This window comes from Thalassovita gelatinovora, from assembly GCF_001458355.1.
In the GTDB taxonomy this organism is placed as follows: domain Bacteria; phylum Pseudomonadota; class Alphaproteobacteria; order Rhodobacterales; family Rhodobacteraceae; genus Thalassobius; species Thalassobius gelatinovorus.
In genome coordinates, this window is the sequence record NZ_CYSA01000003.1 from 57,672 (window position 1) to 171,383 (window position 113,712).

The window sequence follows — 113,712 nt, forward strand, 5'->3', positions numbered from 1 at the left end:
TCTGGACGAAGCCGTCAGCGACAAGGCCTTGGAACTGTTTCACGAACGACAGGAACCCTATGATCCGCATCTGCAGGCGATTGCGGATTATGTCGAGGCCAATGAGTTGATCGAATATAACGTGACGGGCGCTTTGAATTCCAATTTCATGTTTTACCGCGGACTTGTAGAAGGTGGTGCCTTCGCCATGTCGGAACAAGACATCTTGCGCGAAGTCTGGACCGGAGAAGATGACACGCGGGTCGAGACCCGGGATTGGCTCTTTTCCTTTCTGATGGTCGCCTATGAACCGTTGAATGTTGAGGCGATCGCATCCTATGTCGATTTGTCCAAAACCACTGAAGGACAGGCGTTGAATCGGGCGCTGTTTGCCGGATTTGACGAGATGTACAAGGCGATTTCGCTTTCGCTCGGGATGGCCTTGGCACGGCAGATGCAGGGCGAAACGCTTTGAGGCGTCCGTCGTAATCCACTTCGGGTGCGATGCCTTTGTGCTTGTTCGCGAAACTTCGGGGCAGGCTGGTCAATATGGCTTGACTTCTGGGGCCGAACCGACAATAAGCGCCCATCTCGGGCAGGGTTTTCTCTGCCCTTGTTTGTTGTAATGACTGTCTGACAAGACGCGCTGTTCGCGGTGGCCTGTGCCGAAACTCCCATGACTGGGGACCAAAGAACGCGGTAAAACGAAGGAAAAGCATATGTTTGCGGTCCTAAAAACCGGCGGCAAGCAGTACAAGGTTCAATCGGGCGATATGCTCCGTGTTGAAAAGCTGGCTGCCGATGCGGGTGAAAAAATCCAATTCAATGAAATTCTGATGCTGGGCGGGGACGATATGGTCGTCGGCGCGCCTTTGGTTGATGGCGCTGCGGTTCAGGCCGAAGTTGTCGATCAGATCAAAGGCGAAAAGTTGATCCATTTCGTCAAGCGTCGCCGGAAGCACAGCTCGAAGCGCACCAAAGGTCACCGTCAGCAACTGACGCTGATCAAGATCACCGACATCCTGGCCTCGGGCGCGGATGCGTCGGGCGTCAAGGCTGCCATCGGTGCCGGTTCGGTTTCGTCTTCTGCGGCTCCTGCCGCTGCCAAACCCGCCAAGAACGCTGCAGCCAAGGCCGACGCGCCGGCCGCCGCTGCGGGTGCCGACGACCTGACCACCATCACCGGTGTCGGTCCGGCCGCCGCCAAGAAGCTGGCCGAAGCCGGCATCACCACTTTTGCACAGCTGGCTGCTGTTGACGTCGATACGTTCGAAGTCAAAGTTAAACCCGAATGGGTTGAGCAGGCCAACGAGCTGGCGAAGTAAGATAGGTTAAAGGAGACACCCCATGGCACATAAAAAAGCTGGCGGTTCATCCCGTAACGGTCGCGACTCTGCTGGTCGCCGCCTTGGCGTCAAGCTCTTCGGTGGCCAAGCAGCCATTCCGGGCAACATCATCGCGCGTCAGCGCGGCACCAAATGGTGGCCGGGTGAAGGCGTTGGCATGGGCAAGGATCACACGATCTTTGCCACCATCGAAGGCAAGGTGACTTTCCACAAAGGCCTGAAGGGCCGCACCTTTATTTCGGTCATGCCAGCCGCGGAGGCCGCCGAATAAGCCGATCGTTTCGGATGACGAAATTGGGGGATCGGCTAAGATGCCGGTCCCCCTTTCCGTTTTAAGGACTTATGGCTGAATGAAATTTGGCGGCAACCGCACGAAAGATTGAGTGGCGGACGATCTTGTTTCAGATCGTACCATTGCCATCTGTTTGACATCTCGACGAACTATTCTGGCGTTCCAATCGGTTGGAGGAACCGGGAACGTACCACGTAGGTCGGTGAATGCTATTTGGAGGAGTATGTTTATGATGCTCGAAACTGTGCCGCAACAGGCGGTCATCGAAACGGAACGGTTCGATCTGCGCCCGTTGCGCAAATCGGATAAGGGATTGATTGAAATGCATGGCGGCGACAAGCGTGTTGCCCGCTTCACCCGGTCGATTCCACATCCGCTGCCGCCGGGGGCGGCAGACGCTTTCATCGCCCGCGCGTTGTCGGATGCGCGCAGCGAAGATGTCTGGGCGATCGACGGAACCAAATCGAATGCCGGCGAATTGATGGGAATCATTTCGTTGCAACACATGGATCGCGATCAGTCTCAGATCGGCTACTGGGTGGCCCCGCCATATTGGAATACTGGCATCGCGTCAGAAGCTGTGACTGCCCTGATTGAAGCCAATCCGCAGAACTGCAATACGCTGTTTGCCGAAGTGTTTCAGGACAACGCGGCGTCGGCGCGGGTCTTGACCAATTGCGGTTTTGAATATCTGGGTGACGCCGAAACTTTTTCGGTTGCCCGCAACGCCAAGGTCGCAACCTGGACCTATAGCTGTCGATTGGATTAAGCAAAGACCGGATTGAGCATCCCCGGGCCTTTGCGATAGGAGAGACGTATGAAATTTCTTGATCTCGCAAAGGTCTATATTCGTTCGGGTTCCGGTGGGAATGGCTGTGTCAGTTTCCGCCGCGAAAAATATATCGAATATGGCGGCCCCGACGGCGGCGATGGCGGCACTGGCGGCTCTGTTTGGGTCGAAGCGGTCGATGGGCTGAATACGCTTATCGATTTTCGCTATCAGCAACATTTCTTTGCCAATAACGGTATTCCCGGCATGGGGCGGCAACGCACCGGGGCGGATGGTGACGACATTGTCCTGCGGGTGCCGGTGGGGACCGAAATCCTTGATGAGGACGAAGAAACCCTGATCGCCGATATGACCGAAATCGGTCAGCGCGTGTTGCTGGCCAAAGGCGGCAATGGCGGCTGGGGCAACCTGCATTTCAAAAGTTCCACCAACCAAGCGCCGCGCCGGGCCAATCCGGGGCAGGAAGGGGTCGAACGGACCCTTTGGCTGCGGTTGAAGCTGATCGCCGATGTTGGCCTGTTGGGGCTGCCAAATGCCGGCAAATCGACTTTTTTAGCCGCCACGTCGAACGCACGACCGAAGATCGCTGACTACCCGTTCACCACGTTGCATCCCAATCTGGGTGTGGTGGGCATTGACGGGGTGGAATTTGTCGTCGCGGATATTCCGGGCCTTATCGAAGGGGCCAGCGAAGGCCGCGGTTTGGGGGATCTTTTCCTTGGTCATGTCGAACGCTGTTCTGTTCTGCTGCATCTGGTCGATGGCAGTTCAGGCACATTGATCGAGGATTACCATACCATCATAGGCGAATTGGAAGCCTATGGTGGGGCCTTGGCCGACAAGCCACGGGTGACGGTGCTGAACAAGATCGACACGATGGATGAAGAAGAACGCGAGTTCCTGAAGGCTGAAATGGAAGAGGCCTGCGGCGGCGCGGTCCTGTTGATGTCAGGGGTTTCGGGCGAAGGAACCGACACCGTGTTGCGGGCGTTGCGCGCACAGATCGACGACAACCGTCTGCGCCATAAGATCCCCGAAGAAGAGGACGAAACGTGGCGTCCCTGAGCCAAGCACAACGGGTTGTAATCAAGATCGGTTCGGCGCTTCTGGTGGATCGTCAGACCGGCCAGTTACGCGCCGATTGGCTGCGCGGATTGGCCGAAGATCTGGTCTGGCTCAAGGGGTTGGGGATGGATGTGGTTCTGGTGTCTTCGGGATCCATCGCTCTGGGACGCGGTGTGCTGGGACTGCCAGCCAGCGAATTGCCGCTGGAACAGTCTCAGGCTGCTGCTGCCGTTGGGCAAATCCGTCTGGCCCGCGCCTATGAAGAAGTGCTTGCGCCGCATGGCATCACTACCGCCCAGGTTCTGGTGACGCTGGAAGACAGCGCTGATCGCCGCAGGTATCTCAACAGCCGCGCGACGCTGGAAACGCTTATCCGGTTGGGTGTGGTGCCGATCGTGAACGAAAACGACACCATTGCGACCGATGAAATTCGCTATGGCGACAACGATCGGTTGGCCGCGCAGGTTGCCGTCACCGTCGGGGCGGATCAACTGATCCTGTTGTCGGATGTGGATGGTTTCTATTCCGCCAATCCGCAAACCGACCCGACCGCCCGGCGTTATGAGGTGATCGACGCCATCACGTCCGAGATCGAGGCAATGGCGGGCGATGCCGGGTCAGGCCTGTCCAAGGGCGGCATGAAAACCAAACTGATGGCGGCCAAGACCGCCACCGGCGCGGGCTGTGCCATGGCGATCAGCGAAGGGTCGGTGATGAACCCGCTGCGGGCGCTGGAAAACGGTGCCAACGCGACATGGTTCATTGCCCATGGCAATCCTCTTGAGGCCCGCAAAGGTTGGATCGCGGCGATGAAACCGAAGGGCGAAGTCGTGTTGGATTCCGGTGCCGTCAAGGCGCTGCAAAGCGGCAACAGCCTGTTACCAGCGGGCGTTTCGGGGATCGCCGGCGTGTTTGGGCGTGGCGACCCGGTGGCGATCCTTGGGCCGGATGGGCACAAGTTGGGGCAGGGGCTGACGCGCTATACCGCGCAGGAAGCCTTTACCATCAAAGGACACCGCTCGGACGAGATCGAGGATTTGCTGGGTTATCCGGGCCGCGCCGCATTGATCCACCGCGATGATATGGCGCTGTGACCGGACGCCATGATAGAATGAACGGAAGATTCCGAGGGCCACGACATGAAAGACATCGACGATATTCCCGCCCTGATGGCCGGGATCGGAAAACGCGCCAAGGTGGCTGCGGCGGAACTGGGTTTTGCCAGTGCCGAGACCAAGCGCCAAGCACTTGAAGCGGCCGCCGATGCGGTTTGGTCCAATCGGGCCGAGATCATCGAGGCCAATGGCGACGACATGGCGTTCGGCCGCGACAAGGGGTTGAGCCCGGCGATGTTGGACCGGCTGAAGCTGGACGAAGATCGCATTCAGGGCATTGTGAACGGTCTGCGTGCGGTGGCAGCGCAGGATGATCCGGTGGGCGAAGTGATCACCGAATGGGATATGCCGACGGGCCTGCATATCCGCCGGGTCCGCACGCCGCTGGGCGTGATCGGCGTGATCTATGAAAGCCGCCCCAACGTGACCGCAGATGCCGGGGCCTTGTGCCTGAAATCGGGCAATGCGGTGATCCTGCGCGGCGGATCGGAAAGTTTCCATTCCAGCCGGGCGATCCATGCTTGTCTGGTCGCCGGGTTGAAAGCTGCGGGTTTGCCCGAAGACGCGATTCAACTGGTGCCGACCCGCGACCGTACAGCGGTGCAGGAAATGCTGACCATGACCGACACTATCGATGTGATCGTACCACGCGGCGGCAAAGGCTTGGTCGGATTGGTGCAGCGCGAAGCGCGGGTGCCGGTTTTCGCCCATCTTGAAGGGATCGTGCATATCTTCGTCGATAAAGCCGCAGATCCGGCAAAAGCCTTACGCGTTGTGTTGAACGCTAAAACCCGCCGTACCGGTATATGCGGGGCCGCCGAATGTCTGCTGATCCATGCCGATATCGCCGAAACTCTTGGTGCGGACCTGATCCGCGCCTTGTTAGAGGCGGGTGTCGAGGTGCGTGCCGAAGGCCTGCCAGTGGACGGTGTCGTCCCGGCGACCGAAGAAGACTGGGGTAAGGAATATCTCGACAGTATCATTGCGGCCAAAGTGGTTGCGGATGTCGATGACGCCATCGCTCATATCCGCCGCTATGGGTCCAAACATACCGACTGCGTGATTACCGAAGATGATACCGTTGCAGCACGGTTTTTTGAACGCTTGGACAGCGCAATCCTGATGCGCAATGCCTCGACCCAGTTCGCCGACGGTGGCGAATTTGGCATGGGGGCCGAAATCGGTATCGCCACTGGAAAAATGCATGCCCGTGGACCGGTCGGCGCAACCCAGTTGACCAGTTTCAAATATCTGGTCGAAGGCGATGGCAGCATCCGCGACTGAGCGGTTTCAAAACGTGATGGTGATGGTGCCGTCGCTGACTTCGACTTCTGCTGCCCGGCCGAGCTGTTCCAGCGCGTCGGGCAACAGCGCAAAATGCACCTGATTGGCGGTGATGTCGCCGGGGCGCCAAGGGCCTTGCCACAGCGCCGTATCCCAATCCACCCGCCGTCCGCTGCCCCGGATGTGCCAGCGGTCTGCAGCTTGGTCAATTGTGATCTTGCCGCCGAACGGCAGCGCACTTTCCATGCAAAGCACCGCCAAAAAAACTGCCCGTGCTTCGCGCCTTTCGTAGTCCGTGGTCGGCAGCCATTCGAACGAAAGGCGACCACTTCGCGTCAAATCGTTCAAAATTTGCTGCACGTCTTTTGCGCTTAGGATCTGACCATTCGAAGCTAGCCCGAAAGCGACACGAAAAAACCGGATTCGCGCATTGGCGCTTTCCAGACTTTCGGTAATCAATTGCATTTCCGGGGAATGGGGGGTGGAGGGTTCCATCTGAAGCAGTTCTAATCCGTTGCCAATCGCCCCGATCGGGCTGATAAGATCGTGACAAAGGCGCGATGCGATCAACTGGGGCAAGTAGGAATTATTCTGCTCCATGTCTGTTCCCCCGAAAGGATGAAATGATGACGAACCTGAATAGCTTTCTGGAACCGGGAATGCGGGTGCGACATCCAACCCAGCCCGATTGGGGCATCGGGCAGGTGCAGTCGAATATCGGCGGTAAAATTACGGTTAATTTCCGTGAAGCTGGAAAAGTTGTCATTGAGGGGTCTCGTATAGAATTGGTACCCGTTTTTGATGAATGAGATAGGTTAGTAAATCACTAACACCACTCTAGAGTGTTATTTTGGCTTTGAAAGCTCGCAATGGTGCGCCCGGTTGCCAAGCCACGCCTGCTTGCCTAAAACCCCAGTCTAATGCGGGATAAGAAAGAACTGATGGCCATGAGCGCGCCGCAATTTTCTGTAAAACTGGCGGAAACCGAGGCGGAGTTACAAAGCGCACAGCACCTGCGCTACCGGGTTTTTGTCGAAGAGCTTGGCGCTGGGGGTGCCTTGGTCGATCATGATCAGGGGCTGGAAAAAGACCAGTTCGATCCATTTTTCGATCATCTAATCTTGCGCGATGAAGCCCGTGAAGGTGACGCTTCGCAACAGGTGGTCGGCGTTTACAGGGTGCTTCGCTCCGATCAAGCCGTGAAAGCGGGACAGTTCTATTCGGAAGATGAATATGATCTGACCGTTCTGAAAAACAGCGGGCGCAAATTATTGGAACTGGGTCGATCCTGCCTGCATCCCGATTATCGGGGCGGGGTGGCGATGCATCATCTGTGGACTGCGCTGGCAGCCTATGTTTTCGAGCATGAGATCGAGGTTCTGTTCGGTGTGGCCAGCTTCCACGGAACCGACCTGCACTCCTTGGCGCAGCCGTTATCGATGCTTTATCACAATCATCTGGCACCCGAAGATCTGCGGGTACGGGCGCAACCGGATCATTATGTGGATATGAATTTGGTCCCCAATGATCAACTCGACCGGCGCCGGGCCATGTTGGAAGTGCCGGCGTTGATCAAGGCCTATCTGCGTCTGGGTGGTTTTGTCGGTGATGGTGCCTTTGTCGATCACAGTTTCAACACTACGGATGTGTGTCTGATCATGGATACGAAACGCCTGAACGAAAAACAGAAAAACATTTATACCAAAAGGGTTGCGCGGTGACTTCAACGTGGGACATGCCGCCGGAACCCACGCCCGAACCGATTCCGCCGATGGGATGGGTCCGGGTCGCCCTGCGGGGCGGCGCGTTGGCGATCCTTGTCTTTGGTGGTTTGCTGATCTTGTTGCTTGTGCGCGTTTTCGAACGTCCGATCTATGGCTTGCGACGCCCGGTTACACCGCACGTTACTCAATTCGTCTGTCGCAATGCGTTCCGCGTTCTTGGGATGGGGTTCGCCACCCAAGGCCAATGGATGAAACAGCGCGGTGCGGTGGTGGCGAACCATTCGTCCTGGCTTGATATTTTCACGCTGAACGCCCGCAAGCGGATCTATTTCGTATCGAAATCCGAAGTCGCCGGGTGGCCGGGGATCGGTTGGTTGGCCCGCGCGACCGGAACCGTGTTCATCAACCGAGATCCAAAAGAGGCAAGAGCACAGAAGCAAATTTTCGAGGACAGGCTTCTGGCTGGTCATAAGTTGCTGTTTTTCCCAGAAGGCACGTCGACCGATGGAATGGTTGTTTTACCTTTTAAATCAACGCTTTTTCAGGCGTTTTTCAGCGATCACCTGAGGCACGAGATGCACATTCAACCCGTAACCGTTGTCTATCATGCCCCAGACGCGGCGGATGACAGATTCTATGGCTGGTGGGGCGAAATGGATTTCGGATCACATCTGCTCAAGGTGTTGGCCGCGCCGCGGCAGGGAAAAGTAGACGTAATTTATCACGATCCGGTCGCAGTTGACGATTTTCCAAACCGCAAAACGCTTGCCGCCCATGTCGAAGCGACGGTGCGATCGGGCATGCCAAACGATCGGCAGGGGTAGCGGTCGTCTAATCATCCAGAAAACAGACCGAAATCCGTTGCGATCCCGGTCTGTTCGCGTTCAGCCTTTCCATATCCAACCGCCGCCACAGATGCGGCTGCCATCGGTTTCATAGAAAACGCAGGCCTGCCCCGGCGAAACGCCTTCTTCCGGGGCCAGAAGCTCAACCTCGGCTTCGGTGGCCGATAGCGGCCGAACGATCGCTTCGCGTGGCGGTCGGGTGGACCGGACCTTGACCGACAGATGCCATTCGGGCCGCGACTCGAATGGTTCGTCGCCAAGCCAGTTGATTTCGCGTACCGGTACGCGGCGGGTGGCCAGCATTTCCTTGGGTCCAACGACGACCTGTTTTGCGTCGACATCCAGCTTGACCACATACAGCGGATCGCTCAATCCGCCGATACCAAGCCCGCGGCGTTGACCGATGGTGTAATGGATCACACCTTTGTGCCGGCCCAGAACATGGCCTTCCAAATCCACGATATCGCCCGGTTCCGCCGCGCCGGGGCGCAATTTTTCGATCACGCTGGCGTAATCACCATTCGGGACAAAGCAGATGTCCTGACTGTCGGGTTTGTCGGCCACCGCCAATCCGTATTTTTCTGCCAACGCCCGGGTTGCATCCTTGGACGGCAAATGGCCCAGCGGGAAGCGCAGGTATTCCAGTTGTTCGGGTGTGGTTGAAAACAGGAAATAGCTCTGATCGCGATTTGCATCCGCAGCACTGTGCAGTTCCGGGCCGTTTGGCCCATTTTTGCGCTGAATGTAATGACCGGTGGCCATGCAATCGGCCTCCAGATCGCGGGCGGTTTGCAACAGATCCTTGAACTTCACCCGTTCATTGCAGCGGATACAGGGCACCGGGGTGGCTCCGCCCAGATAACTGTCGGCGAATTCGTCGATGACTGCATCCTGAAAGATATTTTCGTAATCCAGAACGTAATGGGGGAAGCCCATTTCTTCGGCCACCCGGCGGGCGTCATGGATATCGATCCCGGCACAGCAGGCACCTTTCTTGGCCAAAGCCGCGCCATGGTCGTAAAGTTGCAACGTGACACCGACCACGTCATAGCCTTCTTCCGCCAGTTGCGCCGCAACGACGGAACTGTCGACGCCGCCCGACATCGCAACCACTACCCGTGTTTCCGACGGGGGTTTGGCAAAGCCAAGCGAATTGAGTTTGGTGCTATCGTCCAACATGTAAACGACTCCTCTGGAAAGTCTGCGAGAATATAGGAAAATTGCAGATACTCTCAAGGCCCGCTTTCACTTCCCGTTAAACCTGTAACGCAACACTGCCTTGCATCAAAGAAGGAGCAGGACAATGTATCTGAAAAAGGTGGAAGGTCCGCGCGCGATAAGGTTGCCGGACGGCACGGTGATGACCATGGCGGATTTGCCTTCGACCAAAACCCGCCGTTGGGTCGCCAGCCGTAAAGCCGCAGTGGTGCGTGGGGTTCTTTACGGTTTGATTTCAAAAGATGACGCCATGTCTCGCTATGGGCTCAGCGATGAAGAATTCCGGGAATGGACTTTGGCTATGTCAACCTATGGCGAGCACGCGTTAAAGGCGACTACATTGAAAAGGTATAGACAACCATAGGTAGGTATCTATAATCTGTCTTACGGCGATAACGGGCGGTTAACCTTTTTTGTTCACGGTTAATTCCAGCGAAATCTGTCTAGGGCCGATTATGGAGAATTATAATGCGTATATTATTAGTTGAAGACGATCCGACCACTTCGAAAAGCATCGAATTGATGCTGACCCATGCCAATCTGAACGTCTATACGACTGATCTGGGGGAAGAAGGTATCGATCTGGCCAAACTTTATGATTACGATTTGATTCTTCTTGATCTGGGCCTGCCTGACATGAACGGGCACGAAGTGTTGCGTCAGTTGCGTTTGGCTCGGGTGGAAACGCCAATTCTGATCTTGTCCGGCACAGATGATACCGACAGCAAGATCAAGGGATTCGGCTTTGGGGCGGATGATTATCTGACCAAACCTTTCCACCGCGATGAATTGGTGGCGCGGATACACGCCATCATTCGCCGTTCAAAGGGACATGCGCAATCGGTCATCCGCACCGGTGAGGTGAATGTAAACCTAGACGCGAAAACCGTGGATGTCGGTGGTAAGACTGTGCATTTGACCGGCAAGGAATATCAGATGCTGGAACTGCTTTCGCTGCGAAAAGGAACGACGCTGACCAAAGAAATGTTCCTCAATCATCTTTATGGCGGCATGGATGAACCAGAGCTCAAAATCATTGATGTCTTCATCTGCAAGTTGCGCAAAAAGTTGAGTACTGCGACAGGCGGCGATAATTATATCGAAACCGTCTGGGGCCGTGGTTACGTGCTGCGCGATCCGGAACCGGAAGCACTTGATGAGACGCGGATCGCTATCGGGGCCTGAAAGCTGAACACCCGGTCTGGACCTCGTCCGCCTGCGCCCGTATCACTTTTCAAAGTGTATTTTTGGGGCGCAGCACCGTGTCGGAAAAAGTCGTCGATCAGCTGAGCGAAGAAGAAGCCAGAGCCGAGCTGGAAAGGTTGTCGCGCCTGCTGGCCGCGGCAAATATCGATTATCATCGCAAAGACGCGCCGGAATTGTCCGATGCCGATTACGATGCACTGAAACGGCGCAACGCCGAGATCGAGGACCGTTTTCCGCATCTTAAGCGCGGCGACAGCCCAACAGATCAGGTTGGTGCCGCTCCGGCAGACGGTTTCGGCAAGGTGACACATGCGGTGCGTATGTTGTCGCTGGGCAATGCCTTCGACGATGGTGACGTGCAGGAATTTGACGATTTCATCCGCAAATATCTTGGTCGGGGCATCGAATCGGTGGCCTATACTGCGGAACCCAAAATCGATGGACTCAGCCTGTCGCTGCGCTACGAAGGCGGAACGCTGGTGCAGGCGGCAACGCGCGGCAACGGTGAGGTGGGGGAAAACGTCACTGAAAACGCCCGCACAATTGCGGATATTCCGCACCATTTAACCAATGCACCCGACGTGCTGGAAGTGCGCGGTGAAGTATATATGAGTCACGCCGATTTTGAGGCGTTGAACGCGCGGCAGATGGAAAAAGGCGACAAGCTATTTGCCAACCCGCGCAACGCCGCCGCCGGATCGCTGCGCCAGCTCAATCCGGAAATTACCCGCGAAAGACCGCTGAAGTTTTTTGCCTATGCCTGGGGGGAGTTGTCAGAGCCCCTTGCCGATACTCAGCACGGGGCCATGGCGCGGCTGGCTGCGCTTGGTTTTCATATCAATGACTTGACCCGCCTTTGCGATGGTGTCGATGAAATGATCGCTCATTACCGGTTGATCGAGCAGAAACGCGCGACACTCGGCTATGACATCGACGGGGTGGTGTACAAGGTTGACGATCTGGGCCTGCAGGCACGGCTGGGATTCCGATCTACGACGCCACGTTGGGCGATTGCGCATAAATTTCCTGCCGAACTGGCTTGGACCCGGCTGGAAGCGATCGACATTCAGGTCGGGCGCACAGGAGCGTTGAGCCCGGTGGCGCGATTGGCACCGGTAACGGTGGGTGGTGTGGTGGTCAGCAATGCCACCTTGCATAACGAAGATTACATCGCCGGGCGCGATGCCAAGGGCGAACAGATCCGCGGCGGCAAAGATATCCGGGTCGGCGACTGGGTGCAGGTCTACCGCGCTGGCGACGTGATTCCAAAGCTGGCGGATGTGGATATTTCAAAACGGCCCGAGGATGCGGAACCCTATGTGTTCCCAACCCGCTGCCCTGAATGCGGATCGGACGCGGTACGCGAAGAAGGAGACGCGGTGCGCCGCTGCACTGGCGGTATCATTTGCCCGGCGCAGGCTGTTGAAAAACTGAAACATTTCGTATCCCGCGCGGCCTTCGATATCGAAGGGCTAGGGGCTAAACAGGTGGAATATTTCTACACCGACGACTTGCTGCCAGTGAAAGAACCGGCAGATATCTTCACCATAGAAGCTCGGGACAACGCAAACTTAGCCAAACTTGCCAATCGAGAAGGTTGGGGAGAAAAGAGTGCGAGCAATCTGTTTGCGTCCATTCGTGGAAGAAAGACCGTCGAACTTCCCCGCTTTATCTTCGCTCTTGGTATCCGCCATATAGGTTCAGAAGTTTCTCGTGATCTAGCTCTGTTTCATCGGCGTTGGAACGCCATCGTAGAAACAAATGAAACGGTTAAAAATAAACGTATCGAACTCGCGGTCTCAACTTGGCTCCCAAAATTTGCAGGACACAACACAAACTGGATAGAGTTATTTGAGACAGCATGCGAATTACGCGAGTTTGAACTGAACTTTTGGAACAAGTTGTTCAAATACAAGGGCGTAGCAGGAATTGGTCTTTTAGGTAACCTTCGTAAAGTGTTCGGCCGAAACCTCACCCAGGTTGATGCCGTCAAGGCTAAACAGATTTTTGAACTCACGTTTAAAAACACTAAACAATACCCTGACAAGTATGATCAAGCGATCAATGAGTTCGGAACCATTGAAGCGTTTCAATGTGCGCTGGTTGTTAAAACAGATGCAATACGGTTTCACTGGGCACGATTTGCTGGTCTCCTTGGCTTCTCTCAACCAGAGCACCTTTGGGAAACTCTAGGGGGCTGGAGTACAGCATCAAAGAAGCTTGAGGGTCACATTAAAAAAGACACTGCTCTCTGTTCAGAGATGTTACCCCTTGTCGGGCATGGTGAAGCAGTCGTGAATTCACTAATTCACTTCTTCGCTAATGACGACAATGTAGCGGCACTCAATCGTTTATTAGCTCATGTTGAGCCTCAAGAGTTTGAACAACCCACGATGAAAGAAAGCCCGGTGGCTGGTAAAACGGTTGTCTTCACCGGCACGCTGGAAAAAATGACCCGGGCCGAAGCCAAGGCGCGGGCCGAAGCGTTGGGGGCCAAAGTGTCGGGATCGGTCAGCAAGAAAACCGATCTTCTGGTGGCCGGACCCGGGGCCGGATCGAAGGCGAAAAAGGCGGCGGATCTGGGTGTGGAAACCATCGACGAAGACACCTGGCTGGAGATGATTGAGGGGCTATGAGCGGGCGTCCGGAACAGTTGTTTCCGCTATTCGCGGGACTGGAAACGCTGGACGGCGTTGGACCGAAGACAGCGCAAAACCTGACCCATCTCGATATTACCCGACCACGCGATTTGCTGTTTACCTTGCCGCATTCCGGCGTCGACCGCTCAAGGCGCGACACGGTGCAGGGTGCGGTTCTGCCGGATGTTTTGACCGTTGAGGTGACGGTAGGTCCCCATCGCGCCCCAAGGTCGCGTGGCGGTGCCTATCGTGTGACGGTCGAAGATTCCCAGACATCTTTCCAACTGGTGTTTTTCCATGCCCGTGGCGAATACCTGAAAAACCTGCTGCCGGTTGGCGAACGCCGGGTGGTTTCGGGCAAGATCGAAATGTTCGACGGGATTGCCCAAATGGTGCATCCCGATCACGTCCTGCCGGTCGCGGAAGCGGGAGAAATTCCCGCCTTTGAACCGGTTTACCCGCTAACCGCCGGGGTTAGCTTGAAACAGATGACCAAAGCGGTGCGGTCTGCCATCGCCCGCGTTCCGGATCTGCCGGAATGGATCGATGCGGAACAGAAGGCGCAGTCCGGTTGGCCCGATTGGGCCGATGCCGTTCGGGATGCCCATGCGCCGCATAGTCTTGGAGATCTGGCCGCATCCGCACCGGCGCGGGAACGACTGGCCTATGATGAACTGATGGCGCATCAGCTGACCCTGGCTCTGGCACGCAGCAATCTGCGACGGGCCAAGGGGCACCGGACCAAGGGCACCGGCGCATTGCAGGCGCGGGTGATGACCGCATTGCCGTATCGGCCCACCGGGGCACAATTGCGGGCGATTGGTGAAATTCAGACCGATATGGCGGCACCTTTGCGGATGAACCGGTTGCTGCAGGGCGATGTGGGGTCGGGCAAGACGCTTGTCGCCTTCATGGCGCTCTTGTTCGCGGTGGAAGCGGGCGGGCAGGGCGTTATGATGGCCCCGACAGAAATCCTGGCGCGTCAGCATCTCGAAGGGCTTCGTCCCTTGGCCGAAGAAGCCGGTGTTGTGCTGGAAATTCTAACCGGTCGGGACAAAGGGGCAGAACGTAAGGCCAAGCTGGCGGCATTGGAGCGCGGAGATATCCAAATGCTGGTCGGCACCCATGCGGTGTTTCAAAGGGACGTGGAATTTAATGATCTGCGGCTTGCCGTGGTCGATGAACAGCACCGTTTCGGGGTCAGGCAACGGTTGGAATTGGGCAAGAAGGGCGAAGCGGCGGATGTTTTGGTGATGACGGCAACTCCAATCCCGCGGTCGCTGGCCTTGGCGCAATATGGCGATATGGATGTGTCGGTGCTGGATGAAAAACCACCCGGTCGCAAACCGATCAAAACGGTTCTGGTATCCTCGGGCCGGATCGACGAAGTGGTGGACCATCTGCGCCGCGCCGTCGCCGAGGGCAAGCAGGCCTATTGGGTCTGTCCATTGGTCGAAGAAAGCGAAATCGTCGATCTGACCGCCGCCGAGGATCGGTTCAAACGGTTGCGCGCGACCTTGGGCGAGGGCGTGGTCGGATTGGTCCATGGCCAGATGCCGCCAGCGGAAAAGGACGCGGCGATGGCCCGTTTCGTGTCCGGTGAAACGGCCGTTCTGGTCGCCACCACGGTGATCGAAGTCGGGGTCAACGTGCCCAATGCCACGATCATGGTGATAGAGCGGGCCGAGATTTTCGGGTTGGCCCAACTGCACCAATTACGTGGCCGGGTCGGGCGCGGCAGCGCGGAATCGACATGCCTGCTGATGTACCAGCCCCCGCTGAGCGAAAGCGCTGAACGCCGTCTGACCACCTTGCGCGATACCGAGGATGGCTTCCGGATTTCAGAAGTCGATCTGGAAATGCGCGGAGCGGGGGATCTGATCGGGACCGCGCAATCGGGGGTTCCGCGATTCCGGGTCGCCGATCTGGAACGGCAATCGGCGCTTATGGCCGTGGCGCAATCCGATGCCCGCAAGCTGATGACCGATGACCCGACTTTGGGTTCCGCCCGAGGCAAAGCCGCGCGAGTGTTGCTGTGGTTGATGGAACAAGATCAGGCTATTCGTTTGATTTCAGTTGGATAGCCTGTATTTTTCCTGCTGCCTGTGGTTGATGTGGTGCTTTTAGTCTGGTCGCGTATTCTTTTTGTTCGCAAATGTTCTCAAAAAGTTCTTTACTCGACTCGATTGATATGAGAACAAAAGGGCAACAAGCGAGTTGCCAAGGAGAGCCGCCCATGTTTCGCGAAATCAAATCCATTATCGACCGGTCACAAGATACCCTGTTGTCCGACGCGATTGGCGCGGCGGCCCTGATCACCATGTTCGTGATCGGTTTGCATCTGCCGTTGATTGCCTGAGTTTCTGCCCGCACGGTCCTGCCAGCCCCGTCTGTCGCGCGATCTGTCCCCATGATGCGCATCGTGACACTGCCTGTCCCACGTCACCGGGAATTGCCTCTTCCCTTTTGACGGGTCACTGGAACTGCACAGGACCGTGTATCTTCTCCGCCGCCACCCAAACGGGTGTGCGGCGGTTTTTTTTGGAATTTGGCAAAGGGGTCAGGCGCAGTTGCTGGCGTCACGCGCTTGATCGAAGGCTTCTAGAGTCGCTTCGAGAACCAGCATGATCGAGGCATGGCGATTTTTGTATTCCCGTGCTGGGCGCAGCACCTCAAGCCCGTCAAAAGGGGCCGAGGGTGTCGGCCCGTCGGATTTCAGCATCTCTTTCAATTCGTCTCGAGCGCGTTCTATCTGATCGCGGTTGCAGCCTTGGATATGCGCCCCGACAACGGAGGCCGCAGCCTGACCCAAGGCGCAGGCTTTGACATCCTGTCCGAACTGATCAATCTTGTCGTCCTTCAGCGTTATATCCACCGTCACTGTCGAGCCGCAAAGCGGCGAACGACGCTTGACGCTGGAATCGGGATGATCGAGCCGATCCGTATGCGGAATGTTGGCGGCCAGTTCCAAAATTCGTGCCGAATACAGTTTAATCAGATCGTTAGTGTCGCTCATGGCTTTTCCTTTTGGCCGCTTCCCCATAGATAGGCGGCGGATACGAAGATGCAAAAGGTTTTTCACATGTCCTTCGATGCTGCGACACTAAAGTATGATGCCAATGGGTTGATCCCTGCGATTGCTCAGGATGACGCGTCAGGCGAAGTTCTGATGATGGCCTGGATGAACCGGGAATCGGTCGAACGCACGCTGGCCAGTGGTAAGGTGACCTATTGGAGCCGGTCGCGGCAAAGCTTCTGGGTCAAGGGCGAAAGTAGCGGCCATGTTCAAGAACTGGTCGATTTTCGGGTCGATTGCGACCGCGATTGCCTGCTGGTGGTGGTGAAACAGACCGGACCGGCCTGCCACACCAACCGGCGCAGTTGTTTTTTCACTGCGGTGCGCAATGGCGAAGAAGTCGAGTTGATGAAGCCCGAAATTTAACGGGCACTGCCCCGGTCGCGCTTTGAGTGACTACCGGGGGGCAAGATGAAAATCACAGACCGACCATCCGGCGGATGTCCCGTGGTGTTGCCCCCTCGGCGCGGTATTTGGCGATGGCGCGGGCGTCGTCGCGTTTGGCGAGACGTTTGCCAGTCTCGTCGCGGATTAGTTTGTGATGGGTATAGATCGGGGTCTCGAGACTCAGCAGATGTTGCAGGATGACATGGATTTTGGTCGCCTCGAACAGGTCTTTGCCCCGGATCACATGACTGATTCCCTGAACTGCATCATCTAACACCACTGACAAATGGTAAGATCCGATAAAATCTTTGCGCGACAGGACGATATCGCCAACGGTAGCGATCATGTCCTGCGCTGTGAACCCTAAACGCGACGGTGGGTCGGTCGCGACAGGGCCGGTTTCATCGAACCCGAACGACGTGTCGGTCGGCAGTTGCCACAGGGCAGCCTGCATATCCAGACGCAAGGTGGTGTTTTCTGGCATCGGACCAGTCCGGAGCGCGGCGACCCTGCAGGTGCCCTGATAGATCAGCCCATCAGGCCCGTGGGTCGGTTCGCTGCCTTCCTGCGGCGCACTTGACGCGGCGACAATATCGCGCCGGGTGCAATGACAGGGATAGAGCAGACCGCGATCCCACAGGGAGTGCAGAGCGGCGAGGTAGGCCGACAGACGATCAGATTGCCGCATCGGGGTGTCGTCCCATTCGATGCCCAACCATGTCAGGTCTTCGTAAATCCGGTCTTCCCATTCGGGGCGTGACCGGGTGGTATCGATATCTTCGATCCGGAGTAGGAATCGCCCGCCCACTGTGCGCGCGGTATCGTGCGCCAGCAGAGCGGAATAGGCGTGCCCCAGATGCAGCGGCCCGGTCGGGCTAGGTGCGAACCGGGTCGCGAATTTCATTCATCTTGACCTTTAAGCCATTGAGAAAATTCCGATTTGGCACGGTCAGTATAAGCCTTGTAACGGTCTTTGCGACCACGGCGTCCGCCTTTCAACCCGTCCACCGGGCGAAACAATCCGAAATTCACGTTCATGGGTTGGAACGTTTTGGCTTCGGCACCGCCGGTGATGTGATGGATGAGCGCCCCCATGGCACTGTCCTGCGGTGCGGTATCCAAGTGGATGCCGAGGATTTCGGCCGCAGCCAGCCGGCCCGCCAAAAGCCCCATCGCCGCGCTTTCGACATAGCCTTCGACGCCGGTAACCTGACCGGCAAAGCGAATATTTGGCTTCGACTTCAACCGCATCTGGTCGTCCAGCAGCGTTGGTGAGTTCAAAAAGGTGTTGCGGTGAATGCCGCCCAGCCTAGCGAAGCTGGCATGTTCCAGCCCGGGGATCATCCGAAACACGTCTGTTTGGGCGCCGTATTTCATTTTTGTCTGGAAACCTACTATGTTATAGAGCGTTCCTAATGTATTGTCGCGGCGCAACTGCACCACTGCATAGGCTTTTTCTTCAGGTTTGTGGCTGTTGGTCAGGCCGACGGGTTTCATCGGTCCGTGGCGCAGGGTTTCGCGGCCGCGTTCAGCCATGACTTCGATCGGCAGGCAGCCGTCGAAATATCCGGCGGTTTCGCCGTCATGGAATTCGGTCTTTTCAGCGGCCAGCAAAGCGTCGATGAAAGCTTCGTACTGATCTTTGGTCATCGGGCAGTTGAGATAGGCCTTTTGTTCTTCTTCGGTTTCGCCCTTGTCATAGCGAGATTGTAACCAAGCCACGTCCATATCGATGCTTTCGGCATAAACAATAGGAGCGATGGCATCGAAAAAGGCCAACCGTTCAGCCCCGGTTTCAGCCTGAATCGCGGTCCCAAGCGCGCTTGAGGTCAAGGGTCCGGTGGCGATGATCCAATGTCCATCTTCTGGCAGGTCGCGGATCTCTCCCGGCTCTACAGATACATTGGGATGATCCATCAACGTGTTGGTAACAAAGTCGGAAAATGATTCTCGATCTACCGCCAAGGCGCCGCCAGCGGGCAGGCGGCAGCGATCTGCCATCGCCATGATCAACCCGTTCGCGGCGCGCATTTCCCAATGCAACAGGCCCACCGCATTTTGTTCGTCATCGTCCGAGCGGAACGAATTGGAACATACCATTTCGCCCAATTTGCCGGTCTGATGGGCAAAGGTTTCGATTTCGGGACGCATTTCGTGGATGACCACCTGAACGCCCATATTCGCGGCCTGCCATGCCGCTTCGGAACCGGCCATTCCGCCGCCGACGATATGTAATTTTTTATCCATGTCGCGCGATGTAGGCCAAGCCGCGCGGTTTGGGAAGCCCTCAGCGATCCACAGGCAGGCCCGAGGGCACTGTTTCGGGGATACCCAGACGGCCTTTGGTGGATTCCGCGTCGGTCAACGCATTCAGGAACGCCAGAATATCGTCGACTTCACCATCGCTCAACTCCGTCGGTTCCAGTTCGATCGCGGCGGCGATGAAGGCGACTTCCAGACCTTCATCGAAGGCTTGCCAGTCATTGATGACATCAACATCGTGCAAGATGGCCTGCCTGCGGTCATATTGGACCAAGGACTTCACCGGATCTAGGTGATGGCGCACCATGCCTTCGAGTGTTGGAAAGGCCCCGGAATGACCATAGGGCGCGGTCAGCGCCACATTGCGCAGCGATGGGGTGCGGAAGCGATAGCTGTCACGCGGATCCCCGGTCACCATTTCGCGGCCCAGATCGACATAGGGACGGTCATCCAGTTCGTCATCCCCTTTGCCTGGGCCGAACTGCGGCACGCCGATGGCGTGAAAATCCTGGTCGCTTTGAAAGGTGCCTGAATGACAATCTGCACACCCGGCTTTGCCGTAAAACAGGTCCATTCCGCGCTTTTCTTTGTCGTTCAGTGCCGTTTCATCGCCAGCCAGATAAGCATCGAACGGGCTTTCGCAGGCTTGGAATTCGAAATTGATGAATTCAGCCATGGCAATGGCGATATCGGTGATATGGACAGGTGTGTCAGAACCAATCAAAGTATCGAACTGGGTCCGGTATTCCGGAATGGCGTCAATCCGCGCGGCCAGAATTTTCCATCCTTTTCTTTCATTTCCCCTCTCCAGCGCATCTGCGACCGGGTTTTCACCGTCCTGCCCAAGCATTTCTTCAGCAGAGAGCAGCGGCATCAAAGCCTGCACAGCCAAGGATGATGGCATCAACCGGTCAAGCGGACGGTCCCTTGGGGTCATGAAACCAAATGTGGCGTCGTCTTCGACTTCAACCCGGCCATCATGAAATTGGGCAGTGTATTCCACCGCGCCGACATTCCAAAGCGCAGGCGCATTTCGCGGCACGCGGTTTTCCACATTGGCACCGTTGAGCAGCTTTCGATCTGGCCCCAATCCAGTCCCGCCTTCGCCGATCGACAAGGATACGCCGTCAGCACTGCCGAACTTGGGGTGGTGACAGGTGGCGCAGCTGATATTTTCGTTGCCCGAAAGAACCGGATCGTAAAAAAGTTGCTGACCCAGTTTGACGCGCGCCATGTCGGGTTCTGGAAAGGTGTCATGGTCGACCGGAGCGGGCAGGTTAGCGGCTTGTAGCAACCCGGCCTGAAGCGTCAATGCGCCAACCGCAATCCAATTTTTCATGGTAAAAATTCCCATCCAATAAAAATTCCCTGTCGGGACGCTTGCCAGAATAGCAGATCGGGCCCTGTGTCGAAAGGTTTCTGCAACAGAATGAAATCGATATCATCCTGTCAGCAAGATCCTTTCAACAGATTAATGGAGTTGAGCCGAAAGGTTGCGCAGCCCTTTGCTGGTTTTACTGGTTCCAATCAGGGGGACGTTTTTCCAGAAAAGCCGAAATGCCCTCGGCCGTGTCGCGGTAAAGCATGTTTTGCGCCATTACATCGCCCGCGTAATCATAGGCTTCGGAAACCGGCATCTGGATCTGATTGTAAAAGGCTTCTTTGCCGATCTTGACCGCGGCCCCCAGTTTCGACGCCACCAGTTCCGCCAATTCCAGCGCCGCCGCATCGAGTTGATCATGCGGTACAACCTTGTTCACCAAACCAAGCGTTTCCGCTTTGTCGGCGGGAATAAATTGGCCGGTGGTCAACATCTCGAAGGCCTGTTTACGCGGAATGTTGCGCGACAAGGCCACCATCGGTGTCGAACAAAAAAGTCCGATATTCACACCATTGACGCCAAAGCGGGTGCCTTCGGCAGCGATGGCCATATCGCAGGCCGCGACAAGCTGGCAACCTGCGGCGGTGGCAATCCCATGCGCCTGAGCAATAACGGGTTGTGGCAGCTTCTGGATCGACATCATCATCCGCGCGCAACGTTCGAACAAGTCCTTGAAATAAGCCTTGCCGCCGTCTTCGGCCTGACGGCCTGCGGTCATTTCTTTCAGGTCGTGTCCGGCGCAGAACACCTTGCCAGCCCCGGACAGAGTGATGGCGCGAATCGTCGTGTCATCGGCGAGCCGGTCAAATTCATCCTGCAGCGCCGCTAGCATGGCATCGCTCAGCGGATTGAGCTTGTCGGGATTGTTCAGTGTCAGTCGCGCAACCGCGCCGGTGTCGTGACGTTCCAATAATGCCATCTTGTCCTCCTCGATTTCTCGGGCAAGTCTACGCACAGAGTTTGAGGGAGGGAAGAGATGGCCGCAAAAATGACCGGACCGGAATTGATGGATTTTCTGGAAACCGTGTTTCCGCAGGTGAAAGACGATTTCGAAATCGAAGAAGTCACCGACATGCGGGTGAGGGTGCGGATGAAAATTGCCGAGCGGCATCTGCGCCCGGGCGGTACGGTTTCCGGCCCATCGATGTTCGCATTGGCCGATTGTGCGGTTTATATGGCGGTGCTGGCGATGATCGGTCCCGAAGCTTTGGCCGTCACCACTAACTGTTCGATGGATTTCATGCGCAAACCTGCCGCACGGACCGATCTGATTGCAGAGTGCCGGTTGTTGAAACTGGGCCGCGTGTTGGCCGTCGGCGACGTTCTGATTTATTCCGAAGGGGGAGAGGCACCAGTGGCACGCGCAAGCATGACATATTCGGTCCCGCCGCGTTGATCTTTGCGCGACTGGTGAGGCGTGCTAGGACCAAAACACAGGCTTGGTAAGGATATTTTACGTGGCAGCCACCGACATCGCGGACGATCTGGATCGCAATGCCGCGTTTCAAGCTTATCGCGCCACCACCCGTTTCGGCAGCCTCGACGGGCTGCGCGGCTTATGCATCGGGGCGGTTTTGTGGCACCATTCGCCACTGACCCCGATCTATCTGGATCATCTGCAACTGGCAGGGCGGGGCTTTGCCGGGGTGGATTTCTTTTTCGTCCTCAGTGGATTTTTGATCACAACGCTGTTGCTGCGGGAAGAGGTGGCAAAGGGGGGCTTTTCCCTGCGCGGCTTTTATCGGCGGCGTTTGCTGCGGATTGTGCCTGTCTATTTTCTGGTTGTGACACTGGTGGCTGCCTATTTCATTGGCTGGAAAGGGCAGGGGCAGTGGTTGGACATGCTGCCGTATTATTATCTGTTCCTGTCGAATTTTCTGGTCGGAGACATCCCGCTTCTTGATCCTACTTGGTCGCTTGCGGTCGAGGAGCAGTATTACCTAATCTGGCCCTTGACGCTTTTGGTTCTGCCACGGCGCTGGATCGTCCCTGTTCTGACCGTCGGCATCACGCTGAATGTCGTGGGTGGAGCCGGGTTGTTGCAACGGGTCGGGATCGCAGCCTTCGATATAGGCCCCCTGCATATTGCCCTGCCGACGGCGACTTACGCACCGATCCTGATCGGGTCACTGTTGGCGTTGACGCTGCACGCATCGCGCGGATTTACGATGCTGCACAGGCTATGCGGCGGGCGTTTCGCCGCGCTGTTATGGATGCTGGTGGTGCTGTTTGCGCTACAGTTTTTGCCCTTCGATCTGAACGGTTGGCCCAATCTGGTGCTGCATCTAACGATGGCATTGGCGTTGGCGTCACTGGTGGTGCGTGAAGATAACGGATTGCATTCGGTCCTGAACTGGTTTCCGCTGCGGCGGGTGGGGCAGGTCAGCTATGGCATCTACCTCTACCACCTCATCGCGTTGCATTTCGCCACCGTCGGTTTGACGGCGTTCGGAGTAGCGAATGGCTGGATTGTGTTGGTGTTTTACGTTGCTCTGTCGAGTTTGATCGCCGAATTGAGCTTCCGTTTCTTTGAAGCGCAATTTCTGGCACTGCAACGGCCACAAAAAAAGCCGGGGTAAAAACCCCGGCTTCCAGTACGTCCCGGCACGGACGGGGATGTCAAGCGCGCCAGAACGGGCGACGGGCCTCCGTATAAGCCGCGTCACGTGTCAAACCGATGTCGCAAAGCAGGCTGTCAGGCAGCTGTGCCAGTGCTTTGCGGGTGCTATTTCGCATGTGCCATTTGGTGACCGTCACAGCAAACGCCAGCGCAAAACGAGCCACGACCGGCGCGTTCAGGTTCAGATCATAGTTGATGATCTGTGCGGCGAAGACAGGCTGTTGTTGTGACATGGAACAAATCCTTCAATTGTATTGACACAATGTAACTGCATTGCTACAAAAAAACGGATACAATTTATGACACAATAGGTCCAGAAAAACATTGTTATGGGTACAAATTGGGCGCCTGACCTCGCTTCAACTGGAAAATCGAAATACAAGGCCTTGGCAGATAATATTCGTAACGCGGTCGCCGAAGGGCTGTTGCCTAGCGGTGAAAAACTGCCTCCGGTGCGCGAATTAGCCTATCAGCTGTCGGTGACGCCAGGCACTGTTGCGCGCGCTTATTCGATCCTCACGGAAGAAGGTGTTTTGCAGGCGGGTGTTGGGCGCGGCACATTTGTTGCTGAAATTCAGGCCCGAACCGATCCTGCACATGCCTGGCCGCAGATGTTGAACCTGCGCAGCCCGCAATTGCCGGATGTTGGTCAAAGCCAATTGCTGCGCGATGCGTTGCGCGAAACTGCGGATACCGTTGTTTCCGAAGATCTGCTTTCCTATCCCAGCCGGGCAATGGATTTGCCGCTACGCCGGGCACTGCGCCGTTGGATGGCCGACCTTCCCATCGGGACCTTCACAGCAGAAGACATGGTGTTGACCCACGGTGCGCAAAGCGCAATTTCACTTGTGATGCAGACCGTGTTGCGTGGGCGTGATCCGGTGGTGGCCGTGGAAAACCTGACATATCCCGGGTTTCGTCGTGCCGCTGAATTGTGCCGGGCCCGAGTGGTAGGGATCGATTGCGATGACGAAGGGCCGCGAGTTGATCATTTGGAACAAATGGTCCGCGATCACGGGGTACAATTGTTTTGCACCTCGTCCGAAGTCAGTAATCCCACAGTGCGCTTTACCACTGATCGTCGTCGCCGCGAAATTGCGGCTATGGCGCAGCGTCTTGGGCTGCATGTTTTGGATGACGATTGTTATGCTCTTGGAACACATCGCGCCGAAAGTTACCATTCGTTGGTGCCTGAGTTCGGCTGGTACGTGTCTTCTTTGTCGAAAACACTGACGCCGGCTTTGCGCATCGGGTATGTGGTTGCGCCGCGCGATCGGGTGAAGGATTTGGTGCGCACCACGGCGTTCAGCCATTTTGGAATGTCGCGTCCGCTGACCGAGTTGGCCCTGAACTTCATGTCCGATCCGCGTTTGTTAAGCGTTGCTGCGCGGGGACGGGCACGGATCAATGAACTGGTTCGGATGACCGTTAATCATCTGGGGCGTTATGACGTGACCTGGAACGAAGATGTTCCTTTCCTTTGGTTGCAATTGCCGAAGGGGTGGCGGGGCCCCATTTTCGTGCGTGCCGCCGAGGAACAGAATGTCATCCTGAAGGGCGCCGAGGAATTTACCCTGCGCGATGCCCGAACACCCCATGCCGTGCGTATCGCAGTTAACGGGTTGGTCGATCCGGCTTGTTACGAGGCTGGAATCGTCCGTCTGCGCAATCTTTTGGACAATCCGAGAGAAGAAATCACAGTTTGAGCCGCCAGATGCTGAAATGAGTGGGGTAAAATAATACCTATTTTATAAGTTATTGAAATTGTGCAATATATTGAGCATTGTTGCGCTTGACGTGAAATTTGCGCCCTGTATAACCCGGCAATCGAATTCGGAACGCGGGACTGACGCCTGCTTCCATAACTGAACCAAGGGTAATCCCGCGATGAAAACTTTCTCTGCTACTCCGGCAGACATCGAGAAGAAGTGGATCGTGATCGACGCCGAAGGTGTCGTTCTGGGTCGTCTCGCCTCGATCGTTGCCATGCGCCTGCGCGGCAAACATAAAGCGACTTTCACCCCCCATATGGATATGGGCGACAATGTGATCGTCATTAATGCTGACAAGATTCAGCTGACCGGCAAAAAACGCTCGGACAAAAACTATTACTGGCACACCGGCCATCCGGGCGGCATCAAAAGCCGTACCGCAGGTCAAATTCTGGAAGGTGCCTATCCTGAACGTGTCGTGACCGCCGCGGTCAAGCGCATGTTGCCGGGCAACCGTCTGAGCCGTCAGCAAATGACCAATCTGCGCGTCTATGCCGGTGGTGAGCACCCGCATGAAGCCCAGAACCCTGAAGTTCTGGACGTTAAATCCATGAACTCGAAAAACACCCGGAGCTAATCGATGACCGATCAAATCAATTCGCTCGAAGAGCTGGGTGCAGTGGCCGGCGAAGTCGCCGCTGTAGTCGAAGAAACCATCATTCGCGAACCCGTTCGTGATGATCTGGGCCGTTCCTATGCCACCGGCAAACGGAAAGACGCGGTCGCCCGCGTCTGGATCAAGCCGGGTTCCGGCAAGGTCACCGTCAACGGTAAGGACCAAGACACCTATTTCGCCCGTCCGGTGCTGCAGCTGATCCTGCGTCAGCCGTTTCAGGTTGCCGGTGTCGAAGGGGAATTCGACGTGGTTGCCACTGTCAAAGGCGGCGGTCTGACCGGTCAGGCCGGTGCGGTGAAGCACGGCATTTCCAAGGCTCTGCAACTTTACAATCCCAGCCTGCGTGGCGCTCTGAAAGCCGCCGGCTTCCTGACCCGCGATAGCCGCGTTGTGGAACGTAAGAAATACGGTAAGCGCAAAGCCCGTCGTTCGTTCCAGTTCTCGAAGCGTTAATCTGCTTTCTACGGAACAGAAATTTCAGAAAGGTCGCCTTTTGGGCGGCCTTTTTGCTTTCTGAGCATTCGCCTGACCAAAAAAAAGGCGGGCCACAAGGACCCGCCAGCGCTTGATTGAAACCTTGGGGGGATCAGCCGCCCATGAGGTTGAAATCGTAGGACACGGTCAGCGACAGCGTGCCGGCGCTGTCATCGGCGTCTTCGTAAAGCAGTTCGATTGCTGCGCTATCAGTCAGCGCATAGGAGACGCCGATTTCACCGAAGATGTTGCCATCCGCTTCGCTGTGACCGATTTCACCGGCCAGCGTGAATTTGTCATTCAGCGCGTGTTCCAGACCCAGGGTGGTTTCGATCGTTGAAGCATCCGGATCCCAAGCGAATCCGAGCGCGCCGCTGGTGCTGTCGGTCAGCGCCGCCGAAAGTTCGAAGGCGATGTCATAGCTCTGATAGCCACCATTGTTCAGATAATAGCCGGTTGTGGTGATGTCATAGCCGAGCGTGTCATTGATATCGGCACCATAGCCGAGCGAAAGTTCGATTTCTGCATCATCGGCTGGATCTTTATACAGCGACCCAATCCAGATGCCGCCGTGGAAACCGTTCAGTTCGCCTTCGATATAGCCCTCGACGGTGTTTTCTGCGTGCTCCAGCCCGTCTGAAGTGTCGAAAGCAGCTGTTGCCGCAACGCCGGCGCTCAGCACCAAGCCGTCAGCCTGTGCCATGATGGGCAGAAGAGAATACGCCGATACTGCGACAATGGTCATTTTGATGTTCATGTTTGCGTCCCTTATTCGGTCAAAAGTAATTCCCTCGCAGCGCTTTATGCGTTGCGATTGGGGTCGTTTTTGACTGGCTGGGAAGCTGGCTAATAAACCTGATTAAATTAATTAGTTAAAGCCGGTGCAAAGGTCCAGAGGCGAAGCGTGGAGGTGGTATTTATATCAGTCCGGTGGGCGTCACTGATCCGGGTCGATCAGGCCAAGCCCGCGCAGATAAATCCCGATACCGGATTCCAGCAGGTCTTCGGGGGAAAAAGGCGATTGGCGTCCGGGGGAATTGCGGGCAAACAATTCGACAACACCATGGCTCAGCGCCCAGATATGTGCGGAAAACATGCTGGCAGGGGGGCGTTTTTCCGGTGGGATATGTTGTGACAGATCCGAAGCGGCCTTTTCCAATACGCCCCAGGCCCGTTGCGCGACCGCGGCCAGTTCGGGGGTCCGATTCACCGATACGCCGCTTTCGAACATCGCGATATAATGGCCGGGATATTTACGCGCAAATGCGAGATAGGCTCGTCCGGTCGCTTCGAATGCGGAAAGCGCCGACGGTTGGCCTTTGTCATAGGCATATTGCATCACATCGGCGAAAATTTCATACCCCTGCCGCGCGGCTTCTGCGATCAGGTCTTCGCGGCCATCGAAATGCCGATAGACCGCAGCCGGCGTCACGCCCGCCTGCTTGGCCGCTTCTGACAGGGTAAAGCCGGTCGGACCCTTTACTTCGATCAGTTGCAGCGCGGCTTCGACCAGTGCCTGACGCAGATTGCCATGATGGTAGCCGCGTTTAGCCATCCCAGAGTTCCGGACCACCACAAATCGAGGCATCGATTGATCCAATCGCTTTCAAATTCTTGCGGTCATAGTCGATCGCGCTCAGGACTTGGCGCATCGCCGCCAGCCGGGCGCGTTTCTTGTCATCGGACCGGATCACGGTCCAAGGGGCGTGTACGGTATGGCTCAGTGACAGGGTTTCACCGATCGCTTTTGAATACTCGTCCCATCTCTTCAGCCCCTCGACATCGATCCAGCTCAACTTCCACTGTTTCAACAGATCGTTTTCGCGGGCGAGAAAGCGTTTCAACTGTTCGGCGCGGCCGACATTGAGCCAGAATTTGAACAGCAAAATCCCTTCGTCCACCAACATTTTTTCAAATTCCGGTGCCTGACCGAAGAAGTGTTCGCGCTGTTCATCAGTGCAAAATCCGAATACCTTTTCCACTACGCCGCGATTGTACCAACTGCGATCGAAGAACACGATTTCACCGCCTGCGGGCAAGTGATCAACGTAGCGCTGGAAATACCATTGGGTGGCTTCCTTTTCGGTGGGTTTGGACAGCGCCACCACACGCGCACCGCGCGGATTGAGGTTTTCGCGGAACCGTTTGATCGTTCCGCCCTTGCCGGCCGCATCACGGCCTTCAAAAAGGATCGCAACACGCACGCCGGTGTCGCGGGCCCAGCCCTGCATTTTTGCCAGCTCGATTTGCAGGGCCCGCAATTCTTTTTCATAGTGTTTTCGACCCATCCGTTCCGAATGCGGGTATTTCGGGTTCAAAATATCGTCTTTATCGCCCCGCTTGATCGTGTCGCGGATATGTTTGGGGGCGTCATTTTCGAAAAACTTGGTGATCGCGCCGTCAAAGGGCAAATCCATCTGTCTCTCCATTATTCTTTGTTTTCAATATGGGGGGATATGGTGGTCAGCGCAATCCAGCACTTTGTGCGGCCGGTGAATGGCTGCGGTCACATCGTCCCAGACGGTATGGTGTGGGTATTGCCGATACCTGAACAGCGGTATCGGCATCGCGACGAACAATTTCTGTCGGGTCCGCGATCTTGTCGCAATACGGGTTACTTGCGCCAGTCGGTGCTGGCCTGCCCTATCTGTTCCATATCAAAAGGCGTGGTCAGATAGATTTCAGACACCCAGTTGCCAAACAGCAGATGCGCATGGCTGCGCCAGCGGTTTTGTGGTGTCTTGCTCGGATCGTTGTCGGGGTAATAATTTGCCGGAACATTGATCGCTGTACCCGACGCGACATCGCGGTCGTATTCTTCCTTCAACGTGTTGCTGTCATATTCAAAATGGTTGAAGACATAGAGCGCGCGATGCGCTGTATCTTCGACCAGTGCCGGGCCGGTTTCGTCGGAATCGATCAGGATCGGCAGGCCGGCAGCTTCGATTTCATCGCGCCGCAGTTCGGTCCAACGGCTGACTGGGATCACCATATCGTCAGAAAAACCGCGCAAATAGGGCGAGGATGGCGCGCAATTGCGGTGCCGGATACAGCCAAAGGCCTTGTGGCCTAGGATGTGTTTGGGCACACCGTGGAAGTAATTGATCATCGCCATACCGCCCCAACACACGCCGAACGTGGAATGCACATGGGTCTGAGTCCAGTCGAAGATCCGGGTCAATTCATCCCAATACGTGACGTCTTGGAAATCCAGATGTTCGATCGGCGCGCCGGTGATGATAAGCCCATCGTACTTGGTGCCCGCCGCTTCGACTTCGCTGAAGGGGCGATAAAATGCCTCCATGTGATCGGCGGCGGTGTTCTTGGCTTGGTGTTCGCTCATCCTGATTAGATGAAATTCGATTTGCAGCGGTGTGGCACCGATCAGCCGGGCGAATTGGTTTTCCGTCTGGATTTTCTTCGGCATCAGGTTCAAAAGCCCGATCCGAATCGGTCGGATATCCTGTTGTGCCGCGCTGTGTTCCGGCATGACCATGACACCCTCGCGCGACAGCACGTCGAAGGCAGGCAGGTCAGCGGGAAGTTTAATCGGCATTGGTCAGGCTCCGGTTATGGATGAAACGGGAAAGGCTATGTACGGTCAGGGATCAGTCGCGTTCAAGTGCGGTGGCGATCAACTTATTGAAATCCTCTACGGTTTTGACATTGGCGATCTCGTCGGCGGTGACTGTGACACCCCAGTTTTTTGCCATCGCTTCGTAGCGCGGTTGGCGGTGGGCCAGCGCCTGAGCATAGGTCCAGCGGATAAAGTCGTCTGGATCGACCTGTTTTTCGGTCAACTGAAACAACGCAAGATATTCTTGCCAGACCCGATCCAGAAATGCCGGCTGATAGGACATTGGCTTGGGCATCTTGTCGAACCGTCGGATCAATTCATCTGTATGGGCGTCATCACCTTTGATCCAGACCATCAAGGTCGTGTTGGCCAGCGATCGCAGTATCGTGTCGCTGGAATCTTCGGGATCGACCCATTCGCAGATCGATCCGCCGGTATCACAGATGAAATGCGGATAGCCGTACAGCGCCTCGGCTCGTTCAATGAAATAGGACGTGTCGGTCAGCGCCTTAATTTCGGCCTGACGAAACTGGTCCTGGCGACGGGTGAATTCACCAAAGGGCAGCCCGCCTTTGGCCGGATCGCCCGGCTTGCCAAGATAGGCCGCGACCGGGGTGAGATTGTCAAAGGTGATATTTGATCCAATATAGATTGAATCCGACATCAATAGGTCGCGCAGGAACGGTACCTTCATCGCCTCGCGCTTGGCGTTATCGGCGATATATTCGCCCATGTAGCGGGTACCGATGCGGTAATCGATGGAATAATGGAACCAGTCGCCGTGATCTCGCAGGATGTTGGAGACATAGGTTTTTCCCAAACCAGACATGCCGAAAAACAGCACGCGTTTTTGCGGTGCGTCCAACCAGTCTTTTCCGCTCTGGTAGATCATTGCGTCACCTCACTATCCTGTCTAGTCCCCTTAACTTCGACCGGGGAAAGGGTCAAATCATTATGCTTTTCTCAAATCGCAATGAAAAAGGCCCCGTCGCAGGGCGGGGCCTTTCGATGATGTGTTTTAAGCAGTTCAGAACATGTGGGTGATCTTTAGACCTGCCGCCACGGCGCTGTTGCCGGAAAAGTCGGAAAACAGCGTCTTGGTGGTGGCATCGCCCACCCAGACATAGCGGACACCCCCCGAAATTGCGGTGGAATCGTTGACTTGGTATTTCAAACCCAACGCGATCGAAGTGTAACCGTCAGTCGGGCCGAGATTCCCTGTCAGGCCACCACCCTGATCCTCAAATCCGAACATGACCGTCCCAGACAACTTGTCGTTGAAGCGACGCCCCAAGCCCAGACTATAAGAAATCGTGTCTTTGCTGTAATCCACCAGTGCGCCGTTCACCGATGTATAGGCGGCTGGCGAAATGTTGAACGACGTCCAGTCGACCCAACGCGCCGAAAACATCAATAACGTATTTGCCGCGATTCCGGTCTGGAAATCGAAATTCACCGATTTGGGCATTTCGGTGGGCATCACCGACGTCGGCAAGGTGACGCCGCCCACTGTTTCGACGACGTTCAAGTTGTGGGAGACCTCGGAATTATAGGTCAGGGCCGCCCGCAATGCGATATCGGGTATCTCGTAGGCGGCACCGATCAGGTAGCCATAGTCGGTCTGTGTGTCAGAGGTCATCGAATACCCCGAGGCCGGCAGAGCCACTTTTCCCGATGTCCGGATTGCACGGACACCGCCGTGAATGCTGAACCTTTCGCCGGTCTTGTAACGCAAAACAGCGGTGAGCGAATTCGTGTCGATCGTGCCAGTGGAGCCAGCTAGCGGGTAGCCGGTGCCGCTGGGATAGGCGACATCGGCCCCAAAGGGCTGATCCCAGATCACCGCCATCGATAACTTGTCGTTCAGGTCGCGTTTATATCCAAGGCCGAACTGGTTGTAGGCATCCGACATATTGCCGGACCCAGCAAGACCACTGAACACGCCCGATACGCTTGGCGCCACGTGGCCGAAAGAAAAGTCGATTACGTTGCCGCTTTCAAAAAGAATGCCGATGCTCTGACCCGAACGGTCCACACCTCCGGCAAAAGATGCCCCAGCAGTTAACATAACTGCAGAAACCGCTATTGCGATTTTTTTCATTTTAACTCCTCCCAAAGTCGTATCGGAAAGAGTATCGGCATATATTCGCCAGTCAATTACTGACCACACGTCATGCTTGTATCAACAGTACGGACTGTTTGGTCCCCGTTTTGGTTCGTAGCGGCGCTTTTCTGAATTTTGGATCAGGCTTCAGGGGGGGGCGCATTCTGCCCCAAGGATCTGTGGGCGACCCCTTGATGCATTTCACGCCCGTTCTGATTACCGCCGCGTTTCGCCCCAGATATTCAGGTAATTTCCGGCAAAGATCGCCAGCGCCCCGACGACGACCCAGATATCCACCATTTCACCATAAACCAGCATTCCTACCACCGCGACAATCGGCAGCCGGGTGAAATCGATCGGCATGACAACGCTGGCCGGGGCCAGCGACAAAGCGGTGGTCAGGCAAAAATGCGCCAGCAGACCGGCGCATCCGATCAGTATCAACCAAGGCAGCGACTGCATCGAGGGAACCGTAATGTCGCCATCATATCCGGCACAGATTACACCGAACACTGCCTGCATAACGGTCAGGTAAAACAGAATGCTGATAATGGTTTCACTGCGGGTCAGCTTGCGGGTGAAAATCGCCGTGAAGGCAAAGGCAATTGCCGTCATCGCAGCCGCTACCTGTCCGAATTCAAGCGTCGCGGCCGTTGGTCGGGCGATGATCAGGATACCGATGAACCCGATCAAGGCCGCCAGCGCGCGGATCGAGGTTATCCTTTCACCAAGCAATAGTGGCGACAGTACCACCACCCAAAGCGGCGCGGTGAATTCCAGCGCAAAAACCTGGGCCAAGGGAATGACCGTAATGGCGAAAAACCACAGATTTTGACCTGTGAAATGGCACAGGTTTCGGATCAGATGCAGACGCAAATTGCGCCTGTGGATTTGCCCCAGAGTACCGCTGCCCGCCGCAACGATCAAAACGATGAAGATGCCGACGAAACTGCGATACATCATGATTTCAAAGGTATCGAGTTCGAAACTGATCGCGCGGCCCGCCACCGCCATCGAGGTGAAGGAAGCAATCGCGCCACTCATCCAAAGCGCCGCTTTGAAAACATCCGCTCCGGCTGTCATTTTTCCGTCAACTTCTTCTGTTCACAAATATCCCGGGGGGCAATGTGTTGAAAATCCGCATGATTTTAAACGCAGAAGGGGCAGCGCCCCCTTAATCCTCCGCCCAAGGTCCGTTATTCCAGTTCGATCGTCCCCGGTGGTTTCGAGGTGCAATCGTAAAACACCCGGTTCACCCCCTTCACCTCGTTGATGATCCGCGTCGCGGTTTCGCCCAGAAATTCATGGCTATAGGGATAGTAATCTGCCGTCATCCCATCGACGCTGGTCACTGCGCGCAGTGCCAAAGCGTAATCATAGGTCCGCCCGTCGCCCATCACGCCGACGGTCCGCATCGGCAGGATAGCAGCAAATGCCTGCCAGATTTCGTCATAAAGCCCGTGCTTGCGGATCTGGTCGATATACACCGCGTCAGCTTCGCGCAGGATATCGAGTTTTTCGCGGGTGATTTCACCGGGACAGCGGATTGCAAGTCCCGGTCCGGGGAAGGGGTGTCGGCCGATGAAAGAGGCCGGAAGACCCAATTCATGCCCCAAAGCGCGCACTTCGTCCTTGAACAATTCGCGCAAGGGCTCGACCAGTTTCAAACCCATCTTTTCCGGCAATCCGCCCACGTTGTGATGCGACTTGATCGTCACTGACGGCCCGCCCGAAAAACTGACCGATTCAATCACGTCAGGATAGAGCGTGCCCTGAGCTAGGAATTCGGCATCGTCAATCTGATCGGCATATTTCTGGAACACGTCGATGAACAGCTTGCCGATGATCTTGCGCTTGGTTTCGGGGTCGGACACGCCGTCCAGTTCGCCCAAAAACAGGTCCGATTCATCGGCATGGATCAGCGGAATATTGTAGTGGTCGCGGAACATCGACACGACTTCGTCGGCTTCGTTCTTGCGCAGCAAGCCGTGATCGACAAAGACGCAAGTGAGCTGATCACCGATCGCTTCGTGGATCAGAACGGCGGCGACCGAACTGTCGACTCCACCAGACAGACCGCAAATCACATTTTTATCGCCGACCTGTTCGCGGATCTGCTTGATCGCTTCTTCGCGATAGGCCCCCATGGTCCAGTCGCCTTTGAAACCGGCGACACGGACGAAATTTTCATACAGCGTTTTGCCATTCGGGGTGTGATGGACTTCGGGGTGGAACTGAACCGCATAAAAGCGGCGATTCAGATCTGCCGTGATCGCGAAGGGCGCCCCTGGCGATGTGCCGAACACTTCGAAGCCCGGTGCGATTTCAGAAACATGATCGCCGTGGCTCATCCAGACTTGTTCGCGGCCCGCCCCATCCATGAACCACCCGGTCAGCAGGTCCGTGCGCGCTTCGGTCGGAGTCACATAGGCGCGACCGAATTCTGCAGTGGCATGTTCACCCGCTTCGACCTTGCCGCCAAGATCGTGCATCATCACCTGCTGGCCATAGCAGATGCCCAAGATCGGCACCCCAAGATCATAGACCGATTTGGGTGGCCGCGGTGACCCATCGCGCATTACGCTGTCGGGACCGCCCGAAAAAATCACTGCTTTCGGCGCGAATTCGGCCAAGAAAGCGTCGGTGACTTTTTGATAGGGGTGAATTTCGCAATAGACATTCAGTTCACGCAGGCGGCGCGCAATCAGCTGCGTCACCTGGCTGCCGAAGTCGATGATAAGAAGGCGGTCATGCGATGTCTGTGTCATATTTGCCTAGTAGGGCCGAAGCCGCGCAAGGTCAATGCAGGACAGACCGCCGTGCGCATTCGGATCGATTTTCCGGTGCGTGACGCAAAAAAAACGCGAGGCCCCGTAGGGCCCCGCGCCGTAAGCTTTGGCATTCAGCGGCTTACCACTTCCAGGTCATCGCGAAGGACAATTCGTCCTGGCTCATCTGGGTGGATATCGGTGCGGCGCCGGGGAAAGGCGGGCTGGGAAGAACTCCTGACAAAGAATTGTCGAAAGCATGGGTGTAAGCGATGTGGAATTCGCGCCGGTCGTTGATCCGCATCGTACCACCGATCGAGGCGTGCCATTGCGGCGTCGCTGGGGCCAGAGCATTAAGCGTGGTCTGACTGGAATCGGTGAAACTCGTGTTATAGGAAAGGCCACCGCGTACCGTCCATTTCGGGTTCATTTGGTATTCGGCCCCGATGCGGATCACGTCCATGTCTTTCCAGCCGAAACCTGGACCATTCGCGGCACCAAGCGGACCGGCTGATGGGAATTGGTTTCCCAAGGCGGCGACCTTGGAATAGAAAATCCGTTCCCATTCTGCGGTGAAGGTCCAGGCTGCATTCGCTTGTGGGTTGTAGGACAGGCCGAGTTTGGCAGTGGCCGGGATGTCGAAATCGCCGCCTTCGGCGAACAGGCCCGAATATTTTTCGAAAGGCTCCATATAGATCCGCGACCGGTAGCTGGCCCCGAATGTGAAGCCGTTTCCAGCATCGACTGTGGCACCGATCATTGCACCTGCACCGAAAGACCAATCATCGCCGTTATCGGTCAATGCTGCCGGGTCCGCCGAAAAACCGCTGAACCCGGACAGGCCGGTTGCCGAGAACCGCTGCGCGGCCAAGATCGGCGCGAAGCCGAGCGAAACGCCGTTGCCCAAATCCTTGGCATAGTTCACCTGGATGAAAAGCTGTTCAAGATTAACCCCCAACGGCCCGGGCACCACACCACCGCCAAAGAAGTTGGTTGGATATTCGGTGTTCATGCCGCCATTCCCGTACATCAGCACGCCGAGCGTCGCGTCGTTCTTGAGCCGGAAATTGGCACCACCACAGGGGACAGCAAAAAATTCCTTGTCGCTTTCAAACGTGCCCATGCCGGTGATCGTGGTCGAACGCTTGGGCGAAAACAAACTCAGGCAGCCTTCTGCCTGATCTGGATAGCGGGTGCCCATGGCCGGGTTGGCGGTAAGACCCATAATACCGGTGCCGATAGCAACGCCGCTCCCGGCCATGCCCTTTGATGCAACGCTAGTACCGTTGGAAAAATAGCCGTTAGTAGCCGCAGCCGGCGCCGCGGCGAACGCAAGTGTCGTGGAAGCCAAAACGCACCAATGGCGTCGGCTGGCGAATAGTCTTATCATGTTTTCTCCTCCCTTTGGGGATGATCCCCAGAAGCCCGGATCGCGAAGATTTCTTTCGCTTGGCCGGTTCTTCCCGCAACATGATTAAATGCGAATGTTTTAATGTAAACATAAAATGCGTTTTTTCGAATATAAGACGGCAAGCCGTTACAATTTTCGACTTTCTGACGGACCTGCAATGGTCGAACGTGCCAATGTCATATTTTTCAATGTCGTATTTTTCCCCCGAAAGCCGCAAATCGCGCAAGCAATGGCACCCCGTTGGCTTAAACATAAAGCAGCGGTGGGTTCCGCTTCGCGCAATGGACAAGGGCAATACGAACGATGAACGAAACATCAGCACGGCGGCGGACGAGATCAGGCGGCGGCGCGGCGCGGCGGGCGGAACGTTCTGCGGTGTCGTTTGAAACCGCTAAATATATCGAACGCAATATCCCGAATTTCGAAGTGCTGAGCGAAGAAGCGCTGGAAATCATTGAAACCAATGCTGAAACGATTTTGGAAGAAATCGGTGTTAACTTCGTCAATAATCCCGGCGCGTTGCAACTGTGGCGCGACGCTGGAGCGGATATAAGGGGCGAACGGGTGCATATCCCGCGCGGGTTGGCGCGTGCGCTGTGCAAGACTGCGCCGTCCAGCTTTACCCAGCATGCCCGCAATCCGGACCGCAATGTGGAAATCGGCGGCAAGTCTCTTGTTCTGGCCCCGGTTTATGGTCCGCCTTTCGTGCATGACGTCAAAGGTGGACGCCGATATGCCACGATGGAAGATTTCCGCAATTTCGTAAAGCTGGGCTATATGTCGAAATGGCTGCACCATTCTGGCGGCACGGTGTGCGAACCGACCGATGTGGCGGTGAATAAACGCCATTTGGACATGTTGCACGCCCATATGACGTTGTCTGACAAACCCTTCATGGGGTCAGTGACGGAACCCAGCCGGGCGCAGGACAGTGTCGATATGTGCGGCATCCTGTTCGGCAACGATTTCGTGCAGAACAACACGGTGATGACATCACTCGTCAATATCAATTCGCCAATGACCTTTGACGATGTGATGATGGGCGCGCTTGAGGTTTATGCAAAGAATAATCAAGCCTGTATCGTGTCACCTTTCATAGTTGGCGGTGCGATGGCTCCGGTATCGGTGGCGGGAACTTTGACGCAGGTATTGGCCGAAGTTTTGGCCGGCGTCGCCTATAGCCAACTGGTCCGCAAGGGCGCGCCGGTGATCATGGGGGCCTTTGTAACCTCGATCGATATGAATTCGGGGGCGCCGACCTTCGGGACGCCCGAGGCTAGTCATATTACTTATGGTGCGGGTCAACTGGCCAGGCGGTTGAACCTCCCGTTCCGGTCGTCTGGATCATTCTGCGGGTCGAAACTACCCGATGCGCAAGCGGCTTACGAAACCGCCAACAGCCTGAATATGGGACTGTTGTCGGGGGTTAATTTCATGCTGCATGCCTGTGGCTGGCTCGAAGGTGGGCTGGTTGCGTCTTTTGAAAAATTTGTCATGGATGCCGACCAGTTGGGCGCGTTGCACAAATTTGCCGCCGGTATTGCCATCGATGAAAACGCCCAAGCGATGGACGCGATCCGCGAAGTCGGTCCCGGCGGTCACTATCTGGGATGCGCCCATACGCAGGCGAATTTCAAATCGGCGTTCTGGCGGTCTGATTTGTTTGATTACAAACCGTTTGAAACATGGGCCGAAGAAGGCAGCCGCGATACCATGGCTTTGGCTTCGGCGCGGGTGACGAAGTTACTGTCTGAATACCAGCCGCCTGCCATGGACCCGGCGGTGAATGAAGCGCTGGCAGTCTATGTCGCAGAAAAGAAAGCCGGAATGCCAGACGCCTTGGGGTGATCCGGAATCAGGACACGTTGAAATTATCGGTTGATGTGCGCAACAAGCGCGCCTCGCCCATCATGGCAATCAGGACCTCAATGTGCCGTGCGCAGGAATAGCTTGCGCGGTCCTCTTTGCGCTGATGATCCAAATCATCCTCGATATCCATAAGGAGCGTCAACGCCGGGCCATTCGTTGGCAAGGATGCGGTCAACAGAAGACGGCGCAAATGCAGGTTTCGATTGTATTGTGTCACGCCATGCCGTGCCGCGCGTATCAGGAGGGCAGGGCGCCGCAAATGGCTCAATAGATCAAGTTGATCGGTCATTTTCAGAACTCCAAATCGAAAATTCCGAGACCTCAGTAATACTACTTATGAGAGTGTTGCGCTTTTTGCGAACTCTGCGCACGGGCGTTTCCGACACTGTTCATTATTTGGAAACAATGATTGCGAACGAGGAAACCGTTAACCAACAGTTAGCAATACCATCTCTAGGTTGTGGATTGTCTTGGGGGAAAGCTGTGCATAAGCAGGGAGTTACCTCTGACCTAAAGGAATGGAGCATGTCGGACAGAGTGGCATCAGATATCAGACCTAAGCTATTTCCCGGTTGGGTGCCTTCTGCGGCATTGCTATATCTCGAACATACTGAAAAAGGTCTTTCGATGCGCCAACTCGCGCAGCGCGCCGGGGTGCATGCATCAACCGTGATGCGGCAAATCCGAAAATTGGAAAACCGACGTGACGACCGTTTGGTTGATGAGGCGCTGAAACGATTGGGTCGGCAATATTGCAAAACTGGCAAAGCGGAATCCTCGCCCCCCTATAAGCAAAAGGATTCCGTGATGAATATGCAAAATACCACAGTTCCCCCGTTGCCTGACGAAGCTTATCTGAATGACGAGGCCGTGCGTATTTTACGCCGACTGACCGAACATGCCGCCGTGTTGGCCGTGTCTGCAGAATTGGAAAAGGCTGTGGTGGTACGTGAAATAGACCGCAGTATAAGCATCCGTACCGCCGTGGTTGATCGACGTGTAGCCGAGGTAATGGCGCTGAAGAACTGGATTGATTGCGGCGCACCGGGTCGAATTTCCAGATATCACATCACGTCAGATGGACGCGCGGCGCTGACTCAATTGTTGGCACAATCTGAATCGCGGATCCGGAACGGGTTTACCGAATCCCAAACGCCCTTTGTAGGTCGGGACAACGATGCAAATGGACAAATCGACGGCACGGCGCGCAGGCTTCGCTATAATACGGTGGAATCGCCTTTGACGCTGTTGGCTCGGCGGAAGGACAAAGACGGAAAGCCATTTTTAGCCACCGATCTGGTTGCGGCAGGCGAAAGACTGAGGGAAGATTTCGAACTTTCCCGGCTCGGGACGCGAAGTGTGCAGAACTGGGATCGGTTTCTGACCGAGGCGGACCGTTCGGGTTCGCCCGTTGCGGAACCGGGCTATGGTCCTGCCGCCGCCCGCGAGCGCGTTACCGGGGCGCTTCGGGATTTGGGGCCCGGTCTAGGCGATGTTGCCCTGCGGTGTTGCTGTTATCTGGAAGGGTTGGAGGCGGCGGAGAAACGGATGGGATGGTCGGCACGTTCTGGCAAGATTGTGCTGAGAATCGCTTTGCAGCGGTTGAAACGGCATTACGAATTGCTGGGCGATGCCGCTGCAATGATCGGGTAGGGCGTTTCAGCCGCCCACCAACCAGCCAACGAAAAACGCCACCGCCGCGCAGACCGATCCGACCCCCAATGTTTCGGTCACTGCGCGGCGATAGTTTTCCTGCGTCGCCCAGCCGCGCAACACACCCAACAAAGTCAGGGCCAGTAGCGTGGTGCTGAGAGAAAGTTGAAAACTGGTCTGGTCCGCATCTCGAATGAGATATGGCAAGATCGGCAGCAGCCCGAAAACCACGAAGGCCCCGAACGTCACCAACCCGTTGATTGCCGGATTGTCGCGTTCGGGTGCCATGCCCGCCTTTTCATGGCTAAGCAACATATCGGCCATCATCGGCGCGTGGTTGGATATTGCTTCGGCCGCTTGCCGTGCCTGCGAAGGCTGCAATCCACGTTTGCCGAATTGATCGGCCAGACTGTCAGTTGCTTTGTTTCGGTCCTGATGTATCTGCTCCAACCGTTCTGCCCGACGTCGGCGATACATTTGGTGTTGGGACCGTGCCGACAAAAATTCCCCCAATCCCATGCTGACAGCATCCGCAAAAAGATTGGCAAGACCGAAGACAACCACTGCCAACCCACCAATCTGCGCAATACCTTCGGCCCTTGCCCCGGCAAAGCCAGCGACGATTGCGAATGTGGTAACGATGCCATCATTGCCACCATATACGATCTGTTTCAGATAATCGCGGATACGGTCGAAGGTTGAGTTCGGTTTGGTGTTTGGCATGTTGGTTGCTCTGCGGTTTGAAGGTATTCGACTATAGGTCTCTGTGCAGGGCTTTGCTTGGTTTGGCACGACCAATACGCCGCTTTGCACCGTTTGTGTCACAGATCCCACGTTTTACCGTGTTTGGGGTGGGAAATGTAACACAGATGCAAACAGCAATGTCGGCAGGATGGGACCAATTTCACAATGCCAATTCCGCATGTAAAATTATAACTATATCTTGTAAAAATTACTTCTTATGGTTGCTGATAGTTATGAACATTACTCTCAAACAGCTTGAATATTTCGTCGCTCTGACCCGGCATCGCAATTTCGGTCGGGCGGCTGATTCTGTTCATATTTCTCAACCTGCCTTGTCAGTGCAGATCCGGGAACTCGAGACACAGTTGGGGCAGCCTCTGGTCGAACGTAAAACCCGCGACATCGCCTTGACACCGTTCGGTCGGACGATTCTGGATCACGCGGAACGGGTTTTGGCTGAAATGCGGTCCCTGAAAGAAAGCGCGCGCTGGAATGATGGTTTGTCAGGGCAATTGCGGCTTGGTGTTATCCCAACCGTCGCGCCGTATATTTTACCGGCCGCGCTTGCGGCGCTGCGCGCGCGCGATATTTCGCTCGACGTGCAGGTGCAGGAAACCGTGACGGCCCGGTTGATCGACGGTCTGCGCTCCGGGGCTCTCGACGTGGCCCTGATGGCGTTGCCCGGCAGCGAAGAAGGTTTGACCGAAATTCCGCTGTTCGAAGACCGGTTCGTTCTGGCCGGAAGCCAATCGCGGCTTGATGCCTTGGGGCCACTCAGGGAAAATTTGCGCCCGACCGAGTTGGGTCAAAATCCCTTGATGTTATTGGAAGACGGGCATTGTTTGACCGATCAAGCGCTCGAGGTCTGCGGCCGGAACAGGGGGCATTCCCAGATCAACATGGGGGCCTCATCGCTAGCAACGCTTTCGCGCCTCGTCGAAGCGGGCTTTGGTCTGACATTGATGCCGGAACTGGCGCTGAGGTCCGAAGCGTTAGCAACACCTAATCTGCGGCTGGCCCGGTTTGCCGATCCGCAACCGGCGCGGCAAATCGGTTTGGTGCATCGGAAAACCACCAACGAAGGCAAATGGTTGCAGGAACTGGCGGAAATTCTGACCGAAGCAGGTCAAGAACAAATCGCTTGTGCCAAAGACCTTGTCAGGACCTGATTGTTGCGCCCTGATCGTGGTGAGACGGTTAAAAAATACGCCCGCGGGTTTCGTGACCCGCAGGCGTTAATTGGATTGGATCGGGTTCTTATTCCGCAGCCACGGCAGAGGCGGCGTTTTCCAGGTATTTCATCAGGTTTTCCGGCGAACTTTCACCATAGGGATCTTCGCCGTGATTGTCGGCACGACCGGGTTCTTCGAACCAGGCTTCGACTGTGCCATCGTTCACGACCGCAGCATAGCGCCAAGACCGCATACCGAACCCCAGATTATCCTTGGCCACCAACATGCCAACCTTGCGGGTGAATTCACCCGATCCATCGGGGATCACATTGACGTTTTTGATTCCTTGGGCTTCGGCCCATTTGTTCATCACGAAACTGTCATTCACGGACATGCAGTAGATTTCGTCGATGCCCAGATCCCGAAACTTGTCGGCATTGTCTTCGAAACCGGGCAGTTGATATGTCGAACAAGTCGGCGTGAAAGCGCCGGGCAGGGAAAACAGGATCACCCGCTTGCCGGAAAAATAGTCGGCTGTGGTCTTGTCCTGCCAGCGGAATGGATTCGAACCCCCGACGGATTCATCACGAACGCGGGTATGGAAGGTCACGTCAGGCAGTTTCAGGCCAGCTTGCATTTTGGTATCCTCTAAATTGGTTCAGTCCCAGTTAATAATCGTTCTAAAACTGACGGCAATTATTTTCTGCACTTGCACATTTGAGAAAACAATTTGAATTCATTGGATTGCGATCCATAGTCACGTGATTTCATTCAAAAATGCTGCAATCGCATTGCGATGCTCTTTGCTTTGTGCATAGCCGCTATGCGGCTCTGGCGGTTCAGGCGCGGCTCGAATATAGTAAGGATTGAAAAAACAGCAGGACAGACCCCGTGCGCGATCTAAAAATCCCCCAGCAGCGGCACCCCGAAAAGGCACATCGCCCGGATAATGCTCAGCCCAAAAAGCCAACGTGGATTCGCGTCAAAGCGCCGGTTTCCGAGGGCTATAAGCAAACCCACAAGATCATGCGAGAACACAAGCTGGTCACGGTTTGCGAAGAAGCAGGCTGTCCCAATGCGGGCGAATGCTGGAGCCAGGGCCACGCCACCATGATGATCATGGGCGAGGTCTGTACCCGGGCCTGCACCTTCTGCAATATCGCCACCGGCAAACCGCCCGAAGCGCTGGATGCTTTCGAACCGGGCCGGGTGGCGGATGCAGTGCAAAAACTGGGGCTGAACCATGTGGTGGTGACGTCCGTGGATCGCGATGACATCACCGATGGCGGAGCGGAACATTTTGCCCAGACGATCCGCGCCATCCGGCACCGCAGCCCGAAAACCACGATCGAAATCCTGACCCCGGATTTCATCAAATGCGACCCGTCGGTGCTTGAAGTGGTGGTCGAGGCCAAACCCGACGTTTTCAATCACAACCTGGAAACCGTGCCTGGGCTTTACCCCGAAGTGCGGCCCGGTGCGCGCTATTTCCATTCCTTGCGGCTGTTGCAGCGGGTCAAGGAACTGGACCCGACAATGTTCACCAAATCGGGCATTATGGTGGGGCTTGGTGAAGACCGGCAGGGCGTTCATCAGGTGATGGACGACATGCGTGCCGCCGATATCGATTTCCTGACCATCGGGCAATATCTGCAACCGACACCGAAACACCATGCGGTCGATCGGTTCGTGCATCCAGATGAATTCAAATCCTACGAAAAAACCGCCTATGGCAAGGGGTTCCTAATGGTCTCGGCAACCCCGCTGACCCGGTCGTCCTACCACGCTGGCGACGATTTCGCCCAGCTGCGCACGGCGCGTCTGAAAAAGCACGGTCAGATGTGATCTTTGTTACCACCTGAAACTGCTGGCGCATGGGGCCCTGCCTCCATACGCCCAGAATATTTGGTCCCTCAGAAACGGCATCGTCTGCGTTTCATCTTGCGGTAAATACGCCCGCCGGAGGCAGGCCCGAAGGAAAATTCAGCAGGGATTTTCCCGAGATATCAAGCGCGCCCGGAACGGGCGCCCCTTTTGATCACTCTACGGCGGGCACTGCTTTCAGATAAGCCGCGATCGCTTGGCGGTCTGCCAGCGGCAAATGCGCCAAGTTTTGCACGACCTCTGCCATTTCGCCGCCGGCACTATCGTATTCAGGCGTGAATCCGGACGTAAAATATTCCACCAGATCTGTTTCCGACCAATCAAGCTTCGCGGGGGTGATATTGGGTATCTTGCCTTTTCCGGACGGGTTCGGCGCGCCGCCCAGCCAGCGGTCGTAATCAATCCCGCCAAGCGCATTGCGTGGGCTATGGCATTCGCCGCAATGGCCCAACCCTTCGACCAGATCGCGCCCACGGGCGGCTTCGGGCGACAGATTCCCGGTCAAAATCCGTGGCGGGCCGCCGAACAGGATTTTCCACCCGCCCAACGCGCGCCGGATGGAGAACGGAAACCCAACTTCATGCGCTTTGCTGGGAATGTCGGAGGCTGGTAGTGTTTGCAGGAAGGTCCAGAGGTCGGCGACATCCTGGGGGCTGGCCCTTGCATAGGATGTATAGGGAAAGGCCGGGTAGTAATGTTGCCCCGCAGGAGATGTGCCATGCAGCATCGCATTTGCCAAATCACCGGTTTTCCATGTCCCAAGTCCGTGCTCAGGGTCGGGTGAAATATTTGGGGCGTAAAATGTGCCAAAATCGGAGACAAAGCTCCGCCCGCCCGACAGGACGATCCGGTCTGTGCCTTCGGCCTGCGGCGGCGAATGACAGGCAGCGCACCCCCCCGCCCAGAAAACGATTTCCCCACGTGCTACATCGCCTCTCAGAGCTGCGAATTGTGCTTCGGGGACGCGTTCAGGCGCGGTGGCCCACCAGCCGACCGCGCCCGCCAAGAGGCCAAACAGGACGCCATATCGCAAAGGGCGTTTCATTCGTGGGGGATGCTCCGAATCAATTTTCCGGAGCACGATACGCCTTGTGGCAACCGCCGCAGGCCCCGCCAAGCGGTCCCATTGCCCCTTGCAGGGATTCGAGGCTGGTGCCTGACGCGATTTCCATCGCTGCCGCCGCTTCGGAAAGCGCCATGGCCTTCTTCATCACATCGTCCTGATTATCCCAAAGGTCGGGCAGGGCGCGGGTGTTGTCGGCCGACATTTCATCGGAACCTTGTGGCCACAACCTAGACGCATCGAGTTGGGTCAGCAGAACCAGGCTTGAGGCCGCAGCCTTCGCCGCGTCTGCATTATAGGGAACGGCGCCTTTGGCCATACCGCCCAGAAGTCCGAGATTATGCGCATAGAGCTGCATCTGTCCCTGACGGGCCTTGATCACACTGTCGGTTGCAGCATCGTTTTCGGCAAAAACTGCGCTGCCAAGTCCGGTGACAAAGGCCGCAGCTAGAACGCATTTGGAAATGACTTTCATCGGCGAAACTCCTGTTGAATGAAACACCCGCGCAGCTTAGCGGGACGAAGAAGAAATGGTGTTCACAAATTCGTCAACGATACTAGCGGAGCGGGAAACGGCCTGTGCCTCCTTCAATCGTCATCCAGTCTGGCCAGCCGATCCAGCGTTCCACTGCATAGATCATGAAACACACCGCAATCACCGCCAGAACCAGCTTGACCTGACGTTCAGAGGGCGGGTTGCGGGCCCATTTCGACATGCGAAACAGCCAATGCATCAGCCGTCATCGGTATCGACAAAGCGGACTTTGCCGATAAAGGGCAGATTGCGGTCGCGCTGTGCGAAGTCAATGCCAAAGCCGACGACGAATTCGTCGGGGATTTCGAACCCGATCCAGTCGGCCTTCACGTCGGCTTCGCGCCGTGATGGTTTGTCTAGCAATGCAATCGTTTTCAAGCGTTTCGGATTGCGTGAATGAAGCAGGTGCAGCACATGGCTGAGTGTGTAGCCGGTATCGACGATATCTTCGACCACCAGAACGTCGCGGCCTTCGATTTCGCCGCGCAGATCCTTTAGAATGCGCACTTCACGACTGCTTTCCATGGCATTGCCGTAAGACGAGGCTTCAAGGAAATCCACTTCGACCGGCAGGTCCAGTTCGCGCACCAGATCAGCAATGAAAACAAAACTGCCGCGCAGCAACCCGACCACGATCAATTTGTTGGTAGCGGCGAATTCGGTTTCGATTTCGCGCGCCAATGCTTCGATTCGCGCTGCGATCTGCTTGGCCGAGATCATTTCGTCGATGACATATGGACGCTCTGGCATAACACCCCCTTGCAATTTCGCGCCCAGTCTACGAAATGATCCCCCACTGTCACGCGAAAAAGGGGCGACATGCCGACCCATTCCGAAACCCGGCCCCTGCCTTACTCGGCACAGCAGATGTATGATCTGGTGGCAGATGTTGCGGCCTATCCGAAATTCCTGCCTTGGTGCGCCGCTGCGCGCATTCGCAAGGTCACGCCGCAGAGCGACGGGACAGAGGTGATGGAAGCCGATCTGGTGATCAGCTTCAAGGTGTTCCGTGAACGCTTTGGCAGTCTCGTAGTTTTGCATCCGCAAGATTTGAAAATCGACACCGAATACTTGGACGGACCGTTCAAATACATGAAATCTACCTGGTCTTTTTCTGAGGCTGAAGGTGGTTGCGAAGTGTCATTCTTTGTCGATTTCGAATTCAGGAACGCCGTATTGCAGGGCATCATCGGCGTGGTGTTCAACGAAGCAATGCACCGGATCGTGCGGGCGTTCGAAAGCCGTGCTGAAGCGCTTTACGGGCCTTCAAGCTGAGTATGATGCCTGATTTGAAATCAAATAACGGTCAATTTCATCTGAAACAGAACCCGTCTGGATAAAAAAACGGGCCCTGACCGGGCCCGTCGAACGCGTAATTTCAGGACCGGTCAGGATCGGTGATCATAGGCCCGTTCGCCGTGAACGCTAAGGTCCAGGCCGTTGGTTTCGGTTTCTGCATCCACCCGCAACGGGGTGATCAGGCCAACCAGCTTGGCAAGGATGATCGAGCCCCCCAAGGTGAAGGCCCCGACGATGGCCAGGCTGCCCAGTTGCGCCACCCAGGAACCTGCGCCGAAAGCGGCAATCATAATGGTGCCGAAGATGCCACCGACACCATGTACGGCAAAAACATCCAGCGTATCATCGACGTGCAGCTTGTTGCGGATCACGTTGACCATTTCCTGACACAGAACCCCGGCGATTGCGCCGATGATCAGCGCCTCAACGGGACCTACGAATCCACTGGCTGGGGTGATCGAGGCAAGACCAGCGATAGTGCCAGTGACCAGCCCTACCAGCGATGCCTTGCCGAATTTAATCCGTTCCCACAAAGCCCAACTCAGCGACGCGGTGGCGGCCGAGATATGGGTCACGGTCAGCGCCATTGCAGCGCCGCCATCAGCGGCCAGCTGCGACCCCCCGTTGAAGCCGAACCAACCGACCCAGAGCATCGCAGCGCCGATCATGACATAGCCGGGATTGTGTGGCGGCGTGGTCTGATTGCGGCGTGCGCCCAGCATGACGGCCAGAACCAGCGCCGCGATACCTGCGGTTTCATGCACAACGATACCACCGGCAAAATCTTTGACGCCGGTTTCGCCGAAGATGCCGCCATCGGCCAGAAAACCGCCGCCCCAGATCCAATGTGTAACCGGCGCATAGACCAGCAGCATCCAGAGAGCCGAGAATAACAGCACGAAACCAAAGCCGATCCGTTCGACATATGCGCCGACGATCAGTGCCGGGGTGATGATGGCAAAGGTCATCTGGAAGGCAAAGAACAGCACTTCGGGCAATGTTCCCGACAAGCTGTCGGCATTGATGCCGTCAAGGAAGGCTTTGCCCAATCCACCCCAGTAGGCATTGTCATCGCCAAAGGCGATGGAATAGCCCGCGATGAACCACAAGACGCTCATCAAACAGGCGATGGCATAGCAATGCATGAAAACGCTCAGCACGTTGCGCGCGCGCACCAAACCACCGTAAAACAGCGCCAGTCCGGGCAACGTCATGAACAGCACAAGAGCCGTTGCAACGATGATCCAAGCGGTATCCGCTCCGTTCATTAATCCATCCTCCCCTAGTTGGTTGGCGTGGATCAATCGAAGAATTGATGCAAAAGAAAGAAGCGACTTGCCTTTTAATAGGTTAAAAATAACTCATTTCTAAAACTGACCGCCAATTAAGCTACTAAATGGCGTAATGTTGAAATTATAATCGTTAAATGTCTGCTGCATTAAGCAGCAAGTCGAGTGATTTTTGAACGGATTGAGCGCGCACATTCGCCCGCCCCAACGGGCCGAATTCAATGGTTTCTGTTGCCGTGGCGTGATCTTTGATTGCGATGCCAAAGCAGACACGCCCTTCGGGTTTGAATTCGGACCCTCCCGGACCGGCGATGCCGGTGATGGCTACCGCGACATCGGCGTCAGACCGGGCCAGCGCCCCTTCGGCCATTTCTTGGGCAACCTGTTCCGACACTGCGCCATAAGTGTCGAGCGTGGTTTGCGCCACGCCCAGCATCTGCACTTTTGCGGCATTGGTATAGGTGACAAAACCTCGATCGACCACGTCGGAAGACCCCGGCACATCGGTCAACGCGGCCATCACCAAACCGCCGGTACAGCTTTCGGCGGTGGCAATATGCAGCCCCAAAGTCCGGTAACGGTCAAGGACGTCTGAGGTGGCATTCATAGCCCCAAAACCCCGTGTGAAATACCGGCACCGATTACCACAAGAACGGCTGCGAAAACACCAGCAATGACGTCATCCAACATCACGCCCAACGCGTCACCACGCCGGTCGGCCCATCCGATGGGGCCAGGTTTCCAGATGTCGAACAGGCGAAACCCCAAAAAGGCAGTGACCCAGCCGGGCCAAAGCGCCAGAACATCCGCCCCGGCATGGGCCGCGCCGATCAGGGCGGGGGCCAGCGCAATCCATTGACCGGCGACTTCGTCGATCACGATTTCGCTGGGGTCGTGGTCGTGCTTGCCTGCGGTTTCCTGCGCTGTTGCCCACCATCCAAGAGCAAAAACAAGAACGGTTGCGATCAAGAACAGCGGCACACCACCCAGAATGTAAACCGCATAGCCAACGGGCAGGGCGGCCAGCGATCCCCAAGTGCCGGGGGCAGGGCGCAGATGGCCGACATAGAAAAAAGTCGCAATCAGATGTGTCATGGTTTCACCAATGTTGCAGTTGCCAACGCCGCGATGCCTTCACCGCGACCGGTAAAGCCCAACCGTTCGCTGGTGGTGGCTTTGATCGATACCTGGTCAGGGGCCAGCCCCATGATCCGGGCCATTTCCTGCTGCATCGCGGCGGCGTGCGGGCCAATTTTGGGATATTCGCAGATCAGCGTACAATCGACATTGCCGATCGCATATCCCTTCGAGACTGACAAATCGACCGCATGGCGCAGGAAAATTTCGCTTGCCGCACCTTTCCATTGCGGATCGGACGGCGGGAAATGCCGACCAATGTCGCCTTCGGCCAAGGCACCGTAAATGGCATCGGTCACCGCGTGCATGCCGACATCGGCATCGGAATGGCCTTGCAGCCCACGATCATGCGGCACCGCGATACCGCACAGAATCACATGATCGCCGTCGCCGAAACGGTGCACGTCATATCCATTGCCCAATCGTATATCCATCTGACCCCGCAGAATGTTTTCGGCCCGGATGAAATCCTCGGGCCGGGTTATTTTTAGATTTTGGTCCTCGCCCGGAACGATGGCAACCTCGATACCAGCAGCGCGGGCGACCTCGACATCATCGGCAGCCCCCCCTGAATGCGTGCGGTGCGCCGCCAATAGTGTTGCAAAATCGAACCCTTGTGGCGTCTGCGCCCGAAATAGCCCGCTGCGGTCCTGCATGCCCTGCACCAATCCATCCGCCCCCTGCCAAAGCGCGTCGACCACCGGCAGGGCCGGGGCTGCACCGAGATGGGTGTCCAGCGCAGCCAAGACCGCACCGATCAGATCCGGGCTAAGACAAGGGCGGGCAACATCATGGATCAGAACCTTACCGATCCCGTCTTTGGTCAGCGTTTCCAGCCCATTTCGAACAGAAGCGACTCGAGTCGCACCGCCGTGGCAGATTCGGATCTTGTGATGATCTGCCCAATCAGCAATTTGACCGTAATCGTCGGGATGGATAACCAGCACGATCAGATCGATCGCGCCATGGTTCGCGAAAGCTTGCAACGTCCAGTCCGCTACACGGCGTCCGGCCAGCGCACGCCATTGCTTGGGCTGGCCGCCGCCGGCCCGGATGCCACGGCCCGCAGCAACAATCAAAGCGGCGGTCTTCATATCGCTCCGGTCCCTTGGAATGAACTTGTTTTAAGCATGTCTGTGCATAGGTGTTGTGAACCCGAAGGGCAATCCATCCGATGGATGCGGCCTGAATGCCCAATAATTAGGCGAACATAAGGGCGCAGGTATAAAACTGGGCGGGTTTCATTGATGCTGCCTCGGTACTGAGGTAGCCAGAGGCAAATGCACAAGGATTAGGCATGTGTCTCTGACGCTCGCTGACAACATTCTCTCTCCCCCGGTTTTCTTGGCTCCGCTGGCAGGAATTACTGATTTGCCGTTCCGTGATCTGGTGGCAAGTTTCGGTGCTGGGCTGGTGGTTAGTGAAATGGTCGCCAGTCAGGAAATGGTGCAGGCCAAGCCCGGTGTGCGGGAACGGGCCGAACTTGGTTTTGAAAAGGCCAACACCGCTGTTCAGTTGGCCGGGCGTGACCCTGAATGGATGGCGCTGGCCGCACGCATGGTCGAAGACAACGGCGCCCGGATCATCGACATCAATATGGGATGCCCGGCAAAGAAGGTGGTGAATGGCTACTCCGGGTCGGCTTTGCTGAAAGATCTGGACCATGCCCTGACCCTGATCGAAGCCGTCGTGGATGCGGTTGATCTTCCGGTTACGCTCAAGACTCGTCTCGGTTGGGACGATGATTTGCTAAATGCGCCAGAATTGGCGAAACGGGCCGAAGATGCAGGTATCCGCATGATCACCATTCATGGCCGTACCCGGTGCCAGTTTTACAAAGGCCGCGCCGATTGGGCGGCGATCCGGGCGGTAAAAGATGCGGTGTCGATTCCGGTCATCGCCAATGGGGATATCTGTTCGGCCGATGATGCCCGCCGGGCGATGGCACAATCCGGTGCCGACGGGGTGATGATCGGGCGCGGCGCGCAGGGGCGGCCGTGGCTGTTGGCGCAGGTGGCCGCCGATTTATTCGGTCATACGCCACCGCATATACCAAAAGGACGGGAACTGGCCGATATGGTGGTCGCCCATTACCAGGCGATGTTGGATTTCTACGGTCTGGATTTGGGCCTGCGCGTCGCGCGTAAACATCTGGGCTGGTACATGGACGCAGCCGGAACCGGGTCTGGCCGTCGCCGTACCATTCTGACGCAACGCGACCCGGCAAGGGTAATCGTTGAATTGTCTGAAGCGATGTTAGAATCGGAGCAAGAAGCGGCATGATTGAAGATGACGAAGACAATATGATTTGGTCGTCTCTCCCGATCCCGGGCGTGATCGTCGACCCACAGGACAAGATCACCGATATCAATTCGGCAGCGGAAGGTTTCCTGAATGCGTCCTCGAAGACAATTATAGGCGAACCGCTCTGGGATCGGGTCATGATAGATGCACCGCTTGAAGAAGCTTTTGAGCGTGCCCGAAGCAGCAATTCCCCGCTTTTCGTCAACGATGTGGATGTCGGCACCGGCAGCCGGGCACCGTTGCACTGCAACTTGCAGATTGCGCCGTTGCAGGGCCGGCCCGGATACATGATTTTCCTGATTTCCCCGCGCGAATTGGCCGGTCGCATGACCCAAAGCCATTCGGTGAAATCGGCAGCAAAATCGGCTATCGGCATGGCCGAAATGTTGGCGCATGAGATCAAGAACCCCTTGGCAGGCATCACCGGGGCGGCACAGTTGCTGTCAATGAGCCTGAGCGCCGAAGATATGGAACTGACCGATCTGATCGTGGCCGAAAGCCGCCGTATCGTGAAGCTGTTGGAACAAGTGGAACAGTTTGGAAATCTGAGCGAACCGCACCGGGTTCCGGTCAATGTCCATGATGTGCTGGATCGTGCTCGCCGTTCCTCCTTACTAGGGGTCGGGGCGCATATGAAGATCGTCGAAGATTACGATCCGTCGCTTCCCATGGCGATGGGCGATCCCGATCAACTGCTTCAAGTGGTTTTGAACTTGATTAAGAACGCCTCGGAAGCGGCGGATAAAAAGGGCGGAACCATTCGCCTGCACACTTTCTATGAACATTCCTTCCGGCTGCGTCGCGCTGATGGCACCGGGCAATCGTTACCTTTGCAGATTGAAATCATCGATGACGGTCCCGGCCTTCCTGACGATATCAAGGGCGATATATTCGATCCCTTCGTGTCGGGGCGTGAAAACGGCACCGGATTGGGCTTGGCCTTGGTTAGCAAAATCATATCCGACCATGACGGATGGATATCCGTCGATTCCGTGCCCGGTCGCACGGTGTTTAAAATTTCCCTTCCAATGGCGCCCGACCCCGCTCGGCGCAATAAAAAGGAGAGCAGCTAATGGACGGTACAGTCCTTGTCGCAGATGATGATCGTACGATCCGTACGGTTTTAACTCAGGCCCTGACGCGGGCGGGATGCAAGGTGCACGCCACGTCGTCGCTGACCACGCTGATGCGATGGGTAGGCGAAGGCAAAGGCGATGTGGTGATTTCGGATGTGATGATGCCAGACGGCAATGGGTTGGAAATGCTGCCCAAGATTGCTCAGGATCGCCCCGGCCTGCCGGTCATCGTGATTTCAGCCCAAAACACGATCATGACCGCCATTCAGGCGGCCGAGGCAGAAGCCTATGATTATCTTCCCAAGCCATTCGATCTTCCCGACCTGATGAAGCGGACCGCCAAGGCGCTGGAACAGCGCCGCCGTGCTTCTCCTGCGGCCCAGGTAGAGCAGGAAAAAGAACGTCCCGACGATCTGCCTCTGGTCGGACGTACGGCCGCGATGCAGTCGCTTTACCGGTTGGTTGCGCGGGTGATGAATACCGACCTGCCGGTGCTGATCGCTGGGGAATCGGGTACCGGAAAGTCTTTGATCGCCCGGGCGATTCACGACTTTTCCGACCGCCGCACCTTGCCCTTCATCACCGTTACAGCGGCCGATTTGCAAGATATCGAAGGCCCGGCACGGGTTCTGGCACGGGTCAAGGGGGGGACGGTTCTTTTCGATGAAATCGGCGATGTCGACGCGGACATTCAAGCCCGTATCGTGCGGATGATGGACAATCCCGGCGATCACGTTCCCCGATTCATGGCCACCAGCCAGAACGATCTGTCCGACGCGCTGGACAAGGGGAAGATGCGGCAGGATCTCTACTACCGCCTCAGCGGTGCCACGATTCAGGTGCCGTCATTACGCGAACGGGTTGAAGACATCCCGCTTCTGGCAGAACATTTTCTGCTGCGCGCCGAACGTGACGGGGCGCCATCGCGCAGCTTGTCGTCGGAAGCTGTGGAATTGATGCGCGCCTATAGCTGGCCGGGCAATGTTCGGCAGTTGGAAAACGCGGTGCGGCGATTGGTTCTGACCTCGCGGGCAGAAGAAATCACCCGGTCCGAAGTTGAAATGGTGTTGGGGAACCAACCCGAAATGGAACCGGTTCTTGGAAGTGGCGATACTGAAAAATTGTCGGCCTCGGTTGCACGGCATTTGCGCCGCTATTTCGACCTGCATGGCAACATGTTGCCGCCGCCTGGCTTGCATGCGCGGATACTGCGGGAAGTCGAACAGCCGCTTATTGAAATCGCACTGGAAGCGACCGGCGGAAATCAGGCGAAATGTGCCGATCTGCTGGGTATAAACCGAAATACGCTGCGCAAGAAGATCAACGATCTGGATATTCGCGTGACACGCCGACGCAAATTGATGTAAAACCGCAACATAACGTGGCATATAGGCGTCTAAAACGCCTTGGCCCGCAAAATTAGCGGTAAGCCGCGCATAGCGGCACATCAGGAAGAGGGCAGCGGGTGGCAACCCGGGCACATAAAAAACGCGGCTGGGCGAAAATCAGTAGATTGCGGCGTCAGCGCCGGGTTCAAACCATGGCTACGATCGGTCTTGTGGTTCTTGGCCCGGTTTTGGCGATCGCAACGTTCATGATTCTGGGCCCCCTGGATCAGGGTGCCGCCTCGACCAGCCTGCGGATGATCCTGCTGGCCGATTTCGTTTATGTTTTATTGGTGGCGGCGTTGGTTCTGCAACGGATCGTGGCGCTGGTTTCGGCACGGCGGGCCCAATCGGCAGGATCGCGGTTGCACATGCGGTTGACTGGTGCTTTTGCCATTCTGGCGCTGCTTCCGACTGTAACGGTAGCCATCTTTGCCGCCCTTACCGTGAATATTGGGCTTGAGGGGTGGTTTTCCGATCGGGTGCGGCAAGTCGTCGGAACCTCGCTGGAAGCGGCACAGGCCTATGAGGGTGAACACCGACGCGATCTGACCGTCGATGTCGAAGCGTTGGCAGCCCATATCAACCAGACCAGTAAAACCACCTTCTTCATGACCGATGCCGATATCCGTCAGGTTCTGACATCGGGACAGACACAGATTCAGCGCGGGTTACGAGAAGCCTATGTCATTGACGGAACCGGTGAAATCCGCGCCCGTGGCGACCGATCCTATTTGTTCGATTTTGAACGACCGACACCGGACCAGATTGAACTGGCCAGTTCCGAAGGCGTTCAGATCATTGAGGATTGGGCCAATAACGAATTCCGCGCCCTAGTGCGGCTTGATGCCTTTGTCGACCGGTTTCTCTATGTCAGCCGTGCCGTAGACGGCGAACTGCTGAGCCTGTTGGACGATACGCAGGAAACCGCGCAATTCTATCAACAACTCGAAAGCGAACGGGGCAGGGTCCTGTTTGAATTCGGTCTGATCTATCTGGGCTTCGCGGTGATCCTGATTCTGGCGGCGATCTGGCTGGGGCTGTGGTTCGCCGAACGGCTGTCGCGTCCGGTCGGGCGGCTGACCGGTGCGGCGCAGCGCGTTGGTGCAGGCGATCTGGATGTGCAGGTGGTCGAAGAAGAAGGCGATGACGAAATCGCCATGCTGAGCCGCTATTTCAATCAGATGACCCGTCAGTTGAAGGGGCAAAGAGACACGCTGCTGAAAACTACCCACCAGATCGAACGCCGCCGTCGGCTGTTTGATTCCGTGCTCAGTTCGGTTACATCGGGCGTGGTCGGGCTTGATTCCGACGGCCGGGTGACCTTCGTCAATCGGTCAGCCGAACGCTTGCTTGATTGGAACGAAGACCAGCAGTCAGTGGTACTTTCCGTCGCGGTGCCGGAATTCAGCACTTTGTTCGCACGGTTGCAATACAGCGAACTGCATTCGGTGCAGGAAGAAATCAAAGTGACTCGGGGGGGGCAGTTGGAAAACCTGCTGGTGCGAATGGCCACCCGGTATAACGAAGACGGTTTGCTGGAAGGCTATGTTGTCGCCTTTGATGATGTCAGCGATCTGGTCACGGCACAAAGGATGGCCGCTTGGGGCGATGTGGCGCGTCGTATTGCCCATGAAATCAAGAACCCGCTGACCCCGATTCAGCTGTCCGCCGAACGGATCAAACGTAAGTTCAGCTGTCAACTTGACCCTTCAGAGGCCGAAGGACTGGAACAGTTGACCGAAGTAATTGTTCGTCAAACCAATGACTTGAGGCGCATTGTTGATGAATTTTCAAAGTTTGCCCGGATGCCAGAACCCGAACGGCGGCCCGAAAGCCTGACGCAGTTGATCAAGGATGCGGTCCTGTTGCAACAATCCGGTCAGCCTGATGTCGAATTCGTCACCGATCTGACCGAAGATTCTTTGCTGACCGAACTGGATGCAACGATGATCCATCAGGCCCTGACAAATCTATTGAAGAATGCCGGGGAAGCAATTGAAAGCTATGTGAATTCCAATGATATAACGGGGTATCGCGGGGTCATTCAGATCAGTAGTAAAATCGAGGGCCGCAGTGCTGTTTTACGGATCAGCGACAATGGTATCGGCCTACCCGAAGACCGGTCCCGGCTTTTCGAACCCTATGTGACCACACGATCGGAAGGCACCGGACTTGGGCTTCCGATTGTGAAGAAGATCATCGAAGAACATGGTGGCACTCTCATCCTTGAGGATGCGCCGGTGTTTGATCCCAACCAACCCAATGCCCACGCGGGTGCAATGGCTGTGATCCGGATTTCGCTGAGCGAAGCCCGGGACAAGGCCGCTGAATAAGCAAAATAACAAGATACATTTGAGGACGACATGAGTGATATTTTGATCGTGGACGACGAAAAGGACATTCGGGAACTTATCTCGGATATTCTTCAGGACGAAGGTTTCACAACCCGCTTGGCTGGCACCTCCGATCAGGCGATGAGCGAAATAAATCGCGAACCACCGTCGCTGCTGATCCTCGATATCTGGCTGAAGGACAGCAAAATGGACGGAATTGATATTCTCAAGACCGTCAAGCGCGACAATCCAGATGTCCCTGTGGTGATCATTTCCGGCCACGGCAACATCGAAATCGCGGTCGCTGCGATCAAGCAGGGGGCCTATGATTTCATCGAGAAGCCATTCAACATCGATCAGTTGTTGGTGGTGATCCGGCGGGCAATGGAAACGGCGCGGTTGCGGCGGGAAAATCAGCTGTTGCGCCGAAATGATTTCCAAAACGCTGAAATGATCGGGAATTCGGCGTCGTTCCGGGCAATGATCGGACAATTGGAAAAGGTGACCAAATCCAACGGCAGGGTGATGCTGTCGGGTCCGTCCGGCGTCGGTAAGGAAGTTGCTGCGCGCTATATTCATGCGCATTCCAACCGCTCCGACGGGCCGTTCGTGACCGTGGGTTGCGCCACCATCGAACCGGAACGAATGGAAGAGGTCCTTTTTGGTCGTGAAACACCGGAACGCGGGGTCGAACCGGGATTGCTGGAACAGGCCCATGGCGGCGTAATCTATTTCGATGAAGTGGCCGACATGCCTCCCGGATCGCAATCAAAGATTTTGCGCGTGTTGGTCGATCCGCAATTTCAGCGTGTCGGTGGTGCTGACAAGGTCCGGGTCGATCTGCGGGTGATTTCTTCAACCAGTCGCGATTTGGATTCCGAAATTAATGCCGGGCGGTTTCGTCAGGAATTGTATCATCGGCTCAACGTTGTGCCGATCGCGGTCCCGTCGTTGGAGGAACGGCGGGAAGATATTCCCGTTCTGGCGGCATATTTTATTGAAAACCTGAACAAATCCCAAGGATTACCACAACGTATCCTGAGCGAAGACGCCGCTGCTTTGATGCAAACGATGGTGTGGCCAGGCAATGTGCGCCAGCTACGCAACCTGATCGAACGGGTCTTGATTCTGGGCGAGGGCAGCGGTCCGATCGAAGCCAGAGAATTGCCCGCTAGCGAAGAAAACACCGCCGAGGAAGACCGGGTCGTTCTGACAGGGTCGTTGGCCACCTTGCCGCTGCGCGAAGCGCGTGAAGTGTTCGAACGGGAATATCTGCTGACCCAGATCAATCGCTTTGGCGGCAATATCAGCCGTACAGCGAATTTCGTCGGGATGGAACGCAGCGCCTTGCATCGCAAGCTGAAATCACTCGGGGTGGTAACCACCAGCAAATCCGGCGCCCGGGTGGCGCGGGTGGAAAAAATGGAAGAAGAAGAGACCGAATAAAACGGCCCCGCCCTTGTTGCAAGGGCGGGGCCTAATCCGAGCCGTACAAGACCGGTCTTGGGCTATTTCCGGGGGCAGGTGGATATGCCGAAGATCGAATAGATCAAGCAGCTTCCCATCAGCCCCGTGGCCAAGGGGATCACCCCGATCCACATCCACATTCCATAGCCCATCAATGCGCCAAAAATCAAAAGCGCACCGATCACGATACGCAGAATCTTGTCAACCGAACCAACATTTTTTCCAAACATTTAAAAGCTCCAATCATATTCTTCATATTTACCTTATCTGAATATGCTCGGGGTCGAATATGATATGGATCAATCGCGCCCGCGGTTTTCGAACCGGGGCAGCATGGCACTGAAATCCATGCCTTTACCACCTTCGTTTTCGACGAACTGTTCATATAGCGCCTTGGCCATTTGCCCCATCGGCGTGTCAGCATCCACCGATTCTGCCGCCTGTTGTGACAACCGCAGATCCTTCAGCATCAATTCCGAGGCAAACCCGGGTTTGTAATCGTTGTCTGCTGGTGATTGCGGCCCGACACCGGGGGCCGGACAATAAGCGTTCATCGTCCAGCTATAGCCGGACGAAGTCGATACCACATCGAACATCTTCTGCCGGTCCAGTCCCAACTTGTCGGCCAAGGCAAAGGCTTCGCAGGTCGCGATCATGGTGACGCCCAAAATCATGTTGTTGCAGATCTTGGCCGCTTGTCCGGCTCCTGAAGCACCGCAATGCACCGCCTTTTGCCCCATGATGGCAAACAAGGGTTCGACCGTGGCGAAAGCCTCTGCGCCGCCGCCAACCATGAAGGTCAAGGTTCCGGCCATCGCGCCGCCAACGCCGCCCGAAACAGGCGCGTCCAGCGCGCCCAGACCCGCAGCGTCGGCCAGAGTCGCCACGGCGCGGGCACTATCCACGTCAACAGTGGAACAATCGCACAACACCGCGCCTTGTCGCATCGCCGGGATGATCTGATCTGCGACGGATCGCAGGATATCACCGTTTGGCAGCATCGTGATGACAACATCAACGCCATTAACTGCGGCTGTGGCACTATCGGCCTTGCTGACGCCTTCGGGCATGGGGGCGGTCAGGTCGAAGCCCGTCACCTCATGCCCCGCCTTGACCAAATTGGCGGCCATTGGCCCACCCATATTGCCCAACCCGATGAATCCGATCTTCATGGTCTTCTCCTCCTTGAAACTCAGTGTATCTTTGCCCAATGGCATCAGCATTTTCGAAACGGCGATGGCGGGCAGGCTGTCATGCTCATGACGCCATTGCGGATTGCGATCCTTGTCGATGATCTGCGCCCGGATACCTTCGAGAAAATCGCCATGTTCCATGATCCGGTGCGACACCCGGTATTCCATTTCCAACGCTTTGCGGATGGTGAGCGACGGGCCGCGCAGACGGTGGATCATTTCGATCGTTACCGCCATCGACAGTGGCGCGTTGCGCATCAGGGTTTTCAGCGTCTTGGCTGCGAAATCGCTGTCCGATGCGCGCAGGAGGTTCAGCACATCTTGCAGTGCTTCGCCGCCGAACAGGCCGTCGATATCGTCCTGTTGCGTGGCCATCGGGCTTTCAGGGGCAGGGGATGCCATATTGGTCAACACTGCGATGTCGCCGGTTTCACAAAGCCGGGCAATCAGGTCGGGCCAACGGTCCTGCGGGATGAAATGATCGGCGAAACCTGCATAGATCGCATCACCGGGCCCCATCCGTGCAGCGGTCAGGCCCAGATATTCGCCCAATCGGCCCGGTGCACGCGCCAGCAGGAAACTGCCGCCGACATCGGGCACGAAACCGATGCCGCATTCCGGCATTGAAATCTGCGACGTTTCACAGACCACCCGGTGGCTGACATGACCACCAAGCCCAACGCCGCCGCCCATCGTGAAACCCTGCATCAAACTTATGATCGGCTTGGGATATTCCGCCAGCTTGGCATTCATCCGGTATTCGTCGCGCCAGAATTTACGGCCGTAATCGAAATCGCCCGCAATCCCGGTGCGATACATTTCGGCAATGTCGCCGCCAGCGCAGAACGCCTTGTCGCCCTCGGCATCAATCACGATCAACGCGACATCGTCATTTTCCCGCCAGGCATCCAACGCCTTTTCAGTGGCCATGCACATGTCATAGCTAAGCGCATTCAGAGCTTTGGACCGGGTCAGGGTGATATGACCGACCCGGCCTTCGATACGGATAGAGATGTCACTCATGCGCGGTCGCTCAGCAATTGACGCGCCACGATCAGGCGCATGATTTCATTGGTGCCTTCAAGGATTTCATGAACTCGCAAATCGCGCACGATCTTTTCGATACCGTAATCGGACAGGTAGCCATAACCGCCATGCAGTTGCAGGCATTGATTGGCGACTTTTGATCCGGTTTCGGTGACGAAACGCTTGGCCATGGCGCAGAATTTGGTGGCATCCGGTGCGCCCTGATCCAGTTTCCATGCCGCTTGCCGCAGGAAAATCCTTGCGGCCTGCATTTCTGTTTCCATATCAGCCAGACGGAATTGAAGCGCCTGAAACTGGTCGATGGATTTTCCGAAGGCTTTGCGTTCGCCCATATAGGTCAGGGTTTTGTCCAAGGCAGATTGTGCCGCCCCCAGTGAACAGGCCGAAATGTTCAGCCGCCCGCCATCAAGCCCCATCATCGCGTATTTGAACCCCTTGCCTTCTTCCCCGACAAGATTTTTGGCCGCAACGTTGCAATCGTCGAATTGCACCTGACGGGTGGGTTGGCTTTTCCAACCCATCTTGTCTTCCAACCCACCAAAGCTGAGCCCGTCAGCGCCATTTTCGACGACCACGGTGGAAATACCCTTGGGGCCGTCATTGCTTGTCCGGCACATCACGACGTAAGCATCCGAATAGCCGCCACCGGAAATGAACGCCTTGGTCCCGTTCAGCACATACCCATCATTGCTGCGTTCGGCCCGGGTTTTAAGGGCTGCCGCGTCGCTGCCCGATCCCGGTTCGGTCAGGCAGTAGGACAAAACCGTGTCCATGCTTATCGCCGGGGTCAGATAGCGGGACTTCACATCGTCGTTGCCGAAACTGTCCAGCATCTTGGCGCACATGTTGTGGATCGACAGGAAAGACGCGACCGATGCGCAGGACATCGACAACGCTTCGAAAATCAGCGCGGCATCCAACCGTGATAATCCCGAACCGCCGCTTTCCTCTGATACATATATACCACCGAATCCCAAGGCACCGACTTCGGTCCAAAGGTCTTTGGGGATGGTCCCTTGTCTTTCCCAGTCCAGCGCGAAGGGGGCGATTTTTTCTTCGCCGAACGCTTTCGCCATATCGAAAATGGCGGTTTGTTCCTCGGTCAGTGCGAAATCCATTCGTCTCCTCCCAAATGGCGTGTCTCAACGTTATTGAACGTATGTTTAATTATGAAATGCTACAGAAGTTTTGCAGGTTTCACCAGAGTATCTCTTGTTTCGGCAAAGTGTTTTCTGATGCGCCTGATGCATACAGATTTGGGCGATGGTAGGCGGCCACTTCGCGCAGTCAGAGATCGGCGTGATATTCTTCGATCAGATGTTTGACGACGCGTTTCAGAGCGTCTTGCTTCGTATCTTCGGCATGAATGGCGTCTTGATAAATCTGTCGTTGCACTTGGGCTGCGGTTCCCCGGTTCAGGATCAACCGGGCATTTTCCACCTCGGCGGTGCAATTCAGCGCGGCGGCATCTTCGGCAACGAGGGTTATCAATTCCTCCACCAGCGTATCGAAGGGGACGATTTCATGCGCGCCATAATCGATCAACCCGGATTCGACCCCGTATCGTTGTGCCCGCCACCGGTTTTCAGCAAGCAGGAAATTGTCATAGATGCGCCACCGCTGGTTCTTTTGTGACAAACGCCACAACATCCGGGTCAACGATTGGATCAGGGCGGCGAGGGTCAGCGTGGTTTCCAACCGGGGGGACACATCGCATATCCGCGCCTCGATGGTGGGGAACCGCGACGACGGGCGCAAATCCCACCAGATTTTCGAAGCGTCGTCGATCAATCCCATATCAACCAACGCGTGAACGGATCTGTCGAAACTGGACCAACTGTCAAATTGCGGCGGCAAGCCGGTGCGCGGCAGGTTGTCGAATACGGTCAAGCGGTAACAGGACAGACCGGTATCTTCTCCCTGCCAGAATGGCGACGAAGAACTGAGCGCCAGAAGATGCGGCAGAAAATACTTCAACTGGTTCATTAGATCGATACGCTGATCTTCATAAGCGATACCGACATGAACATGCATGCCACAGATCAACATGCGCCGCACCACACCGGCCAGATCGTCGCGCAAATGGTTATAGCGCTCCTTGTCGGTATGATGCTGATTGCGCCAATCCGAAAACGGATGGCAAGAAGCCGCGATCGGGGCAAGATTATAGTCTTTTGCCACCCGCGCCACTGTTGAACGCAGGCGTTTCAGATCGTCGCGCGCCTCGGCCACATTCGCGCAAACGCGGCTACCGATTTCCACCTGACATTCCAGAAATTCCGGGCTGAACTGGCCTTCCAATTCGGCACTGCAGCGGGTCATCAACTCGACCGGCGCGGGGGCAAGATCAAGGGTGTCGAGGTCAACCAACAGATATTCTTCTTCCACGCCAATGGTGAAATCAGGTTTGGGGATCGACATGCCGCTGGCTCCCGTTTTTGTCGGTATATTGAGGTGACTAGATCATGCTCACCGGGGCCGTGCAACCACAGCAACCTTCCAGCGCTGGAGGGTTTGATCTGTATCATGGTGGCTTTGACCGTCACAATGGAAAGTGCGGTTGCAACAAAGGAGTATTCTCATGAAAAGAATCACGATGGCTGTTTTGGCCATAGCGTTGATGGCGTTGACCATTTTCGCACCGGCTCAGCAAGCTTCTGCCGAGGAAGGCAAACTGGGTCTGTTCGTCAATTTGACCACAGATGACACTTGGGCCGCGTCCAAGGCGATCCATTTCGCCCATGCAAAGGCGCTTAAGAACGGGCACGAACCAGTGGTGCTTTGGCTGAATGTGCGCGGCGTTTATCTGGCCGACAAGAAGCGGGCAAGCCATGTGCCGGGCCTGATGCGCGACGCCGAAAAATCGATTCAGGATATGCTGAAAGATTTCATGGCCGATGGCGGCCAGGTGATCATGTGTCAGGCCTGTTCAAATGCGGCGGGGCTGACGCTGGAGGATTATATAGACGGTGTAACTATGGGTAGCTGGCCGGTTGTCGAAAAGTACCTGTTTGACCCGAACATGAAGACCCTATCCTGGTAAAGCAGGTTCAGAACTGGAACATCCCCGGCGCTTGCGCCGGGGCAAGGCATGTAAGAAACTGTCAACAACGCGATTTAAGATCTGCTATGGATCTGCCCCTCGGAGAATTCGCCTTCGATCAATGCGTCCCAAGTGTCCTGTTCGATCCCCAGATGGATCAACAATTCGATGTCGGATTTGAAAATCTGAAAGGTCACCTGCGGGTATCCATCCCATAGTCCGCGTAATAATTGCGCCATTGAAACGCTGGTTTCAGTGGGGGCCAGCACAACGATCCTACCACCATCGCGGGGGAAGTTGCTGCCGACTTTCATAACCTTGTCCGAACTGCGAGTCACATCGATCTTTATGGACTTCAGCTGAGACAGATCGAAAATGATGGTATCACTGCGTTCGAATTCTTTATCCGCAGTGAAGGTCGCCACCATGTCGTCCGCCTTGCCGAACTGGAAGGGATCCTCGAATCTGAGATAGAGGCAGCCATGTTGGGGAAGAAATCTATATCTGGCCGGCATGTGTTGTCCTAAATTTCGAGACACGGTCGACTGTTGTTCCAATCGGGGCCGCTATGGAGTTCTTTACTGCCACGCATTGGGGGCGTGATCAGGCCGTGTGTTCCAGCAGTTCTTCAAAACTTTTCATCTGCATACCGAGAATCGAAAGCGCGCCGGCTTCGGTATCCTGAATTACAGCGACAACACCGGGAAAAGGTTCCCAGCTGCGTTCGATCATCTGTGCGATCTTGCGGGTCAAAGGGGACGGCGCATAATAGACAGCCAGAGTTTGAACACCTTCAGCAAGGAACACATCGGCCTTGCGGGCCTGCAATTCCATCAACTTGGGAAAATCGCCGTCAAATCCGGTGACACAGGCAAGATCAATCAGTTGTTTCTGTCCTGGGCGGCAATCGGGATGGTGCGCATAGTCGTTGAACGTCGCAGCACTATCTGCGGTGTTGATGTTGCCTTCGTAACGGACATAGACCAATCCGCGAGGCGGTATGATGCGAAAACTGACGGACATAAAATGATGTTATCGTGTAAATACAAATAGTGAAGGGGGCATGAAGCATGCCCCCTTCAGAAAATTTCTCAGCGTTGCAGATCAGTCCATCGCCTTGAAGGCAAACTCGCCGCCATCCTTGATGCCCGAGAACCACCGCGCCGTGACGGTCTTGGTCTTGGTGTAGAAACGGAACGCGTCGGGGCCATATTGGTTCAAATCGCCAAAGGCCGACTTTTTCCATCCGCCAAAGGTGAAATAGCTCAGCGGAACCGGGATCGGGAAGTTGATGCCGACCATACCGACATTCACCTTGGCAGCAAAGTCGCGCGCGGTGTCACCATCGGCTGTATAGATCGAGGTGCCGTTACCGTAATTATTTTTCATGATCAGATCCAGCGCTTCATCATAGGACTGCGCACGCACCTGGCTCAGAACCGGGCCAAAGATTTCTTCTTTGTAGATATCCATGTCAGGGGTGACATTGTCGAACAGCGACGGACCTACAAAGAAGCCGTTTTCGTAGCCCTGCAGATTGAAATCGCGGCCATCGACCACCAGATTGGCGCCTTGATCCACGCCGCTATTGACCAAACCGTTGATCCGATCCCGCGCTTGGGCGGTGATGACCGGGCCGAAATCAACGTCGTCGCCTGCTGTATAGGGGCCGACTTTCAACGCCTCGATCCGCGGCACCAAACGTTCGATCAACGCATCTGCCGTCTTGTCACCAACCGGAACCGCGACCGAAATCGCCATGCAGCGTTCGCCTGCGGCGCCAAACCCGGCACCGACCAGAGCATCGGCGGCCTTGTCCATGTCGGCGTCGGGCATGATGATCATGTGGTTCTTTGCACCACCAAAACACTGGGCGCGTTTGCCATTGGTGGCGGCGCGGCCATAGATATACTGGGCGATCGGGGTCGAACCGACAAAGCCGACGGCCTGAATGGTGTCATTGTCGAGGATCGCATCGACGACTTCCTTATCACCGTTAACGACTTGCAGCACACCGTCGGGCAGACCCGCTTCTTTCAGCAGTTCGGCCAGCATCAAGGACGTGGTCGGGCAGCGTTCCGACGGTTTCAGGATCATCGCGTTGCCGCAAACCAGCGCCGGGGCCATTTTCCACAGCGGGATCATGGCAGGGAAGTTGAACGGGGTGATGCCGGCAACAACGCCAAGCGCCTGGCGCATCGAATAAAGGTCGATGCCCGGCCCGCCGTCATTCATGTATTCGCCCTTCAGCATGGCAGGGGCACCGATGCAGACTTCGACCACTTCCAGACCACGCTGCACGTCGCCACGGGCGTCAGGCAGGGTTTTCCCATGTTCGCGGCTCAATGTTTCGGCGAGCTTGTCCATGTTTTCGTTGATCAGTGCGGCGAATTTCATCATCACACGGGCGCGGCGTTGCGGGTTGGTGGCACCCCAGGCAACTTGTGCTGCGGCGGCTTTTTCGACCGCTGCATCCAGTTCAGCTTTGGTCGCCAGCGACACTTTAGCCTGAACCTCGCCGGTGGCGGGGTTATAGACATCGGAAAAGCGCCCCGAAGTCCCTTTGACTTCCGAGCCGTCGATATAGTGATGAATTTCTTGCATAGCACATCTCCATTGCGGGTTTGGCGTTACAATAGGCTTGCAAATTTCGTCTGAAAAGACTGAAATTATCAAAAAGATTTTGCAATATTGCAGGATGAGGGAAGAATGAATTGGGATGATCTAAAGGTTTTTCTGGCCGTAGCGCGCTTTGAAAGCCTATCAGCGGCAGGGCGTGAATTGAAGGTTGATCCGGCGACGGTTGGCCGACGTATCGCGCGGCTGGAAGAAAAACTGGGCGCACCCCTGTTTGGGAAATCACCTCAGGGCTATGCCATGACGGATGCCGGGCAGAGGCTTTTGACCCATGCGGAACGCGCCGAACAGGCAACAGCCGGTGCGGTGGAAGAATTGGCCGGACAAGCGGGCGATCTGTCGGGCCAGATTCGGATTGGTGCGCCGGATGGCTGCGCAAATTACCTGTTGCCGCAGGTCTGTTCCAAAATCATGGATGAAAACCCTAATCTAGAAATCCAGATCGTCGCGTTGCCGCGTGTGTTCAACCTGTCGAAACGCGAAGCAGATATGGCCATCGGGGTCAGCCCACCGACTGCGGGGCGACTGACTGTGCAAAAGATCACCGATTACAAACTGCATCTGGCCGCAGCGCGGCGATATCTAATCAAGCATCCAAAGATAAATTCCATCGAGGATTTGAAAGGCCATCGGGTTATTGGTTATATTCCTGATCTCATTTTCGACAAGGAACTGGATTATCTGGGCGAAGTCGGTGTCGACCTTGTCAACTTGGCTTCGAATTCGGTTTCGGTACAGTTCAATTGGGTGCGCAACGCTTGCGGGGTAGGCGTCGTGCATGATTTTGCCATTCCGTTCGGGCGCGGTATTCGCAAGGTCCTTACCGACGAGTTGAGCTTGACGCGAAGTTTCTATTTGATCCGTCACGCCGATGATCGGCGGCTGGAACGGCTGAACCGGTTTGCGGTCTTGCTTGGCGACGGTTTGCGCACCGAAGTGGCCCGGCTTGAAGCCATGACTTGACAGGTTGTCGCAGCTGGGTGACGCTTGGAACGTAATGTTATTGCGGAGGAGGCCCGCCATGCTTGTCCATCAGATTTTGAAAGCCAAAGGAGACGACGGTGTTGTCACTGTAAAACCGGGTACACCGGTTTCGGATGTGGCAAAGATATTGGCGGAACGCAGGATTGGCGGGATCGTAGTGTCCAAGGATGGCCAAAACGCCGAAGGAATCATTTCCGAACGCGACATCGTGCGGGCGCTGGCCGTGAAGGGGGCCATTTGCATGCAGGAAAACGTCGAAGACATGATGACCCGCAATCCGGTTTGCTGTACCCGAAACGATAACGCCGATCACGTTCTGACCCAGATGACCGAAGGTCGATTTCGCCATATGCCCGTCGTCGAAGACGGTGTTTTGATTGGGATTGTTACCATCGGCGATATGGTCAAGGCGCGGCTGGAAGAGCTTTCCATGGAACGAAATGCGCTCGAAGGCATGATCATGGGGCATTAACGCTGCGAAAAGCGTTATTCTCTCTTGCATTCTGCGGCGCAATATTATTGCGTGCACTCAACTTAAAACGCCGTGTTTAAAGGGGGAGTTCCATGCGCATAGGCCTTTATCCGGGTACGTTCGATCCAATCACTTTGGGGCATATCGATATTATCCGCAGATCGGCTACGTTGGTCGACCGTTTGGTGATCGGGGTTGCAATCAACCGCGATAAGGGACCGCTTTTCACGCTGGAAGAACGCGTTGAAATGATCGAAATGGAAATTGCTCGGTTGCAGCAGGAAACTGGCGTGGAAATCGTGGTTCACCCGTTCGAAAATCTGCTCATCAACTGCGCTCATGATGTTGGCGCACAGATGATCGTACGCGGCCTGAGGGCTGTTGCTGACTTCGAATACGAATTCCAGATGGTTGGCATGAACCGTGCATTGGACAGTTCAGTCGAGACAGTGTTCCTGATGGCGGAAGCGAAGCATCAGGCCATTGCCTCGAAACTGGTCAAGGAAATAGCACGGCTCGACGGCGACGTTACCAAATTCGTCACTCCCACGGTAAAGGAGAGGCTGCGAGCCAAACTAGATAAGTGAGGCAATGCGACAGTCTTCTCAGGCGGTTGAAAACGAAGTCATCCTGGGTATTCCCCGCAAACGCATGGTGCTGTGGCTGACCATCGCGCCAATGATCCTGATGCTATGTTGGGTCAGCTGGAGCGTATCCAAAAACCGTTATGTGGTTACTGCCGAAATGGTGGAAATGGATGCGCCCAGCGAATGCTGGGCGGCCAGTGATGGCGGGATTTTCAGCGATGCCCGCGACGCCTTTCGAAGTCGCCAACCGTTGCGCCCGTATCTGGGGTTTTGCGGTGTGGCACGCACAACGATGGGGGATTTCGCGCTGCCCCCCAGCAAACCGCAGCCTTGGTTGGGGCAAAAACGGTCCGATATCTACACCCGGTTAAATCCGGGGTGTAAATACGATCTGATCGTAATTAGCCCGAATGGCCGGCCAACGGAACGTAACCGGGGCAGGGGATCACCCAATCCGCCCCTGATCCGACGGATCCTGTTCACCTATCCCTGCTAGCCCTGCTTCGGCGTCGCGAATGAAGCTTTCGCAGGTCTCCGGCTGGGTAACCGGCAACATATGCCCGCCTTCGATCAGCGTCAGGCTGATTTTCGGGTTTTGCCGGGCGAATTCTGTGCCGTGCAAAGCGGGATCAAGAATTCGATCGTCACGGGCGAACAGCACAGAAACCGGCACCGGCAATTGAGCGTATTTACTGTTCATCCATTTAAGGTCCCTAGCCGACGCCAAAAAGTCCCGGCAGGTGTTGCGAAAGGAAACCGGTCGCAACCCCAACAAGCCGCCACCTTGAACGGAATAGGCTTTGGGGACCGTTTCCGGGCCGAAGGTATAATCGAGAACCATATTGGTATTGCGGATGCTCATCGGAATAGCGAGCGTCCAGCTCAGCAAGAAACGCTTAAGGTGCGATGTGACCGTGAGCCCCTTAAATGGCGGTGCAACTTCGCCGCCACGCATCGTGAGTGGGGCGAGTAGCGCGAGACCTTTGGTTTTCATGGGGAAATCCAACGCCAGGCAGAGTGAAATCGCACCGCCCAGTGAATGCCCGACAACCAATGGCTGATCGAGGCCCAGCGCATCGATCAGTTCGACGATCTGGGCAGCTTGGGCGCGTGGGTTGGCGGGTGTTTCATCTTCGCGTTCCGACCACCCCATACCGGGGCGGTCAAGTGCGATGACCCGGTGGTCGCGGGCAAGCCCATCAATCAGTCCCATATCAAAATTGCCAAGCTGTGCGCCCAGCCCGTGGATCAGCACAATCGCCGGTCCTTCACCCCTGTCGACATAATGTTGCTGACCAATCGAGGTTGTAATAAATGCGCCGCGTGGCGGGATGGCTTTTTCAACCCGACGTTTGATCAGCCAGGTCTTCACCGGCAACCAACCTATGGCGCCAAACAGACCAAACGCCGCCAATCCAATGATCCAAACCACAAGCTCTCTCCCTTAAATCCCTGACAAGATGCTAGGGGCAGGGCGGGCTGCTTGCTACTGGTTGAACGGAAAACGTCACGTCAGTTCAACGCCAGAAAGCCAGCCATTCCAACATGTCGGCAAACTTCTTGGCCACGAAAAGCAGGTTGTCGCCACCTGTCAAAACGAAATCGCCGCCGATCAGGGCGGCGATCAAAATACCAAGTCCAATGGCAATATGGTCAGTCATAAGTCCAAGGGTCCGGATGAAATGGCGTTAGACCAATTCATGCCGGACTGCGTCGTTCGGTGCAACCTCAGACTTCAAGAGCTTTCCCATGGCCACCGCCACATCCGCCATCCGGCACGAGAAACCCCATTCATTGTCGTACCAGCTCAGCACCCTCACCAGACGGCCACCGGTCACTTTGGTTTGATCGGCCGCAAAGATCGAGCTGGCCTCGGTGTGGTTGAAATCAATCGACACTTTCGGTTCGGTATCATATTCAAGAATACCTTTCATCGCTCCATGCGCAGCTTCGGCGATGATGGCGTTGACTTCTTCTTCGGTCACGTCGCGGGCAGCGATGAAGGTCAGGTCCACTGCCGATACATTCGGGGTCGGGACCCGCATGGCGGAGCCGTCCAATTTGCCCTTCAGCTTCGGCAACACCTCCCCAAGCGCCTTGGCGGCCCCGGTCGATGTCGGGATCATCGACATCGCCGCAGCGCGGGCGCGATACAGGTCGTTATGACGACGATCCAGCGTCGGCTGATCACCGGTATAGGAATGGATCGTGGTCATGATGCCGCTTTCGATCCCGATCTTGTCATCCAACACCTTGGCCAGTGGTGCCAGGCAATTGGTGGTGCAGGACCCGTTCGAAATCATCACGTCGCCAGCGGTCAGTTGATCATCGTTAACGCCCATCACGATGGTTTTCTGCACATTCTTGGCGGGGGCAGAAATCAGAACCGATTTTGCACCGCGGTCGATGTGCTTCTTGGCTTTTTCGCCATCGTTGAAATTTCCGGTGCATTCCAGCACCACATCGACGCCGGACCAGTCCAGTTCATCCATGTCATAGGTCGACATCACTTCGAAACGACCACGGCCAAGATCCATCCAACCCTCGCCGGTGGTCACTTCGCCGGGAAACCGCCCATGCACGGAATCGTAACGGATCAGGTGCGCCGCTGTGTCCAGTGGACCGGTTGCGTTGATCTTGACTACCTTGATATCTTCGCGCGCGCTTTCAGAAATATGAGAAAGGGTGCAGCGGCCGATGCGGCCAAATCCGTTGATGCCAACAGTGATGGTCATGGAACATGCTCCTGAAATACAAGGTTTAGGGGCGTATAGCTGTACCCGGACCCAGCGTGAAGATGAAAATATTATGTTTGGCAGCATGTTAGCGAAAACATTGCAGGGTTGCGCTAACGATAGGGCAGGGTTCGGGCTTGCCCCGTGCTGTACATCCACTAAGTTGGCGCTACCAATAGATGAGGTATATGATGAGCGGTCTTCTGGCGCTTTTGGATGATGTTGCCGCAATCGCAAAAGTGGCGGCGACCAGTGTTGACGATATTGCGGCGGCGGCATCGAAAGCCGGAACCAAGACCGCAGGCGTGATCATCGACGATGCCGCCGTGACACCAAAATACGTCGACGGTTTCGCACCATCGCGCGAATTGCCGATCATCTGGAAAATCGCCCGTGGATCGTTTTTCAACAAATTGGTAATTTTGCTTCCTGCGGCGTTGTTATTGTCGAATTTTGTTCCTTGGTTGATCACGCCGTTGTTGATGCTGGGCGGCAGTTATCTTTGTTTCGAAGGGGCGGAAAAAATATTTCACGCACTGTTCCCGCATGGTGACAAACATATCGAAAAAGACATGTCCGTGAACGATCCCGGCCATCTTGAACAGCAGAAGGTTCAGGGCGCGATCAAGACCGATTTCATCCTCTCGGCTGAAATCATGACCATCGCCCTGTCCGCGATCCCGGAAGGTCCACTTTGGATCGAAGCGGCTGCTTTGGCAACGGTCGGAGTCGCCGTAACCCTTGCGATCTACGGATCGGTGGCGTTGATCGTGAAAATGGACGATGTCGGGCTTTTTGTGGCGCAAAATGCGCGCACCGGAATCGGACAAGCCATCGGGCGCGGGTTGGTTAAATTCATGCCGGTACTGATGCGTATCCTATCCATCGTCGGTACCGCTGCAATGTTATGGGTTGGTGGATCGATCATGATCCATGGGCTGCATGATTTGGGTCTGCATCACCCCTATGAAGACATCCATCTTTTGGCTGAAACGGTCGCCCATCTCGTGGCAGAAACCTATCGCGGTTCGGTGCAATGGGGTGTAACGGCATTGTCTGATGGAATTCTGGGGCTGCTTTACGGGTTGATCCTGATCCCGATTTCTACCCGGGTTATTGGGCCGCTTTTTAGTAAGAAAATGCCACACTGATCTTTTCTTATGACGTTCACCCCAACGGAATTGCCTTCAACCCGACGCGATGACAACGCTCCGGGCGGGTGGCGCAATACTTGTTTCCGTATGGAACACCGGATGACCTGACCCAATTGAAAACTTGAACTAAACCGTATCAAACAATCTCAAAGCTCTGGAATTATGCAGAATGTAATTCCGCCTATCGGTAAATAACTTCAGCAACCTACCGTTTCTATTGGAAATCAATCCAAACAGGGAGCGCGTAATGCTGTTCGAAAACGATCCTTCCCCTTGATATCCGCCTGACGGTTGCACGCTTTCGATCACGCAACACCTAAGCTGTTAGGTGCTTGCGGTCGGACCACGTCAAAAGTCAGCAAAAACCAAAGGTCGTACTACCTTCTTGGGAGGAGGGCCGATCTTTCAAAATACCCACGGACAGACGCGCTGTCCTTGGGCGTGAAATATCACAGTGGTAATAAGGTTTATAATATGACCCTCAAACTCAAGTTAACCGCAGTTTTCGCCCTGGTGCTTCTGCTGGCCGCCGCAGGAATGGGGCTTGGCATCATGAAGATGGGGGCGCTCAAGGCAGAGTTTGACAATGTGCTGGATCGAAAGGTCCGCGGAGTGACGCTGGCCAACGAAATCGTCGCGCAATCGGTATCGGTCACGCGGAATGAAAAAAACATAATTCTTGCACCGTTGAAAAATGGAAAAGATGTTTTGGCAGCAGATACCGACAAACGTATTGCTGAAATAGAAAAGCTGGTGGCCGATCTGCGCGAGGTATCGGAAGCCGAAGAATTGACTTTGCTCGACGCCTTCGAGGCAGATTGGGAAAACTATCTACAGGCCAACAAGAAAGTTCAGGAATTTTCGAGTCTACAATCCATCCTGAAAGGCCGTCAAATTCTTCAAGAGAAAGAGGTGCTGACATATCAAACCTTGGCTGAGGCGTTGAAGAAAATGCAGGACCAATTGGTCTTGGAATCGAGCGGATCATCGGATTTTGACGGAAGCGATGAAATCGCTGTAATGGCGGTCGTAGAAGCCGAACTTCTGCGGGCCCGCGTCTATGTCTATAGCACGATGGCCTCTTCGGCCCAGCCCGATGTCGTCAAGAGCTTTGCCGACCTTACGCACCAACAAATCAAAGAATTACAAAGTGCCATCAGCGTTGCCGAACTGTCCTTGCCGGATGAATATTGGGATGCTTTGGTCGAATTCGAAAGTGCCATGGATGTTTGGCTGCTTGATGTTGAACAAGCGTTGGAAAAAGCGCTTGAAAATGGCGATTACGACGCGTTGACGATCAGCAACGGAATAGCAGCCGATGCGCAACGGGCAGCGGATACACAGCTCGCTGCTCTGGTCGGGCGGCTTCAAAGCCAAATGGATATGGCAAGAGAGAATGTCGCGACGACCTACGCGCTTAGCAAACAGATTCAGATCGGGGCACTTGTTGCGATGGTTCTCATCGCCGCAGCCGCTGCGTTGTTGATCGTCCGCGGCATCTATCATCAGCTCGGCGGCGAACCCGCCTATGCACAACAGGTGTTGCGCCAAATCGCCGATGGTAATCTTGAGGTCGACATCACGACCCGGTCCGGTGATCGTGACAGCGTTCTTGCGGCACTGGCAAACATGACCGACCGACTGAAATCTGTAGTCGGCGATGTCAGTGCGGCAGCACGCGGTGTTGCCTCGGGCAGTGAACAGATGTCAGCCAGCTCCGAACAGCTTAGTCAGGGGGCATCCGAACAGGCGGCGGCGTCCGAACAAACCTCGGCTTCGATCGAAGAAATGGCCGCTACCATCGGTCAAAACGCAGAGAATACCCTCCAGACAGAACAGATTGCCCGCAAGGCCGCAGCAGATGCTGAAACCAGCGGCAAAGCCGTCGGAGACGCGGTCAAAGCAATGGAAACCATCGCCGACAAGATTATGGTGATTCAGGAAATCGCCCGTCAGACCGATCTGTTGGCTCTCAATGCTGCGGTTGAGGCCGCACGAGCGGGTGATCACGGGCGCGGCTTTGCGGTCGTCGCCGCAGAAGTGCGCAAACTGGCAGAACGCTCACAAGAAGCTGCATCGGAAATTTCTGGCCTGTCGGGCGCGACGGTACAGTCGGCTCAGGCGGCGGGCGAACTGCTCAATAACCTCGTTCCCGACATCCAGAAAACGGCAGAGCTTGTCGGCGGCATTTCGTCGGCCAACGCCGAACTGAATATCGGCGCGGGACAGATCAGCGAGGCAATTCAACAGCTCGATACGGTAACGCAGCAGAACAGCATTGCGTCTGATGAAATGTCGATGGCCGCAACGGGGCTGTCGGAACAGGCCGAACGGCTGCAAGGAAGCATCAGTTTCTTTTCACTCGAAGGGACAAAAGACAAAGCAGCAGGGAACACCTTATCCGAAACGGTTGTAACCACCGCAGACACCATTGGAAAAGGATCGACCAAGGGTGTCGTGTTGGACATCTCGGAAGATGGCGATGCCGCGAAGGTCGACTTTATCCGCGTCGCCAACGGGTAGAATGGTCGCGTGAAGTCAGGGAACCGATCCGTATTCTTCCGTTGCCTAATCGGCCACGAACAAAAGGGCCGCGCATCCGCGCGGCCCTTCGCAAATTTATAGCGGTGGTTTTTACGGCTTGCCGTTAGGCCAGCAACTCTTTCACCTTGGCCGCTGCGGCCTCGGCGGTGATACCGAATTTTTCATAAAGAACATTCGCCGGGGCCGAAGCACCAAAATCGGTCATGCCGATAAACCCGGCCTTAGCTTCACGGCCACGTTCGCCCAACAGCCATCGGTCCCAACCCTGACGAATTGCGGCTTCGATACCAACACGGACCGGACCCGCAGGCAAAACGCGTTTGCGATAGGCTTCGTCCTGTTGTTCGAATAGTTCCATGCAAGGCATCGACACGACCCGAGTGCCAACACCTTCTGCCTGCAACAGATCGCGTGCGGCCAAGGCGATTTCCACTTCCGATCCGGTGGCAATCAGGATTGCCTGACGCTTGCCCTCGGCATCGGCCAACACATACGCGCCCTGAGCCGTCAGGTTCTTAGCAGTGTGTTTTCTACGCACGGTCGGCAGGCCCTGACGTGTCAGTGACAAAACCGAAGGCGTGTCCTTGGTGCTGAGCGCCAGTTCCCAGGCTTCCGCCGTTTCAATGGTATCGGCAGGACGGAACACATGGGTGTTCGGGGTGGCGCGGCTGATGGCGAGATGTTCCACCGGTTGGTGCGTTGGCCCGTCTTCGCCCAGACCGATCGAATCGTGGGTCATCACGAACACGGTGGGTATTTTCATCAAGGCGGCCAAGCGCATCGCCGGACGGGCGTAGTCGGTAAATGCCATGAAAGTCCCACCGTAGGGGCGGATACCACCATGCAGCGCCATGCCGTTCATCGCTGCGGCCATGCCATGTTCGCGGATACCCCAATGAATATAGCGACCGCTGCGGTTGTCGGTGTCAAAGATCCCCATATCGCCGGTTTTGGTGTTGTTCGACCCGGTGAGGTCAGCAGACCCGCCGACGGTTTCGGTCATCACAGGGTTGATCACTTCCAGCACCATTTCGCTGGATTTCCGAGTGGCAACCTTGGGACCTTCTTCGCTGATCTGCTTTTTCAGGGCCCGGATTGTCGGAGACAGGCGTTTGGGAACGTCGCGATCGAAGATACGTTTGAATTCTCCCTGCTTGCGGTCCGAAACCGACGCGAGCCGTGCTTCCCATTCGGAACGATCCGCAGCCCCACGCGATCCGATGCTTTCCCATGCCTGTTTGATTTCGGCGGGAACTTCGAACGGACCATAAGGCCAGCCATAGGCGGCCTTGGTGTCGGCAATCAGCGTTTCATCGGTCAGTGCGCCATGCCCTTTGGATGTGTCCTGGGCCGAAGAACCAAGCGCAATATGGGTCTTGCAAGCAATCATCGACGGCTTGCCAGCCTTTTTTGCGGCGGTGATCGCTTCGTCGATCGCGGCCGGATCGTGGCCATCGATTTCCTGCACATGCCAGCCAGAGGCCTTGAACCGCTGCACCTGATCGGTGCGGTCGGACAGATCGACGGTGCCGTCGATGGTAATTCCGTTATTGTCCCAGAACACGACCAGCTTGGACAATTGTTGCCGCCCGGCCAGCGCAATCGCTTCGTGACTGACACCTTCCATCAGGCAGCCGTCACCAGCGATGACATAAGTGTAGTGATCGACCAGTTTCTTGCCGTATTGACCGCGCAGGATTTCTTCGGCCATGGCGAAACCCACCGCGTTGGAAATGCCCTGACCCAGAGGTCCGGTTGTGGTTTCGATCCCCGAGGCATGGCCGTATTCCGGGTGCCCAGCGGTTTTCGCGCCCCATTGGCGGAAGTTGCGGATTTCTTCCAGCGTGATGTCTTCGTTGCCCGTAAGGTAAAGCAGCGAATAAAGCAGCATCGAACCGTGCCCAGCCGAAAGGATGAAGCGGTCACGATCGGGCCAATAGGGGGCCGCCGCGTCAAATTTCAAGTGCTTTTCGAACAAGACTGTGGCAACGTCGGCCATCCCCATCGGCATGCCGGAATGGCCCGAATTTGCCGCGTGGATTGCATCCAGCGTCAATGTGCGGATTGCGGCCGCTTTCGTCCAATGTTCAGGGTTCGCAGTGCGCAGGGCAGAAATATCCACGAGAGACGTCCTTTGATCTGGCTGTGTTGATGCTGCTCATATCAGCCCTTGTCCGAAGATCAAGCGGCAGGGCGGGATATCCGTCGCTTGGGGGGCGCATTTTGCCTATTCATTGGGTAAACTTTGGCTCAAGGAACGCCATCTTGATTCGCACCGGCGAATTTCTGAGCGTTTCGATAATAACCGGAAGGCAGAGGCGCATGAGCGATATTACCGAACTAGAACGCCGCATCACCGCTGCGATGGATCGCATCGCGAAAAAGGTTGAAGATTTCGGGCAGCGGCAAACGGACGCCCCCGATCCTGATGCCGAAGCGTCGGCAGCGGGTACAGCCCTGAACGAGGCGTTGGAAGAAGAAAAGCTGGCCAATGCCCAGTTGCAAGAACGTTTAAAGGTTCTACACATCAAGCTCGACAAGAAAGATGCAGAAACCGAGCAGGAGATATCCGGTCTGAAATCGGCGTTGGCCGATATGGAAACCGCCCTGGAAAAGCTGAAGTCGACAAGCGAAGATCTGCGCTCGGTCAATCAAACCCTGCGCGATGCTCAGGCCGAAGATATCGCTGCGGCGCTCGATGCCGGGCTGAGGGCGGAACTTGAAGCGCTCAGGGCCGAACGCGCGGCAGAAGCCGCGGAAACTCAGGCGATCGCCGCAGCGCTGGAACCGCTGATAGATGCCAGCAAGAACAAGGAAACCGCCTGATGCCCGAAGTTATCATTCATATCGGCGGTCGCGCCTTCGAAGTGTCCTGTCAGGATGGCGAGGAACATTACCTGCAATCTGCCGCTGGGATGCTCGACACCGAAGCGGGCACTCTGGCGCAGCAGATCGGCCGCCTGCCTGAATCGCGCATGTTACTGATGGCCGGATTGATGCTGGCGGATAAGACCGCCGGTCTTGAAGATCAGCTCAAAGAGATGGAGGTTAAGCTAACCGAAACTCTGGCCGATCTGGACAAACTGCGGACGGCACCGGCACCCGATCCTGAACGAGTGGAAGTGCCTGTCATCCCGCAAATCGTGCACGATACGCTGGCCGAAATCGCCGCCCGTGCCGAAGCGCTGGCCGATGAGGTCGAGGAAAAAGCGACGTCCTGATCGCACAGCTCAACGCCGCTTCTTGTGGCCCAGTTTACGGTGAAGCTGTAGCATATGACGCAATCTCAGCGCCAACAGCAGCGCCACCGTTAGCGCGGCCAACAGCCCCAGCATATCGCTGATCACCGGCCAGAGATAACCGAACTGATCCGCAGCACCAGCGCCGATGCCAACATAGATCGTAACCCAGGCGATTTCACCCGTGGCACTGGCGATGGTGAATGTGGGCCAGCGTAGGCGCGCTGCCCCAGCAACGAAATTCACATAAGGGCCCAGCGGGCTGAGCAACCAGCGTGACAGGAACACCGCGATGTTGCCGCGTTCACGGGTCAGGGACGTGGCACGCGACAGCGCCATTGCCTGTTTACCGCCGCGGCTTTCGATCCGTTGCAGCCATCCCGCGCCCGACCGCCCCAAGGCATACCCGATCTGATCGCCGATCACCGCGCCCGTCAGCGCGGCCAGAATGGTAAAGCCAAGAGGCAGATCACCAGCGGCAGCAAAGCCACCTGCTGCCATCATAAACAACGACGCAGGAACCGGCAACGCTAGGCAGCTGAGCAATGTAATCAGCCCTAAAAGCGGCGCGCCGTAATCGGGCAACAGCGCCAATAACTGATCCGTCATTGCGCGACCTTTTCCAAAACCGCGTTCAATTCGGCGATCAGTTCGGCCACCGGACGGTTTTGTTCATGGGCGATTTCTTCCAGCGTCTTGCGGCGGATGTCTTCGGGCTGCCCCAACAGCGTGGCCAAGTCCAGTGCCGGGGTATGCCAAGCATGGGCGACATAGCCAACGGTCATCCAAGGTTCGATATCCGGGCGCAAATTGCGATGGTCCTGCCAGTAGACCCAATGCAACGTGAACCGCACGGTAAAAAACACCGCCAACACCAAAGCCAAGCCCAGCAGGATCATTGTCGGCTTGTGATGTTCCCATAGCACGTGAAGGGGCGCGGGCCGTTTCATCGCCGCACCCCTCGCAATTTCGGGCAAGAGTTGCGATCTCTTGCCGACAGCATCTTAGGCGTTCGCTTCGCGGATCTTTTCTGCTGCATCTTTGTCATAGGTGACGTCGCTGTTTTCAAACAGGGCGTCCAATTCGCCCGACAGGGTCATTTCGGTAATGATATCACAGCCGCCAACGAATTCACCCTTCACATAGAGCTGAGGGATCGTGGGCCAGTCTGAATAGTCCTTGATGCCTTGGCGGATTTCGTCATCGGCCAGCACATTCACATCGGCATAATCGACGCCCATATAGTTCAGGACACCTGCAACGCGCTGCGAAAAACCGCATTGCGGCATATCCTTGGTGCCTTTCATATACAGCACCACGTCGTTGGCTTTGACGATTTCTTCGATACGGGTCTTTGCGTCGGTCATTGGGATATTCCTTGTCGCTTGAGGCGCCGTTTTCTAAGGCGCTTGTCCGGCATCGGAACGCCGAACTCTTTTTCTAGTTCCTCGAACTCGTCATTCTCGAGATGATCTTGGGGCAAGCCACTTGAGAACGTATCTTTTCTATTCTGGCGCTTTGGTGGTCAGGGCCAGCGCGTGCAAATCACCATCTGGTCCGTCCATCTTGCCTTTCAGGGCGGCATAAACCGCGCGTTGCTGCTGAACTCGGTTCAGACCCCGAAAGCTTTCGTCGATCACCATGGCCGACATATGCTGTCCGTCGCTGCCTTCCACGGCAATTTCCGCGTTGGGAAACGTTTGGCGAAGCAGGTCTTCGAGTTCCTGGGAAAAAATGGCCATCTGGGTCTCCGGGTCTTTGTGTTGTCATTGGAAATCTAGGGCGAGACAAGGGGGCGTGCAAGGCGCGCAAAACCCTTGCACACAAAAAGATACGTGCAAGGGGCATGTTTGAATTCGCCGGATCAACAGACCGTGTTTTCAAACGCGCTGCGATAGATCACCGAAAGTTCGTCTAACGGGGCTTCCGAGTGGCCAAGGCGAACGGTGTTACCTGTAAAATGACCCGCTGTGTGCAGTGTCACGCCTGCCTGACCCGCAGCGACCATCAACGCCTCGGCTTCGTCGAAGTTGCAGGCAATCAGATAGCGCGCCTGATCTTCACCGAACAGCTGCGCCATATCGGTTTCGTCGATCTGCACGCCAACGCCACCGGCTTCGGCCATTTCAAATGCCACCAACGCCAGACCACCATCTGACAGGTCGGTACAGGCCTTGATCATTGCGCGATTGGCGCGAATGAAGTCGCCATTGCGCTTTTCGGCGACCAGATCGACATGCGGTGCATCGCCGTCTTCGCGATTGAACACTTCGGCCAACAGCGCCGATTGGCCCAGATGACCTTCGGTTTCGCCAAGAAGCAGGGCGATATGACCATCGCGGGCGGTCCCGGTAATAGCATCTTCGGGTTTGGCGATCAGCCCGACCGCGCAGATGGTCGGGGTCGGAAGAATGCCCTGACCATCGGTTTCGTTGTAGAGCGACACATTGCCTGACACGATCGGCACATCCAAAGCCGCGACCGCCTCACCGATCCCTTGGATCGCGCCAACGAACTGCCCCATGATTTCGGGTTTTTCGGGGTTTCCGAAATTCAGGTTGTCGGTGGTGGCCAATGGGGTTGCGCCGACGGCGATCAGGTTGCGATAGGCTTCTGCCACCGCCTGTTTGCCGCCTTCGACCGGATTGGCCATCACGTAGCGCGGGGTTACGTCGCTGGTGAAAGCCAATGATTTATCGGTGCCATGCACCCGTACAATCCCGGCCCCCAGACCCGGCGCACGCACGGTATCAGCCATCACCATTGTGTCGTATTGTTCATATACCCACTGTTTGGCACCATAATTCGACGATCCAATCAGTGCTTTCAACCCGTCGATGGGATCAATTGACGGCACATCGGCCAAGGGCTCTGCGACCGGTGTCGGCTGCCATGGGCGATCATATTCCGGTGCGCTGGAACTCAGCTGCGACAGCGGCAGATCGGCTTTGACGTCATTGCCGTGCAGGATCAGGAAGCGATCTTCGGGGATGGTTTCGCCGACAATGGCGAAATCCAGGTCCCATTTGTCAAACACTGCACGCGCTTCGGCTTCTTTTTCCGGGCGCAGCACCATCAACATACGTTCCTGGCTTTCCGACAGCATCATTTCATAGGCCGACATATGCGCTTCACGCTGCGGAACATCGTCAAGTTGCAGCTTGATGCCCAACCCGCCCTTGTCGCCCATTTCCACCGCCGAACAGGTCAGGCCGGCGGCCCCCATATCCTGAATCGAAATGACCGCGCCGGTTTGCATCAGCTCAAGCGTCGCTTCCATTAGGCGCTTTTCGGTGAACGGATCGCCGACCTGAACGGTGGGGCGCTTTTCTTCGATGGTTTCATCGAATTCCGCCGAAGCCATGGTGGCGCCGCCGACGCCATCGCGTCCGGTCTTGGCCCCCAGATAAACCACCGGCATTCCCACGCCGGACGCTGCCGAATAGAAAATTTTGTCGGCATCGGCCAACCCGGCGGCAAAGGCATTGACCAGGCAATTGCCACTATAGGCCGGATGGAACCGGACTTCGCCGCCCACAGTCGGCACACCAAAACAGTTGCCATAGCCGCCGATACCTTCGACCACGCCGTGCACCAACTGTTTGGTCTTGGGATGATCGACCGCGCCAAAGCTGAGCGAATTCATTGCCGCGATGGGCCGCGCGCCCATGGTGAAAACATCACGCAAAATGCCGCCCATGCCGGTCGCGGCCCCTTGATAGGGTTCGATGTAGGACGGGTGATTATGGCTTTCCATCTTGAAAACCACCGCCTGTCCGTCGCCGATATCCACAACACCTGCATTTTCCCCTGGACCACAGATCACTTGCGGGCCCGTCGTGGGCAGGGTGCGCAGCCATTTCTTCGACGACTTGTAAGAACAATGTTCGTTCCACATCGCCGAAAAGACGCCCAGCTCGGTGAAATTCGGCTCCCGGTTCAGGATTCGAAGAATGTTGGCGTATTCTTCGGCATTGATGCCATGAGCTTCGATGATCTCCGGCGTGATGGCTGGGTCTTGCATATCGGATTTTCCTGCAACGGCTCTGTTTGCGCGCTTCTTTACGCCATGACCGTGAGCGGGGAAAGGGGGCAGAAGTGCTTTGGTTCTTTTTCACATGGCACCAATTTGCCATGTACTCACTTCTTCTGTTCGAAAATATCCCCCGCCGGAGGCATGGCCGAAGAAAACGATCCTTGGGGCGGTTGAGGGGAAATGAAGCGCGCCGCAGGCGTACATAACACCAGAGGTTCGTTCACCCTGACGAAAAAAAAAAGGCCGAGCACGAAGCTCGGCCGAAGTCCAACAGGGAGGTATGAAGATGATACTAAAAAGTTCAGCATCACCGTCGAATGCTGAAATAGGCATCGGAAATGAATCGATCAAGCACCATTTTGCCGCAGTTGCAGCATGCCTGTTATGCATCGTGCGCATGGCTTGCTTAACAAGTTAGCTAAGCGCCTGATTTTTCATCTGTTTGCGATAGGCAATGATTTCGTCCTGCACGAAATCTCGGAAGGTGGAAATCCGCTTGGAATGGCGTAATTCTTCCGGATAAGCCAAAAAAACGGGAACTTCGATCGATTGAACATCCGGCAACACCCGCACCAGGTTGGGAAAGTCTTGCAGCAAGTAGTCTGGAAGCACGCCGATACCAAGATGATTGATCACCGCTTGCAACACCCCAAAGTAATTGTTCACCGTTAGCGTTGCTCTGACATCATAGGTCAACAGATGTTGCACCAAATTCGCACCCGCTCCAACTTGGGCCGATGCCGGATTTTGGCAGACCAATCGATGTTCGGCGATTTGCTCGATTGTTTCCGGCGTTCCGTGTCGATCCAGATATTCGGGCGAAGCATAAAGCAGCATGCGCACAGCCATCAGTCGTTTGCGGATCAGATCGGCCTGGCTGGGTTCCTTCATCCGTATCGCGACATCGGCTTCCCGCATCGGCAGATCCAGAACCCGTTCTTCCAACATTAGATCAATGTTGAGATCGGGGTATTTTTCATAAAGCTTGGGCAGCCGCGGAGCGAGCCAAAGCGTGCCGAAACCGGTCGTAGTGGTCACCCGCAGCTGTCCGAAGACTTCTTCTTCGCTATCCCGAATGCGTGCTTCCGCGGCTTCCAGGCGTTTGGCCATGGCACGCGTCGCATCAAACAACAGTTCCCCCTGTTCGGTGAGAATCAGTCCCCGTGCATGACGGTGAAAAAGCGTCGCATTCAGGCTTTCTTCCAGCGCGCGGACCTGTCGACTGACCGCGGATTGCGACAGATGCAATACGTCACCGGCGTGTGTAAGGCTGCCTGCATCCGCGACCGCGTGAAATATTCTTAATTTATCCCAGTCCATTCCCACAACTTTCAGATTCGCCCGACCCACTTACACGAAACACTTTGAACATTAAGGCCTTTCGCGGCATCTCTGTATAAAAAATAGAATTTTTTGTTTGTAGGTCAAAATATATGACCTATTATTGCTCTATAATGTTGCATGCATGCCATGTGGGAGGAGACACCTTAATGACTGACCAAAAGGTTTCGCTAACAGACCGTTTTGATCTGGAAAAATCGCCTGTTCTCTTGAATGGGACCCAAGCGCTTGTGCGGCTGATGCTGATGCAAAAAGCCCGTGACAAGGCGGCTGGCCTGAACACCGCAGGCTATGTCACCGGCTATCGCGGTTCTCCGCTCGGTGCGGTTGATCTGCAAATGAACCGGGCCGCGAAGCAACTTCATGCCGCCGATGTGCTGTTTCACGAAGGGCTGAACGAAGACTTGGCCGCGACCGCGTTGTGGGGCAGTCAGCAAGCCGAGTTGCGCGGCGAAGGCAAGTTCGATGGCGTTTTCGGGCTCTGGTATGGCAAAGGTCCGGGGGTGGACCGCACCGGCGATGTGATGCGCCATGCCAATATGGCGGGTACGTCCAAAAATGGCGGCGTGCTGATGGCCATGGGGGATGACCACACCGGCGAAAGCTCTACCGTTTTGCATCAATCGGAATGGGCGCTGGTCGATGCCTATATGCCTGTCGTCAGCCCTGCAGGGGTGCAGGAAGTTCTCGATTACGGCATCTACGGTATCGCGCTCAGCCGGTTTTCCGGGCTTTGGGTCGGTCTGAAAACAATGAAGGACACGATCGAAGCAACCGCCGTCGTCGATGGCCGGATCGACCGGATGAACCTTGCCATTCCTGAATTCGACATGCCCGACGGCGGGTTGAACATCCGACTGATCGACACTCCGACCGAACAAGAAGCGCGGATGATCGACTACAAGCGTTTCGCCGCCGAAGCATTTTCCCACGCCAACAAGATGGACAAGCGGATGTGGGGGAAACCGGGGGCCAAGATCGGGTTCGTGGCAGCAGGCAAGAACTGGCTTGATCTGGTTCATGCGCTGGCATTGCTGAACATCGACGAAGCCGAAGCGGAACGACTGGGGATCACCACTTACAAGGTCGGTCAAACTTTCCCGCTGGATATGCGGGGGTTCCACGATTGGGCCGAAGGGTTGGACTTGATCGTGGTGGTCGAAGAAAAGCGCAAGCTGATCGAAGTGCAAGTCTTGGGCCGAAGGGTTGGACTTGATCGTGGTGGTCGAAGAAAAGCGCAAGCTGATCGAAGTGCAAGTCAAGGAAGCCATTTTCGACGACCGGCGCGGGCGTCGGGTCTATGGTTGGCACAAGGGCGGTGGTGCAGGATCGATGCACGGTCCGGAACTGTTCCAAACCAAGGGCGCGCTTGATCCGATCATGATCGCCGAACGACTGGGCGAAATCTTGACCGACGAAGGCCGCGGTACCGATGGGGTCAAAGCCGGTCTGGCCGCGCTTGACGAAGTCCGCCGCAACGATAATGCCGAAGAAATTGCTTCGCGCTTGCCGTATTTCTGTTCAGGTTGCCCGCATAACACATCGACCAAGGTGCCCGAGGGCAGCCGTGCCTATGCCGGGATTGGGTGTCACTATATGGTGCAATGGATGGACCGCGACACGCTGGGCTTCACCCAGATGGGCGGAGAAGGCGCGAACTGGATCGGCGAAGCACCGTTTTCCACCCGCGACCATGTGTTCCAGAATCTAGGTGACGGCACTTATAACCATTCTGGCATTCAGGCGATCCGCGCGGCTTTGGCGGCGGGAACCAATATCACCTACAAGATCCTGTTCAATGACGCGGTTGCGATGACCGGTGGACAGAAGAACGAAGGTGGTTTGACAGCCTATAAGATCGTCAATGAAATCAAAGCAATGGGCGTCGAACATATCGGGGTGGTCTATGACGAGAAGGAAGAGGTTGATCTCAATGCCTTCCCCGCCGGAGTGGAAAAGCACGAACGCGCCGAACTGCTGCAAATAGAAGAAAAATTCCGCAACTTCGAAGGCGTTTCGGCGATTGTCTATATCCAAACCTGTGCCGCCGAAAAACGCCGCCGGCGTAAGCGTGGACAGTTTCCCGATCCTGATCGCCGGGTGTTCATCAATACCGATGTTTGCGAAGGCTGCGGCGATTGCGGCGTTCAGTCCAATTGCGTGTCGATCGTGCCGGCGGAAACCGAACTGGGTCGTAAACGCGCCATCGATCAATCCAGCTGCAACAAGGATTTCAGTTGTCTCAACGGTTTTTGCCCCAGCTTCGTGACGCTGGAAGGGGCCAAGTTGAAAAAGTCCGAAACTGCACAACTGGATCTGCCACATCTGCCGCAGCCGGAAATCCCGGCGATCGACGGCACCTTCAACGTGGTGATCACGGGGGTTGGTGGCACTGGCGTTGTGACCATCGGAGCCGTTTTGGCACAGGCGGCGCAGATCGACGGCAAAGGCGCGGGCATGATGGAAATGGCCGGGTTGGCGCAAAAAGGCGGAGCGGTGCATATCCATTGCCGGATCGCGGAAAGCCCTGACGATATCAGCGCGGTACGGGTCGCCACCGGCGAAGCGGATGCGCTGATCGGTGGTGATTTGGTGGTGTCTGCCGGGGCAAAAACACTGGGCCTGACCAAGACCGGGCGCACCGGCGCGGTGGTCAACAGTCATGAAATCATCACCGGCGATTTCACCCATAACACCGAATTCAGCCTGCCATCCGACCGGTTGGAACTGCAGTTGCAGGCGCGGTTGCAAGACAAGGTGATCCTGTTTGATGCCTCGGAACTGGCACGGGCGACATTGGGGGATTCGATCTTTTCCAACATGATGATTTTCGGGGCCGCATGGCAGCGCGGATTGATCCCACTGAGCCATCAGTCATTGATTGATGCAATCGAATTGAACGGTGCCGCGGTGGACCGCAATCTGCGTGCCTTTGAAATTGGCCGCTGGGCCGTTCTGCACCCGGAAGACGCACTGGACCTGCTGACGCCGAAAGTGAATGTGGTCGACAAGCCGAAAACGCTGGAGGAAAAAATCGCCTTCCGCGCTGATCATCTGGTTGGGTATCAGGGCAAGCGATTGGCGAAGAAATACCGCAAACTGGTGGACCGTTTTGACGATCCGCGCCTGAAAGAGGCAGTTGCCAAAGGGTACCACAAGCTATTGTCTTACAAGGACGAATACGAAGTTGCCCGGTTGCTTTTGGACACCAAAACCAAGGCGGATGCCGAATTCGAAGGCGATTTCACCATGAAATTCCATCTGGCACCGCCGATCTTGGCTAAAAAAGGCTATCAGGACCGCCCGCAGAAACGTGAATTTGGGCCCGGCATGTTACGGATGTTCCGCCTGCTGGCGCGGATGAAAGGGTTGCGGGGCACGCCATTCGATCCGTTCGGTCGGTCCGAAGAGCGGAAGATGGAACGTGCGCTGATCCAGCAATATGAAGCCGATATGGGGAAATTGGCGCAAAGCCTGTCCCCCGAAACGATGGATGCCGCGGTGGCATTGGCCGAATTGCCGCTGCAAATCCGAGGTTTTGGACCAGTAAAAGCACAAAACGAAACCAAGGCGTCAAAGCAACGCGAGGCGCTTCTGGACCGGATTTCCAATCCCGGTGCAGGGCTTGCGACGGCTGCAGAATAATCGGGACGGATCGACCGGGCGGGGGGAACCTGCCCGGCACGTTTCCAAATCAAAAAACCTGTTCTTGCGCCGCGAAATTTCTTATTTGATGCGGTGATTCTGTAACTGGCGATACCGCATGACCCGGAAACACCATATTGCGCGCGACATCAGCTATGCCCATTCGGCGCAAAGCAGGGCCGGGCGCACGATGATCCGAACCCTTGAAAACACCACCGGTCGTATCGGTTTGATCAAACGTGCGCGCGACTATGATATCGACATCGCCAACGGCGAGGATTTCTGGCAGGTAATGGTGGATCGCTATGGCTTGTCACTTGATGTGGTGGGTGGAGCGTTGGAAGACATCCCGACAGTTGGGCCGCTGATCCTGATCGCCAATCATCCCTACGGTATTCTTGACGGGTTGATGATGGGCCATATCCTGTCCCGGACCCGTGGCGATTTTCGCATTCTTGCGCATCAGGTATTTCGGAAATCTGCCGATCTGAACCGGCACATCTTGCCGATTTCCTTTGATGAAAGCAAAGCATCAATGCAGCTGAATCTGCAAACGCGCAAGGCTTGCCTTGAGTATTTGGGGCAGGGCGGTGCGGTCGGCATATTTCCCGGCGGCACCGTGTCGACGGCTGCAAAACCTTTTACCCAACCGATGGATCCAGGTTGGCGCAAATTCACCGCGCGGATGGTCGCCAAATCTGAAGCGACCGTTGTCCCGATCTTCTTTGATGGCCATACCAGCCGTTTGTTCCAGATCGCCAGCCATTTGCACAACACTTTGCGCATGGGGCTTTTGATCAAAGAATTTGCAAAACGGGTCGATACACCGGTGCGTATCGTGGTCGGTCAACCGATTGACAGGAAAGAGATTAAAGCGCGGCAAAACGATGCCAAAGCATTGATGGATTTCTTGCGCAAATCGACGTATGAGCTGTCTCCGACACCGCTCAACACTCTTGATTACGGGTATGAGTTCGAAAAGAAGCATCGCGCATAAGCGCAGGTACAGGCGGCACAGCAGATGGCAGTAGGTATTTTTGACAGCGGTCTGGGGGGATTGACGGTGATGGACGCCGTGGCAAAACGAATGCCCGATCTGCCCATTGTCTATTTCGGCGATAACGCCAACGCGCCTTACGGCGTCCGGGACGCCGATGACGTTTACAACCTGACCACCAAGGCGGTGGAACGGATGTGGGATGCGGGCTGCGATCTGGTTATTTTGGCCTGTAACACCGCCAGCGCCGCCGCATTGCGCAGGATGCAAGAAAGCTGGATTCCACCGAACAAACGTGTGCTTGGAGTCTTTGTTCCGTTGATCGAATCGCTGACCGAACGTAAATGGGGCGATAACAGCCCCCCGCGCGAAGTCGAGGTTCATCATGTGGCGCTGTTTGCCACACCGGCCACCGTCGCCAGTCGTGCCTTTCAACGTGAATTGGCTTTCCGCGCCATCGGCGTCGATGTCGAAGCACAGGCCTGCGGTGGCGTGGTCGATGCGATCGAAGACGGCGACATGATCCTGGCCGAAGCTTTGGTTCGGTCACATGTCGACGCGCTGAAACGCAAAATGCCCCATCCCGAGGCGGCCGTTTTGGGCTGCACGCATTATCCTCTGATGCAGGACGTGTTTCAGGATGCGCTTGGGGCTGAGGTGAAAGTGTATTCGCAAGCCAATCTGGTGGCAGAAAGTCTGGCCGATTATCTGAAACGGCACCCCAAAATGATCGGGACCGGGGAAGAAACGGTGTTTCTGACCACGGGTGATCCGCAGAAAGTGTCGGATCGGGCCACACAGTTCTTGCGCCATAAAATCACGTTTCAGGCGGCCTGATCTGTTTCGTTCGTCATCGGCACCATGATGCCCGGACAAAAAGTAGCACGTCGCACACCTTGCGCTTTGCGGTATCAATGTTAACTCTGCTATGTCTGTTTGGCACCAAACGGCAACAACCCGAGCGGTGAGGAGCATGCGCATGAAAGGCTTGAAGAAAAAACGTCGTATCCAGGTGATTGCGGTGGCTGTCGTCGCTTTGGCGCTATCGACTGGATTGATCGGGTATGCCATGCGCGACGGCATCAATTTTTTCCGTTCTCCCTCTCAGGTCATGGCCGAACCTCCTCGGCCGGAAGAAACCTTTCGCATTGGCGGGTTGGTCGAAGACGGCAGTCTGCAGCGCGGTCAAGGCGAAACCATTCGCTTCAACGTCACCGATGGCGGTGCGACCGTGCCGGTCGTCTTCACCGGCGTTCTGCCCGATCTTTTTGAGGAAAATCAGGGGATGATCGGGACCGGAAAATATGTCGGCGGCGTCTTTGAAGCGTCTGAAATCCTCGCTAAACATGACGAAAGCTACATGCCCAAGGAAGTCGTGGATGCGCTGAAGGAACAAGGCGTTTACCAAGAACCCGAAAGCTGATCCGAGAAGGTTCGGAACGATCAGTTTCCCAAACGTTAACCGTTTAATCCCAGTCTGATCCCGCAACAGGTTTAGCGGGGCTTTGCATGCTGGATGTCAAACAAATCGCCGAGGCGATTATTGCGCGAGAAGGCGGGTATGTGAACGATCCCGACGATCCGGGCGGTGCGACCAATCACGGCGTGACGCTTCACACGCTGCGCCGGTTGGGCTTGGATCTGGACCATGACGGCGATATCGATGCGGGTGATGTGCACAGGTTGAGCCGGGCAAAGGCACAGGATATTTTCCTGACAAACTATTTCAAACGGCCAAAAATCGACCACTTGCCGGAACTGCTGCAAGCCAGCGTTTTCGACATGTACGTCAATGCCGGGGCAAATGCCGTGAAAATTCTGCAACGATTGCTGCGCCAGATGGGGCATGAAGTAACTGTTGACGGGATGATCGGTCCGCAAACCGCAGGCGCGGCCCGCATGGCAGCGCAGGCGGCACCGGCATTCTTGGCTGATGCCTATGGCGTTGCCCGGCGCAATTACTATTTCCGCCTGGCCGATGGCCGCCCTGCCAGCCGAAAATACGCCCGCACACGATCAGGTGGCAAAGGCGGCTGGATCAAACGGGCCGAAGACTTCATTTCACCGCGCTATCATCTCAGCGCGTCGGAATTCCGCGAAAGGGTTGAAAAGTGGGATTGATGCGGCAGATTTTGGACCTGTTATTCGGGTCGGGGCAAAGCGAATTGCGAAAGACGATAGAGGTTTTTCATGAAAACGCCGAAACCGGGGCAATCCGCGCGGCAGAGGGGCAAGCGGCGTCCTTAACCCAATTCGCGCAGGAGTTTCATGCGCCCGAGCGCGGTCGTTTCGACCGGTTGATGGATGCGATCAACCGATTGCCGCGGCCGGGCTTGGCGCTTGGGACGCTCGGGTTGTTTTGTGCGGCCATGATTGATCCGGTTTGGTTCGCGGCCCGAATGGAGGGCATCGCGTTGGTGCCAGAACCATTGTGGTGGTTGCTTGGCGCGATCGTTTCTTTCTACTTCGGCGCGCGCCATCAATCCAAGGGCCAGGAATTTCAAACCCAGATGTCGCAGGCATTTGCCCGAATGTCGGAAGATATCCAAAGATTCAAAGATCATCACCGGCAGGCAGAGGCCGATACCGGGCAGGACGCTGATTTGACATGGGCGGCAACAATACCCGAGCGCAATCCTGCGCTGGACGATTGGCGGGCGTCCAAGTAACGTTTTTCAATCTGAAATCCGCGCTGCGTTTTATCGGGTGAAAGGAACGTGATCCCGCGACAATGTGATCACGTGGTTTGACCGAATTCCATTGGCCCCTTTCGGCCAAAGCTCTATAATAAGGGCATGATTACAGAACTCGGTCACTTCGCCCTCATCCTTGCCTTTTTGGTCGCTTGCATTCAGGCCACAGTACCGCTGATTGGTGCGCATATGCGCTGGCCTGGCTGGATGGCTGTCGCTGAACCAGCAGCAAACGCACAGTTTCTACTGACCGGCTTTTCTTTTGCCGCATTGACGCATGCCTTCGTCACGTCGGACTTTTCGCTGCGCCTGGTGGTTCTGAATTCCCATTCGCTGAAACCAATGCTGTATAAAATTTCCGGTGTCTGGGGCAATCACGAAGGGTCGATGTTGCTTTGGGTGCTGATCCTGTCCCTGTTTGGGGCCTCGGCCGCTTGGTTCGGTGGTGCCCTGCCTCCGACATTGAAGGCGCGGGTTCTGGCGGTTCAATCAGCTATCGGCGTTGCCTTTTATGCCTTTATCCTGTTCACCTCCAACCCGTTTTTGCGGATGGCGGTCCCACCGTTTGACGGCGAAGATCTGAATCCCTTGCTCCAGGATCCGGGGCTCGCCTTCCATCCGCCATTTCTTTACCTCGGCTATGTCGGGCTTTCGATGGCGTTTTCTTTTGCTGTCGCTGCGCTGATCGAAGGCCGGGTTGATGCCGCTTGGGGGCGCTGGGTGCGTCCATGGACTTTGGCGGCGTGGATTTTCTTGACCATCGGGATCGGACTGGGATCGTGGTGGGCCTATTACGAACTGGGTTGGGGCGGGTTCTGGTTCTGGGATCCGGTTGAAAACGCATCCTTCATGCCTTGGCTGCTTGCGGTGGCGCTGCTGCATTCGTCCATCGTGGTGGAAAAACGCGAAAGCCTTAAAAGCTGGACCATTCTTTTGGCAATCATGGCGTTCGGTTTTTCGCTGATCGGCACATTCATCGTGCGTTCTGGCGTGATCACTTCGGTTCATGCCTTTGCCAATGACCCGGAACGCGGGGTGTTCATTCTTGCCATTCTTGCCGTCTTCATGGGGGGAGCGCTGATGCTGTACGCCGCCCGTGCCAGCGCGATGGAAGCCAAGGGGGCGTTTTCCATGGTCAGTCGCGAAAGCGCGCTGGTGGTGAACAACCTGCTTCTTGCGGTTGCCGCCTTTGTCGTCTTTGTCGGCACCATCTGGCCGCTAGTGGCCGAATTGGCCTTTGATCGCAAACTGTCGGTCGGGGCACCGTTTTTCAACATGGCCTTCACGCCGTTCATGGTGATGCTGGGTCTTGTTCTACCAGTGGGAGCGATGCTGCCATGGAAACGGGCGTCGCTGTCGCGGACGTTCAAGGTACTCATGCCTGCTTTTGTTCTGGCGCTGGCCTTGGCCTGTCTGGCTTGGGCGATACAGTCCGGGCGTAGCATGTTGGGGCCTGTCGGGCTGTTTCTGGGCAGCTGGCTGATCTTCGGGTCTGCCATCGATCTTTGGAGCAGAACCGGACGTTCCCGCCAAATCGGACGATTGATGCGTCTGCCGCGCGCTGATTGGGGCAAATCGGTCGCGCATGCGGGGCTGGGCATCACCATGTTGGGCATTTCCGGGCTGATGGCTTGGGAAGCCGAAGATATTCGGGTCGTTCAGATCGGCGAACCTTTCGAGATTGCAGGCTATACGCTGATCTTGGACAAGGTCGAAAATGTGCAGGGGCCGAACTATTTTTCAACCATGGCGACCGTTCGGTTGTCCAAAGACGGCAAACCGATTTCAACGCTCCACCCTGAAAAGCGGAATTATCCGGTCGCCAAGATGCCGACCACCGAAGCCGCCATCGATGGTGGGTTCCTGCGTGACATCTATGTGGTGATCGGTGATCCACAAGACGATGGTGGTTGGGCGGTACGCAGCTACTTCAAACCACTGGCGAACTGGATTTGGGGCGGGGCGATTTTGATGGCATTGGGGGGATCGTTAAGCCTGTCTGATCGGCGTTACCGCGTGGCCGCCGGGGCGCGCAAAACCCGCGCTGCCGGAGTGCCCGCCGAATGAAACGACTGATCCTTGCCTTGTGCCTGATTGCTGCGCCCGTATTGGCGGTGCAGCCGGATGAAATCCTAGATGATCCGGTTCTTGAATCCCGGGCGCGCGAGATATCCAAAGAATTGCGATGCCTTGTATGCCGCAATGAAAATATCGACGATTCGAATGCCGAACTTGCACGCGACCTTCGGTTGTTGGTGCGCGAACGGTTGACCGCCGGTGATAGCGACGTTGAAGTCGTCAATTATATCGTCGACCGCTATGGCGAATATGTGTTGCTCAACCCGACCGCACGCGGGGCCAACTGGGTGCTGTGGGCTGCGGGGCCGATCATGCTGATCACCGGGCTGGGGCTTGGATTTATCTATCTGCGTCGGCGACAGGCGACGCCAGAACAGAAAATCGAAGAACTGAGCGATGTGGAAAAGGCGCGATTGGCGGAAATTATGGACGACTAACATCGGGTTGGGGTTTTAGCCTACCATGCGGTCGGTTATGTTCTGACCAACAGAGGAGGCACGTCCCGTGTACGAAACGATTACCCTAGCCACCCAAGACGATATCGCAGTTCTGACCCTGAACCGTGCCGATAAGATGAACGCGCTGAACACGCAAATGCGGGCCGAAATCGCCGATGCTGCGCGCGAAGCGGCCAAGAACGCGCGGGTTCTGGTCATCACCGGATCGGGCAAAGCCTTCTGTTCCGGTCAGGATCTGAGCGATCGAGCCAACGCGGCCAATCTGGATCTGGAACGTACGTTGCGGGACGAATACGCACCGATGCTGAAAGCGATCTATGATTGCCCAATCCCGACGATTTGCGCGGTTAACGGTGCCGCAGCTGGGGCAGGGGCTAATCTGGCGCTGGCCGCCGATGTGGTTATCGCCTCTGAATGTGCCTATTTCTTACAAGCCTTCACCCGGATTGGATTGATCCCGGATGCCGGTGGGACCTATTGGATGACCCGCAATATGGGGACGGCCAAGGCGATGGGGGCGGCGCTGTTCGCGGACAAGATCAGCGCCCGTCAAGCCGACGATTGGGGCCTGATCTGGGAAGCGGTACCAGACGCCGAATTTACCGCGATCTGGAAAGCCCGCGCCGCGCATTTGGCCAAGGGGCCGGGCCTTGCCTATGCTCATGTAAAAGAAGCGATCAGGGGCAGTTGGGATAATTCGTTGGAACGCCAGTTAGAGGTCGAAGGCCGAAAGCAGGGCGCTTGTGGGAAAAGCAGAGATTTTAAAGAAGGCGTGCTGGCCTTCACCGAAAAGCGTCCGCCACATTTTGAAGGCCGCTGAGGGTCTTTCACCAGGGACCGGCCCATTCGAAAGCCACCGAAAGAACGGGTTGCCCAGATTGCACAGCCTGTTTCAAATCTACAAGCTAGGCTTGTCACTGTGGTACAAACGAAAATACCCCGGCAAAATTTTGCCGGGGTATTTTTTGACTTAGAAAGTCCCGCTTATCGGTTTTCCACGTCCACGTAATCACGGGCGGTTTCACCCAGGTAAAGCTGACGCGGACGACCAATCTTGTTTTGTGGATCGGCGATCATTTCTTTCCACTGGCTGACCCAGCCGACGGTGCGCGACAGCGCAAAGATCGGGGTGAACATCGAGGTCGGGAACCCCATCGCTTCGAGGATGATGCCCGAATAGAAGTCCACGTTCGGGAACAGTTTCTTGGACACGAAATATTCATCGTGCAGCGCAATCTGTTCCAGTTCCTTGGCGACTTGCAGTAACGGGTTGTCTTCGACACCCAGCAGTTCCAGAACCTCGTCTGCAGACTGCTTCATCACGGTCGCGCGCGGGTCCATGTTTTTGTAAACACGGTGACCGAACCCCATCAGGCGGAACGGATCGTTCTTGTCCTTGGCGCGGGCGATGTATTCGGGGATGCGGTCGGGCGTACCGATTTCGCGCAGCATTTCCAGACATGCCTGATTGGCGCCACCATGAGCAGGCCCCCAAAGACAGGCGATGCCAGCGGCGATGCAGGCGAACGGGTTGGCGCCCGAAGACGAAGCCAAACGCACGGTCGAAGTCGACGCGTTCTGTTCGTGATCCGCATGAAGGGTGAAAATCCGGTCCATCGCGCGGCTCAGGATCGGGTTCACGTGGTATTCTTCTGCCGGCACGCTGAAACACATATGCAGAAAATTCGCCGCATAATCCAAATCGTTGCGCGGATAGACGAAGGGCTGACCGATCGAATACTTGTATGCCATCGCGGCGATGGTCGGCATCTTCGCAATCAACCGGTGCGACGCGATTTCACGCTGCTGCGAATCTGAAATATCAGTCGAATCATGATAGAAGGCCGACATTGCGCCGACAACACCCACCATGGTTGCCATCGGATGCGCATCGCGGCGGAACCCGCGGAAGAAATTGTGCATCTGTTCGTGGATCATGGTGTGGCGGGTAATGGTAAGTTCGAACTTTTCCAGTTCGGCCGCGGTCGGCAATTCACCATAAAGCAGCAGATAGCAGACTTCCAGATAGTGTGATTTCGAAGCAAGTTGACCGATTGGGTAGCCACGGTGCAGCAACACGCCTTCGTCACCGTCGATATAGGTGATGGTGCTATCGCAGGACGCAGTCGAGGTAAAACCGGGGTCATAGGTAAACACATGGCCTTGAGCATAAAGCTTGCGGATGTCGATTACATTTGGGCCCTCGGACGGGGTGAACATGGGCAATTCAAGCGTCTTGCCGTCAAAACTCAGCGTTGCGGTTTTGGTGGATTCAGTCATGGTTTTCCCTTCATCACGAAGCCACTGTGTCGGACGACACGGGCATTATTCTTTTTTTTTGCTCTGACCGGTGACTATCCTGTCAGGCAGCAGCGTCGGTCAACCGGGCAAGTGTTTCGGCCTGCCCAAGGACCAGCATCATGTCGAACACGCTCGGGGTTGCCGCACGGCCCGCCAAAGCTGCCCTGAGAGGGCCCGCAAGTTTGCCAAACTTCATTTCCCGCGCTTCGGCGAATTGGTTGGCAACTGCTTCCAAATCCTCTCGCGACCAGCTAGCATTTTGCAAATGCGGCGTCAATTCTTTCAGTATACCACGGGATACATCATCAAGGTTTTTAGCCGCTTTTTCATCTGGTTGAATAGGACGGTCTGCCAAGGCGAACTCCGCCTTTTCAATAAGTTGTGGAAATGTTTTGGCACGGTCTTTGAGGCAGTACATCGCCTTACGTAGAAGTACTGACTTTGCGTCGTCCAGTTGTGGTTGACCGATTGCGGACAGGAATGCCTGCAATTCATGCAGCAGTGCAGCATCATCAGCAGCGGCGATATGCTGACCGCAAAGGTTTTCCAGTTTTTTGAAATCGAACCGGGCCGGAGCTTTGCCAATCCCGCCCAGATCGAACCACTCTTTCGCCTGCTCGTCGGTAAAAAATTCGTCATCCCCGTGGCTCCAACCCAGCCGCGCCAGGTAATTACGCATGCCCGCCGCCGGATAGCCCATTTTCTGATATTCATCGACGCCAAGCGCGCCGTGACGTTTGGACAGTTTTTTGCCGTCCGGCCCATGGATCAAGGGAATATGCGCCCAGACGGGAACATCCCATTCCATCGCGTCATAGATCATCATCTGGCGCGCCGCATTGTTCAGGTGATCATCACCCCGGATCACATGGGTCACGCCCATATCATGGTCATCGACGACAACGGCCAACATATAGACCGGGGTACCATCGGACCGTAACAAGATCATATCATCGAGCTGATCGTTGCGGATCGTCACATCGCCCTGCACCTGATCATGCACCACCGTTTCGCCCCCCTGCGGTGCCTTTATCCGAACCACGTAAGGGGCATCGGGATGGTTCGCCGGATCAGCATCGCGCCAAGGGCTGCGGAACAAAGTCGATTTTCCTTCGGCCCGGGCTTCATCACGAAATTGTTGAATTTCCTCCTGCGTGGCGAAGCATTTATAGGCCTTGCCCTCGGAGAGCAGCTGTTCGGCTACGGCGACATGACGCGCGGCGCTTTCGAATTGGCTGACAACGTCATCATCGTGATCCAGCCCCAACCAATCAAGACCTTTCAGGATCGCGTCGGTCGCTTCGGGGGTCGACCGTTCTCGGTCGGTGTCTTCGATCCGCAGCAGGAACTTGCCGCCACGACCGCGGGCATAAAGCCAGTTGAACAGCGCCGTGCGGGCACCGCCGATATGAAGATAGCCCGTGGGCGATGGTGCGAAACGGGTCACGATCTGAGAAGACATGCGGGTTTAACCTTTCGGTAACCAGGAGGGGAGTAGCGTTTTCGCCTGTCTATCTACCTGCCGATGCAAGGACAAGACTTGGTGCCCTTTAACGGAATAGGAACAGCGCTTCTGGCGCAGCGGGGGGCGTTGCTTCCCTGGGGGCCGGTTTGCCTGGGCATAGGGATCGGAATCTATTTTCAATTACCGACAGAACCAACATCGACCGTTCAGATTCTGCTGCTTGCCACCGCGATTTGCGCGACATTTGCAGCGATGCGGACCAGCCCGGCAATTTCACCGCTATTCTGGGCGATGGCGCTGATCGCATTCGGTAGTTTGTGGGCTGGCGTGCGCAGCCATTGGGTCGCGGCACCGGTGCTGCAATACCGATATTACGGCCCGGTCGAAGGTCGGGTAACTGCGATCGACCGATCCAGCAGCGATGCGCTGCGGCTGACATTGGACCGGGTCGTTTTATCCCGCCATAGCCCGGGCAAAACCCCGGCGCGGATACGGGTGGCATTGCACGGGGAACAGAACGGATACCGGCCAGCCCCGGGCGACACTGTGATCCTGACCGCGCATCTGTTGCCTCCGTCCGGACCTGCGGAACCGGGTGGTTTCGATTTTCAACGGCATGCCTGGTTTCAACGGATTGGCGCGGTCGGGTATACCCGTACAGCCGTGTTGTTGTTGCAACCACGCCGTGCAGGACTTCCAATTGTCGCCGCACGAATAGCCTTTTCGGTCCGGGTGCAGGCGGTTCTGCCGGACGAATCCGGGGCATTCGCTGCGGCGGTGATGACCGGCGATCGGTCTGCTATGGGACAAAGCACCCTACAGGCGTTGCGCCGGTCCAATCTGGCGCATCTGTTGGCGATATCAGGGTTACATATGGGACTGGTTGCCGGATTCGTCTTTGCCTTGATCCGGATGATACTGGCGTTGATCCCCGGTGCCGGTCTGCGTATCGCGGTCAAGAAAATTGCCGCATTGGCAGCCCTGACCGTGGCAGCGGGGTATCTGATCCTGTCGGGTGGTAATGTCGCAACCGAACGGGCCTTTGTCATGGTTGCGGTGTTCCTTTTGGCCATTGTATTCGACCATCGCGCGTTATCGTTGCGCGCGGTCGCGGTGGCGGCAGTTGTCGTTCTGTTGCTTAGGCCCGAAAGCCTGTTAAGCCCGGGGTTTCAGATGTCGTTTGCTGCTACGACCGCTTTGGTGTCCGTTTTCAGTTTTCTGCGGGATAGCGGATGGTTGGCCGGACGCACCTTGTTTCAGCGCGTGTTTGCGATGTTCCTGTCCTCCGCCGTAGCAGGGGCCGCGACCGCGCCTTTTGCTGCAGCCCATTTCAACCAGATCGCGGTTCTGGGCCTGCCGGCAAATCTGCTTTCGGTACCGTTGATGGGGATTCTGGTGATACCGGCGGCTGTTCTGGCCACATTGCTGATGCCGTTTGGGGCAGAGGTTCCGGTGATGTGGTTGATGGGGCTGGGATTGCGTTGGATTTTGACGGTGGCGCGTTTCGTGTCGGAACAGGATGGCGCGGTGCGGATGGTTCAAAGCCCGGATTGGCGCGTATTGCCGGTTTTCGCCTTGGCGGCCTTGGTCGTGATGTTATGGCGCGGGCGGGGCAGATGGGTCGGCACTATGACAATGATCATTGCATTGATCCTGTGGCGTCAAAGCGAACGGCCCGATCTGTTGATCGCCGAAGACGGCGCATTGGTCGGGATGATGACGACCAAGGGCAGGGCGATGAGCAAGGAAAACGGATCCGGTTTCGTTGCCGCGATCTGGTTGGAAAACGATGGCGATCCAGCCCCCCAAATTAAGGCGGCACACCGTTGGCCAGAACAGAAAAGTGTGGTTCAGGTCGTTTCCGGTAAAAAGGCGGCAGCAGGTGCGACCTGCAACAAGGGAGAATGGCTAATCGGCAATAACGATATTGCACAGAATTTGCCCTGTCGGGTCTTTGACCCGACCCGGTTGCGCGCAACCGGGTCGGTGGCGGTCTATTTCTCCGATACCGGCCCCAGAATCGTTACCGCCCGCCAATTGGCGGGCGACAGACCTTGGACGTCGTTCCAGTCTCAGTAACTGCGGATCAAACCGACCAGACGGCCCTGAACTTTGACCATGTGGTCAGGCAAAACACGGGTTTCATAAACCGGATTGGCCGCTTCCAACGCAATACTGTTGCCTTTGCGGCGAAAAGTTTTCAGCGTCGCTTCTTGATCTTCCACCAACGCCACCACGATATCGCCGTTCTGCGCGGTGTTGGTTTCGCGGATGATCACCACGTCGCCGTCATTGATGCCGGCATTGATCATCGAATCGCCCTTCACCTCGAGCGCGTAATGATTGCCCTGACTGCTGAGCATTGACCCGGGCACCGCAATGTGACGCGACGTATGGCTAATTGCTTCGATCGGGACACCGGCGGCGATCTGGCCCATTACGGGCAATTCCATCGCGTGAACCGGCTCAATCGGCATTGCATCGCGCGGTGTGGTTTCGGGCCTGCCGCCGTTGATCACCTTGGGGGTGAAGCCGGCGTTGCCGCTCAGGCTTTCGGGCAGTTTCACGATTTCAATCGCGCGGGCCCGGTGCGCCAAACGGCGAATGAAGCCGCGTTCTTCCAACGCGGTGATCAGGCGGTGAATACCCGATTTGGACCGCAGGTTCAGTGCTTCTTTCATTTCATCGAAGGATGGTGGAACGCCATCGCGCTGCATGCGCTTGTGAATGAATGTCAGCAGATCGAGCTGTTTTTTCGTCAGCATGAACGCCCCCTCCGGGTTAAGCGGTTTGGGTTTGTTCTACACATGTTCCCGTTTTGTGTCAATGGCGAGGCGATGATCAAAATGGAATATAGTCGACCATATGGCCCGCAGGTCGCGCCGGGTCGCCGATCGGGCGGATCAGCAAGCCATTTGCGCGGCTCAGTACCGACAAAAGCGAACTGTCCTGATTGTCCAGCGGCGTCAGCAACCCGTCTGATACCACGGCGCGCATATAATGTTCGCGCGATCCGTTGGCCGAAATATCGGTGGCAAGTTCCACTTGCCGCACCCCGGGGGCCTGTGCCGGTAGGCCCAGCATGGCCTGGATCACTGGCACCGCGAACAGTATGCCGCACACCATGGCCGACACCGGGTTACCCGGCAAACCGATCATCATCGCGCCGTCGATGGTTCCCGCCATCAACGGTTTGCCCGGACGCATGGCGACCTTGTAAAACGCGCGCTGCAATCCCAGATCGGCCGCCACCTGCGCCACCAGATCGTGATCGCCAACAGAAGCCCCGCCAATCGTGATGACAAGATCGGCTCCCTTGGCCAGATCCAGCGCTGTTTTCAAAGAGGCCACATTGTCCCGCGCGATCGGCAGAATCCGGGTTTGTGCCCCGGCCTGATCGAACAGCGCCTTCAACCCGAACGTGTTCGAGGCGATGATCTGATCCGGACCGGGGGTTTCGCCGGGCATCACCAATTCATCTCCGGTGGAAATCAGCGTCACGTCTGGCTGGCGCGTGACCGGTACTTCGGCAATATTCATCGACGCCAGCAATGCAATATCGGCAGGGCCCAGACGTTTCGGCGCTGCAAATACCTGACCTTCGGCAAAATCGCCGCCGGCGGGGCGGATATTGGAATTGTCGCCGGTGTCCCCGGTGATCGTGATGGTGTCGCCGACCCGGTCGACATCTTCCTGTATCACGACAAATCCGACATCGTCAGGCACCGGCGCACCGGTGAAAATGCGTACGGCTTGTCCCAGCGCAACCGGACCGATGAACCGCGAACCGGCGGCGGCTTCACCGATGACCCGAAAAGATGCGCCTTTAGAAACCTCGTCGGCGCGCAGCCCATAACCATCCATCGCCGACGCGGCAAAGGGAGGCTGGGTGCGTTTCGCGCTGACATCGTGGGCCAGAACGCGGCCCAAAGCCTTGACCAGCGGCACGGTTTCTTCGGCCATCTGCGGGGCCAGATCGAACAGCAGGGCGCGAGCGTCTTTAACCGTAATCATTTTGTTTCATACCGTCCCGATTTGCCGCCGTCTTTCAAAGTCACGTGGATGCCGCCGATTTCCATCGCCTTATCGACCGCCTTGATCATGTCATAGACGGTCAGGGCGGCGGTACTGACGGCCGTCAGCGCCTCCATCTCGACGCCGGTCTGGCCGGTTGTCTTCACCGTCGCTTCGATCCGCACGCCCGGCAGATCCGAGTCCAGCGTCAGATCGACGGCGACCTTGGTGACGGGCAGGGGATGGCAAAGCGGAATCAGGTCGGGCGTCTTCTTGGCCCCCATGATCCCCGCCAGCCGCGCCACGCCCAGAACGTCGCCTTTCTTGGCCCTGCCTTCGGAAATCATCTCAAAGGTATCGTGCGCCATCCGGACCCAACCTGCAGCAGTGGCGATCCGCGATGTCACCGCCTTGTCGGACACATCCACCATATGCGCGTCGCCCTTGGCGTCGAAATGGGTCAGCCCGGCCATGCTCACATACCCGCCGCAGTCAAAGGATGCGCAAGTAGCGTCCTTGTGGCCATTTCGACGTTGTCATTGCGCATCAGGCTTTCGCCGATCAGGAAACAACGGGCGCCGTAGCGGGCCATTTCGGTCAGATCTTCGGGCGAATTCAGACCGCTTTCGGACACCAACATCCGGTCGGCAGGAACGTATTTCGACAGGGTACGGGTGGTGTCGAGCGAGGTTTCAAAGGTTTTCAGGTTGCGGTTGTTGATGCCAATCAGCGGCGATTTCAACAGGGTCGCGCGTTCCAATTCGTCGCCATCATGCACTTCGATCAGCGCATCCATTCCCCAGTCCAATGCAGCCGATTCCAATTCCTGCGCCTGCGCGTCGCTGACGCTTGCCATGATGATAAGGATACAGTCCGCACCCAATGCACGGGCTTCGGCCACCTGATAGGTGTCATACATGAAATCCTTGCGCAGCACTGGCAGCGACACTGCTGCGCGCGCCGCGACGAGGAAATCCTTGCCCCCTTGGAACGAGGGTGTATCGGTCAGCACCGACAGGCAGGTGGCACCACCATCCTCATAGGCCTTGGCCAATTCAGCCGGATTGAAATCCTCCCGGATCAATCCCTTGGATGGGCTGGCCTTTTTGATTTCGGCGATCAAACCGTATCCCGACCGGCTGGCTTTCTGGAGCGCATCGGCAAAAGGGCGAACCGGCGATGCGGTGCGGGCCTCCGCCTCCACCGATTCCAGCGGCTTGGCAGCCTTGTCGGCGGCCACTTCTTCCAGCTTATAGGCTTTTATCTTGTCGAGAACCGTTGCGGTCATTCTGCCTCCGAATTCCGGGCCCAGTCGATTACGGGCTCCCCTCGGTTCTTAAGCCATGTGTTCACTGCTGAAAATGGTTTTGACCCGAAAAATCCACGCGACGCCGAAAGCGGCGAGGGATGAGCCGATTTGATGACAAGGTGATCGCCGGGTCGGATGTGATCCGCCAGCGCCTGCGCTGGCTTACCCCAGAGGATGTAAGCGGTGGGTTTGTCCGCGGTCTTTTCCAGCACCTGATGCGCAAGAGCCTGCCAGCCCAATGCCTTGTGCCCGTGTGCTTCGCCAGCCGGGACGCTCAGCACAGTATTGAGCAGCAGAACCCCCTGACGCGCCCAACCACGCAGATCGCCGGTTGTCGGCACTGCGCCAATATCGTCCTGCATCTCTTTGAAAATATTTAGCAAAGACCGGGGCAGGGGAGTCACATCCGGTTCTACCGAAAAAGCCAGCCCATGGGCATGTCCCGGTGTCGGATAGGGATCCTGACCCAATATTACCACCCGGGTGTTTTCGGGTTGGGTCAGTTGCAAGGCAGCGAAACGCTGCACTTGGGGCGGCAGAATATCGCGGTCGTCCTGCGCGATTGCCGCTTCGATACCGGGCCAGTCGGAGGCGAAAAAATCCAGATCCCGCCATGCGCCGATATCCGGTAGTGCCATCAGGTGGACTCGGACGTGATGCGCGCCAGCATTTCCAGCTTGGCCGTGGCCGCCCCGCTATCGATGCTTTCGCGCGCGAGCGCCACGCCATCCTTCAGATCGTCCACTTTGCCCGCGATATGCAGCGCTGCGGCGGCGTTCAGCAACACCGCATCGCGATAGGCAGACTTTTCCCCCGCCAAAAGCGCCCGAAAAGCCGCAGCGTTTTCGTCGGGTTCGCCCCCGATGATGGCTTCGAACGGATGCACCGGCAGACCGAAATCTTCCGGATGCAGGTCCAGATCTGTGACGGTGCCGTCTTCATTCAACGACGCGACATAGGTTTCGCCGGTAATGGTCATTTCATCGGTGCCGTCCGATCCATGCACCAACCAGGCCTTTTCGCTGCCCAGAGCCCCAAGCGTTTCTGCCATCGGTCGGATCATCGCGCGGCTGAACGCACCGGTCAGCTGCCGTTTTACCCCTGCCGGATTGGTCAGCGGCCCCAGAATGTTGAAAATCGTCCGCGTCCCCAGTTCGGCCCGCGCCGGGCCGACATGGGCCATGGCCGGATGATGCATCGGTGCCATCATGAACGCGATCCCGGCTTCTTTCAAAGCCTTTTCAACCACTTTCGGGCCAACCATCACGTTGATACCCATCTGGGACTGGACGTCCGCCGTGCCGGATTTCGAACTCAGATTACGGTTGCCATGCTTGGCCACCGGCACACCCGCGCCCGCCACCACAAAGGCGGTGGCAGTGGAAATGTTCAGCGTATGTTTGCCATCGCCGCCGGTACCGACGATATCCATCGCGCCATCGGGCGCTTTGACCTTGTGGCATTTCTCCCGCATGACGGTTGCGGCGGCGGTATATTCGTCGACCGTTTCCCCGCGCGTGCGCAGCGCCATCAACAACCCGCCGATCTGCGCCGGGGTGGCTTCGCCGTTGAACAGGATGGCAAAGGCGGTTTCGGCTTCTTCCCGGCTCAACACCCGGTCGGCGGCGGCTCCGATCAGCGGTTTCAGTGCATCGCTCATGCCGGTACCTTCATGACATCAAGGAAATTCTGCAGCAGTTTGTGACCATGCTGCGACGCGATGGATTCAGGGTGGAACTGCACCCCGTGGATCGGAAGGTCCTTGTGCTGCACCCCCATGATCGTACCGTCTTCCAGTTCGGCCGTGATTTCCAGGCAATCGGGGAGGGTGTCGCGATCAACCACCAGCGAATGATAGCGGGTCGCCTCGAACGGGCTGGGCAGCCCGGCGAACAGCCCCTTGCCGGTATGATGTATCAGCCCCATCTTGCCATGCACGATTTCATGGCAACGCACCACCTTGCCGCCAAAGGCCTGGCCGATGGTCTGATGACCCAGGCAAACCCCCAGAAGCGGCGTTTTCGTTTCCGCAGCAGCCGTTGTCAGCGCCAGACAAATCCCCGCTTGATCGGGATCACAGGGCCCCGGTGACAATAAAATCCCTTCCGGCCGCATCGCCATCGCATCCTGCACGGTCAGCGCATCGTTGCGGCGGACTTCGATTTCGGCCCCCAATTCACCTAAATAGTGAACAAGGTTGTAGGTGAAACTGTCATAATTATCGATCAGCAGAAGCATCTGGACTATCTTTGCAATTGGGGGCTGGAGGCCCATCGTCATCACGTTATACTTGTTCAGGCTTGCGCCGGAGCGTCAAGGGGGGCAAACCGCGCAGCAGAATGATGGGGCAGTAGCTTAAGGGGACAAATCTTGGCCAAAGGAGCATTGGGCGGATTTCTTACCGGCGCGGCGGTTGTGTTGGTCGCGGCCGCGACGGTATCGGTGATGACGGCACTGGAAACGCCCCGTCCTGACGCGGCCGCCGTCGAAGTTCCAGCAGGTTCAGAATTTGACGGTGCGCGCGACGATACCCAAGCCAGCCTACCTATGGCAGATCCGGTTGACCGCACACCGGAAACATCCCGCGCCACCGAACCGCGACCCGACGACCTGAACAATGTGTCGGAAGACCAGCTGACCCCAGGCGATCAGCCAAAACCGGTCGAAGCCGAAACCGGCATGACCGCGCCGGAAACGGAAACGGCACCGTTGGCGATTGCAGCGCCCGATACCGGTAGCCAGACGCCAGCAATGATCGAAACGCCTGCCCCCCCCGAAGTACCAGCCGATGAGAACCTGTCGATTTCGACCACCCCGGCCCAGCCGGTCTTGCCCGAAGCCAGCGAAAGCTCGGCCTTCCGGTCGGATGAGCCGATTTCCGAACCTGCCCCTTCGGTCGAAGTTCCTCGGCCATCACGACAAGAAGACCGCGAACCGGCCCAGATCGTAGCACTTGACCCCGACACATCGGCAGAGCGGCCTATGTCATTGTCACGTATCGGAGAGTCCCAGGAAAAGACCCCGCGCATCGGGACCCCGGTCGGCCGTCTGACCGATCAGCCGATCGAAGAAGATGTCTCAGAACCCGCTGCGGATATCCCCGCTAGTGCCGTTCTAAAACCCCCTCTCGATGCTTTCTCAGCCCGTTTCAACAACCCCGAAGACAAACCGCTGATGGCGATCTTGCTGCTCGATCACGGCGACAGCAAGATCGGACTGGAGGCGCTGGCAAGCTTTCCCTATCCGCTCAGTTTCGCCGTGGACGCGACCAGCCCCAACGCCAAATCCGCCATGCAACGGTACCGCGATGCCGGATTCGAAGTTTTGGCACTGTCGGACATCCCTCTGGGGGCAACGGCGGCTGATACCGAAATGCTGTTGCGGGCCACCTTGCGCGAATTGCCCGAAACCGTCGCCGTAATGGAAGGCGATCAGAGCGGCTTGCAGGCGGACAAAGTCGTGTCCGATCAGGCTGCGGCGCTGTTGGCGGAAACCGGCCATGGCTTGGTGCTGTTTCCTAAAGGCCTCAACACCGCACAGAAGCTTGCCGTCAAGGCAGGGGTACCTGCGGTGACGGTGTTCCGAGATTTCGATGGTCAGGACCAAAACGCCTCGGTGATCCGTCGCTTTCTTGATCAGGCGGCCTTCAAGGCCCGCCAATCCGAAACTGGCGTGATCATGGTCGGGCGTCTGCGCGCCGAAACCATATCGGCGCTGTTGCTTTGGGGGTTGCAGGATCGTGCCAGCCAAGTGGCGCTTGCACCTGTTTCTGCGGTTTTGAACGCGGCGCTGCGCTAGGCGTCGCGCCACTGGCCGGGGGCTAACCCCGCAACGCTCCAGTCGCCAATCCCTCCCCGGATCAGCCGCAACGTCGGAAATCCCACCGCCGCCGTCATCCGCCGCACCTGCCGGTTTCGGCCTTCGCTGATCGTCAGGGCCAGCCAACTGTCTGGCACCGATTTGCGGTACCGTATCGGCGGATTGCGCGGCCAGATATCCGGCGCGTCCATCGCCTCGGCCTTGGCAGGACGCGTCATTCCATCCTTCAACGCCACCCCACGCCGCAACTGCTCAAGCGCCTGTTCCGTTACGGTGCCTTCGACCTGAACCCAATAGGTTTTTTCCATCTTGTTGCGGGGATTGGAAATGCGCGCCTGCAAGGCGCCGTTATCGGTTAGAACCATCAATCCTTCGCTGTCCCGGTCCAGACGTCCGGCCGGATACACCTCCGGCACGTCGATGAAATCAGACAATGTCGCCCGTTTGCTGCCCGCAAGTCCCTTGTCGGTAAACTGTGACAATACATCGAATGGTTTGTTGAACAGGATCACCCGCATCGCCGCAGATCCTTTTCGTATTTCATCTTGGTCCAAATACTCCGGGGGAGGCGCGCAAGGCGCGACGGGGGCAGCGCCCCCAAATTGCCGAGGCGGCGGCTGCAAGCCGGCACCGAGACAGAACTGCGCCCGGCCAAAGGCCGGGCCCGATCAGATCAATCATTGCCGTCGCGGGTAAACCGCGCCGCATCCGCCGCCGCCCGCCGGATCGCGTTCGACTTGTGAACGGTCTCCATATATTCTGCTTCGGGATCGCTGTCATAGACGACACCGCCCCCGGCTTGAATATAGAGCTTACGGTCCTTTACGATGGCGGTCCGCAGCGCGATGCACATATCCATATCGCCACCGGCGCTGAAATAGCCCAAGCCACCGCCATAGACGCCACGTTTTTCTGGCTCCAGCTCGTCGATGATTTCCATCGCGCGCACCTTGGGGGCGCCGGAAACGGTACCCGCAGGCATGCCCGCAAAGAAGGCGCTCAGCGCGTCTTGATCCTCGGCCAGTTCGCCCTCCACGTTCGACACGATATGCATCACATGTGAATAGCGTTCGATGATGAATTTTTCGGTCGGATGCACCGATCCAATCTTGGCCACTCGGCCGACATCGTTGCGACCCAGATCCAGCAGCATCAGATGTTCCGCCAATTCCTTCTTGTCGGCCAGAAGGTCGGCTTCCAGCGCCTTGTCTTCTTCCGGCGTTGCCCCGCGCGGACGGGTGCCGGCAATCGGGCGGATGGTGATCTGACGATCAAAGACCCGCACCAGGATTTCGGGGCTGGCCCCGACCACCTGAAAACCGCCGAAATTGAAATAGAACATGAAAGGCGACGGGTTGGTGCGCCGAAGCGACCGATACAAAGCGAAAGGCGGCAGCGGGAAATCCTGGGTCCAACGCTGGCTTGGCACGACCTGGAAAATATCACCGGCGCGGATATACTCCTTGGCCTTTTCGACCGCCGCCATATAGGCACCCTTGCTGAAATTCGACTCCGGCGGCGCGATTTCCTCGGCCTCGCCCAGATCCCGGGCCTGCTGGGGCAGGGCGCGTTCCATGTCGCGGACCGCGTCCATCACCCGCTCGGCAGCCTGAGCATAAGCGGCACGAGCCGACTGAGATACGTCGATCCAGGCGGGGGACACCACCGTGACCTCACCTTTGACCCCATCCAGAACCGCCACCACGGACGGTCGCAGCATCACCGCATCGGGCAGGCCCAGAGGATCGGGATTCACATCCGGAAGGTGTTCCACCAAGCGGATCGTATCATAGCCAAGATACCCGAACAGTCCCGCCGATGCGGCGGGCAGATCCGGCGGCAGATCGATCCGGCTTTCGGCGATCAGGGCACGCAGATTGTCCAGCGGATCACCTGACTGATCTTCGAAAGCATCCGAATCGAACCGCGCGGCGCGGTTGATCCGGCTGGTGTCGCCATGACATTTCCAGATCACATCGGGTTTCAAACCGATGATCGAATAGCGGCCGCGCACTTCACCGCCGGTCACGGATTCCAATACAAAGGCATCTTTTTGCGCACCAGTTAGTTTCAGCATCAAAGATACCGGCGTGTCCAGATCGGCGGCCATTCTGGCATAAACCACCTGATTTTCACCCGCTTCATAGGCGCGGGCAAAATCGTCGAAAGAGGGGATCAGTTCCACAGGTCCTGTCCTAACTTAACGGAAATTGGCATGAACCGCGTTCAACGCAGTCTGATCCAGTTGTATCCCGGCTTCGGACTGGATCGAACGGGCATAGGCTGCATAGATATCCTGTGCCATGCCGGAACCGGCCTGCTGCAACAGCGACGCGCGGAAGCTTTCGACCTCGGCGTCGGCCTGATCGGGTTCCAGAACGTCATCCAATCGGACAATGGCAACACTGTCAGTGGCGCTGATCACCGTGACATCGCCGGGTTTCATTTCAAAAACGGTATCGAGAAACGTTTCGTCAGTGTCCGGGATGAACTGATCGCGGGTGATGTCTGTTTCCATCTGCGCGGTCAATCCCAGCGCCGCCATGTCTTCACCGGCCACCAGTTTGGTCACCAAATCCTGCGCTTGATCCGCAAGCGCCTTGGTGCGGGCCTGGCCCAGCCACCCATCAATAACCGCGCTGCGCACCGAATTCAGATCCTGAAGCTTGGCTGGGATTTCCTGTTCCAGCCGCAACGCAACGATGCCGCCATCGTCAAGATGGATCACCGCAGGGTAATCGTCTGGCTGAACCGTTTCAGCGGCGTCCCGGAACGCGGAATAGGCTGCAATAGGATCGGGTGCGTCGGCATGCCAGTCAATGCTGCTCAGCTTCATGTCCGCTTCGCTTAGCAATTCTTCCAAGGTTGCGCCACCGGCCAACAGGTCGTCAACGGTTTCGGCGACGGTTTCGATTTTGCGCCGCGCCGCGTCCGAGGCCAGTTCACCCTGCAATTCCGCGCGTACGTCTTCCAAGCTCACGCTTTGCCCCTGTAACACACCGTTGATCCGGAACAGTGCCGGACCAAGCGAGGTTTCGAACGGCCCCACGACATCGTTCACATCCGCATTGAAAACTGCGCCGCCTGCAGTCCCCAATTCGTCTTGGGCAACGTCCCCCATATCGACGTCCTGCAATTCCAACCCGCGCGCTGCTACAAGGGTTTCAAAATCGGTCTCGTTGCGTTCCAGCGCCACCTTGGCGGCTTCACCAGCAGCCAGATCGGAGAAGATCAAACGTTCGACCAGACGCCGTTCCGGCGTGTTGAACTCTTCGCCCCGACTTTCATACAGCGCCCTGATCCGGTCTTCCTCGACCGGAATATCAGCAACCAGATCGTCGGGCGACAGCCAGGCATAAGTGATCCGTTTCACTTCAGGCGTGGTGAAATCCGCAGCGTTTTCTTTGTGATAAGCGATCAGGTCTTCTTCGCTTGGCTCCGGCAGATCGACAACAAGATCTGTCGCGCTCAACCGGGCCCATGTGAAATTGCGTCGCTCGGCGGCATAATCGACCAATGTCTTGGCATAGGTATCAGGCATCGATACACTTGATACCACCGCGCTTTGAAGCATTCCGCGCACGCTGTCGGCGCGGAGTTGTTCTTCGAACTTGGCTTCGGTCATCCCGATCCGGTCCAACTGGAATTTATAAGCTTCGCGGTCAAACCCGTTCGGGCCTTGAAAAACGTCCAGTTCGACGATCTGGCGGCTAAGATTTTCATCGCCGATCGACAGCCCGATATTTTGCGCCTCATTGTCCAGCGCAGCTTGGCCAATCAGTCGGCCCAGCACATTGCCGTCAATGCCGAATGCTTCGATCTGATCGAACGTCAACGACGTGCCGGTCTGCGCTTCGACAGCGCGGATATCTTCTTGCAAGGCACGGGCATAGTCATCGACCGTGATGTCAATATCGCCAACCGATCCGACATTGCGGATATTGCCCGACAGGTTGCTGACGCCGAAGCCGCCAAGACCCAGTATCAGAAGCCCCATCAAGCCCCACATGAATGTTTTCGAGGTCACGCCGCTCGCCATATTCGTCCTGCCTTGGGTCTTAAATTTCGTTCAATCGTGTTTAGGCCGAGACCCGGTTGGGCACAAGGGCCGAGCGCAGCCCGCCAAGCCTCTCGAACAAGTGGCCAATCCCGGCCCGGTCGATATTGGCAAAGGCGATGCGCAACTGGCGTAATCCGGCAGGATCGTCCGTCGGCATGAACATGGTGCCGGGCAGGGCCAGCACGCCGATGGCTTCGACCATTTCTTGCGCCAGTTGATCCGATCCGCGCTTGAAGGGATGTTCGACATAGGCGAAATAAGCCCCGGCGCCCAACAGTTTCCAACCTTGGTCGGCAAGTGCCGGAAATCCGTCTTCTATCGCGGCCCGGCGGTCGAGTATTTCAGCCCGTTCGCCGGCCAGCCACTGGCCCAGATTGCGCATCCCCCAAAGTGCTGCCTGCTGGCCCAGCTGATTGGGGCAGATGGTGACGGTGTCGAGGAATTTTTCCACCTCGGCCAGCCGCGCGGGTGCGGCGACCATCGCACCGACCCGATGACCGGTCAGCCGGTACGCCTTGGAAAAAGAATAAAGCTGGATCAGCGTATCATCCCAATCGGGATCGGTAAAAAGATCGTGCGCCGGTCCGCTTTGGCTGTGAAAATCGCGATAGGTTTCATCCACGATCAACGCGATACCGGCCTTGCGGGCGACATCACGGAAGGCGGCGATCAGCTCAGCGGGGTATTCCACCCCACCGGGATTGTTCGGCGTCACCAGTACAATGGCGCGGGTTCGGTCAGTGATCATGGCCTCGGCCAGATCGGGGTCAGGCAGCAATCCCGCCCCTGTCGGCAATGGTGTCGCCCGAACCCCGGTCATATCGAGCCACATTTTGTGATTGAAATACCATGGGGTTGGCAGGATGACTTCATCCCCTTCGCCGGTCAGCGTCATTATCGCGGCACAAAAAGCCTGATTGCAGCCGGACGTAATACAGACATTTTGCGCGCCAATATCGCCGCCATAGCCAGTTGCGAACTGGTCGGCCACTTCCTGACGCAGTTCGGGCAGCCCCAGAACCGGGCCGTAAAGATGCGCTTGCGGCAGATTCATCGCCGCATCGGCAATCGCCTGTCGCAACGGTTCGGGAGGTAAATCGACCGGCGCGGCCTGACTGACGTTGATCAAGGGACGGTCTGGCGGAAACGTAACGCCTTCGATCCAGCGTCGGGATTCCATAACCGGGGACGGGAAAGTCTGTGTCGTACGGATCATATTCGGGTCCTTGCCTGTATGCGACGCAGCGAGGATAACCTCAGATGTCACCGGCACAAGCGGGATATGCACGACTGCGCTAGGTTTGATGACCAACCACTGGGAACGCAGTGGCAAGATAGGCCGGCAGGTAATCATTTCGCCCTTTTTGGGCGAATTATTATTGATCAATGCCCGCCGATGTCGCAACCTGCATTTACCGATGTGTATTCGTTCATTCTGAAATAGCGCTTTAAATCCATATGTTTGCGACAGCGACGACATCCGCGCCTTACAGCAGGCAACGCCATGGCGGGCTTGATGTCGTCCGATTGCTTCTGGCCTGCATTGTCGTGTTGGCCCATGCGTCCTTCTTTCTGACGATCAGTCCTGAAGCCCACTATACCGTCAACAATGGGGTGGCGCGGCTGATCGTTCCGTTTTTCTTCGTGATGAGCGGATATTTTTTTGAACAACAAACCCGGGCGGGTCTTTGGTCCTGGGTGCGCAAGGTGGCCAGCTATTACCTGATTTGGACGGCGATCTACCTGCCGATAATCCTTATCTATGAAGACTTTTCTCTGCTGCGGCTCGGATTCTATGCGGTATTTGGCTACGCGCATTTGTGGTTTCTACCGGCCTTGCTGGGCGGAGGCGTGATGTTCCATCTGCTGCGCAATATCGGCAACCGGCAATTGGTGATACTGGCGGTTTCGCTGGTGGCAGTCGGTGTCGCGCTGCAATACTTCGAAGACATCACCCAGGACATGGAACATCTACGCTACCGACACGCCCATGAGGCGGAGGTCCGCAATTTCCTGTTCATGGGCTTTCCCTTTGTCGCGCTTGGCGTCGTCATCCGCCGCACCAGATTTGCCGAAGGTGAATTGCGGGCACGGGATTGGGTCTTGTTGGGGCTGGGTTCCATCGTTCTGTTTGCAGAAATCGGCTTTAATTATCGTTACCTGCCGACCAAAGGGATTTTCGAATTGGTATTTTCGGCGGTGGTGATGGCACCCTTGCTGTTCCGGTTCGCCAATGCGCTGCCGCTTCGGGTCGGAGGGCGTAAACTGCGGGATCTGTCCTCGGCGATCTATTTTTCACATCTTTTACCGCTGATTCCATTGCGGGCCGGTTTCGATTTGTCCTTCGGTGAACTCGCACTGCTCGCGCTGGTCCTGAGCTTCGCTCTTGCACCGTTGTTGTTGCGCCTCAATCGTTGGCTACCCTTGTTCTGAATTAAAACGCCGCCGATCATGAGACCGGCGGCGTTTTCTTTTCATTTTGCAACAAGGATTGAAACCTGTCACGGCCAACGACTGCCCGGACGGTCTTCAATCTGTGCCGCGATAGGGTTCAACATATTGCAGCGCCATATCCCAAGGGAAGAAAATCCATGTGTCCTGACTGACCTCGGTGATATAGCTGTCAACCTGCGCCCGGCCCTTGGGCTTGGCATAGACGGTTGCGAAATGTGCCTGCGGGTACATTTCGCGCACCAGTTCAAGCGTTTTTCCACTGTCGACCAGATCGTCGATGATCAGGATGCCGGTGCCGTCACCCATCATTTCGGGGTCGGGTCGGTTCAGCACCTGCACTTCGCCCTGATCTTGATGGCTGTACGATTTCACGCTGATCGTATCGACGGTTCGGATATCCAATTCGCGCGCGATGATCATTGCCGGGGCCATGCCGCCACGGGTGATTGCCACGATGGCGCGCCAGCCACCATCGTCCGGGCCTTTACCGTCCAGCCGCCAGGCCAGCGCCCGGCTGTCGCGGTGGATCTGGTCCCAGCTGATATGAAAGCCCTTTTCATGGGGCAGGCGGTGATCGCTCATCTGCTATCCCTTCCGGCCAGTAACGACATCGATATCCGGCGCATCCACCGCCTTCATCCCGACGACATGGTATCCCGCATCGACATGCAGGTTTTCACCAGTGACACCCGACCCCAGATCACTGAGCAGATAGAGCGCCGATTTGCCGACATCGTCGATGGTCACATTGCGGCGCAGCGGCGAATTCAGTTCGTTCCATTTCAGGATATAGCGGAAATCACCGATGCCGCTGGCGGCAAGCGTCTTGATCGGACCGGCGGAAATGGCATTCACGCGGATCCCATCTTTGCCCAGATCTTCGGCCAGATACATCACGCTGGCTTCCAGCGCCGCCTTGGCCACCCCCATCACATTGTAATGTGGCATTACCTGTTCGGCACCGTAATAGGTCAGCGTCAGCGCGCTGGCACCTTCGTTCATGATCTTTTCCGCCCGCTGCATCACCGCAGTGAAAGAATAGACCGAGATATCCATCGTCATCAGGAAATTGTCGCGGCTGGTTTCGACATAGCGACCGCGCAGTTCGTTTTTATCGGAAAACCCGATGGCATGAACCAGAAAGTCGATCTTGCCCCATTTTGCTTCGATTTCGGCGAAAGCCGCATCAATCGAAGCCGGGTCGGACACGTCGCAATCGATCAGCGTGTCGACACCCAGCTGATCGGCCAAAGGCGCCACCCGCTTGCGAAAAGCGTCGCCCATATAGGTAAAGGCCATTTCAGCGCCGGCATCGGCACAGGCTTTGGCGATCCCCCAGGCGATCGACTTGTCATTAGCAAGCCCCATGATCAACCCGCGTTTCCCCGCCATCAATTGGTTTGACATTACGTATTCTCCGCCCAAATGTTTGCGTGGATTTCCTTTAGGGGATCGTCCGTCATGCATCAAGTGTCGCTTGTCCTTGAAGAAGACCTTAGACAAGTTCACGAGCACCTTAGCAGGAAGAAAGGCAGAACATGAGCGACAGAACAGGTATTTTTGCGGGCGACGATCCATTCATCATCGCACGACGCTGGCTTGAAGAAGCGGAACAGAGCGAAATCAACGATCCCAACGCGATTGCATTATCCACCGTCGATAAAGACGGATTGCCGAACGCCCGCATGGTTCTGCTGAAGGAAATCGAAGACGACGCCTTTGTGTTCTATACCAATTACGAAAGCCAAAAGGGGCAAGAGCTTAATCAGGCGGGAAAAGCCGCGTTCGTGATGCATTGGAAATCTTTGCGGCGTCAAATCCGCGTTCGTGGTATAGTAACTACGGAGGAGGGGCCAAAGGCCGATGCGTATTACAAATCACGTTCGCTCAAAAGCAGGTTGGGCGCATGGGCATCTAAACAGTCTCGTCCGTTGAGTTCTCGTAGCGCTTTGATGGCGGAAGTGGCTAAAGTGACGGCTTTGCATGGGCCAAATCCTGCCCGACCATCCTTTTGGGGAGGTTTCAGAATCGATCCGGTTGAGATTGAGTTCTGGGCAGACGGTGCGTTTCGGCTTCATGACAGGTTTGTCTGGCGGCGCAAAAGTGGTGAAGAAAACTGGGCGATAACGCGCTTGAACCCCTGATTTTCACGTGACGCGAAATGCAAGCGGTTGAAAAAAATTCAACTTTTACCTTGCAAGCGCCAAGTGCTTATCACATGAAACAGGTGGGGATGACGATC

112 protein-coding genes and 2 pseudogenes (1 of these 114 cut by a window edge) are annotated in these 113,712 nt (G+C 56.4%); 53 read left to right on the forward strand and 61 right to left on the reverse strand.

Going from position 1 to position 113,712, the window contains the following annotated elements; genetic code table 11:
- The 7 genes from TG4357_RS00610 to TG4357_RS00640 form a co-directional block, all read left to right on the forward strand.
- On the forward strand, window positions 1–454 hold the 3' portion of the coding sequence (locus TG4357_RS00610) for a DUF2059 domain-containing protein (protein WP_058260935.1). 365 nt of this gene lie to the left of the window's left edge; 454 of the gene's 819 nt are visible here — the last part of the coding sequence; the start codon falls outside the window, past its left edge; it ends in the stop codon at window positions 452–454.
- A 244-nt stretch (window positions 455–698) separates the two neighbouring features.
- Window positions 699–1,304: a 50S ribosomal protein L21 gene (locus tag TG4357_RS00615; RefSeq protein ID WP_058260936.1), complete on the forward strand. Its 606-nt coding sequence runs from the start codon at window positions 699–701 to the stop codon at window positions 1,302–1,304.
- A gap of 22 nt (window positions 1,305–1,326) precedes the next feature.
- On the forward strand, window positions 1,327–1,596 hold the full coding sequence (rpmA, locus tag TG4357_RS00620) for a 50S ribosomal protein L27 (RefSeq protein WP_058260937.1): 270 nt from the start codon (window positions 1,327–1,329) through the stop codon (window positions 1,594–1,596).
- A 250-nt stretch (window positions 1,597–1,846) separates the two neighbouring features.
- The gene (locus TG4357_RS00625; RefSeq protein WP_058260938.1) at window positions 1,847–2,386 is read left to right on the forward strand and encodes a GNAT family N-acetyltransferase; all 540 of its coding nucleotides are present in this window, start codon (window positions 1,847–1,849) and stop codon (window positions 2,384–2,386) included.
- 48 nt (window positions 2,387–2,434) lie between these two features.
- Window positions 2,435–3,472: a GTPase ObgE gene (gene obgE / locus TG4357_RS00630; protein ID WP_058260939.1), complete on the forward strand. Its 1,038-nt coding sequence runs from the start codon at window positions 2,435–2,437 to the stop codon at window positions 3,470–3,472.
- Window positions 3,460–4,566, forward strand: a complete 1,107-nt coding sequence (proB, locus tag TG4357_RS00635) for a glutamate 5-kinase (protein WP_058260940.1) — start codon at window positions 3,460–3,462, stop codon at window positions 4,564–4,566. The genes obgE and proB overlap by 13 nt, the downstream gene beginning before the upstream one ends.
- 45 nt (window positions 4,567–4,611) lie before the next feature.
- Entirely contained in the window at window positions 4,612–5,871 is a 1,260-nt protein-coding gene (locus TG4357_RS00640; protein WP_058260941.1) for a glutamate-5-semialdehyde dehydrogenase, read from the forward strand.
- Window positions 5,872–5,877: 6 nt separating this feature from the next.
- Here TG4357_RS00640 and TG4357_RS00645 read toward each other — a convergent pair whose 3' ends face one another.
- On the reverse strand, window positions 5,878–6,471 hold the full coding sequence (locus tag TG4357_RS00645; protein WP_058260942.1) for a histidine phosphotransferase family protein: 594 nt from the start codon (window positions 6,469–6,471) through the stop codon (window positions 5,878–5,880).
- A gap of 26 nt (window positions 6,472–6,497) precedes the next feature.
- On the opposite strand from TG4357_RS00645, the gene TG4357_RS00650 reads away from it, so the two are divergent.
- From TG4357_RS00650 to olsA, 3 genes are all read left to right on the forward strand, one after another.
- Window positions 6,498–6,680 carry a DUF3553 domain-containing protein gene (locus tag TG4357_RS00650; protein ID WP_058260943.1) on the forward strand — a complete coding sequence of 61 codons (183 nt, stop codon included), beginning with the start codon at window positions 6,498–6,500 and terminating at the stop codon, window positions 6,678–6,680.
- A gap of 132 nt (window positions 6,681–6,812) precedes the next feature.
- Window positions 6,813–7,592 carry an L-ornithine N(alpha)-acyltransferase gene (gene olsB / locus TG4357_RS00655; RefSeq protein WP_058261145.1) on the forward strand — a complete coding sequence of 260 codons (780 nt, stop codon included), beginning with the start codon at window positions 6,813–6,815 and terminating at the stop codon, window positions 7,590–7,592.
- Window positions 7,593–7,606: 14 nt separating this feature from the next.
- Window positions 7,607–8,419: a lyso-ornithine lipid O-acyltransferase gene (olsA, locus tag TG4357_RS00660; RefSeq protein WP_058260944.1), complete on the forward strand. Its 813-nt coding sequence runs from the start codon at window positions 7,607–7,609 to the stop codon at window positions 8,417–8,419.
- Between the two features lie 60 nt (window positions 8,420–8,479).
- Here olsA and mnmA read toward each other — a convergent pair whose 3' ends face one another.
- Window positions 8,480–9,619 carry a tRNA 2-thiouridine(34) synthase MnmA gene (gene mnmA, locus TG4357_RS00665; protein WP_058260945.1) on the reverse strand — a complete coding sequence of 380 codons (1,140 nt, stop codon included), beginning with the start codon at window positions 9,617–9,619 and terminating at the stop codon, window positions 8,480–8,482.
- Between the two features lie 124 nt (window positions 9,620–9,743).
- Between mnmA and sciP the strand changes: the two genes are divergently transcribed.
- The 5 genes from sciP to TG4357_RS19905 all read left to right on the forward strand — a co-directional run bounded on the left by sciP (window position 9,744) and on the right by TG4357_RS19905 (window position 15,862).
- Window positions 9,744–10,022 (forward strand): CtrA inhibitor SciP, encoded by a 279-nt coding sequence (gene sciP / locus TG4357_RS00670; RefSeq protein ID WP_058260946.1) that lies wholly within the window; start codon window positions 9,744–9,746, stop codon window positions 10,020–10,022.
- A gap of 104 nt (window positions 10,023–10,126) precedes the next feature.
- A complete protein-coding gene (gene ctrA / locus TG4357_RS00675) occupies window positions 10,127–10,843 on the forward strand; it encodes a response regulator transcription factor CtrA (RefSeq protein ID WP_058260947.1) in 717 nt (238 codons plus the stop codon).
- Between the two features lie 101 nt (window positions 10,844–10,944).
- Window positions 10,945–13,500 (forward strand): NAD-dependent DNA ligase LigA, encoded by a 2,556-nt coding sequence (gene ligA / locus TG4357_RS00680; RefSeq protein ID WP_074646799.1) that lies wholly within the window; start codon window positions 10,945–10,947, stop codon window positions 13,498–13,500.
- Window positions 13,497–15,587, forward strand: a complete 2,091-nt coding sequence (gene recG, locus TG4357_RS00685; protein WP_058260948.1) for an ATP-dependent DNA helicase RecG — start codon at window positions 13,497–13,499, stop codon at window positions 15,585–15,587. The genes ligA and recG overlap by 4 nt, the downstream gene beginning before the upstream one ends.
- A gap of 152 nt (window positions 15,588–15,739) precedes the next feature.
- Window positions 15,740–15,862: a hypothetical protein gene (locus TG4357_RS19905; protein ID WP_267886183.1), complete on the forward strand. Its 123-nt coding sequence runs from the start codon at window positions 15,740–15,742 to the stop codon at window positions 15,860–15,862.
- A gap of 201 nt (window positions 15,863–16,063) precedes the next feature.
- Here TG4357_RS19905 and TG4357_RS00690 read toward each other — a convergent pair whose 3' ends face one another.
- On the reverse strand, window positions 16,064–16,519 hold the full coding sequence (locus tag TG4357_RS00690) for an iron-sulfur cluster assembly scaffold protein (RefSeq protein WP_058260949.1): 456 nt from the start codon (window positions 16,517–16,519) through the stop codon (window positions 16,064–16,066).
- A gap of 48 nt (window positions 16,520–16,567) precedes the next feature.
- On the opposite strand from TG4357_RS00690, the gene hisI reads away from it, so the two are divergent.
- Window positions 16,568–16,945 (forward strand): phosphoribosyl-AMP cyclohydrolase, encoded by a 378-nt coding sequence (gene hisI / locus TG4357_RS00695; protein ID WP_058260950.1) that lies wholly within the window; start codon window positions 16,568–16,570, stop codon window positions 16,943–16,945.
- Between the two features lie 52 nt (window positions 16,946–16,997).
- Here the strand turns inward: hisI and gluQRS are convergent, their stop codons facing one another.
- The 4 genes from gluQRS to TG4357_RS00715 all read right to left on the reverse strand — a co-directional run bounded on the left by gluQRS (window position 16,998) and on the right by TG4357_RS00715 (window position 21,528).
- Complete coding sequence (gluQRS, locus tag TG4357_RS00700; RefSeq protein WP_058260951.1) at window positions 16,998–17,870, reverse strand: tRNA glutamyl-Q(34) synthetase GluQRS; 873 nt, start codon at window positions 17,868–17,870, stop codon at window positions 16,998–17,000.
- Window positions 17,867–19,213, reverse strand: coding sequence for a methylenetetrahydrofolate--tRNA-(uracil(54)-C(5))-methyltransferase (FADH(2)-oxidizing) TrmFO (gene trmFO, locus TG4357_RS00705; RefSeq protein WP_058260952.1), 1,347 nt, complete (start codon window positions 19,211–19,213; stop codon window positions 17,867–17,869). Before trmFO ends, gluQRS begins: the two co-directional genes overlap by 4 nt.
- Before the next feature lie 40 nt (window positions 19,214–19,253).
- Window positions 19,254–20,567, reverse strand: a complete 1,314-nt coding sequence (locus TG4357_RS00710) for a cytochrome-c peroxidase (protein WP_058261147.1) — start codon at window positions 20,565–20,567, stop codon at window positions 19,254–19,256.
- Window positions 20,568–20,742: 175 nt separating this feature from the next.
- The gene (locus tag TG4357_RS00715) at window positions 20,743–21,528 is read right to left on the reverse strand and encodes an enoyl-CoA hydratase (protein WP_058260953.1); all 786 of its coding nucleotides are present in this window, start codon (window positions 21,526–21,528) and stop codon (window positions 20,743–20,745) included.
- Window positions 21,529–21,585: 57 nt separating this feature from the next.
- Between TG4357_RS00715 and TG4357_RS00720 the strand changes: the two genes are divergently transcribed.
- Together TG4357_RS00720 and TG4357_RS00725 are read left to right on the forward strand one after the other, a co-directional pair.
- A complete protein-coding gene (locus TG4357_RS00720) occupies window positions 21,586–22,005 on the forward strand; it encodes a PaaI family thioesterase (RefSeq protein WP_058260954.1) in 420 nt (139 codons plus the stop codon).
- Between the two features lie 61 nt (window positions 22,006–22,066).
- Window positions 22,067–23,188: an acyltransferase family protein gene (locus TG4357_RS00725; protein WP_058260955.1), complete on the forward strand. Its 1,122-nt coding sequence runs from the start codon at window positions 22,067–22,069 to the stop codon at window positions 23,186–23,188.
- A gap of 40 nt (window positions 23,189–23,228) precedes the next feature.
- Here the strand turns inward: TG4357_RS00725 and TG4357_RS00730 are convergent, their stop codons facing one another.
- Window positions 23,229–23,462: a DUF1127 domain-containing protein gene (locus TG4357_RS00730; protein WP_074646779.1), complete on the reverse strand. Its 234-nt coding sequence runs from the start codon at window positions 23,460–23,462 to the stop codon at window positions 23,229–23,231.
- A 96-nt stretch (window positions 23,463–23,558) separates the two neighbouring features.
- Between TG4357_RS00730 and TG4357_RS00735 the strand changes: the two genes are divergently transcribed.
- From TG4357_RS00735 to rpsI, 3 genes are all read left to right on the forward strand, one after another.
- On the forward strand, window positions 23,559–24,935 hold the full coding sequence (locus TG4357_RS00735) for an aminotransferase-like domain-containing protein (protein WP_058260956.1): 1,377 nt from the start codon (window positions 23,559–23,561) through the stop codon (window positions 24,933–24,935).
- A 181-nt stretch (window positions 24,936–25,116) separates the two neighbouring features.
- Window positions 25,117–25,578, forward strand: a complete 462-nt coding sequence (gene rplM / locus TG4357_RS00740; RefSeq protein ID WP_058260957.1) for a 50S ribosomal protein L13 — start codon at window positions 25,117–25,119, stop codon at window positions 25,576–25,578.
- Between the two features lie 3 nt (window positions 25,579–25,581).
- Window positions 25,582–26,070 carry a 30S ribosomal protein S9 gene (rpsI, locus tag TG4357_RS00745; RefSeq protein WP_058260958.1) on the forward strand — a complete coding sequence of 163 codons (489 nt, stop codon included), beginning with the start codon at window positions 25,582–25,584 and terminating at the stop codon, window positions 26,068–26,070.
- 133 nt (window positions 26,071–26,203) lie between these two features.
- On the opposite strand, the gene TG4357_RS00750 is transcribed toward rpsI, so the two are convergent.
- The 9 genes from TG4357_RS00750 to TG4357_RS00790 form a co-directional block, all read right to left on the reverse strand.
- Window positions 26,204–26,848, reverse strand: a complete 645-nt coding sequence (locus tag TG4357_RS00750) for a TorF family putative porin (RefSeq protein ID WP_058260959.1) — start codon at window positions 26,846–26,848, stop codon at window positions 26,204–26,206.
- 180 nt (window positions 26,849–27,028) lie between these two features.
- Entirely contained in the window at window positions 27,029–27,646 is a 618-nt protein-coding gene (locus tag TG4357_RS00755; protein WP_058260960.1) for a TetR/AcrR family transcriptional regulator, read from the reverse strand.
- Window positions 27,639–28,508: a polyphosphate kinase 2 gene (gene ppk2 / locus TG4357_RS00760; RefSeq protein ID WP_058260961.1), complete on the reverse strand. Its 870-nt coding sequence runs from the start codon at window positions 28,506–28,508 to the stop codon at window positions 27,639–27,641. The genes TG4357_RS00755 and ppk2 overlap by 8 nt, the downstream gene beginning before the upstream one ends.
- Window positions 28,509–28,705: 197 nt before the next feature.
- Window positions 28,706–29,647, reverse strand: a complete 942-nt coding sequence (locus TG4357_RS00765) for a homoserine O-succinyltransferase (RefSeq protein WP_058260962.1) — start codon at window positions 29,645–29,647, stop codon at window positions 28,706–28,708.
- A 52-nt stretch (window positions 29,648–29,699) separates the two neighbouring features.
- Complete coding sequence (locus TG4357_RS00770; protein WP_058260963.1) at window positions 29,700–30,560, reverse strand: hypothetical protein; 861 nt, start codon at window positions 30,558–30,560, stop codon at window positions 29,700–29,702.
- Between the two features lie 135 nt (window positions 30,561–30,695).
- On the reverse strand, window positions 30,696–31,769 hold the full coding sequence (locus TG4357_RS00775; RefSeq protein WP_074646781.1) for an OmpP1/FadL family transporter: 1,074 nt from the start codon (window positions 31,767–31,769) through the stop codon (window positions 30,696–30,698).
- 219 nt (window positions 31,770–31,988) lie between these two features.
- Entirely contained in the window at window positions 31,989–32,855 is an 867-nt protein-coding gene (locus TG4357_RS00780; protein ID WP_058260965.1) for a DMT family transporter, read from the reverse strand.
- Between the two features lie 113 nt (window positions 32,856–32,968).
- A complete protein-coding gene (gene guaA, locus TG4357_RS00785; protein ID WP_058260966.1) occupies window positions 32,969–34,540 on the reverse strand; it encodes a glutamine-hydrolyzing GMP synthase in 1,572 nt (523 codons plus the stop codon).
- Between the two features lie 142 nt (window positions 34,541–34,682).
- A complete protein-coding gene (locus TG4357_RS00790; RefSeq protein WP_074646783.1) occupies window positions 34,683–35,930 on the reverse strand; it encodes an OmpP1/FadL family transporter in 1,248 nt (415 codons plus the stop codon).
- Window positions 35,931–36,254: 324 nt separating this feature from the next.
- Between TG4357_RS00790 and TG4357_RS00800 the strand changes: the two genes are divergently transcribed.
- The gene (locus TG4357_RS00800; RefSeq protein WP_058260969.1) at window positions 36,255–37,799 is read left to right on the forward strand and encodes a trimethylamine methyltransferase family protein; all 1,545 of its coding nucleotides are present in this window, start codon (window positions 36,255–36,257) and stop codon (window positions 37,797–37,799) included.
- A gap of 7 nt (window positions 37,800–37,806) precedes the next feature.
- On the opposite strand, the gene TG4357_RS00805 is transcribed toward TG4357_RS00800, so the two are convergent.
- Window positions 37,807–38,109, reverse strand: coding sequence for a DUF6477 family protein (locus TG4357_RS00805; RefSeq protein WP_058260970.1), 303 nt, complete (start codon window positions 38,107–38,109; stop codon window positions 37,807–37,809).
- 236 nt (window positions 38,110–38,345) lie between these two features.
- Between TG4357_RS00805 and TG4357_RS00810 the strand changes: the two genes are divergently transcribed.
- Window positions 38,346–39,473, forward strand: a complete 1,128-nt coding sequence (locus tag TG4357_RS00810) for a DUF6456 domain-containing protein (RefSeq protein WP_058260971.1) — start codon at window positions 38,346–38,348, stop codon at window positions 39,471–39,473.
- Window positions 39,474–39,479: 6 nt separating this feature from the next.
- Here TG4357_RS00810 and TG4357_RS00815 read toward each other — a convergent pair whose 3' ends face one another.
- Window positions 39,480–40,196 carry a VIT1/CCC1 transporter family protein gene (locus tag TG4357_RS00815; RefSeq protein WP_058260972.1) on the reverse strand — a complete coding sequence of 239 codons (717 nt, stop codon included), beginning with the start codon at window positions 40,194–40,196 and terminating at the stop codon, window positions 39,480–39,482.
- 254 nt (window positions 40,197–40,450) lie between these two features.
- On the opposite strand from TG4357_RS00815, the gene TG4357_RS00820 reads away from it, so the two are divergent.
- A complete protein-coding gene (locus TG4357_RS00820) occupies window positions 40,451–41,386 on the forward strand; it encodes a hydrogen peroxide-inducible genes activator (RefSeq protein ID WP_058260973.1) in 936 nt (311 codons plus the stop codon).
- An 88-nt stretch (window positions 41,387–41,474) separates the two neighbouring features.
- On the opposite strand, the gene TG4357_RS00825 is transcribed toward TG4357_RS00820, so the two are convergent.
- Window positions 41,475–42,026: a peroxiredoxin gene (locus TG4357_RS00825; RefSeq protein ID WP_058260974.1), complete on the reverse strand. Its 552-nt coding sequence runs from the start codon at window positions 42,024–42,026 to the stop codon at window positions 41,475–41,477.
- Window positions 42,027–42,280: 254 nt separating this feature from the next.
- On the opposite strand from TG4357_RS00825, the gene lipA reads away from it, so the two are divergent.
- Window positions 42,281–43,234, forward strand: a complete 954-nt coding sequence (lipA, locus tag TG4357_RS00830) for a lipoyl synthase (RefSeq protein ID WP_058260975.1) — start codon at window positions 42,281–42,283, stop codon at window positions 43,232–43,234.
- Between the two features lie 193 nt (window positions 43,235–43,427).
- Here the strand turns inward: lipA and TG4357_RS00835 are convergent, their stop codons facing one another.
- The 4 genes from TG4357_RS00835 to hpt form a co-directional block, all read right to left on the reverse strand.
- Window positions 43,428–44,318 (reverse strand): cytochrome c, encoded by an 891-nt coding sequence (locus TG4357_RS00835; protein WP_058260976.1) that lies wholly within the window; start codon window positions 44,316–44,318, stop codon window positions 43,428–43,430.
- Window positions 44,319–44,337: 19 nt separating this feature from the next.
- Complete coding sequence (locus TG4357_RS00840; protein WP_058260977.1) at window positions 44,338–44,811, reverse strand: c-type cytochrome; 474 nt, start codon at window positions 44,809–44,811, stop codon at window positions 44,338–44,340.
- Window positions 44,812–44,893: 82 nt separating this feature from the next.
- Window positions 44,894–45,070 (reverse strand): hypothetical protein, encoded by a 177-nt coding sequence (locus TG4357_RS19615; RefSeq protein WP_168370959.1) that lies wholly within the window; start codon window positions 45,068–45,070, stop codon window positions 44,894–44,896.
- A complete protein-coding gene (hpt, locus tag TG4357_RS00845) occupies window positions 45,070–45,621 on the reverse strand; it encodes a hypoxanthine phosphoribosyltransferase (protein WP_058260978.1) in 552 nt (183 codons plus the stop codon). The genes TG4357_RS19615 and hpt overlap by 1 nt, the downstream gene beginning before the upstream one ends.
- A gap of 69 nt (window positions 45,622–45,690) precedes the next feature.
- Between hpt and TG4357_RS00850 the strand changes: the two genes are divergently transcribed.
- Window positions 45,691–46,146: a type II toxin-antitoxin system RatA family toxin gene (locus TG4357_RS00850; protein WP_058260979.1), complete on the forward strand. Its 456-nt coding sequence runs from the start codon at window positions 45,691–45,693 to the stop codon at window positions 46,144–46,146.
- 113 nt (window positions 46,147–46,259) lie between these two features.
- On the opposite strand, the gene TG4357_RS00855 is transcribed toward TG4357_RS00850, so the two are convergent.
- From TG4357_RS00855 to TG4357_RS00870, 4 genes are all read right to left on the reverse strand, one after another.
- On the reverse strand, window positions 46,260–47,438 hold the full coding sequence (locus TG4357_RS00855) for an ammonium transporter (RefSeq protein WP_058260980.1): 1,179 nt from the start codon (window positions 47,436–47,438) through the stop codon (window positions 46,260–46,262).
- A gap of 154 nt (window positions 47,439–47,592) precedes the next feature.
- The gene (locus tag TG4357_RS00860; RefSeq protein ID WP_058260981.1) at window positions 47,593–48,066 is read right to left on the reverse strand and encodes a CinA family protein; all 474 of its coding nucleotides are present in this window, start codon (window positions 48,064–48,066) and stop codon (window positions 47,593–47,595) included.
- Window positions 48,063–48,554 carry a phosphatidylglycerophosphatase A family protein gene (locus TG4357_RS00865; protein WP_058260982.1) on the reverse strand — a complete coding sequence of 164 codons (492 nt, stop codon included), beginning with the start codon at window positions 48,552–48,554 and terminating at the stop codon, window positions 48,063–48,065. Before TG4357_RS00865 ends, TG4357_RS00860 begins: the two co-directional genes overlap by 4 nt.
- A complete protein-coding gene (locus tag TG4357_RS00870; protein ID WP_058260983.1) occupies window positions 48,551–49,690 on the reverse strand; it encodes a bifunctional 2-C-methyl-D-erythritol 4-phosphate cytidylyltransferase/2-C-methyl-D-erythritol 2,4-cyclodiphosphate synthase in 1,140 nt (379 codons plus the stop codon). Before TG4357_RS00870 ends, TG4357_RS00865 begins: the two co-directional genes overlap by 4 nt.
- A gap of 205 nt (window positions 49,691–49,895) precedes the next feature.
- Here TG4357_RS00870 and dusB point away from each other — a divergent pair, with 205 nt between their 5' ends.
- The 5 genes from dusB (at window position 49,896) to ntrX (ending at window position 57,143) form a co-directional block, all read left to right on the forward strand.
- A complete protein-coding gene (gene dusB / locus TG4357_RS00875; protein WP_058260984.1) occupies window positions 49,896–50,879 on the forward strand; it encodes a tRNA dihydrouridine synthase DusB in 984 nt (327 codons plus the stop codon).
- Window positions 50,876–51,973 (forward strand): two-component system sensor histidine kinase NtrB, encoded by a 1,098-nt coding sequence (locus TG4357_RS00880; RefSeq protein ID WP_058260985.1) that lies wholly within the window; start codon window positions 50,876–50,878, stop codon window positions 51,971–51,973. Before dusB ends, TG4357_RS00880 begins: the two co-directional genes overlap by 4 nt.
- Window positions 51,973–53,343 carry a response regulator gene (locus TG4357_RS00885; protein ID WP_058260986.1) on the forward strand — a complete coding sequence of 457 codons (1,371 nt, stop codon included), beginning with the start codon at window positions 51,973–51,975 and terminating at the stop codon, window positions 53,341–53,343. Before TG4357_RS00880 ends, TG4357_RS00885 begins: the two co-directional genes overlap by 1 nt.
- 173 nt (window positions 53,344–53,516) lie before the next feature.
- On the forward strand, window positions 53,517–55,697 hold the full coding sequence (locus TG4357_RS00890; RefSeq protein ID WP_082644040.1) for a sensor histidine kinase NtrY-like: 2,181 nt from the start codon (window positions 53,517–53,519) through the stop codon (window positions 55,695–55,697).
- A 30-nt stretch (window positions 55,698–55,727) separates the two neighbouring features.
- The gene (gene ntrX, locus TG4357_RS00895; RefSeq protein WP_058260988.1) at window positions 55,728–57,143 is read left to right on the forward strand and encodes a nitrogen assimilation response regulator NtrX; all 1,416 of its coding nucleotides are present in this window, start codon (window positions 55,728–55,730) and stop codon (window positions 57,141–57,143) included.
- A gap of 62 nt (window positions 57,144–57,205) precedes the next feature.
- Here ntrX and TG4357_RS00900 read toward each other — a convergent pair whose 3' ends face one another.
- The 5 genes and pseudogenes from TG4357_RS00900 to TG4357_RS00920 all read right to left on the reverse strand — a co-directional run bounded on the left by TG4357_RS00900 (window position 57,206) and on the right by TG4357_RS00920 (window position 61,825).
- Window positions 57,206–57,394: a YgaP family membrane protein gene (locus TG4357_RS00900; RefSeq protein WP_058260989.1), complete on the reverse strand. Its 189-nt coding sequence runs from the start codon at window positions 57,392–57,394 to the stop codon at window positions 57,206–57,208.
- Window positions 57,395–57,463: 69 nt separating this feature from the next.
- Entirely contained in the window at window positions 57,464–58,336 is an 873-nt protein-coding gene (gene mmsB, locus TG4357_RS19960) for a 3-hydroxyisobutyrate dehydrogenase (protein ID WP_058261149.1), read from the reverse strand.
- A gap of 96 nt (window positions 58,337–58,432) precedes the next feature.
- Window positions 58,433–59,380, reverse strand: a pseudogene (locus TG4357_RS19965) (enoyl-CoA hydratase/isomerase family protein); the annotation flags it as partial.
- Window positions 59,377–60,522, reverse strand: coding sequence for an acyl-CoA dehydrogenase family protein (locus TG4357_RS00915; protein ID WP_058260990.1), 1,146 nt, complete (start codon window positions 60,520–60,522; stop codon window positions 59,377–59,379). The pseudogene TG4357_RS19965 and the gene TG4357_RS00915, both read right to left, overlap by 4 nt.
- 169 nt (window positions 60,523–60,691) lie before the next feature.
- Window positions 60,692–61,825 carry a carboxylate-amine ligase gene (locus TG4357_RS00920; RefSeq protein WP_058260991.1) on the reverse strand — a complete coding sequence of 378 codons (1,134 nt, stop codon included), beginning with the start codon at window positions 61,823–61,825 and terminating at the stop codon, window positions 60,692–60,694.
- Between the two features lie 160 nt (window positions 61,826–61,985).
- Between TG4357_RS00920 and TG4357_RS00925 the strand changes: the two genes are divergently transcribed.
- Window positions 61,986–62,447: a DsrE family protein gene (locus TG4357_RS00925; RefSeq protein WP_074646786.1), complete on the forward strand. Its 462-nt coding sequence runs from the start codon at window positions 61,986–61,988 to the stop codon at window positions 62,445–62,447.
- Between the two features lie 74 nt (window positions 62,448–62,521).
- On the opposite strand, the gene TG4357_RS00930 is transcribed toward TG4357_RS00925, so the two are convergent.
- From TG4357_RS00930 to TG4357_RS00940, 3 genes are all read right to left on the reverse strand, one after another.
- Window positions 62,522–62,962, reverse strand: a complete 441-nt coding sequence (locus TG4357_RS00930; protein WP_058260992.1) for a hypothetical protein — start codon at window positions 62,960–62,962, stop codon at window positions 62,522–62,524.
- An 88-nt stretch (window positions 62,963–63,050) separates the two neighbouring features.
- Entirely contained in the window at window positions 63,051–63,470 is a 420-nt protein-coding gene (locus TG4357_RS00935) for a hypothetical protein (RefSeq protein ID WP_058260993.1), read from the reverse strand.
- Window positions 63,471–63,551: 81 nt separating this feature from the next.
- A complete protein-coding gene (locus tag TG4357_RS00940; protein ID WP_058260994.1) occupies window positions 63,552–65,051 on the reverse strand; it encodes a CoA-acylating methylmalonate-semialdehyde dehydrogenase in 1,500 nt (499 codons plus the stop codon).
- Between the two features lie 105 nt (window positions 65,052–65,156).
- Here TG4357_RS00940 and TG4357_RS00945 point away from each other — a divergent pair, with 105 nt between their 5' ends.
- The 4 genes from TG4357_RS00945 to TG4357_RS00960 all read left to right on the forward strand — a co-directional run bounded on the left by TG4357_RS00945 (window position 65,157) and on the right by TG4357_RS00960 (window position 67,623).
- Window positions 65,157–66,047: a LysR family transcriptional regulator gene (locus TG4357_RS00945; RefSeq protein ID WP_058260995.1), complete on the forward strand. Its 891-nt coding sequence runs from the start codon at window positions 65,157–65,159 to the stop codon at window positions 66,045–66,047.
- A gap of 58 nt (window positions 66,048–66,105) precedes the next feature.
- Window positions 66,106–66,540 (forward strand): CBS domain-containing protein, encoded by a 435-nt coding sequence (locus TG4357_RS00950; RefSeq protein ID WP_058260996.1) that lies wholly within the window; start codon window positions 66,106–66,108, stop codon window positions 66,538–66,540.
- 92 nt (window positions 66,541–66,632) lie between these two features.
- On the forward strand, window positions 66,633–67,127 hold the full coding sequence (coaD, locus tag TG4357_RS00955; protein ID WP_058260997.1) for a pantetheine-phosphate adenylyltransferase: 495 nt from the start codon (window positions 66,633–66,635) through the stop codon (window positions 67,125–67,127).
- 4 nt (window positions 67,128–67,131) lie between these two features.
- Window positions 67,132–67,623, forward strand: coding sequence for a hypothetical protein (locus TG4357_RS00960; protein ID WP_058260998.1), 492 nt, complete (start codon window positions 67,132–67,134; stop codon window positions 67,621–67,623).
- Here the strand turns inward: TG4357_RS00960 and TG4357_RS00965 are convergent.
- The 3 genes from TG4357_RS00965 to gap form a co-directional block, all read right to left on the reverse strand.
- Complete coding sequence (locus tag TG4357_RS00965) at window positions 67,573–68,559, reverse strand: alpha/beta fold hydrolase (RefSeq protein ID WP_058260999.1); 987 nt, start codon at window positions 68,557–68,559, stop codon at window positions 67,573–67,575. The genes TG4357_RS00960 and TG4357_RS00965 overlap by 51 nt on opposite strands.
- An 85-nt stretch (window positions 68,560–68,644) precedes the next feature.
- Window positions 68,645–68,788, reverse strand: a complete 144-nt coding sequence (locus TG4357_RS19620) for a hypothetical protein (RefSeq protein WP_058261000.1) — start codon at window positions 68,786–68,788, stop codon at window positions 68,645–68,647.
- A 27-nt stretch (window positions 68,789–68,815) separates the two neighbouring features.
- Complete coding sequence (gap, locus tag TG4357_RS00975; protein WP_058261001.1) at window positions 68,816–69,862, reverse strand: type I glyceraldehyde-3-phosphate dehydrogenase; 1,047 nt, start codon at window positions 69,860–69,862, stop codon at window positions 68,816–68,818.
- A gap of 191 nt (window positions 69,863–70,053) precedes the next feature.
- Here gap and TG4357_RS00980 point away from each other — a divergent pair, with 191 nt between their 5' ends.
- Both TG4357_RS00980 and TG4357_RS00985 read left to right on the forward strand, forming a co-directional pair.
- On the forward strand, window positions 70,054–71,013 hold the full coding sequence (locus TG4357_RS00980) for a DUF808 domain-containing protein (protein WP_058261002.1): 960 nt from the start codon (window positions 70,054–70,056) through the stop codon (window positions 71,011–71,013).
- Between the two features lie 477 nt (window positions 71,014–71,490).
- Window positions 71,491–73,539 (forward strand): HAMP domain-containing methyl-accepting chemotaxis protein, encoded by a 2,049-nt coding sequence (locus tag TG4357_RS00985; RefSeq protein ID WP_058261003.1) that lies wholly within the window; start codon window positions 71,491–71,493, stop codon window positions 73,537–73,539.
- A gap of 124 nt (window positions 73,540–73,663) precedes the next feature.
- On the opposite strand, the gene tkt is transcribed toward TG4357_RS00985, so the two are convergent.
- Window positions 73,664–75,682, reverse strand: coding sequence for a transketolase (tkt, locus tag TG4357_RS00990; RefSeq protein WP_058261004.1), 2,019 nt, complete (start codon window positions 75,680–75,682; stop codon window positions 73,664–73,666).
- A gap of 200 nt (window positions 75,683–75,882) precedes the next feature.
- Between tkt and TG4357_RS00995 the strand changes: the two genes are divergently transcribed.
- A complete protein-coding gene (locus TG4357_RS00995; protein WP_058261005.1) occupies window positions 75,883–76,386 on the forward strand; it encodes a hypothetical protein in 504 nt (167 codons plus the stop codon).
- Window positions 76,386–76,781, forward strand: coding sequence for a cell division protein ZapA (locus TG4357_RS01000; RefSeq protein WP_058261006.1), 396 nt, complete (start codon window positions 76,386–76,388; stop codon window positions 76,779–76,781). The genes TG4357_RS00995 and TG4357_RS01000 overlap by 1 nt, the downstream gene beginning before the upstream one ends.
- Window positions 76,782–76,790: 9 nt before the next feature.
- On the opposite strand, the gene TG4357_RS01005 is transcribed toward TG4357_RS01000, so the two are convergent.
- The 6 genes from TG4357_RS01005 to TG4357_RS01030 all read right to left on the reverse strand — a co-directional run bounded on the left by TG4357_RS01005 (window position 76,791) and on the right by TG4357_RS01030 (window position 82,155).
- Window positions 76,791–77,408: a DedA family protein gene (locus TG4357_RS01005; RefSeq protein ID WP_058261007.1), complete on the reverse strand. Its 618-nt coding sequence runs from the start codon at window positions 77,406–77,408 to the stop codon at window positions 76,791–76,793.
- Window positions 77,405–77,749 (reverse strand): hypothetical protein, encoded by a 345-nt coding sequence (locus tag TG4357_RS01010; protein ID WP_139193584.1) that lies wholly within the window; start codon window positions 77,747–77,749, stop codon window positions 77,405–77,407. Before TG4357_RS01010 ends, TG4357_RS01005 begins: the two co-directional genes overlap by 4 nt.
- Window positions 77,750–77,803: 54 nt before the next feature.
- On the reverse strand, window positions 77,804–78,166 hold the full coding sequence (gene grxD, locus TG4357_RS01015) for a Grx4 family monothiol glutaredoxin (RefSeq protein ID WP_058261009.1): 363 nt from the start codon (window positions 78,164–78,166) through the stop codon (window positions 77,804–77,806).
- 138 nt (window positions 78,167–78,304) lie between these two features.
- Window positions 78,305–78,541, reverse strand: coding sequence for a BolA/IbaG family iron-sulfur metabolism protein (locus tag TG4357_RS01020; protein WP_058261010.1), 237 nt, complete (start codon window positions 78,539–78,541; stop codon window positions 78,305–78,307).
- 122 nt (window positions 78,542–78,663) lie between these two features.
- Window positions 78,664–80,823, reverse strand: coding sequence for a phosphoribosylformylglycinamidine synthase subunit PurL (gene purL, locus TG4357_RS01025; protein WP_058261011.1), 2,160 nt, complete (start codon window positions 80,821–80,823; stop codon window positions 78,664–78,666).
- Between the two features lie 426 nt (window positions 80,824–81,249).
- Window positions 81,250–82,155 (reverse strand): LysR family transcriptional regulator, encoded by a 906-nt coding sequence (locus tag TG4357_RS01030; RefSeq protein ID WP_058261012.1) that lies wholly within the window; start codon window positions 82,153–82,155, stop codon window positions 81,250–81,252.
- 170 nt (window positions 82,156–82,325) lie between these two features.
- On the opposite strand from TG4357_RS01030, the pseudogene TG4357_RS01035 reads away from it, so the two are divergent.
- The 9 genes and pseudogenes from TG4357_RS01035 to TG4357_RS01075 all read left to right on the forward strand — a co-directional run bounded on the left by TG4357_RS01035 (window position 82,326) and on the right by TG4357_RS01075 (window position 92,868).
- Window positions 82,326–85,821, forward strand: a pseudogene (locus TG4357_RS01035) (indolepyruvate ferredoxin oxidoreductase family protein).
- A gap of 118 nt (window positions 85,822–85,939) precedes the next feature.
- The gene (locus TG4357_RS01040; RefSeq protein WP_058261013.1) at window positions 85,940–86,818 is read left to right on the forward strand and encodes a lysophospholipid acyltransferase family protein; all 879 of its coding nucleotides are present in this window, start codon (window positions 85,940–85,942) and stop codon (window positions 86,816–86,818) included.
- 24 nt (window positions 86,819–86,842) lie between these two features.
- The gene (murI, locus tag TG4357_RS01045) at window positions 86,843–87,655 is read left to right on the forward strand and encodes a glutamate racemase (protein ID WP_058261014.1); all 813 of its coding nucleotides are present in this window, start codon (window positions 86,843–86,845) and stop codon (window positions 87,653–87,655) included.
- A 142-nt stretch (window positions 87,656–87,797) separates the two neighbouring features.
- Entirely contained in the window at window positions 87,798–88,241 is a 444-nt protein-coding gene (gene ccmE, locus TG4357_RS01050; protein WP_058261015.1) for a cytochrome c maturation protein CcmE, read from the forward strand.
- Between the two features lie 86 nt (window positions 88,242–88,327).
- Window positions 88,328–88,939 (forward strand): holin-associated N-acetylmuramidase, encoded by a 612-nt coding sequence (locus tag TG4357_RS01055; protein ID WP_058261016.1) that lies wholly within the window; start codon window positions 88,328–88,330, stop codon window positions 88,937–88,939.
- On the forward strand, window positions 88,939–89,487 hold the full coding sequence (locus TG4357_RS01060; RefSeq protein ID WP_425329305.1) for a holin family protein: 549 nt from the start codon (window positions 88,939–88,941) through the stop codon (window positions 89,485–89,487). Before TG4357_RS01055 ends, TG4357_RS01060 begins: the two co-directional genes overlap by 1 nt.
- Window positions 89,488–89,613: 126 nt before the next feature.
- A complete protein-coding gene (locus TG4357_RS01065; protein ID WP_058261017.1) occupies window positions 89,614–91,578 on the forward strand; it encodes a heme lyase CcmF/NrfE family subunit in 1,965 nt (654 codons plus the stop codon).
- A complete protein-coding gene (locus TG4357_RS01070) occupies window positions 91,575–92,027 on the forward strand; it encodes a cytochrome c-type biogenesis protein (RefSeq protein WP_058261018.1) in 453 nt (150 codons plus the stop codon). The genes TG4357_RS01065 and TG4357_RS01070 overlap by 4 nt, the downstream gene beginning before the upstream one ends.
- 67 nt (window positions 92,028–92,094) lie before the next feature.
- Window positions 92,095–92,868 (forward strand): enoyl-CoA hydratase-related protein, encoded by a 774-nt coding sequence (locus tag TG4357_RS01075; RefSeq protein WP_058261019.1) that lies wholly within the window; start codon window positions 92,095–92,097, stop codon window positions 92,866–92,868.
- A gap of 164 nt (window positions 92,869–93,032) precedes the next feature.
- Here the strand turns inward: TG4357_RS01075 and TG4357_RS01080 are convergent, their stop codons facing one another.
- Together TG4357_RS01080 and gltX are read right to left on the reverse strand one after the other, a co-directional pair.
- Window positions 93,033–94,328, reverse strand: coding sequence for a citrate synthase (locus TG4357_RS01080; protein ID WP_058261020.1), 1,296 nt, complete (start codon window positions 94,326–94,328; stop codon window positions 93,033–93,035).
- Window positions 94,329–94,410: 82 nt separating this feature from the next.
- Complete coding sequence (gltX, locus tag TG4357_RS01085; RefSeq protein WP_058261021.1) at window positions 94,411–95,811, reverse strand: glutamate--tRNA ligase; 1,401 nt, start codon at window positions 95,809–95,811, stop codon at window positions 94,411–94,413.
- 81 nt (window positions 95,812–95,892) lie between these two features.
- Here gltX and TG4357_RS01090 point away from each other — a divergent pair, with 81 nt between their 5' ends.
- A complete protein-coding gene (locus tag TG4357_RS01090; RefSeq protein WP_233487405.1) occupies window positions 95,893–97,893 on the forward strand; it encodes a ComEC/Rec2 family competence protein in 2,001 nt (666 codons plus the stop codon).
- On the opposite strand, the gene lexA is transcribed toward TG4357_RS01090, so the two are convergent.
- The 7 genes from lexA to TG4357_RS01125 all read right to left on the reverse strand — a co-directional run bounded on the left by lexA (window position 97,887) and on the right by TG4357_RS01125 (window position 103,375).
- Window positions 97,887–98,579, reverse strand: a complete 693-nt coding sequence (gene lexA, locus TG4357_RS01095) for a transcriptional repressor LexA (protein ID WP_058261023.1) — start codon at window positions 98,577–98,579, stop codon at window positions 97,887–97,889. The genes TG4357_RS01090 and lexA overlap by 7 nt on opposite strands.
- A gap of 76 nt (window positions 98,580–98,655) precedes the next feature.
- A complete protein-coding gene (locus TG4357_RS01100) occupies window positions 98,656–99,828 on the reverse strand; it encodes a molybdopterin molybdotransferase MoeA (protein WP_058261024.1) in 1,173 nt (390 codons plus the stop codon).
- The gene (moaC, locus tag TG4357_RS01105; RefSeq protein ID WP_058261025.1) at window positions 99,825–100,301 is read right to left on the reverse strand and encodes a cyclic pyranopterin monophosphate synthase MoaC; all 477 of its coding nucleotides are present in this window, start codon (window positions 100,299–100,301) and stop codon (window positions 99,825–99,827) included. Before moaC ends, TG4357_RS01100 begins: the two co-directional genes overlap by 4 nt.
- Before the next feature lie 2 nt (window positions 100,302–100,303).
- Complete coding sequence (gene trpC / locus TG4357_RS01110; protein WP_058261026.1) at window positions 100,304–101,116, reverse strand: indole-3-glycerol phosphate synthase TrpC; 813 nt, start codon at window positions 101,114–101,116, stop codon at window positions 100,304–100,306.
- On the reverse strand, window positions 101,113–101,775 hold the full coding sequence (locus TG4357_RS01115) for a uracil-DNA glycosylase (RefSeq protein WP_058261027.1): 663 nt from the start codon (window positions 101,773–101,775) through the stop codon (window positions 101,113–101,115). Before TG4357_RS01115 ends, trpC begins: the two co-directional genes overlap by 4 nt.
- A complete protein-coding gene (gene trpD, locus TG4357_RS01120; RefSeq protein ID WP_058261028.1) occupies window positions 101,775–102,797 on the reverse strand; it encodes an anthranilate phosphoribosyltransferase in 1,023 nt (340 codons plus the stop codon). The genes TG4357_RS01115 and trpD overlap by 1 nt, the downstream gene beginning before the upstream one ends.
- Entirely contained in the window at window positions 102,794–103,375 is a 582-nt protein-coding gene (locus tag TG4357_RS01125) for an anthranilate synthase component II (protein WP_058261029.1), read from the reverse strand. Before TG4357_RS01125 ends, trpD begins: the two co-directional genes overlap by 4 nt.
- 132 nt (window positions 103,376–103,507) lie before the next feature.
- Here TG4357_RS01125 and TG4357_RS01130 point away from each other — a divergent pair, with 132 nt between their 5' ends.
- A complete protein-coding gene (locus TG4357_RS01130) occupies window positions 103,508–104,935 on the forward strand; it encodes a divergent polysaccharide deacetylase family protein (protein ID WP_058261030.1) in 1,428 nt (475 codons plus the stop codon).
- Here the strand turns inward: TG4357_RS01130 and TG4357_RS01135 are convergent.
- The 4 genes from TG4357_RS01135 to TG4357_RS01150 form a co-directional block, all read right to left on the reverse strand.
- Window positions 104,932–105,474: an rRNA large subunit pseudouridine synthase E gene (locus TG4357_RS01135; protein ID WP_058261031.1), complete on the reverse strand. Its 543-nt coding sequence runs from the start codon at window positions 105,472–105,474 to the stop codon at window positions 104,932–104,934. The genes TG4357_RS01130 and TG4357_RS01135 overlap by 4 nt on opposite strands.
- Window positions 105,475–105,629: 155 nt before the next feature.
- The gene (gene trpE, locus TG4357_RS01140) at window positions 105,630–107,141 is read right to left on the reverse strand and encodes an anthranilate synthase component I (protein ID WP_058261032.1); all 1,512 of its coding nucleotides are present in this window, start codon (window positions 107,139–107,141) and stop codon (window positions 105,630–105,632) included.
- 15 nt (window positions 107,142–107,156) lie between these two features.
- Window positions 107,157–108,983 carry a peptidyl-prolyl cis-trans isomerase gene (locus TG4357_RS01145; protein ID WP_233487406.1) on the reverse strand — a complete coding sequence of 609 codons (1,827 nt, stop codon included), beginning with the start codon at window positions 108,981–108,983 and terminating at the stop codon, window positions 107,157–107,159.
- A gap of 52 nt (window positions 108,984–109,035) precedes the next feature.
- Complete coding sequence (locus tag TG4357_RS01150; protein ID WP_058261034.1) at window positions 109,036–110,232, reverse strand: aminotransferase; 1,197 nt, start codon at window positions 110,230–110,232, stop codon at window positions 109,036–109,038.
- Window positions 110,233–110,474: 242 nt separating this feature from the next.
- Here TG4357_RS01150 and TG4357_RS01155 point away from each other — a divergent pair, with 242 nt between their 5' ends.
- Window positions 110,475–111,449, forward strand: a complete 975-nt coding sequence (locus TG4357_RS01155; protein WP_058261035.1) for an acyltransferase family protein — start codon at window positions 110,475–110,477, stop codon at window positions 111,447–111,449.
- A gap of 96 nt (window positions 111,450–111,545) precedes the next feature.
- Here TG4357_RS01155 and gpt read toward each other — a convergent pair whose 3' ends face one another.
- Entirely contained in the window at window positions 111,546–112,052 is a 507-nt protein-coding gene (gene gpt, locus TG4357_RS01160) for a xanthine phosphoribosyltransferase (protein WP_058261036.1), read from the reverse strand.
- Window positions 112,053–112,055: 3 nt separating this feature from the next.
- Complete coding sequence (fabI, locus tag TG4357_RS01165; RefSeq protein ID WP_058261037.1) at window positions 112,056–112,877, reverse strand: enoyl-ACP reductase FabI; 822 nt, start codon at window positions 112,875–112,877, stop codon at window positions 112,056–112,058.
- Between the two features lie 131 nt (window positions 112,878–113,008).
- Between fabI and pdxH the strand changes: the two genes are divergently transcribed.
- The gene (gene pdxH, locus TG4357_RS01170) at window positions 113,009–113,614 is read left to right on the forward strand and encodes a pyridoxamine 5'-phosphate oxidase (protein ID WP_058261038.1); all 606 of its coding nucleotides are present in this window, start codon (window positions 113,009–113,011) and stop codon (window positions 113,612–113,614) included.
- Window positions 113,615–113,712: the final 98 nt, after the last annotated feature.

Bases quoted from the DNA above. Each gene is read 5' to 3' on its own strand.
- TG4357_RS00615 (WP_058260936.1), top strand. From the start codon at position 699: ATGTTTGCGGTCCTAAAAACCGGCGGCAAGCAGTACAAGGTTCAATCG.
- rpmA (WP_058260937.1), top strand. From the start codon at position 1,327: ATGGCACATAAAAAAGCTGGCGGTTCATCCCGTAACGGTCGCGACTCT.
- TG4357_RS00625 (WP_058260938.1), top strand. From the start codon at position 1,847: ATGATGCTCGAAACTGTGCCGCAACAGGCGGTCATCGAAACGGAACGG.
- obgE (WP_058260939.1), top strand. From the start codon at position 2,435: ATGAAATTTCTTGATCTCGCAAAGGTCTATATTCGTTCGGGTTCCGGT.
- TG4357_RS00640 (WP_058260941.1), top strand. From the start codon at position 4,612: ATGAAAGACATCGACGATATTCCCGCCCTGATGGCCGGGATCGGAAAA.
- TG4357_RS00645 (WP_058260942.1), bottom strand. From the start codon at position 6,471: ATGGAGCAGAATAATTCCTACTTGCCCCAGTTGATCGCATCGCGCCTT.
- TG4357_RS00650 (WP_058260943.1), top strand. From the start codon at position 6,498: ATGACGAACCTGAATAGCTTTCTGGAACCGGGAATGCGGGTGCGACAT.
- olsB (WP_058261145.1), top strand. From the start codon at position 6,813: ATGGCCATGAGCGCGCCGCAATTTTCTGTAAAACTGGCGGAAACCGAG.
- olsA (WP_058260944.1), top strand. From the start codon at position 7,607: ATGCCGCCGGAACCCACGCCCGAACCGATTCCGCCGATGGGATGGGTC.
- mnmA (WP_058260945.1), bottom strand. From the start codon at position 9,619: ATGTTGGACGATAGCACCAAACTCAATTCGCTTGGCTTTGCCAAACCC.
- sciP (WP_058260946.1), top strand. From the start codon at position 9,744: ATGTATCTGAAAAAGGTGGAAGGTCCGCGCGCGATAAGGTTGCCGGAC.
- ctrA (WP_058260947.1), top strand. From the start codon at position 10,127: ATGCGTATATTATTAGTTGAAGACGATCCGACCACTTCGAAAAGCATC.
- recG (WP_058260948.1), top strand. From the start codon at position 13,497: ATGAGCGGGCGTCCGGAACAGTTGTTTCCGCTATTCGCGGGACTGGAA.
- TG4357_RS19905 (WP_267886183.1), top strand. From the start codon at position 15,740: ATGTTTCGCGAAATCAAATCCATTATCGACCGGTCACAAGATACCCTG.
- TG4357_RS00690 (WP_058260949.1), bottom strand. From the start codon at position 16,519: ATGAGCGACACTAACGATCTGATTAAACTGTATTCGGCACGAATTTTG.
- hisI (WP_058260950.1), top strand. From the start codon at position 16,568: ATGCAAAAGGTTTTTCACATGTCCTTCGATGCTGCGACACTAAAGTAT.
- gluQRS (WP_058260951.1), bottom strand. From the start codon at position 17,870: ATGAAATTCGCGACCCGGTTCGCACCTAGCCCGACCGGGCCGCTGCAT.
- trmFO (WP_058260952.1), bottom strand. From the start codon at position 19,213: ATGGATAAAAAATTACATATCGTCGGCGGCGGAATGGCCGGTTCCGAA.
- TG4357_RS00710 (WP_058261147.1), bottom strand. From the start codon at position 20,567: ATGAAAAATTGGATTGCGGTTGGCGCATTGACGCTTCAGGCCGGGTTG.
- TG4357_RS00715 (WP_058260953.1), bottom strand. From the start codon at position 21,528: ATGGCATTATTGGAACGTCACGACACCGGCGCGGTTGCGCGACTGACA.
- TG4357_RS00720 (WP_058260954.1), top strand. From the start codon at position 21,586: ATGGCCGCAAAAATGACCGGACCGGAATTGATGGATTTTCTGGAAACC.
- TG4357_RS00730 (WP_074646779.1), bottom strand. From the start codon at position 23,462: ATGTCACAACAACAGCCTGTCTTCGCCGCACAGATCATCAACTATGAT.
- TG4357_RS00735 (WP_058260956.1), top strand. From the start codon at position 23,559: ATGGGTACAAATTGGGCGCCTGACCTCGCTTCAACTGGAAAATCGAAA.
- rplM (WP_058260957.1), top strand. From the start codon at position 25,117: ATGAAAACTTTCTCTGCTACTCCGGCAGACATCGAGAAGAAGTGGATC.
- rpsI (WP_058260958.1), top strand. From the start codon at position 25,582: ATGACCGATCAAATCAATTCGCTCGAAGAGCTGGGTGCAGTGGCCGGC.
- TG4357_RS00750 (WP_058260959.1), bottom strand. From the start codon at position 26,848: ATGAACATCAAAATGACCATTGTCGCAGTATCGGCGTATTCTCTTCTG.
- TG4357_RS00755 (WP_058260960.1), bottom strand. From the start codon at position 27,646: ATGGCTAAACGCGGCTACCATCATGGCAATCTGCGTCAGGCACTGGTC.
- ppk2 (WP_058260961.1), bottom strand. From the start codon at position 28,508: ATGGATTTGCCCTTTGACGGCGCGATCACCAAGTTTTTCGAAAATGAC.
- TG4357_RS00765 (WP_058260962.1), bottom strand. From the start codon at position 29,647: ATGCCGATTAAACTTCCCGCTGACCTGCCTGCCTTCGACGTGCTGTCG.
- TG4357_RS00770 (WP_058260963.1), bottom strand. From the start codon at position 30,560: ATGATCTACCAGAGCGGAAAAGACTGGTTGGACGCACCGCAAAAACGC.
- TG4357_RS00775 (WP_074646781.1), bottom strand. From the start codon at position 31,769: ATGAAAAAAATCGCAATAGCGGTTTCTGCAGTTATGTTAACTGCTGGG.
- TG4357_RS00780 (WP_058260965.1), bottom strand. From the start codon at position 32,855: ATGACAGCCGGAGCGGATGTTTTCAAAGCGGCGCTTTGGATGAGTGGC.
- guaA (WP_058260966.1), bottom strand. From the start codon at position 34,540: ATGACACAGACATCGCATGACCGCCTTCTTATCATCGACTTCGGCAGC.
- TG4357_RS00790 (WP_074646783.1), bottom strand. From the start codon at position 35,930: ATGATAAGACTATTCGCCAGCCGACGCCATTGGTGCGTTTTGGCTTCC.
- TG4357_RS00800 (WP_058260969.1), top strand. From the start codon at position 36,255: ATGAACGAAACATCAGCACGGCGGCGGACGAGATCAGGCGGCGGCGCG.
- TG4357_RS00805 (WP_058260970.1), bottom strand. From the start codon at position 38,109: ATGACCGATCAACTTGATCTATTGAGCCATTTGCGGCGCCCTGCCCTC.
- TG4357_RS00810 (WP_058260971.1), top strand. From the start codon at position 38,346: ATGTCGGACAGAGTGGCATCAGATATCAGACCTAAGCTATTTCCCGGT.
- TG4357_RS00815 (WP_058260972.1), bottom strand. From the start codon at position 40,196: ATGCCAAACACCAAACCGAACTCAACCTTCGACCGTATCCGCGATTAT.
- TG4357_RS00820 (WP_058260973.1), top strand. From the start codon at position 40,451: ATGAACATTACTCTCAAACAGCTTGAATATTTCGTCGCTCTGACCCGG.
- TG4357_RS00825 (WP_058260974.1), bottom strand. From the start codon at position 42,026: ATGCAAGCTGGCCTGAAACTGCCTGACGTGACCTTCCATACCCGCGTT.
- TG4357_RS00835 (WP_058260976.1), bottom strand. From the start codon at position 44,318: ATGAAACGCCCTTTGCGATATGGCGTCCTGTTTGGCCTCTTGGCGGGC.
- TG4357_RS00840 (WP_058260977.1), bottom strand. From the start codon at position 44,811: ATGAAAGTCATTTCCAAATGCGTTCTAGCTGCGGCCTTTGTCACCGGA.
- TG4357_RS19615 (WP_168370959.1), bottom strand. From the start codon at position 45,070: ATGCATTGGCTGTTTCGCATGTCGAAATGGGCCCGCAACCCGCCCTCT.
- hpt (WP_058260978.1), bottom strand. From the start codon at position 45,621: ATGCCAGAGCGTCCATATGTCATCGACGAAATGATCTCGGCCAAGCAG.
- TG4357_RS00850 (WP_058260979.1), top strand. From the start codon at position 45,691: ATGCCGACCCATTCCGAAACCCGGCCCCTGCCTTACTCGGCACAGCAG.
- TG4357_RS00855 (WP_058260980.1), bottom strand. From the start codon at position 47,438: ATGAACGGAGCGGATACCGCTTGGATCATCGTTGCAACGGCTCTTGTG.
- TG4357_RS00860 (WP_058260981.1), bottom strand. From the start codon at position 48,066: ATGAATGCCACCTCAGACGTCCTTGACCGTTACCGGACTTTGGGGCTG.
- TG4357_RS00865 (WP_058260982.1), bottom strand. From the start codon at position 48,554: ATGACACATCTGATTGCGACTTTTTTCTATGTCGGCCATCTGCGCCCT.
- TG4357_RS00870 (WP_058260983.1), bottom strand. From the start codon at position 49,690: ATGAAGACCGCCGCTTTGATTGTTGCTGCGGGCCGTGGCATCCGGGCC.
- TG4357_RS00880 (WP_058260985.1), top strand. From the start codon at position 50,876: ATGATTGAAGATGACGAAGACAATATGATTTGGTCGTCTCTCCCGATC.
- TG4357_RS00885 (WP_058260986.1), top strand. From the start codon at position 51,973: ATGGACGGTACAGTCCTTGTCGCAGATGATGATCGTACGATCCGTACG.
- TG4357_RS00890 (WP_082644040.1), top strand. From the start codon at position 53,517: ATGGCTACGATCGGTCTTGTGGTTCTTGGCCCGGTTTTGGCGATCGCA.
- ntrX (WP_058260988.1), top strand. From the start codon at position 55,728: ATGAGTGATATTTTGATCGTGGACGACGAAAAGGACATTCGGGAACTT.
- TG4357_RS00900 (WP_058260989.1), bottom strand. From the start codon at position 57,394: ATGTTTGGAAAAAATGTTGGTTCGGTTGACAAGATTCTGCGTATCGTG.
- mmsB (WP_058261149.1), bottom strand. From the start codon at position 58,336: ATGAAGATCGGATTCATCGGGTTGGGCAATATGGGTGGGCCAATGGCC.
- TG4357_RS00915 (WP_058260990.1), bottom strand. From the start codon at position 60,522: ATGGATTTCGCACTGACCGAGGAACAAACCGCCATTTTCGATATGGCG.
- TG4357_RS00920 (WP_058260991.1), bottom strand. From the start codon at position 61,825: ATGTCGATCCCCAAACCTGATTTCACCATTGGCGTGGAAGAAGAATAT.
- TG4357_RS00925 (WP_074646786.1), top strand. From the start codon at position 61,986: ATGAAAAGAATCACGATGGCTGTTTTGGCCATAGCGTTGATGGCGTTG.
- TG4357_RS00930 (WP_058260992.1), bottom strand. From the start codon at position 62,962: ATGCCGGCCAGATATAGATTTCTTCCCCAACATGGCTGCCTCTATCTC.
- TG4357_RS00935 (WP_058260993.1), bottom strand. From the start codon at position 63,470: ATGTCCGTCAGTTTTCGCATCATACCGCCTCGCGGATTGGTCTATGTC.
- TG4357_RS00940 (WP_058260994.1), bottom strand. From the start codon at position 65,051: ATGCAAGAAATTCATCACTATATCGACGGCTCGGAAGTCAAAGGGACT.
- TG4357_RS00945 (WP_058260995.1), top strand. From the start codon at position 65,157: ATGAATTGGGATGATCTAAAGGTTTTTCTGGCCGTAGCGCGCTTTGAA.
- TG4357_RS00950 (WP_058260996.1), top strand. From the start codon at position 66,106: ATGCTTGTCCATCAGATTTTGAAAGCCAAAGGAGACGACGGTGTTGTC.
- coaD (WP_058260997.1), top strand. From the start codon at position 66,633: ATGCGCATAGGCCTTTATCCGGGTACGTTCGATCCAATCACTTTGGGG.
- TG4357_RS00960 (WP_058260998.1), top strand. From the start codon at position 67,132: ATGCGACAGTCTTCTCAGGCGGTTGAAAACGAAGTCATCCTGGGTATT.
- TG4357_RS19620 (WP_058261000.1), bottom strand. From the start codon at position 68,788: ATGACTGACCATATTGCCATTGGACTTGGTATTTTGATCGCCGCCCTG.
- gap (WP_058261001.1), bottom strand. From the start codon at position 69,862: ATGACCATCACTGTTGGCATCAACGGATTTGGCCGCATCGGCCGCTGC.
- TG4357_RS00980 (WP_058261002.1), top strand. From the start codon at position 70,054: ATGAGCGGTCTTCTGGCGCTTTTGGATGATGTTGCCGCAATCGCAAAA.
- TG4357_RS00985 (WP_058261003.1), top strand. From the start codon at position 71,491: ATGACCCTCAAACTCAAGTTAACCGCAGTTTTCGCCCTGGTGCTTCTG.
- TG4357_RS00995 (WP_058261005.1), top strand. From the start codon at position 75,883: ATGAGCGATATTACCGAACTAGAACGCCGCATCACCGCTGCGATGGAT.
- TG4357_RS01000 (WP_058261006.1), top strand. From the start codon at position 76,386: ATGCCCGAAGTTATCATTCATATCGGCGGTCGCGCCTTCGAAGTGTCC.
- TG4357_RS01005 (WP_058261007.1), bottom strand. From the start codon at position 77,408: ATGACGGATCAGTTATTGGCGCTGTTGCCCGATTACGGCGCGCCGCTT.
- TG4357_RS01010 (WP_139193584.1), bottom strand. From the start codon at position 77,749: ATGAAACGGCCCGCGCCCCTTCACGTGCTATGGGAACATCACAAGCCG.
- grxD (WP_058261009.1), bottom strand. From the start codon at position 78,166: ATGACCGACGCAAAGACCCGTATCGAAGAAATCGTCAAAGCCAACGAC.
- TG4357_RS01020 (WP_058261010.1), bottom strand. From the start codon at position 78,541: ATGGCCATTTTTTCCCAGGAACTCGAAGACCTGCTTCGCCAAACGTTT.
- purL (WP_058261011.1), bottom strand. From the start codon at position 80,823: ATGCAAGACCCAGCCATCACGCCGGAGATCATCGAAGCTCATGGCATC.
- TG4357_RS01030 (WP_058261012.1), bottom strand. From the start codon at position 82,155: ATGGACTGGGATAAATTAAGAATATTTCACGCGGTCGCGGATGCAGGC.
- TG4357_RS01040 (WP_058261013.1), top strand. From the start codon at position 85,940: ATGACCCGGAAACACCATATTGCGCGCGACATCAGCTATGCCCATTCG.
- murI (WP_058261014.1), top strand. From the start codon at position 86,843: ATGGCAGTAGGTATTTTTGACAGCGGTCTGGGGGGATTGACGGTGATG.
- ccmE (WP_058261015.1), top strand. From the start codon at position 87,798: ATGAAAGGCTTGAAGAAAAAACGTCGTATCCAGGTGATTGCGGTGGCT.
- TG4357_RS01055 (WP_058261016.1), top strand. From the start codon at position 88,328: ATGCTGGATGTCAAACAAATCGCCGAGGCGATTATTGCGCGAGAAGGC.
- TG4357_RS01060 (WP_425329305.1), top strand. From the start codon at position 88,939: ATGCGGCAGATTTTGGACCTGTTATTCGGGTCGGGGCAAAGCGAATTG.
- TG4357_RS01065 (WP_058261017.1), top strand. From the start codon at position 89,614: ATGATTACAGAACTCGGTCACTTCGCCCTCATCCTTGCCTTTTTGGTC.
- TG4357_RS01070 (WP_058261018.1), top strand. From the start codon at position 91,575: ATGAAACGACTGATCCTTGCCTTGTGCCTGATTGCTGCGCCCGTATTG.
- TG4357_RS01080 (WP_058261020.1), bottom strand. From the start codon at position 94,328: ATGACTGAATCCACCAAAACCGCAACGCTGAGTTTTGACGGCAAGACG.
- gltX (WP_058261021.1), bottom strand. From the start codon at position 95,811: ATGTCTTCTCAGATCGTGACCCGTTTCGCACCATCGCCCACGGGCTAT.
- lexA (WP_058261023.1), bottom strand. From the start codon at position 98,579: ATGCTGACGAAAAAACAGCTCGATCTGCTGACATTCATTCACAAGCGC.
- TG4357_RS01100 (WP_058261024.1), bottom strand. From the start codon at position 99,828: ATGATTACGGTTAAAGACGCTCGCGCCCTGCTGTTCGATCTGGCCCCG.
- moaC (WP_058261025.1), bottom strand. From the start codon at position 100,301: ATGGCCGGGCTGACCCATTTCGACGCCAAGGGCGACGCGCATATGGTG.
- trpC (WP_058261026.1), bottom strand. From the start codon at position 101,116: ATGACCGCAACGGTTCTCGACAAGATAAAAGCCTATAAGCTGGAAGAA.
- TG4357_RS01115 (WP_058261027.1), bottom strand. From the start codon at position 101,775: ATGGCACTACCGGATATCGGCGCATGGCGGGATCTGGATTTTTTCGCC.
- trpD (WP_058261028.1), bottom strand. From the start codon at position 102,797: ATGAGCGATGCACTGAAACCGCTGATCGGAGCCGCCGCCGACCGGGTG.
- TG4357_RS01125 (WP_058261029.1), bottom strand. From the start codon at position 103,375: ATGCTTCTGCTGATCGATAATTATGACAGTTTCACCTACAACCTTGTT.
- TG4357_RS01135 (WP_058261031.1), bottom strand. From the start codon at position 105,474: ATGCGGGTGATCCTGTTCAACAAACCATTCGATGTATTGTCACAGTTT.
- TG4357_RS01150 (WP_058261034.1), bottom strand. From the start codon at position 110,232: ATGATCCGTACGACACAGACTTTCCCGTCCCCGGTTATGGAATCCCGA.
- TG4357_RS01155 (WP_058261035.1), top strand. From the start codon at position 110,475: ATGTTTGCGACAGCGACGACATCCGCGCCTTACAGCAGGCAACGCCAT.
- gpt (WP_058261036.1), bottom strand. From the start codon at position 112,052: ATGAGCGATCACCGCCTGCCCCATGAAAAGGGCTTTCATATCAGCTGG.
- fabI (WP_058261037.1), bottom strand. From the start codon at position 112,877: ATGTCAAACCAATTGATGGCGGGGAAACGCGGGTTGATCATGGGGCTT.
- pdxH (WP_058261038.1), top strand. From the start codon at position 113,009: ATGAGCGACAGAACAGGTATTTTTGCGGGCGACGATCCATTCATCATC.